Source organism: Streptomyces sp. NBC_01381, assembly GCF_026340305.1.
In the GTDB taxonomy this organism is placed as follows: domain Bacteria; phylum Actinomycetota; class Actinomycetes; order Streptomycetales; family Streptomycetaceae; genus Streptomyces.
Genome location: NZ_JAPEPI010000001.1, coordinates 1,082,299 through 1,191,483 on the forward strand (window position 1 = coordinate 1,082,299; position 109,185 = coordinate 1,191,483).

Here is a 109,185-nt window from a genome sequence, read left to right on the forward strand (position 1 = left end):
GCGGAAGAGCCCGGCGGCGAGGGCGAGCAGCGTCGACTTGCCCGCGCCGTTGGGCCCGACGACCGCGCAGACGCGTCCGGCGGGCAGCCGGAAGGAGCAGTCGCCGAGGGCGGCCCTGCCCCGCCTCCCGTAACTTTTGGCCAGCGCGGCCGCCTCGATGGCGGTGTCGGTCATGCGGAGTCCCCCTCGGATACGTGCTCGGACTGCTCGGACTGCCCGGGCTGCTCTGGCTGCTCTGGCTGCGCGAAGTGCTCTTCGAGTACGGCGGTGAACAGCGCGGCGACGTCGTCCCTCTCCATGCCGGCGGCGCGGGCGCTGGCGGCCCATGCGTCGAGCTCGCCGCGCAGCGGGGAGTCGGCGGGTGCGGAGCCGAGCGACTTCCGTACGAAGGTGCCGAGTCCGCGGCGGGCCTCGACCAGGCCCTCGCGTTCCAGTTCGCGGTAGGCCTTCAGGACCGTGTTCGGGTTGATGGCCGTGGCCTCGACGACCTCACGGGCCGTGGGCAGCTTGTCCCCCGGCTCCAACAGGCCAAGGCGCAGGGCCTGTCGGGTCTGCTGGACGATCTGGAGATAGGTGGCGACGCCGCTTCGCCGGTCGATACGGAACTCGACCATGCCTTGCACCACCCTTTCACTAGTTGAGTAGTGAAAGGGTGGTGCAAGGGGGTGCGTTCCGTCAATAGGCGCTCGATCTTGTAACGTCTGCCGCTCGGAATGACGTGAACATGTATGGGAAGTCGGGGGACTTACCTTGTCGATGCCTCCGCCGCCTCAGGGCGGCTACCAGCAACAGCCCTACGGGCAGCAGCCGTACCAGGGGCAGCAGCCCCCGTACGGTCAGCAGCCCCAACAGCCCTACGGGCAGCAGCAGTTCCAGCCCCAGCAGCCCCAGCAGCCCCAGCCGCAGCGCCCGCGCGGCGGCGGCGGTGGTGGCGGTTCGTTCAACCGGCAGTCACCCCTGATGAAGGTGGTGACGCTGCTCATCGCGGGCGTCATCGCGGGTGTCTGGTGGTACACGAGCCGGGGCAACACCACGAGCCCCGCGAGCAATAAGCCCGGCAGCTCCGCCAGCGAGCCCGCGGTCGCGGACGACGCCACCGAGGTCGGCGACTGCATGGCGAACAAGGGGTCGAACAGCAGCCCCGACATGGAGACCGTCGACTGCTCGAGCGCCGAGGCCGAATACAAGGTCACGAGCATGAACGAGTCCGAGTGTGCTCCGGGCGAGTCCGAGTACCAGCAAACCCGGCGCGGCCGCGTGCAGTACTCCCTGTGCATGGAGCCGATCACGCCGAAGTAGCGGGATGTCCAGGACGCGCGAAGGGCGCGGTGTTCCCCGGGGAACACCGCGCCCTTCCTGTCTGTCTGCTGTCTACGTCCCTCAGGACTCCGTCCGGTACATCAGATCTGTCTCGTGCGTGATGAACCCGAGCCGTTCGTAGACGCTCACCGCGGCCTTGTTGTCCGCGTCCACGTACAGCATCGCCGTCGGCAGGCCCGCCGCCGCGAGGTGGTTGAGGCCGATCGTCGTCAGCGCCTTGCCGAGGCCGCCGCCCTGCGCGCCCGAGCGCACCCCGACGACGTACACCTCACCCAGCTGCTCATCGGCGTGCACCTTGGTCCAGTGGAAGCCGACGAGCTCGCCGTCGCCCTCGCCCTCGCGCTCGGCGAGGAAGAACCCCGCAGGGTCGAACCACGGCTCCGCCTTGCGGTCGTCCAGGTCGCGCTGGGTGAGCGAGCCCTGCTCGGGGTGGTGGGCGAAGGCGTCCGCGTTCACCGCGAGCCAGGCCGCGTCGTCCTGGCCGGGGACGAAGGTACGTACGGAGACCCCTTCCGGAAGGACCGGCTCGGGCAGATCGAGATCCCCCAAGGTCCGCCGCATCTGCCGCAGTTCACGGAAGAGGGTCAGGCCGAGTACCTGCGCCAGGTGCCGCGCGGCGGAGTGCCCGCCGTGCGCCCAGATCCGCAGCCGGCGGCCGGACTCCCCGAGCAGCGCCGTGCCGAGCGCGCGGCCGTGTCCCCGGCCGCGGTGCGCGGGGTGCACGACCAGCTCGGCGGCGGGCGCCTCGATGGGGTCGGTGTCCTCCAGCTGCGCGTACCCGATGAACTCGCCGTCGACGCTCAGCAGCAGATGCCGCACCCCCGTCCGCGCACCTCCCCGCAGCTGCAGCCGCCCCTGCTCGGAGACGGCCTGCTGGCCGTCCGCGCGGGCGGCGTCCGCGATGAGCCCGAGCACGGCTTCGGCCTGGGCGGGGGTGAGGGCGTCGACGGTGTCGATCTGCCGCATGGGGGCGGGAGGCTGCTGCTCGTCAGTCATGGTGTCGAGGGTACGGCGGCGGCCGGTCCCGGAGCAGTTCACCGGACGCGCTCGCCGCTTGGGCGGCCTTGCGGGAACGTGCCGGAGGATCGTCCGGTTGGCGCAAAACCTGAGTCCGGGACTGGACAACGCCACTGACACAGTGGGGTGTTGGTGAGCCGGACATCTGCCAGTGTGCTCGATTCTCCTTGATCGATGATCAGTGCATGCCATAGGGTCAAAGATGCAGACCTGGGGGGAGTTCTGCATGTTTGTGCGCTCCGCCCTGGTTCCGACCGAATCCATTCCCAGGGGGAGTACTGTGCACACGAAACGCCTCATGTCCAAATTAGCCGCGGTGTCAGCAGGCGCCGCGGCCTTCGCGATGGTGGCGAGCCCGCCCGCCCACGCGAACTGGAGCGGGACCATCTTCGACTTCGTGTCCGGGCAGGAGTCCCGCCGTTGGAAGGATGACGGCTACAACAGAGTCACCTTCACCGGGTGTGACCCGAACGGCCTGAAGAGCGTCGGGGTCAAGATGCGCCGGCACAAGTCCATGGCGCCGGACCCGAGTTACGGCGAGAAGACGTTCAAGAAGTGTGCTACCGCCCGCTACCCGAAGAACGTCAGCCGTGGCGCCTGGCGCGGGCTGCCCAGGGGGAAGTACTACTTTGAGATAGGGAAGCTCCGCGGTGCCAACAAGGTGAGTGTCTACGAGGTCCACGTGTGGACCAGGAACAGCCACGGGTAGGCACGACATCGGGCGGGGGCCTTGGGCTCCCGCCCGACCCTCGGCTCCCCTCTCCAGCTCCACTTTGCACACACAAGCGCGGAGAACAACGTGCGATTCCGTACCCGGCTGCGATCCAGCAGTGCCCTGTGGGCCGCCCCGCTCGCCCTGGGCGTGCCGGTCCTCTACTACCTCACTGGCGCCAGCAAGCCGGAGTCCCCTGATTTCGGCTATGCCCCCACGATCGTCTCCGCGCCCCTGTATTACTCCTACGCCCTTGCCTATGCGGTCGTGTCCGCACTCTCCGCGTGGGAGAGCGGACGGCTGAAGGAGGGCGGGGGGCTGCAGCTGGCTCCCGCCAGATCGCGGTACCGGGTAGCTGCGGAAACGCTGTGGCCGGTTGTCGCTCTCGGCTGGCTCATGTTGATCGTCCCCGTCGTCCTGGCGCTCGCGGACTACGGGGTGTGGCCGACCGAGGTCAGTCTGCGGCCCCTGTGGCTCGCCCTCGTGGTGTGCGTGGCGCATGCGGTGATCGGTTGCGCGGTCGGTATGTACGTGCCGAAGGGGCTTGCCGCTCCTGTCATGGCTGTCGTGGTCTGGGCGGCCGTCTCGTACACCGTCACCTTCGACACGATGTGGCCGCGGCATGTATCCGGCGGATACTTCAACGACTTCATGTTCGGCGAGGCCACCTCGTACGGGGCGCTGTTGCCGCATGTGCTCTTCACCGGCAGCCTCGCCTGTGCCGTCGCCCTCGGCTGGGTCCGCCTGTCGCGTACCACGGCGCGGGTTGGCCTTGCCCTGGTGGTGGCGGTGGCCGGTACCGGCACCGCGCGGGCGATGACGAGCAGTTGGGACGCCAATCCGCCTCTCCTGGTCGACCAGGCCCCCATGGCCTGTGCCGGGAAAGCGCCCCAGGTGTGCGTACCGGCGCTGTTCAAGGACACCCTCGGCCCCGCACGGGCCGAAGCGGGCCGGGTCCTTGAGGACTTCCGTGCGGCAGGCGTCACGCTCACCCCACGACTGGTCAAGGACAGCGTCACCGAGGGGCGCATGGAGGGGAGTGAACGCTCCACCGCCCACGTCTGGCGCCCGCCGCTCAGCTCTGCCGTCCGCAGCGGTGATCTGCGCTACCAGATCACGGTGGAAGCCGTCACGCCACCATGCCGCCGACCGGACAGGACACTGGTGGTGGCCGCCTCCCTCTGGGCGACGACGGTGACCGACACGGATCGCGAATACCGGGCTCTCTTGCGGGAGTTCAGCGCCGGTGACCCCGAAGAGGTCGCTCTGCAGGAACGGGCGGAGAAGGAGTTCAGGGAGGGCACACGGCTCCCCGAGAGCCGTCAGGGCGACTGGTATCGGCACACGCTGCGTGCCGCCTGCGGGGAGTCCCGGTGAGGGACGGCGTGGCGCTGGACACCGGAGCGCTCTGGTGGCTCAAGGCCCGTCGCGCAGGGGTCCTCTGTGCCGCACTCGTGGCCTTCGCGCTGCTGGTGCTCGCTTTCCAGGGCGGCGCGGCCGTGCCCGTACTCTCCCTTCCCGCGTCCGCGTCCGTGTCCGTGCCCCTCATGCTGTTCACCCCGGTTCCCGTGGTCGCTGCTCTGGCCTGGTGTCTGGACAGTCGGCTCACGGAGGCCGAGGACGTCGCGGTCCGCCCGGTCTGGGCGCACGACAGCGCACTCGTCCTCGCCGCCATGGCAACGGCTGCGGGCACCGGTCTCGCGGTGTCCCAACTGGCCGGATCGGGCGCGGCCGGAGCGTCGGGAACGGGACGGGACGCCGCCTTCCTGGCCGGATTGGTGCTGTGCCTGCGGCCCTTGGCCGGACAGGCCGCCGTCATGGCCGCCCCGTCATGGCTGGCCCTGGTCGTCTTCTTCGGGTTCTCGCCCTCGCGGGACCCCTATCCCTGGACGGTCGTCGGCCAGCCCGCCGGCTCCCCGTCCTCGCTGGTCGCCGCCGCGCTGGCCATCGCCGTCGGTCTCGCCGTACTGATCCGCACTTCGAGGAATGCCGCATGAGCCGTACGACCCTGGAACTGTCCGCCTGCACCTTTGCCTATCGCCGGTGGCTGCCCCCCGTGCTGAAGGACTTCACGTACCGCCTTCCGCAAGGGCTGACGATCCTGCTCGGTCCCAACGGCGCCGGGAAGTCGACGGCGTTGCGCCTCGCCGCATCGGTCAGCCGTCCACGCGCGGGAACCGTCACCTTCGACGGCCTCGCGGCGGGCACCAAGGGATACCGGCAGGCCGTCGCCTGGATGCCGCAGCACATCACCGCCATGTCCGGCCTCACCGCCCGCGAGCAGGTCGCGTACACGGGGTGGCTCAAGGGGATGGCCAAGGCCGACGCCTGGGAACAGGCGGCCGGCGCGCTCGACCGGGTCGGGCTCACGCCTCAGACCGACACCAAGGTGAAGCGCCTCTCCGGAGGCCAGCTGCGCCGTGTCGGAGTTGCCTCTGCCCTGGTCCACGGTGCTCGCGTGCTGCTCCTCGACGAGCCGACGGCCGGCATGGACCCACGCCAACGCCGGGTCTTCCGAGAGCTGTTGCAACAGGTCACCGATGCCGGGGTGCAGGTGCTCATGTCGACGCACGATGTGACCGACCTCGCCGAAGAGGCCGACCATGTCACGGTGCTCGACGTGGGGGCGATCGCTTTCTCCGGGCCGACGGAGGAATTCCTCGCGCACGCACCGGCCGACACGGCGGCGGGCCGGACGGCTGAGGCCGCCTACTCGCTGCTCGCGGAGAGCGCGGGGGGATCGTAGCCGCGGCCGGAACCGACGCAGCCCGGAGGCACCTTCAATGCGCTCGATGGCAACCCACCCGTAACCGGCAACCCCCTGTCGCGCTACGCGCGTTGACCCTAGGCTGCGCACGGAGTGTCACCGCCTCCAGCCGTCTCACACCCATCCCAGGGGGACACGTGTCAGCCACACCACAGCCGCGCAGAACCAGACGCCGGGCCACCCGCCTGCTCGCCGTCGCCGCCGGTATCGCCACGCTCGGCGCGATGGCGGCCGCGCTGCCCGCGAACGCGGGGCAGGACCACGCGGGCGCCGCCGCCGCCAAGAAGCGCACGGTCGATGTGCAGCTGCTGTCCTTCAACGACTTCCACGGCAATCTGCAGCCGCCGGCCGGTTCCTCGGGCCAGGTGACGGAGAAGCAGCCCGACGGGACCGAGAAAAAGATCGACGCGGGCGGCGCCGAGTACCTCGCCACGTCGCTCCGTACGGCCCGCAAGGACAAGCCCTACAGCGTGACCGCGGCGGCCGGCGACCTCATCGGCGCGAGCCCGCTGCTCTCCGGCCTCTTCCACGACGAGCCGACCATCGAGGCCATGAACAAGCTGGACCTCGACGTCACCAGCGTCGGGAACCACGAGTTCGACGAGGGGGCCAAGGAGCTGGCCCGTATGCAGAAGGGCGGCTGTCACCCCAAGGACGGCTGCTTCGAGGAGGGCAAGAAGTTCAAGGGGGCCGACTACCCCTATCTCGCGGCGAATGTGACCGACGAGAAGACGGACAAGCCCATCCTCAAGCCCTACTGGGTGTGGAAGCACAAGGGCGTGAAGATCGGCTTCATCGGAGTGACCCTCGAGGGCACGCCCGACATCGTCTCCGCCGACGGCGTCAAGGGGCTGAAGTTCCACGACGAGATCAAGACGGTCAACAAGTACGCCAAGGAGCTGGACAAGCAGGGCGTGAAGTCGATCGTCACGCTGATCCACGAGGGCGGCTCGCCCGCGAGCCAGGCGTACAACTACGACTGTGACTCCCCGGGCGCGGGCGACGGCATCTCCGGACCCATCACCGACATAGCCAAGGGCATCACGCCGAAGGTCGACGCGCTGGTCACGGGCCACACGCACTCCGCGTACGTGTGCACCATCCCGGACCCGGCGGGCAAGCCCCGCATGGTCACGTCCGCCTCCTCCTACGGGAAGCTCTACACGGACACGACCCTCACGTACGACCGGAAGACGAAGGACATCGTCCGTACGTCGGTGAAGTCGGCGAACCACGTCGTCGGCCGTGAGCAGGCCAAGGCCAAGGACATGACCTCGCTCATCGGGCGCTGGAACAAGCTGGCCGAGCCCGTCGCCAACAAGCCCGTCGGCTTCATCTCCGCCGACATCCCGGGCCGCGGCGCAGGCGCCCCCGAGGCGCCGCTCGGCGACCTGATCGCGGACGCGCAGCTCGCGCACGGCAAGTCGCTCGACCCGGAGACGGATCTGGCGCTGATGAACCCGGGCGGCATCCGCTCCGACCTGGTCTTCAAGGCCAGCGGAGGCGAGGGCGACGGTGTGGTGACGTACGGCGAGGGCTTCACCGTGCAGCCGTTCAGCAACACGGTCAATCTCGTCGACCTCACCGGCGCGCAGCTCATCACCGGGCTCAAGCAGCAGGTGAGCGGGCCCAACGAGGCGTCCCCGAAGATCCTGCAGATCTCGGACGGCCTGACGTACACCCTCGACATGACCAAGACCGGCGCCGACCGCGTCGTCACCGACTCCATCAAGCTGGGCGGCAAGGCGATAGATCCGGCCGCCACCTACCGTGTGGCGATGAACTCATTCCTCGCGGGCGGCGGCGACGGCTTCCCGGAGCTCGGCAAGGGCTCTAAGCCGCTGGTCGGCGGCGATGACCTGAAGGCGTTCAACGAGTATCTGACGGCCAACTCCTCGGCGGACAAGCCGTTCACGCCGCCCAAGGCGGACAGGATCACCGTCGTGAAGTGAAGCGGGAAGTGAATGACGCGTTAACAAGCGCACTCAGTAAGTGGCCGAAAACGGTACTTACTGTCAGTAAGGCTTGGGGTGGGGTGTGAACGTATGGTGAAATCAGCTGATGCGTTCCCCCCACCGCATGGCCACGCTTCCGCCCGATCGCAACCAGGCCTACCCGTCTGATGGTTGGCACGCCGAATCGGTTCCCCCTGAAGCATCAGACGCATCGGCATCAGTCGCATCGGCAGCAGGCGAGTCGCCCGCGGAAACGACCGCTCCGCTCAACCCGTACGACGAGCTGGGCGCCCTCGCGTCGCCGAACCCCCTGGAGGAGTTCCTCCACGAAGAGGCCGACGGCACGGACGAGGACGACGCACCCTGGCAGCCCCCGAACCACCGCCGCGGCAGGCGCCGCCGTAACCGCTTCGCCGGGCTTCCGCTCGCCGGGAAGGCTGTCGTCGCCCTCCTTGTCGCCACCGCCTTCCTCGCACTCGGTGACCGCTGGGCCCTGCTCTACGCCGAGCACGAGGCCGCGGAGAAGCTCAAGGATTCCCTGCACCTGAGCGCCGCGCCCGAGGTCGACATCGAGGGCTTCCCCTTCCTCACCCAGGTGCTCGACCAGCGCGTGGACAAGGTCAAGGTCACCGTCCCCGACGTCGCCGCCGACCGGATCTCGCTCGCCCAGGTCTCCGCCACCGCCACCGACGTACAGATAACCGGCGACGGCCCCACCGACATCAAGGGCGCCCTCATCCGCGAGATGCACGGCGAGGTGCTGCTCTCCTTCGAGGACCTCAACCGCGAACTGGGCGCCTCCCAGGTCACGTTCAGCGGCCACGGCCGCGACCAGGTGCTCGCCCGCGGCACGCTGCCCGTCGCCGGACACGACCTGAAGGTGCGCGCCGACGCCCGCATCCAGCGCAACGGCGACCGCGGCATCTCCACCGACATCGGCCGGATGAGCCTGCAGATCGGCGACCTGGCGACCTACCGGCCCGGCACCCGCGAATCCGAGGGCCTGCACCTCACCAAGGCCACGGCGGACCGGCTCACCAAGGAGACCGCCAAGGCGAAGGCGCTGCTCTCCGTCCCGTCGATCGTCGACCGGCTCGGCGTCCCCGACTCCGTGGTGAGCGGCGCGCTGCAGAGCGACGCCAAGCTGAACGAGCTGGTCGGCTCCCCGCGCTTCGTGAACGACGTGATGGGCCTCAACCTCATCGACGTCGCGATGGGCCACCCCGAGCTCCTGAAGAAGCTGGGCCTGGACCCCGCTCTCCTCAAGGGCCTCTCCGAGCTCACCCGCCCCGTGCTCGCCGACCGCCTGACGCTCGCCTTCCGCCTGCCGAAGCTGCCCGGGTCGGGCAACGTGTGGCTGCAGGACGTCAGCGTGCAGAAGGACGGGATCAGGGTGCAGGTGATCGGGGCGGGGCTCGGCATCGGCAAGTGAGGCCGCGCCCCGGCGCGTCACCGAAGAGCCGGACGGCCCTGCGGGGAGACTCTCCGCATGACCAACACACCGAAGGCGGTCCTTGAGGGCGGCCCCGACGATCTGCCTCAACGGATCGTTGACATCACCCCGCCCGGAAACGAACTCAAGATCCAGTTCCGCGGCGGATACGAGCATTTCCGAGCCACCGCACGCCACCAGGACACCCCCGAAGGCAGCCTGCCTGTCTACGAATGGTGGGAACGCACGGAGATGCCGGGTTAAGCACCGGCCTGATCAGGCGTTTTCGGCGGGGGAGCAGCCGCCCCGGGGAGGCGCACCGTCGCCACGGTGCCGCCGCCCGACGCGGGCCGCAGCTCCACCTCGCCGCCGGACTGGTGCACCGTGCGGGCCACGATCGACAGGCCGAGGCCGGAGCCGGGGAGGCTGCGGGCCGAGGGGGAGCGCCAGAAACGGTCGAAGACGTGCGGGAGCTCGTCGGCCGGGATGCCGGGGCCGTGGTCGCGGACGGTCAGCGTGCCGGCCTGAAGGGCCACCTCGACCGTCGAGCCCGGCGGCCCGAACTTCACCGCGTTGTCCAGGATGTTCACGATGGCCCGCTCGAGCGCCGCCGGCTCCGCGCGCACGAACCAGGGCGCGAGGTCCGCGGTGAACGTCAGCTCGGGCCCGCGCAGGCGTGCCCGCTCCAGGGCCGCCTCCACGATGTCGTGCAGCGCGACCACCTGGACCTTGCCGCCGCCGGGCCCCGCGTCCGTACGCGACAGCTCCTGCAAGTCCCCGATCAGCGCGGCGAGTTCGGTCATCTGCGCCGTGACGGATGCGAGCAGCGCCTTGCGGTCGTCGGGCGGAATGGCCCGTCCGGTCTCCTCGCTGCGGGCGAGCAGCTCGATGTTCGTACGGAGCGAGGTGAGGGGGGTGCGCAGCTCGTGCCCCGCGTCGGCGATGAGCTGCTGCTGCAGGTCGCGCGAGGAGGCGAGGGACGCGGTCATGGAGTTGAACGACTCCGAGAGCCGGGCGATCTCGTCGTCGCCGTCGACGGGGATGCGGAGGTTCAGGTCCTCGGTGCGGGCGACGTGCTCGACGGCCATGGTGAGCTCGTCGACGGGGCGCAGGCCGGTGCGGGCCACCCACAGGCCCGCGGCGCCGGCGCCGATGACGCCGATTCCGGCGACGAAGGCGAGCAGCAGGGCAAGCCTGTTCAGCGGGGTGTCGACCTCTGAGAGCGGACGGGACAGCGAGACGGTGACGTTGCCCTGTGTCTGGGTCAGAACGCGCACCGGCTGGCCGCTGTCGGTCTTGCCGTCGTGGAGGGTCTGCTCCCGTAGGTGCTGGGCCACCACCAGGTCCGAGTCCTCGACCACCACGGGTGTGGAGCCGCGTCCCACGCAGCGTGTGCCGTCCGGCTGGACGACCTGCACGAAGACGGTGGTGGTGCCCGGCGCTGTCTCGTCGTTGGGGGACTGGCCGGTGTCGCGGCAGTTGGCCACCGTCTCCCCGAGGTAGGCGCCGCCCACGTTGAGGCTGCGCAGTGAGTCGTCCATCTGCTCCCGGAGCTGGTCGCGGGTCAGCAACCAGCACGACACCGCGACGGCCGCGACGGCCAGTGCCACCGCGGATGTCACCAGCAACGCCAAGCGCGAGCGCAACGGCATGGACCGGTACCGCCGGACGAGCCCTTTCACTCGCCCGCCCGCAGTACGTATCCCACGCCCCGCACCGTGTGCACGAGGCGCGGCTCGCCGCCCGCCTCCGTCTTGCGGCGCAGGTACATCACGTACACATCAAGGGAGTTGGAGGAGGGCTCGAAGTCGAAGCCCCAGACGGCCTTGAGGATCTGCTCGCGCGTCAGGACCTGCCGGGGGTGCGCGAGGAACATCTCGAGGAGGGTGAATTCGGTGCGGGTCAGTTCGACCGTCCGCGCGTCCCGCGTCACCTCGCGCGTCGCCAGGTCCATCCGCAGATCGGCGAAGGCGAGGGTGTCGCCCTCCTCGGCCTGCCCGGACGCGGCCGCGTACGAGCTGCGGCGCAGCAGCGCCCGGATGCGGGCGAAGAGTTCGTCGAGCTCGAACGGCTTGACCAGGTAGTCGTCGGCGCCCGCGTCGAGCCCGGTGACGCGGTCGCCGACGGTGTCGCGCGCGGTCAGCATCAGGATGGGTGTGGTCGACCCGGTGGAGCGGAGCCTGCGCGCCGCCGTGAGGCCGTCCATGCGGGGCATCTGGATGTCCAGTACGACGAGGTCGGGCCGGTAGGCGGCGGCCTTCTCCAGGGCGTCGGCGCCGTCGACGGCGACCTCGGTGCCGTACCCCTCGAAGGCGAGACTGCGCCGCAGCGCCTCCCGCACGGCGGGCTCGTCGTCGACGATCAGGATGCGCTGCTGCTGTTCGCCTTCGGCGGGGCTCATCGGTGTCGGTTCCTCGGGTGCGTGGGTCTCGGACGGGTCCTTCATCAGCCTCGCACGCGGGCGCGGGGCTTGCGGCGCGCGGCGGTGCGCGGGGGTGCCGCCACTTCGGGGGCACGTTCCTTCGAGGTCGCGCCGTGCAGCTCACGCGCGACCGTCAGCGGGAGGCCGAGGCCCGCCGGATCGGTGTCGAGCCGCCCCCAGCCGATGCTGACGGCGAGCGCGTGCCGGGCGCGGTTGACGGTGATGACGGTGCCGGTGCGGGTGGCGGTCATGGGGCCTCCTGAGGTCGTACGAAGGGTGTGCCGCGGGGTCAGTCGGTGGAGCCGGCCCGCAGCGTGTCGAGGTCGGCCTTGACCGTGTTGACCGGGATGGCGAAGCCGAGGCCGACACTGCCCGAGCCGGAGTCGCCGCTGCCGCTCTGGGACGAACTGGGCGAGTACATCGCGGAGTTGATGCCGATGATGTTGCCGTTCATGTCGATGAGGGCGCCGCCGGAGTTGCCGGGGTTGAGCGATGCGTCGGTCTGCAGGGCCTTGTACGTCGTCTTCGACGAGCCGGTGTCGCCGTTGAACTGCTCGCCGCCGTACTCGAACGGCCAGCCGCCTTCGCCGCCGCCCGGCTGCTGCTGCCCCTCGTCCGTCGACACGGTGACGTCGCGGTCGAGGGCGGAGATGATGCCGCTGGTGACGGTGCCGGTCAGGCCCTCGGGGGAGCCGATCGCCACGACGTCCTGGCCGATCTTGACGTTGTCCGAGTCGCCGAGGCTCGCGGCCTTCAGGCCCGACGCGCCCTGGAGCTTGATCAGCGCCAGATCCTTCTTGCTGTCGGTGCCGACGACCTTGGCGGTGTACGACTTGCCGTCGTCCGTCGTGACCTTGACCGACGAGGCGCCGGAGATCACGTGGTTGTTGGTGATGATCTCGCCGTCGTCCGTGATGATCACGCCGGAGCCGGTGGCGGAGCCCGCGCTCGACTTGGCGCTGATCTCGACGATGCTGGGGCTGACGGCCTCGGCCACGCCGGAGACGGTGCCCTTCTGGCTGGTGGGCACGACGTCCGTACTGGTGGCGTTGGAGCTCGACGAGCTGTCGTCGCCGGTCAGCTCCTGGAACGCGTAGGCGGTGCCGCCGCCGATGGCCGCTGCCGCGATGGCCACGGCGGCGAGAAGCGCGAGGGGGCCCTTCGCCCGCCGGCGCGGCGGCTTCGGGGGCTCTTCCGGTGCGTAAGCGGGCGGAGGTGGGTACGCGCCCTGCGGCTGCTGAGGGTACTCGCCGCTGTGGCGGAAGGTTTCGGTCATGGGATCTAGGCTGCGGGGCCTTGATGAGAGCGGCCTGAGGACGCCCTGAGAACCCCAGTAGAACCGCGTATGCCCGTTATAAAGGCCGCCGCTTCGCGGCGGATCTTTCCCGCCCTCCCCCAAGCTCTTAATGAGCAGGGGGGACCCCCTTCTCGATTGCCCTCAGTTGCAGCCGCAGGACTGGCGGACGACCAGCCGTGAGGGGAACAGCTTCAGGCGTTCCCGGCGGGAGCCCGCCACGCGGAGTCCGTCGTCCAGGACCAGGTCCACCGCCGCGCGGGCCATCGCGGGGCGGTCAGAGGCCACCGTGGTCAGGGGCGGGTCCGTCAGACCCGCTTCCTTCACGTCGTCGAAGCCGGCGACCGCCAGCTCCCCGGGCACGTCGATGCGTAGCTCCCGCGCCGCCCGCAGCACACCGATCGCCTGGTCGTCCGTCGAGCAGAAGATCGCGGTCGGGCGATCGGGACGCGCCAGCAGCTCCAGGGCCATCTGGTACGCGTCGTAGCGGTTGTACGGCGCCTCGAAAAGCCGCCCCTCCACCGAAAGGCCGGCCTCCCGCATGGCCCGCCGCCAGCCCTCGACGTGGTCGGAGACGGGGTCGCCGACGGTCGGGGTATCGGCCGTGCCGCCGACGCAGGCGACGTACTCATGGCCGTGTTCGAGCAGGTGCCGCGTGGCGAGCTGGGCGCCGCCCAGGTCGTCCGTCACGACGGCCACGTCGTCCATCGCCTCGGGCCGCTCGTGGAGCAGCACGACCCGCGCGTCCCACGCGTCGATCTCGGCGGCGGCGTTGTCCGACAGGGCGTGGCTGACGAGGATGAGGCCGGAGACCTGCATGCCCAGGAACGCCCGCAGGTAATGGGTCTCGCGCTCGGCCACGTAGTCCGTGTTGCCGACGAGCACCATTTTTCCGCGCTCGGACGCCGCCTGCTCCACCGCGTGGGTCATCTCCGCGAAGAACGGCTGCCTGGCGTCCGGCACGATCATGCCTATGAGGTCGGTCCGCCGCGACGCCATGGCCTGGGCGACCCGGTCCGGCCGGTACCCCAGCTCTTTGATCGCGGCGAGTACACGCTCGCGCGTGGCCGGGGCAACCGGCCGGGGTCCGTTGTTGATCACGTAGCTGACGACGGCGGTGGAAGTACCCGCAAGTCGCGCCACGTCATCCCGAGTCACCTTGGCCACGCGCGGAGTCTACGCGGATGGAACTACCGCTGGGCAGGGCGTACGGCAGCTTCCTTCGGCGGAGACACGGGGGCGGGCGCCGCGGCGGGTGCCGCATTCCCCGCGGCCTCCTCGCCCTCCCCCTCCGCCCGCGGCCTCGCCGCCTTCGCCTTCTCCCCGTCGGCCGCACGTTCGACCTTCTCGGGCGTGACGAAGCGGTAGCCGACATTTCGGACGGTTCCGATGAGCGACTCGTGCTCGACGCCGAGCTTCGCGCGCAGCCGCCGTACGTGTACGTCGACCGTCCGCGTGCCGCCGAAGTAGTCGTAGCCCCAGACCTCCTGGAGGAGCTGGGCGCGCGTGAAGACGCGGCCCGGGTGCTGCGCCAGGTACTTGAGCAGCTCGAACTCCTTGAAGGTCAGGTCGAGGACCCGGCCCTTCAGCTTCGCGCTGTACGTCGCCTCGTCCACGGAGAGATCGCCGTTGCGGATCTCCATGGGGGAGTCGTCGGCGACGATCTGCTGGCGGCCCATCGCGAGGCGGAGGCGCGCCTCGACCTCGGCCGGACCTGCCGTGTCGAGAAGTACGTCGTCGATGCCCCAGTCGGCGGTGACGGCCGCGAGGCCGCCCTCCGTCACGACGAGGACGAGCGGACAGCCCGGTCCCGTGGAGCGGAGGAGCTGGCAGAGGCTGCGGACCTGCGGGAGGTCACGGCGGCCGTCGATCAGGATGACGTCGGCACCAGGGGTGTCGACGAGGGCCGGGCCTTCGGCGGGGGCCACCCGCACGTTGTGCAGCAGCAGGCCGAGGGCGGGAAGCACCTCCGTCGACGGCTGAAGGGCATTGGTGAGGAGCAGCAGAGAACTCATCGCCGCCCACCTGCCTGGGTCGTCTTACGGTCGTGCACGGTTCGCTCGCCCATAACGTCGGTTCCTCCTCGGTCCCTGCGAGGACGTTTACGGCACTGCTTCGTACTGATTCCTGCGGCGGGGAGCCCGCGCCCTGGGCTTCCCACGTGCGGTTCCTCAGGCTTCGTAACGACCGATTCGCTCGTTCGTATACAAGGCCTCAGAAAGCACGAAAGGACCCGGGGGCTTCGCTGCCCGGATCCTCTGCCAAGGAGAATAGCCCACATGACTTCCGGTCCGGCAGGCCAAGCGGCGGGATCTTCTGTGCCGCCGATCACTCGCACTCCCTCCCGTGTTCAACGGCGCGCAACGCTCCGTACACGGGACGGCGTCGACATCGACGCCGCGTACGACCCCGGATCCGACCCGGCGTGCGACCTCGCGATCGTGCTCGCGCACGGCTTCACGGGCGACCTGGAGCGGCCCCACGTGCGCCGCGCGGCGGGCGTCTTCACGCAGCGTGCGGCCGTGATCACCTTCTCCTTCCGGGGGCACGGGGCGTCCGGCGGGCTCTCCACGGTCGGCGACCGCGAGGTGCTCGATCTGGCGGCCGCCGTGGAGTGGGCGCGGTCGCTCGGGCATGCGCGGGTGGTGACCGTGGGCTTCTCGATGGGCGGCTCGGTGGTCCTGCGGCACGCGGCGCTCAGCGGTTCCGCGCACGGGGGGCGCACGGAAGCGCGGGTTGACGCGGTGATCGCGGTGAGCGCGCCGGCCCGCTGGTACTACCGGGGGACCGCGCCGATGCGGCGGCTGCACTGGCTGGTGACGCGGCCGGTGGGGCGGGCTGTGGGGCGGCTCGGCCTGCGGACCCGTATCCACCCGGACGAGTGGGACCCGGTCCCGCTCTCGCCGGTCGAGTCGGTCCCGCGGATCGCGCCGACGCCGCTGCTCATCGTGCACGGGGACCGGGACCCGTACTTCCCCGTCGACCACCCGCGGATGCTGGCCGCTGCCGCGGAGGGCGGGGCGGAACTGTGGCTGGAGGCGGGCATGGGGCACGCCGAGCACGCGGCGGACGACGCGCTCCTCGGTCGGATCGCCGAGTGGGCCACGGCATCATGGACGTCGGCAACCGCCGACTGACCTATCGAGAGGAGAGCGCCGCATGGTGAACGGCACCATTCGTTACTGGGCCGCGGCCAAGGCGGCCGCGGGGATCGCCGAGGAGCCGTACGCGGCCGGGACGCTCGCCGAGGCGCTGGACGCGGCGCGGGAGCGGCACCCCGGGGAGCTCGTCCGTGTGCTGCAGCGATGCTCGTTCCTCGTCGACGGTGACCCCGTGGGGACCCGTGGGCATGAGACGGTACGGCTGGCCGAGGGCGGCACGGTCGAGGTGCTCCCGCCGTTCGCAGGAGGGTGAGGCGCGCTATGAGCGATCAGCCGTATCAGGGGTACGAGGGGTACGACCCCTATCAGCAGCAGGGGTATCCCCCTGAGCAGCAGTACCCGCCGGAACAGCAGCAGTACCCCCAGCAGGGGTACGCCCAGGACGCCTACACCCAGCAGTGGGAGGGGCAGACCTGGGACACGCAGATCCAGCCGTCCCCTGTGGCGGACGTGACGGACACGGCGTATCTGCCTCCGCAGGCTTACGGGCAGCCTCTGCCTCCGCAGGCCGCCGCGTCGTACGGCTCCCCTCCACCCGTCTATGCGGAACCCGGCAGTGGCCCCACTCGCCCTGCGGGACGCCTGCCCATGGACGAGGCAGCCGAATCGGATTCCTACGGACCCGCCACCACCACCGGCAACCCCCGTGTCACCGACGCCCAGCGCGCCCGTGCCGAAGGGCGTTCGCCGATCATTGAGCCCGGGATTCAGCCCGCGGGGATCACCGCCGTGCTCGGGCTGCTGCTCGCCGCTGGTGCCGCCGTCGGGCAGTACGCGCTGCTCGTACCGCTGGTCATCCTGCAGGCCGTCACCGCCGCCGGGTGGTTCCGGCTGAACGGGATGTGGCCCGCCCGGCAGGGCATCGCGCTCGCCTTCCTCGGCGGTGTCGTGGCCGACATCGCGCTGCTCGCCACCGGCAAGGAGAACGCGCCCGCCGCGATCCTGGGCACCCTGGGCGTCTGGGTGCTGCTCGTGCTGGTGCTGCAGCTGCGCAGCCGTGCCTCCGCCGACGAGCGGATGTACGGGCTCATGGCCACCGTCGCCTCCGCCGCGCTCGCGATCGTCGCGGCCGGGCACCTCGCGGCGGCGGACGACGCCGTGACGGTGGGTGCCATCGCCGTGGCCGTGGCCGTCCTGGCCCGCGCCCTTCCGCTGCCGACGGCCGCCTCCGTGGTCGTCGCGCTGCTCGCCGCCGCCGGGGCGGGCGTCGCCGTCGGCGGCATGACCGACTACGGCAGCAAGGGCGCCCTGCTCGGCATCGGCGCCGGTGTCTGCGCGCTGATCGGCCACCGGGTGGCCAGCTACGACTACCCGTCCCGCTTCGTGCACATGACGGCGGGCGTCGCCCTGCCGCTCGCGGCCGCCGCCCCGGCCGTCTACGTACTCGGCCGTGTCATCGGCTGAATCGGCGTACAACTGATCGTCACAGCTGATCGACAGGTCCCCGGCCGGGCTCTCCGGCCGGGGACCTGTCCTTTAGGCTCGCGGCAACGACAGTTGACCCGGGGGACAAGGTGGGGGAACACCGGACATGAGCAAGCGCGCAGTGCGAATACTTCTGATCGTCGTCGTGATCCTGGGCGGCCTGTTCGTGGGCGCCGACCGTCTCGCGGTGGGATTCGCCGAGGACGAGGTCGCGGACAAGCTGCGTACCAGCGAGGGACTCAGCGAGACGCCGGACGTCTCGATCAAGGGCTTCCCCTTCCTGACCCAGGTCGTCGGCGGCACGCTCGACGACGTCGAGATCGGCATCAAGGACTACGACGCCACCTCCGGCTCCGACAAGATCCGCATCGCCGATCTGAACGCCCGGATGCAGGGCGTCGAGTTCTCCGGCGACTACAGCTCCGCGACCGCCGAGAAGGCCACCGGAACGGCCCGTATCTCCTACGACGAGCTGCTCAAGGAGTCCCAGGGCGAGCCGGTCAAGCTGCCGCTCGGCGCCACCGGCAAGGTGGTCGGCCTCTCCGACGGCGGTGACGGCAAGATCAAGGTCGAGGTCGAGGTGAGCAAGGGCGGCGTGAAGCTGCCGAAGCCGGTGCATGTGCTGAGCTCGGTCCGGGTCGAGGACGACACCATCAAGGTGCACGCCGATGAGATCCCGAAGAACCTCGAGGTCATGGGTGTGACCATTCCGCTGCCCGAGGGGCTCGTCCGCGATGTCACGGACTTCGAGGAGAAGGTCGGCGGCCTTCCGGGCGGCATCAAGATCGACGAGGTGAAGGCCGCGCAGGACGGCGTGAACATCTCGGTCAAGGGCACGAACGTGAAGCTGTCCGGCTGACGCCGCGCGGGGCCGCGTACAGCGGCCGTTCCGCAGTACGAGACAGAGCCGTCCGCGCGATGGATGCGGCGGGGGTGAACACCGCCCCCGCTCTCGCGCGGGCGGCTTTTACGTTCAACGAATCCCAGTATGCGGATGATCGCGTCTCATCATCCGACACGCCGGTGACACGGCCGCCCCTGCGTACCTACGATCGGACGCATGCAACAACAGGCGGACCTCACGAAGCGGCGGGCAGTAGACCTGTGCCGCGTCGCCGCCATGCTCTGTCGCACCTTCTGAGCGGGAGCTCCGACTCCCGCATCCCCCAGGCCCGTTGACCCCCGTCAGGGCCACCCCGTGCCGTGTACGCCGCGCCACCGCGTGATCACCGCCCGTACCGGCAACCCCTCGCACAGCACCGCAGCCCCGCCGCAACTGCCCCGGAGGAGAAGAAGTATGAGCCGCAGCGACGTCCTGGTAGACGCCGACTGGGTCGAGGCCCACATCGACGACCCGAAGGTTGTCATCGTCGAGGTCGACGAAGACACCTCCGCGTACGACAAGAACCACATCAAGAACGCGGTCCGCATCGACTGGACCACCGACCTCCAGGACCCGGTCCGCCGCGACTTCGTCGACCAGGAGGGCTTCGAGAAGCTCCTCTCGGCCAAGGGCATCGCGAACGACACGACCGTCGTCCTCTACGGCGGCAACAACAACTGGTTCGCGTCCTACGCCTTCTGGTACTTCAAGCTCTACGGCCACCAGGACGTGAAGCTCCTCGACGGCGGCCGCAAGAAGTGGGAGCTCGACTCCCGCGACCTGGTCGACGGCGACCAGGTGCCGCAGCTCGCGGCCACCTCGTACAAGGCCAAGCCCCAGGACACCTCGATCCGCGCCTTCCGCGACGACGTCGTGAACGCGATCGGCTCGCAGAACCTGGTCGACGTCCGTTCGCCCGACGAGTTCAGCGGCAAGCTGCTCGCCCCGGCGCACCTTCCGCAGGAGCAGTCGCAGCGTCCGGGCCACGTCCCGTCCGCGCGCAACATCCCGTGGTCGAAGAACGCCAAGGACGACGGCACCTTCAAGTCGGACGACGAGCTCAAGGAGCTGTACGCCGACGAGCAGGTCGACCTGGCCAAGGACACCATCGCGTACTGCCGCATCGGTGAGCGCTCGGCGCTCACCTGGTTCGTGCTGCACGAGCTCCTCGGCGTCGAGAACGTCAAGAACTACGACGGCTCGTGGACCGAGTACGGCTCCCTCGTCGGCGTCCCGATCGAGCTCGGCGCCAACAAGTAACCCTCCCGAACCGCAGCCAGCAGTAGTGAGCAGTTAGGACAACGCATATGTGTGGAGCGAAGGCAGGCGGCCCCGACGCCTCGACGATCAAGCCCGGCGAGACCACCATCCAGGGCCAGGTGACCCGCGACGGCGAGCCCGTCAGCGGCTACGTCCGCCTGCTCGACTCGACCGGCGAGTTCACGGCCGAGGTCCCCACCTCGGCGACCGGCCAGTTCCGCTTCTACGCGGCCGAGGGCACGTGGACGCTGCGCGCCCTCATCCCGGGCGGCACGGCCGACCGCACGGTCGTCGCCCAGACGGGCGGCCTCGCCGAGGTCGCCATCGCGGTCTGACGACAGCGGATCACTGACGGCTGAAGGGCCGCACCCCAGGGGTTGGACGCCACTGGAACGGGGTGCGGCCCTTCGGCTTACGCTGGACGTATGTACGCGCGAAGGCGGCACGCCTACTTCGCCATGATGGGCACGTGCATCGCCCTCTTCGTCCTGGCGTGGGGCGTCGTACGGCTCTGGTCCATCCCGGTCGCCGTCGGGATGTGTGTGGTGGCGATGGTGATCCCGCCGGTTGCCGCGATGGTCGCCAACCGCCGCGGTCCCGAGGACCGCTGGTGGGACGACCCCTCGGGGGACTCGAAGTCCGACGAGTGGTGGGACGAGCTCGACGGGAAGCGCCGACCCCGTCAGTAGACGAGGGCCTGCGTGCCGTCCGTCATGGCCTCCTGCACAAAGACCTGCGCGCCCGCGATCCGCACTCCTTCGAGTACGTCCTTCTCCGTGATCTCGCGGCGGGCGGCGCACTGCGTGCAGAGCGTGATCTGGCCGGCGGCGAGGATCGACGCGATCAGGTCCGGCAGCGGCGCCGCGTGCGGAAGCTCGAACTCCGCGGCGCGACCCGGCAGCGCGAACCAGGACGACTCGCCGGTCAGCCAGAGCGAGACCTCCACCCCGCTGGCCACGGCCACGGCCGCCACCGTGAACGCCTGCGAGCAGCGCTCGGGGGCATCGGCCCCCGCGGTCACCTTGATCACGAGCTTCTTCGCCATGGCCGCATCGTAAGGCCACCTCGCCGGGAGAGTCCGGCCGCTCCCTACTAGAGTGGGAGCGGCTCTGATACCTGCCCCGATAGCTCACCTAGGAGCACCCCGTGCTTGAGGCCTTCTTCTCCGCCCTGCTGGTTCTGGTCTGCGTCGGCGTGATCGCCTTCGCCGGTCTCACCTTGAAGAAGCTGTACCAGGGTCAGCGCTGAGCCCGTACGCCCTTCTCCACCCGTACGCCGTCTAGAGAACGCCTGAGCCTCCCATGATCGAGATTCCGTCCGACCTGCACCCCGACCTCGTTCCCCTCGTCTGGCTCCTCGGCAACTGGGCCGGGGCGGGCGTCACCGACTTCCCCGGCGCCGAGAAGGCGAACTTCGGCCAGGAAGTCTCCTTCAGCCATGACGGGCGCGACTTCATCGAGTACCGCTCGAACACCTGGGTCCTCGACGCCGAGGGCAACAAGGTCAAGCCGCTGGAGTCCGAGACGGGCTACTGGCGCGTCGACAAGGACCGCAAGGTCGAGGTCGTGATGGTCCGCGACAGCGGCGTCGTGGAGATCTGGTACGGCGAGCTCGCCGACCAGAAGCCGCAGATCGACCTGGTCACGGACGCCGTCGCGCGCACCGCGTCGTCCGGCCCGTACACCGGTGGCAAGCGGCTCTACGGCTATGTGAAGAGCGACCTGATGTGGGTCGGCGAGAAGCAGACCCCCGAGGTTCCGCTGCGGCCGTACATGTCGGCGCAGCTGAAGAAGGTCGTCTCGCCCGAGGAGGTCGCCGAGATGGCCCGCGGCCTGGGTGATCTGCCCGACGACGGCATCGCTTTCTTCAAGTAGGCCTACACTCCGAGGTGTGGTGAGCACCGACTGGAAGAGCGATCTGCGGCAGCGCGGCTACCGGCTGACTCCGCAGCGCCAGCTTGTCCTCGAGGCCGTCGACACCCTTGAGCACGCGACCCCCGACGACATCCTCGGCGAAGTGCGGAAGACGGCGTCGGGGATCAACATTTCCACGGTGTACCGGACCCTGGAGCTCCTGGAGGAGCTAGGCCTGGTCAGCCACGCGCACCTGGGGCACGGGGCGCCGACGTACCACCTGGCGGACCGCCACCACCACATCCACCTGGTCTGCCGGGACTGCACGAACGTCATCGAGGCCGATGTCTCCGTCACGGCGGAGTTCACCGCGAAACTGCGGGACACGTTCGGCTTCGACACGGATCTGAAGCACTTCGCGATCTTCGGGCGCTGCGAGAACTGTTCGGCCAAGGGACAGACCAAGGAATAAGCGCGCGGCCTACCGGGTCGTAGTGTTGGTGAACATGAAGAGCCCCCTCCTGTCCCTGCCCGGCGCCGTCCCCGCCGAGGGCGTGGACGAAGGCGTCGCCGCCCACTACGGCGATCTGTTCCGTGAGCAGCGCGCCCTCGCCGACGGCACCGGTCTCGTGGACCTCTCGCACCGCGGCGTCGTCACCGTCTCCGGACCCGACCGGCTGAGCTGGCTGCATCTGCTGCTCACCCAGCATGTGAGCGAGCTGCCCGCCGGAACGGCCACCGAGGCGCTGATCCTCTCCGCGAACGGCCACATCGAGCACCACCTCGCCCTCGTCGACGACGGCGAGACGGTGTGGGCGCACGTCGAGCCCGGCACGCAGGACGCGCTGGTCGCGTACCTGGAGAGCATGAAGTTCTACAACCGGGTCGAAGTCGCCGACCGCACCGACGAGTTCGCGGTCGTGCACCTGCCCGCCGGTTCCATCGCGCCGGTCCCGGACGGCGTCGTCGTACGCGAGATGCCGCACGGCAGGGACCTGTTCCTGCCGCGTACGTCCCTTGAGTCGTACGCCGACGAGAACGGCCCGGCGATCGGCATCCTCGCCCACGAGGCACTGCGCGTGGAGGCGCACCGGCCGCGGCTCGGCTTCGAGACCGACCACCGCACGATCCCGCACGAGCTGGGCTGGATCGGCTCCGCGGTGCATCTGCAGAAGGGCTGCTACCGCGGCCAGGAGACGGTCGCCCGCGTCCAGAACCTGGGCAAGCCGCCGCGCCGCCTGGTCTTCCTGCACCTGGACGGCAGCGAGGTGCATCTGCCGGTGGCCGGCACGGAGCTGCGCCTCGCGTCCGAGGGCGATGAGGGCCGCAAGCTGGGCTTCATCACGACGGCCGTACGCCACCACGAGCTGGGCCCGATCGCGCTCGGGCTCATCAAGCGGAACGTACCGGTGGACGCGGAGCTGATCGCCGGCACGACGGCCGCGGCGCAGGAGGTCGTGGTCGAGCCGTAGGAGATCGGGTGGGTGGGCCGTCACATCTCCAGCAGCACGGTGAACGGCCCGTCGTTCGTCAGAGACACCCGCATCTGGGCGCCGAAGCGTCCCGTCGCCACGGTCGCGCCCAGCGCCCGCAGCTGGGCGACGACCTCGTCGACCAGGGGCTCGGCGACATCGCCGGGCGCCGCCGCGTTCCAGGTGGGCCTGCGGCCCTTGCGGGCGTCGCCGTACAGCGTGAACTGGCTGATGACAAGCAGCGGCGCGTCGATGTCCGAGCAGGACTTCTCGTCCGTCAGCATCCGAACGGACCAGAGTTTGCGGGCCAGTTGGGCCGCCTTCTCCTTGGTGTCCTCGTGGGTGACCCCCACGAGGACACAGAGCCCCTCGCCCTTGATCTCGCCGACGGTCTCGCCCTCGACGACGACGCTCGCCCCGTCCACCCTCTGCACCACAGCACGCATACGGACCATCATGCCGTGCCGTCCCCGTGCCCCGTACGGCGGCGACGCCTCGCTCCAAGGCGTGCACCTGAACCCCCCATCTGGGGCCGATTGGGGGCACTCGCTCACATAGCGGCCACCCGGGGTGGCACGATGCTCACACGCGGTGTACCGCGCCGGTCGAGGGGACGGTAGAGCCACATGAGCACACCAAGTACGGGGCAGCCGCCCGGACCTGTGTCGCTGACCCGCATGAGCGCCGCACGACGTACGAACGTGCCGCGTCCGCCCACGCAGCGCACGGGCAGCCCGGTGCTGCCCGATCAGGTGGAGCGCGATCTGTCCACGCTGCTCCTGCGCGAACTGCGCGAGGTGCGCCGTGACGCGCAGCGGAACGAGGCGGATCTCAGTTACGTACGCCGTCTGCTGCAGGGACGGATCGACATTCTGCGGGCGGAGGCGGCCCGGCGCGGGGACCCGCGGGCGGCGGCCGCGCAGGGGCGGGTCGGTCCTGTCGTCGACCGGCTGCACGAGATCCTGCGGGACGCCCCGGCCCGGCACCGCTCGTCGGCCCGCCATGTGACGCTCGGCACCCCGCACAGCGCGGAGTACGGCCTGCTTGCCACGGAGATGCTCGCCGAGGTCGAGCTCTCCGACCTGGAGGCCCGTACGGACGACGAGCTGCACACCGCCATGGGGCGCCTGGTCCGCTACGAACAGCAGGTTTCCCACCGCCGCCAGGAGCTGCAGCACACGGCGGACGATTGCAGTGCGGAGATCGCCCGCAGGTACCGTGAAGGCGAAGCACAAGTAGACGATCTGCTCTCGTGACCCGGTGATCCCGGCTTCCGTGGGCGGCCGTCACGCCACCTCCGCCCCGGAAGGCCGAAACATGACCTCCACCGCTGCCCCCCTCATACCTCCGGTCCTCGCCGAGGTCGTACGATCCGGCTTCGTCGAGGGCCGCCACAGGGGAAGCCTGGTGCTGCTCGCGGCGGACGGCGGCGTGGAACTGGCCATGGGGGACGTGACGGCGCCGGTCTTCCCGCGTTCGGCGAACAAGCCGATGCAGGCCGCGGCGATTCTGCGGGCGGGGCTCGGCCTCTCCGGCGAGCGCCTCGCGCTGGCCGCGGCCAGCCACTCCGGGGAGGGCTTCCACCGGGATCTCGTCCAGAAGATGCTGGCGGAGCACGGTCTGACGGCCGCGGACCTGCAGTGCCCGCCGGACCTGCCGCTCGACCCGGTCGAGGCCGAGACATATCTGGCAGCGGGTGCCGTTCGTGACCGGGTCACGATGAACTGCTCGGGCAAGCACGCGGCGATGCTGGCGGTCTGCGAGCTGAACGGCTGGGACGCCGATTCGTACCTCGACCCGGAGCATCCGCTCCAGCGGCTGATCCTGACGGTCGTCGAGGAGGCGGCGGGGGAGCAGGTCGCCGCCGTCGGCACGGACGGCTGCGGGGCGCCCCTGATGGCGATATCCCTCACCGGCCTCGCCCGCGCCTTCCGCCACTTCGTCCTGGCCCCCGAGGGCAGCGCCGAGCGCCGGGTCGCGGACGCGATGCGGGCCCATCCCGAGTACGTCGCAGGGACGCGCCGCCCCGACACCTGGCTCATGCGGGAGCTGCCGGGCACCCTCTCCAAGATGGGCGCCGAGGCCGTCCAGGCCCTCGCCCTGCCGGACGGCCGCGCACTCGCCTTCAAGGTGGACGACGGCGGGCTGCGGGCGCTGGGGCCGGTCCTTGCGCGGGCGCTGAGCCTGGCCGGGGTGGAGGCGGATGTGCTCGCCCGGGTGGGGCGGGTGCCGCTGCTTGGCGGGGCCGCGGAGGTGGGGGAGATCCGGGCGGCGTTCTAGCGCCCCCGAAGGGGCGCAGGGCTGACATGTGAGGCTCGGCCGCGTGGGCGTGACCAGCCACGACGGACGCGCGGCCGATGGAGAGTCCTAGCGCCCCGAAGGGGCGCGGGGAACTGCGCGACCAGCCACGACCGACCCGCGGCCGGAGAAGAATCCGGATGCGACCCAGACGGCCCCCGGCCTAGCGTGAACTCCATGAGCGACATCACCGTCAGGCCCATCGCAGATGACGAGCTCACGGAGTGGATCCGCGCCTGCAACGCCGGCTTCCTCCGCCCCTTGGCGAAGGTCTCCGACGAGGTGGTCGCCAACCGCAGGGCGAGCATCGACTACGCCCGCACCCTCGGCGCCTTCGACGGCGACCGCATCGTTGCCACCTTCAGGTCGTTCGCGCAGCAGCTCACCGCGCCCGGCGGCACCCCCGTCCCCGCCGACGCCGTCTCGAACGTCACCGTCTCTCCGACACACCGCCGCCGCGGCCTGCTCAACCGCATGATGTCCGCCGACCTCGCCGCGGCGAACGAGCGCGGTGACGTCGTCGCCACGCTCATCTCCGCCGAGTACCCGATCTACGGGCGCTACGGCTTCGGGCCCGCCACGGTCGCCACCGAGTGGACCATCGACGTACCGCGGGCCGGTCTCGACGCCCGCGGGCCCGGCCCGGACGACGGCGCCCGTATCGACCTCGTGGACGGCGGCGACGTACGCAAGGAAGGTCCCGCACTGCACGACCGGCTGCGGGCCCGCACGCAGGGTGTCGTCGACCGCGACGAGCGCTGGTGGCTGCAGAACACCGGGCAGCTGATCACCCCCGAGAACCCGTGGACCGAGCCCTTCTACGCCCTCTACCGCGCACCGTCCGGCGAGGTCGAGGGCCTGGTCGCGTACAAGACGGACGACGAGTGGACCGACGCGAGCCAGCCGCGGAACACGCTGACCGTGCTCGGCCTGATCGCCGTCACGCCCGACGCCGAGCGCGCCCTGTGGCGCTACCTCTGCTCGATCGACTGGGTCACCACGGTCAAGACGGACAACCGGGCCCCCGACGACCTGCTCCCGCTGTTCCTGCCGGACCCGCGCGCCGCCCGGCTCAGCAGGCAGACGGACTGGCTGTGGGTGCGGATCCTGGATGTCGTACGGGCGCTGGAATCGCGTACGTACGGGACGTCGGGGTCTCTGGTGCTCGAGATCGCCGACCCCGCGGGTTTCGCTGCCGGCCGCTATCGGCTCGACGCGACGCCGGACGGGGCGGTGTGTGCGCCGACCGCGGACCCGGCCGAACTGTCCCTCGGTGTCGGTGAGTTGGGGACGCTGTGGCTCGGTGACGAGTCCGCGGTGCGGCTGGCCGGGGCGGGGCGGGTGACTCAGGAGCGGGCGGGCGCGGCCGCTGCCGCCGACTCACTGTTCCGTACACCCAGGCGCCCGTGGTGCCCGGACATCTTCTGATTTCTTCGACCGACTTCTTCGACCGACTTCTTCGCGTTGAGCGACTGACCGGACTCCCGGCTCCCCTCCGGATGGGAGCCCGGTCAGCCCGTCTGATCAGCCCGACTGGGCAAGCAGCAGGACGAGGAGCACGGCCCCGGCCCCGCTGATCTTGGTGTTCTTGGCTTTGATGCCCACGGTCAGCAGGACGAAGGCGACGATGCCCAACGGTCCGTACTTCCACTGGATGAGCTGCTCGAATCCAATGGCGAGGGCGGCTATGACGATGGCGATGAGCGGCATGACGTTCCCCCTTTCGGGACCGGGCGGGGACCCGGTCCCATCCGGCTGGTAGCCATCCGACGGCCAACGGCTGGTGGCCAACCCTGGAGGGTCTTGCCAGGTTGCCTAAGTTGGCTACCAACTTCATCTGAGTTATCTCCGCGATGGCTCGACTCATAACCACCTTCCGAGCAACTCCCCAAAGATGGCGCGAAGTTGTACTGTTTGGTTGTGAGCCCGGAACATGCCCCCGTCAATGGGATGAAGAGGCCGCACACGTCGCACCGCGACGTGGCCGACGAGTTGCGCGAACGGATCAGGTCCGGTGCGCTGCGGCCGGGCCAACGCATGCCCACCCAGGCGGAGTTGGCCGACGAGTTCGGTGTGGAGCGAGGCGTCGTACGCGAGGCGCTGCGCATCCTCCAGGGCGAGAACCTGCTGGCGAACGTGTCCAAGGGCAGCCCGGCGACGGTCGCCGACACCCGTGGCCGCGCGCTCTCCGGGCCCGGCGGGGTCAGGCCGCAGCCCACCATGGTCGGGCTCGCGCCGCGCATAGCCGCCGCGTTCGAGGCCCCGCACGTAGAGATCGACGCCCTTTGCCTGACCTCCATCTCGCTCACGATGGCGATCGGGGAACCCCTCCGTCAGATTCACGCCGGACAGCGGAAACCGGCCAAGGTCAGCGTCCGGGTGCTGCTGCCGAGCCGCAGCATCGACCTCGCCTTCCCGGCGCCGGTGGACAGCTGTGACGACGAGGGCGGCCAGGTGCACCGCCGCTGGCTCGACCAGCGCAACGCGCAGGGGCAGGTGCTTCGCCACAACCTCCTCGCGCTGCGCACCTCGCACGGCATCGACGTGGACGTCTCGTTCCGCGCCCTCCCCTTCACACCGCCGGTGAAGCTGTACCTGCTCAACGGCTCGGAGGCGCTCTTCGCGTACTACACCCTCATCAAGCAGAGCGAGGAGATCGACCACGAGCACCTGGAGATGTACGACGCCCAGGGCGCGCAGTCGATGCTCTTCCCTTTCCAGCAGGGTGACGGGCTGCGGGACACGACGTTCGTGGAGCAGTCGCATCTGTGGTTCGACGCGTTGTGGAGGACGATCAGCCAGGATCTGGAGCTGGCGCGGGGCTGAGTCCGCTCCCCTCAGATTGCGGGGCCGGTCATCATCAGCGCGAGGACGACGGCGCCGATGGAACTGCAGGTGGGGCTCTTCGCCTTGATGCCAACGGTGAGCAGCAGCAGTCCGACGATGCCCATGGGCCCGTACTGCCACTGCACGAACTGCTCGAAGGTGACGGCGAACACGGCTGCGAGGAGGGCTATGACGGTCATGGTGGTTCCCCCTTCTGCCATCTTGAGTAAGTTGGCAACCAACTTCACTTAAGTTGTCCCCACTTGGTCCCATGCCATAAACAACTTCAAGACAACTGCCGTGAGATGGCGGGGAGTTGTATCGTCTGGTCGTGACCCAGGAGAACGTTGCAGTGAACGGCAGTAGAAAGCTCTCTCCCCAGGACATCGCCGACGCCCTCCGTGACCGCATCCGCTCCGGCGCCCTCAAACCGGGCGACCGTCTTCCCACGCAGGCGGTGCTCGCGGAGGAGTTCGGCGTGGAACGGGGCACGGTGCGGCAGGCGTTGAAGACGCTGCAGGGGGACGGGCTGCTCGCGAACGTGAGCAAGGGGAGTCCGCCGAGGGTGGCTGCGGCGCCGCCCCCGACGACGACAGCAGGCGTGGAGCCACAGGCTTCGATGGTTGCGCTCGCGCCGCGGCTCGCGGAGGCGTTCTCGGACCCTCACGTCCACATCGACGTGGTCTCGTACACAGCGGAGACGCTGATGATCGCGCTCGGTGAGCCGGTCCGCCTCATCCACGAGGGCCGCATCCGCCCCGAGTCGATCTCCGTACGCATCCTGTTGCCCAGCAGCGACATCGACCTCGCCTTTCCCAAGCCGATCGAGGGTGAGGACAAGGGCGGCAGGGTCCACCAACGCTGGCTGACCCAGCGAAATGCTCAAGGGCAGGTGTTGCGCCACAACCTGCGCGCACTGCGCTCGTCGCACGGGATCGACGTAGAAGTCACCTTCCGTGCACTGCCGTTCACTACGCCCGTCAAGCTGTATCTCCTGAACGGGCGGGAGGCTCTGCTCGCCTACTACACGGTTGAGCGCAGCACGCTGGACGTCGACAGCACCGAGGTGGAGGCGTATGACGCGGGCGGGCTCGCATCTCCCCTCTTCTCCTTCGAGAAGGGGGCGACCCAGCGGGACACGGCATTCGTGGAAGAGTCCCAGAAATGGTTCGACGCCCTCTGGGCAACCATCTCGACGGACCTGACACTCTCTTGGTGACTCCTGATACGACGCAGACTGAGCGGATGGCAGAAGAGACCGAGAAACTTCGAGAACTGATCACTCCCGCCCGTTTCGTGCTCTTCGACTTCGACGGGCCCATCTGCCGGCTCTTCGCCGGGCATTCGGCGGAGCGGGTCGCGATGGGCCTGGTGCTTGGGCTCAAGAAACGGGGTCTACGGGGGCTGCTGCCGGAGGAGGTATGGGAGGAGGAGGACCCGATGGCCGTGATGCACGCCGTCGCGGCCCAGCATCCCGGTAGTGACCTCATCGAAGAGGTCGAGGGGCAGCTTACCCAGGAGGAGATGAAGGCGACGGCCACCGCGTGGCCCACACCGTACGCCGACCCGGTGATCCAGACCTGGGTCAATGTCGGAGCCCGGCTCGCGATCACCACGAACAACAACGCCGGCGCCGTGGTCGCCTATCTCTCCTCTCGCAATCTCGAACACTGTTTCGCCCCGCACATTTACGGCCGCACCCAGGACCTCGATCTCCTCAAACCGAACCCCTATTGCCTCAACCGTGCCCTGAGTGCGATGGGAGCGGATCCGTCGGCAGCGCTGATGATCGGAGATGCCCCTTCGGACTACGAAGCGGCGGTGCGGGCCGGAGTCAAATTCCTGGGCTACGCGCGTAACGATCGGAAGGAAGGGCTGCTGCGCGGCGCGGGGGTCAAACGCGAGCACATCGTGAACTCGCTCGAACCCGTCCTGACGCTGCTTCGGGGGCGGGGCTGAACTGCCCTGCTCAGGAACACGCAGTAACGAACGGTCAGGCTTGCTCTCCACACCGCCCTTGTCCACATCGTGACAACGGGCAGGAACGGTTCCCTGGAGGCGATACCGTGTGCGCTCATGTCGTCACCTCTGCATCGCAGAGCCCAGCAGGCGCTGGTCTGTCGCCTCGTCGCATCGCGCGAAGCCATGATCCGGCGCCTCGCGGCCTCGCACCGGGAGCGGCCCAATGGCGAGGTGGTGACCGGTCACCACAACAGTAACTACATCGTGCCGCTCGGCTGGTGGCTGGCCCTGTTCCTTGGAACGATGCCGTTCCGGGCGCGGGCCAAGTGCCGTACACCGCTGCAAGCAGTGGAGGTGGTTCCACGCATTTGGCCAAGCGAAGCCGAAATCCTGAAGGTGGTGACGCGGCATCTCAAGGAAGTTCCTCGGTGCCTGGTGGATTTCGGAGATTGGTCGATACACGCCTACATGGCGGGTAGGCCGCTGTCTGAGGCGGTGCCCGATGGGCCTGTCGGCGAGAAGATCCTTGAGGCCTTCGCCGACTTCTTTGCCCGTAAGGCGCGGGTGCCGGAGAGTGAGCTTCCCGCCAGGCCTGACGGCTGGCCCGAACCGGGCGACAGCCAGGGATTTCTCGAGTGGCTGGTCGATTTCACCGAGGGGCGGGTGCACCGCCCCAACCGGGGGCGGTTCGACATGCTCTTCGAAGAGGTGGGCATTCGGCCTGACGCCATGACGAAGTTCACGGTGGGGAGGCCGAAGCTGACGCCACGCCCCTTCTGCTTGTTGCACACCGACGTACACCGCGCCAATGTCGTCGTCGACCTCAAGCGAATTGCCGTCATCGACTGGGAGTTGGCCCTGTTCGGCGACCCCCTCCACGACCTCGCCACCCATCTCGTACGGATGGATTACAGCAAGGACGAGCAGGTGAGGATGAGGGAGCTCTGGGTCGATGCGATGGAGGGTTCGGGTCACAGTTCCATGGCAGTGGGCCTCGACACCGATCTCCCCGTGTATCTGGACTTCGAGTACGCCCAGTCCGTTTTTCCCGACATCATGCGAGCGTCGATCTCCCTGCCTGCCGCCCCGGACGTCAGCGAGTACGCGGGCGCGGCACGGCAGGTGTGCAGGGCGCTGCGCCGCGCGGTCGAGCCCCTGGCCCTGGAGAAGGTGCCGGACAAACGCCATGTGGTGGCGGCGCTGCGGGCCTGGCACTCGAGATGGTACGGCCGCTCTTCCTGACGGAGCGGGATGCGGGCACCATGAGCTCTTGTCGATCAACTCTGTTGATATGAGGGGGATTTGGTGGCAAGAGGACGTTCGGTTCGGGTGCGCGCTGTAGAGGTCTTGGCACAGTCCGAATCCGCCGTGACCAAGGCGCTGCTCCTGGCCATCTTCGGTCTCGGCCTGGTCGCACAGTTCGTGCAGCCGGTCGGGGACGCGCTGGAGGGGAAGGCATTTCTCGGCGGGGCTCTGCTGAGTCTGGTGGGCTATGTCTTGTACAGCGAGGTCCAGAAACTGAATGCGGCGTTACGGCCGGCGCCCAAAGATGTAGTGCGGATGCTTGATCTGCGCACTGTCTTCGACGAGGCGCTCCGGCTGCCCGAGGTTCGTATCGATGCCATCGGCTTCACGGGCGAGACTGTGGTGGGACAGCTCAGCCTGGCCCTCGAAGATCTCCCTGACGGTGTGCGACCGGACGTGAAGGTTCGCATCCTCGTGCCTGACTTCACGAAGCCGATGGAGATACCCGGCATGCTCGACAGTGAAGGCAAGGCCGTGGACGACGAGAGGAACAGGGAGGAACTGCTTGGCTATGTCCGCAGGCATGAGCAGAGAATGAAGGCCCTCACCAGAAGACTTGATCATGATCGCAAGGCGGATCTCGACTCACAGTTCCGTGTCTTGCACATCTCCCCATTCCTTAAGTTCTGCCTGATCAACGGTGATCAATTGTTCGACGGTATCTACGACGAGGTTGTGAAGAAGCCTGCGGCAGATCGATCGGACCAACTCCTCGATCTCATGGGGTACCAAGCCTCGCTGACGCGCTGGCACACCGACGCCGGCTCCGCTGCGCGCGAGAAATGCGCGCAGCGCAAGGAGCTCTTCGAAACGCTGTGGGACGTCGCGCGGCCTTTCACGCCGCCTGCCTCCTGAACAGCGCCCCCGCCGCCGCGACCGAGGCGACGAGTATCCCCGCACACCAAGCCACCGCCACCCAAGGCGTAGCCCCCACAGGCTGGTTGAGGAGCAGGCCCCGGATCGACTCGATTACCTGCGTCACCGGCTGGTGGGTCGCGAACGGCTGGAGCCAGTTCGGCATGGTGTTCGTGGGGACGAAGGCGCTGCTCGGGTAGGGGAGGAAGCTCACGAAGAAGGTGAAGCCTCCTGCCGCTTCAGGGGACTTGGCCAGCAGGCCGACCGTTGCCGAGAGCCAGGACAGGGCCAGGATGAAGGCCAAGAGGACCGCGGTGGCCGCCAGCCAGCCTTGGGGTGTTGCCGAGGGGCGGAAGCCGATCGCGAAAGCCAGGGCCAGGACCAGCGTCATCGCGATCAGGTTGCGCGCCACCGAGGCCAGGACGTGGCCCGTGAGGATCTGCGTGCCGCCGATGTCCAGGGAGCGGAAGCGGTCGATGATGCCGCCCTTGAGGTCCTCCGTGACCGCGAACGCGGTTTTCGACGAGCCGAAGCCGGCGCAGAGCAGCAGGACTCCGGGGACCACATACGTCACGTACGCGGGTGTCCCCGTGTCGATCGCGCCGCCGAAGAAGTAGACGAAGATCAGGAGCAGCATCACCGGGAGCGCCACCGAGGTGATCAGGGCGTCCACGTTGCGGCGGCTGATGCGGATGGCCCGGCCGGTCATGATCAGGGCTTCAGACATGGGTCAGCCTTCTCGTCAGGGCTCGTGAGCGTCAGGAAAGCGTCGTCCAGCGTTGCCGTGGTGAGGGTGAATGTCGTGAACCGCGTGTAGTCCGGGTCCAGTTCGGAGAGGAGTTCTCGTACGTGGCGTGCCGTGCCGTCCGTCGGGAAGCCGAGCGTGAGGGTTTCGGGGGACTGGTGGGTGGCCCGGGTGGCCAGGCGGGTGTAGGCCGCTGGTGTGGTCAGCGTCGCGTCCAGGCGGTGGCCCGCCACGCGTGACTTCAGGGCCTCCGCCGTGCCCTGCGCCACGATGCGGCCCTCGTGCAACACCGCTATGTGGTCGGCGAGTTGGTCCGCCTCCTCCAGGTATTGGGTTGTGAGGAAGACCGTCTTGCCGCGCGTCGTCAGGTCGCGTACGACCCGCCACATCTCCTGGCGGCTGCGCGGGTCCAGGCCCGTCGTCGGCTCGTCCAGGAAGATGACCTCCGGGTCGCCCACCAGGCCCGCCGCCAGGTCGACGCGGCGGCGCATGCCTCCCGAGTACGTGCGCACCAGGCGGTCCGCCGCGTCCATGAGGCCGAAACGGTCCAGGAGTTCGGCGGCGCGGGCGCGGGCCGCCCGGCGTGGCAGGCCCGCGAGCCTCGCCATCATGCGCAGGTTCTCCGCGCCAGTCTGCGTCTCGTCGACCGCCGCGAACTGGCCGGTGAGGCTGATCGCGCGCCGCACCTCGGCGCGGTGCGTACGGATGTCGTGGCCCGCCACCCGTGCCGTGCCCGCGTCGGGGGCGGTGAGCGTGGTGAGGATGCGGACCGCTGTCGTCTTGCCGGCGCCGTTCGGGCCCAGGAGGGCGAAGACCGTGCCGGGGGCGACCTGGAGGTCCACGCCGCGGAGGACCGGGACGGTTCGGGTGCCTTTTCCGTATGACTTGGTCAGTCCGCTGGCCGTGATGGACGCGACTGGTGGCGGCATGAGGGCGAGCCCTTCTCTTCTGCGTAAGGCCTACGCAATACTGAGTAAGGGTTACGCAGAACTACGATGTGCGTCAAGCACGGCAGCTCAGGAGGAGGCGGCGGCGTATGGCGGAGGCGGCGGATGGTGCTGCGGGCGGTACGGGTCTTTCCCCCAGCCTCGAGACCGCCTGGGGGTTGCGCGAGCGGTCGCCCAAGGGGCCGAAGCCCGGCCTGACGCTGGACCGCATCGTCGACGCGGGGATCTCCATCGCGGCCGCTGACGGCATCGGCGCCGTCTCCATGGGGAAGGTCGCGAAGGCGCTCGGCGCCTCGCCCATGTCCCTCTACCGGTACGTCTCTTCCAGGGATGAGCTGTACGTCCTGATGCAGGACGCCGCCACGGGAGCGCCTCCCGCGATGCCGGCCGACGTCACGGGGTGGCGGGCCCGCCTGGAGTGGTGGGCGCGGGCTCAGCGCGAGGTGCTGCGGGGCAACCTCTGGCTCGTACGCGTCCCGGTCACTTCACCACCCGCGACACCGTGCCAGCTCGAGTGGATGGAGCAGGGGCTCGCCGCGCTCGACGACAGCGGCCTCGAGGAGGGCTGGAAGCTGTCGGTGCTCATGCTCGTGAGCGGCTTCGTGCGGAGCGATGTCGCGCTGATGGCCGATCTCGACGCGGGCATGCGGGAGCGGGGGCAGGATCCCGGCGAGGCGATGCGGCGGTACGCGCGGACCGTCGACGCCCTGACCTCGTCCGAACCCGAGCGCTTTCCCGCGCTGCGGAGGCTGCTGGGGGCGGGGGTTCTGGATGTGGCCGGCGCCGAGGGTGCGGAGTCTGACTTTGATTTCGAGTTTGGGATCGCGCGGGTCCTGGACGGGATTGCCGTGCTGGTGGACAACTCGTCGGGTTCTTAGGGCGGTTGGCCGGTCGACCAGCCGGCTCTCAGGCGTGCTCCGGTGAAAGCCCCGACCGCAGCTGGCCGAACGCCCGGTTCGCCGCCGCCACTGCGTCCGGCCATACCTCGTCCGCGCTCTCGCCCGCGTCGATCCGGCGCCAGTTCTCCATGGCGAGGATGCGTTGTACGGCGATGATCTGGCCGGCGGCGAGGCGTGCGGGGAGGGGAGTGCCGCCCAGGGCTTCGGCCAGGGAGTGCTCCGAGCGGTCCTGGTACTCGTAGAGGCGGGCGACCAGGGACGGTGTTCCGTAGAGCAGGCGGTGGAAGGCGAGTACCGCCGGGTGGTCGCAGAGGCCCGTCACCGGGTCGTGGCGTTCGAGGCCGTCGAGGAAGTGGCGCTGCAGGGCGTCCAGGGGGCTGCGCTTGGCGGGGCGGGTCGTGACGACTCTGGCCGCCTCGTCCTGGTGGTCGGCGAAACGGTGGAGGACGAGGTCCTCCTTGGTGGGGAAGTAGCGGAACAGGGTCGGCTTGGAGATGTCGGCCGCCGCGGCCACCTCCGCGACCGGGACCTTCTCGAAGCCCTTCTCCAGGAAGAGCGCGATCGCCGCCTCCGAGACCGCCTGGTACATCCGCTGCTTCTTGCGCTCCCGCAGGCCGGGGGTCCCGGGGGCTTCGGAGGGTCCGGGGGTCGCCTCTTCGTCCGTCATGGGGGCAGCCTAGCGCACACGTGATTCGCGGTTACGAATTTTACTGGGCGACAAATTTAACTCGGTTACATTATTCTCGTCGGCATGACGCCACGCGACGCCCCCCTCGACCGTGCCCTCGCCCAAGAACGCGGCTTCCACGACACCTGTCGCGCCGCCCTGACCGGCATGGTCGACGGGGCGGAGGAGCGGGTCGTCAGGGGAGCGGACGTCTCCGCGTCCGGCGCCGACGCCGAAGTCCTCGGCTACGAGTTCCGCAGCAACGCCAAAGCGATGCGCGAACTCCCCGAAGCGCCCCTCTTCTTCGGCCGCCTCGACTTCGCCGCCGCAGGCCCCGCAGCCGACGAGGCGGGCGATCACCGCGGGCAGAGCTATCACATCGGCCGCCTCCGCATCACCGAACACCCCTCCGCCCCACCCCTGGTGGTCGACTGGCGCGCACCCGTCTCGCGCGCCTTCTATCAGGCCGGAGCGCGCGACCCGCAGGGCGTCGCCGTCCGCCGCCGCTTCGGCTGGGCGCCCGGCAGCAAGGGCGAATCCGCCGACCTCACCGGCCTGGAGGACGAGCCGCTGGCCGGCAGCGGGCAGCACACCCCTGCCGGGCCGCCCGCGCAAAGCAGCCGCAGCAGCATCCTCACCGGCGAGATCGAGCGGCCCCGCGTCGGCCCCATGCGGGACATCGCCGCCACCATCCAGCCCGAGCAGGACGACCTCGTACGCGGTGAACTCGCCGCCTCTGTCTGCGTCCAGGGCGCGCCAGGCACCGGGAAGACCGCCGTCGGACTGCACCGCGCCGCGTATCTCCTCTACACCTACCCCCAGCGCGTGCAGCGCGCCGGACTCCTCATCCTCGGCCCCAACCGCACCTTCCTCCGCTACATCGCCGAGGTGCTCCCGTCCCTCGGCGAGACCGGCGTACGGCAGTCCACCGTCGCGGACGAGATCGCCCGCCCCACCGCCCCCGTCCGCGCCCGCGACAGCGAGGCCGCGGCCCGCGTCAAGCACGACGCCCGGATGGCCGCCGTCCTGCGGAGGGCCCTCTACGAGCGCGTCGCGCCGCCCGCCAACTCCCTTGCCGTACCCGAAGGTTCGTACACCTGGCGGGTCCCGCTAGACGAGCTGGAGCGGATCATCGAGGACGTGCGCGCGGAGGAACCCCCGTACGCCGTCGGGCGCGAGCGCGTCCGCACCCGCGCCGTCCGGCACATCCAGCTCCAGGCCGAGCGCCGCGCCGGCGCCGTGAACAACGCCTGGCTGCAGAAGATCTCCCGGGCCCGCCCGGTCTCCGCCTTCGTCGACGCTGCCTGGCCCAGGACGCGGCCCGAAGAGGCGCTCGCCGCCCTGCTCGCCGACCCGGAAGCGCTCGCCACCGCGGCCGATGGCGTCCTCACGGCTGAGGAGCAGGGAGTCATCGGCTGGGGCAAGGCGCCGCGCTCGTACAAGTCGGCGAAGTGGTCCGGCGCCGATCTCGTCCTGCTCGACGAGCTCGCGGGGCTCATCGAACGGCCCGAGGGGTACGGCCACATCGTCGTCGACGAGGCGCAGGACCTCTCCCCGATGGAGGCCCGCGCGATCGCCCGCCGCGCCGGTTTCGGCTCGCTCACGGTGCTCGGCGACCTCGCGCAGGGCACCACCCCGTGGGCCGCGCGCGACTGGCCCGGACTCCTCGCTCATCTGGGGAAGCCGGATGCCGCCGTCGCCCCGCTGACCACCGGCTTCCGCGTCCCGAAGGCGGTCGTGGACCTCGCCAATCGTGTCCTCGCCACCCTCGACGTAGATGTTCCGCCTGCCCAATCCCTGCGCGGGGACGGTGAGTTGAGGATTCAGGAGGTACGTGATGTGAGTGCCGCCACCGTCGACGCGGTGCGCGGCGCGCTGGCCCGTGAGGGTTCCGTCGGGGTCATCGCCGCCGACGCCGACACCCCCGGCCTCCGCGATGCGCTCACCGCCGCGGGCATCGAGAGCGCGGGCCCGGACGATCTCGGCGCGCGCGTGACGGTGCTGCCCGCGTCCGTCGCGAAGGGTCTGGAGTACGACCACGTGGTCGCCGTCGAACCGGCGGCCATCGCGGAGGCGGAGAGCCGCGGCCCCAGCCGCCTGTACGTGGTCCTGACCAGGGCGGTGTCCCGGCTCGACGTGCTGCACAGCAGGGGGCTGCCGTGGGGCTGAGTACCGTAGCCGCTGACGGAGTGCATGCCGTTGCGGTTATATAGCTTGCGGCGTATGTTCGAGGTATGCCCATACCGTTCGACGTCCTCGCGGAGCCCAGCCGCCGGAAGATCCTCGATCTGCTCCTGGAGCGCCCCCACCTGGTGGGTGAGATCACCGAGCGGCTCGGCATCAGCCAGCCCGGCACGTCCAAGCATCTGCGGGTGCTGCGCGACGCCGGGCTCGTGCGGGTGCGGCAGGACGCGCAGCGCCGCTGGTACGAGCTGCGGCCCGAGCCTCTCGAAGAGCTCGACGCGTGGCTCGCGCACTACCGGCACCTCTGGTCCGGCAGCCTCGACGCCCTCGAACGGCACCTCGACGTGATGGACCGTGAGTCCTGATGAACATGGACCGTGAGTCCTGATGAACCTGGACGGTGACTCCTCATGAACCCGCACTCCGACACCCTCGGCCCCGCCGACGACGGCCGGCACAGCGTCCTGCGGATGGAGCGCCGCCTCGCGCACCCGCCCGCCAAGGTGTGGGCCGCGATCACCCGGCCCGCGCACCTGGCCAACTGGTTCCCCTCCGAGGTGACGCTCGAGCTGAAGCCGGGCGGCGCGATGGGGTTCCACTTCCCCGGCGACGAGGGCCCCGGCATGACCGGCGAGGTCACCGACGCCGAGGAGCCCCGCGTCTTCGCCTTCAGCTGGGGCGACGACCATCTGCGCTGGGAGATCACTCCGGACGGGGACGGCGGCTCGCTCCTCACCCTTGAACACACCTTCGGCGACCGCTTCGGCGCCGCGAGCTTCGCCTCCGGCTGGCACCTGTGCCTCTCGGCGCTCGGCCAGTTCCTCGACGGCGGCGGGGCCGAGGTGAGCCAGGACGCGGGGGAGCTGCACGAGGCGTATCTGGAACAGTTCGACCTCGGCCGCGGCGAGGTGACCGGCGACGGCATCCGCTTCGAGCGGCAGCTGGTCCGGTTCGCGGACAAGGTGTGGGCCGAACTGTGCGCGGGCGAGGAGCCGTTGAAGGGCGACACCGCGCCCGACGGTTTCCTCGCGGACGGCATCTCGGCCGGTCCGGTCACCTCGGTCTCGGCGCCGACTTCACTGACGTACGCCGTCCATCCGAACGGCGAGGTGCGGTGGGAGTTCTCCGAGGGGACGGGGCACGGGGCCCGGCTCGTCCTCACGCAGACGGGCGTCATGGATGACGCGGAAGCCGTGCGGGCGGCCTGGCACGCGCGGATCGAGCGGCTCGCGGGCCAGCTGCTGGAGGCGTGACCGGGCCGCGCCCCAAAGGGGCGCGGGGCTGTGACATTTGCGGCTCCGCCGCGTGGGCGCGACCAGCCACAAGACACCCGCACCCGCATACGAAACCGCTCAGTCGTCCAGCACAGCCTCCATCACCGACTTGGCGATCGGCCCCCCAAGCCGCCCACCCGCAATCTCCGACCGCGGGATATCCATGTCCTTGGGGTCCACGAACACCGCCACCGCTACAGGCGAAGAGCCATCGTCCAACTTGGCGTAGGAGATGAACCAGGCATACGGCCGCTCGTCGTTGACGTTCGAGCCGTGCTGGGCGGTGCCGGTCTTGCCGCCGACGGTGACGCCGTCGATCTGGGCCTTGTTCGCCGTGCCCTCATCGACGGTGTGCTCCATCATCACCTGCACCTTCTGCGCGGTGTCCGCGGAGACGGCCTGGCTCAGCTCTTCCGGCTTGCCCTTCTCGATCGCCGAGAGGTCGGGGCCGCGCAGCTCCTCGACCATGTACGGCTTCATCAGCTTGCCGTCATTGGCGAGCCCCGCCGCGACCATCGCCATCTGCAGCGGCGTACTGGTGAGAGAGCCCTGGCCCATGCCGGTCAGCGCGGTCTGCGGCTTGTCGAGGTCCTCCGGGTAGCTGCTCGCCGATGAGCGGACGGGGATGAACTGCTGTTCGTTGAAGCCGAACTTCTCCGCCGTCTCGCGCATGTCGTCGTCGCCGACCTTCAGCGCGGTGTCGAGGAAGACGTTGTTGCACGACCACTGCATGCCGACCTTCAGGGACGCCTTGTCGCAGGGCGCGCCCGGCACGTCGTTGCCGATCGTGGTGGAGCTGAGCGGCAGCTTGTAGGGGGCCTTGGCGCCGGTCGGCTTGTCGATGTCGTCGACCACGCCGTGCTCCAGGGCTGCGGCCGCGGTGAGCACCTTGAAGGTGGAGCCCGGCGGATAGATCTCGCGCAGCGCCCGGTTGGACAGCGGCTTGTCCTTGTTCTTGCTCAGCCGGGTGAACTCCTTGCCCTCCTTCGCCGAGATCCCGGCGAAGGAGGAAGGGTCGTACGAAGGAGTGCTCGCCATCGCGAGCACCTTGCCGGTGCGCGGGTCGAGTGCGACCACCGCGCCGCGTGCGTCGAGATCCACCAGGCCCTGGTAGGCGGCTCGTTGGGCCTTCGGGTCGATGGTGGTGATGACGTCGCCGCCGCGCCGCTTCTCGCCGGTCAGCATGTCCAGGGTGCGGCGGATGAAGAGCCGGTCGTCGTCACCGCTCAGGACGCCGTTGTGCACGCCCTCCAGGAACGTCGAGCCCTGGGCCTGCGAGAAGTAGCCGGTGATCGGGGCGTACATGGGGCCTTCCTTGAAGACCCGCTGGTACTTGAAGTCCGTCCCGCTGACTTCCTTGGACCCGGTGATCGGCTTGCCGCCGACGATGATGTCGCCCCGCGGGTGTGAGAAGGCCTCGATCTGGACGCGGCGGTTCTTCTCGTGGGTCGAGAGCTTGTCGCTCTCGGCGAACTGGATCCACGTCGCGCGCAGCAGCAGGGCGAGCGTCAGCACGCCACAGAAAAGGGCTATGTGACGCAGCGGCTTGTTCATGCGGTCCCCCCAAGACCCGTGACACCAGGACATGATGCTGGTCCATCATGTGTATGGGTCCATCATGTGCACGGCCGCGGCTCTTTCCGCCATTGTTTCCGAACAGTCACACGACAGGCGCCCCCCGAAGCACCTCGATCACGCTCGCATAGCTGTCGGAGCCGTGCCCCGCGGCGCTCGCCCGCTCCATGGTGGCCTTGAGGAGTTCGGGCAGCGCGTTGTCGAGTCCGCGGTCGGCCGCCGCGTGGATGAGATGGTCGATCGTCGCGATCTGTACGTCGACGGTGGCGTCGTCGCCCGGATAGTGCCCGGCGTCCACCTGGGGCGCGTACGTGGCGAGGAAACCGGCGACGGCGTGCGAGAGCCAGCGGATGGCGACGGGGGTGAAATCGGTGGCCTTGGTGTCCGCGCCGAGCAGCGCCGTGCCGTGCAGCCAGCCGGTGAACGCGGCCCACATCAGGCCGAGCAGCGCGACGTCGTACAGGGAGGCGCGGCCCGGCTCCTCGCCCAGGTACAGCGGGTCGCCGAGGGCGGCGAGCGCCGGGCGGTGCGCTGCGAAGACGTCACCCGAACCGCTGTACAGGAACATCATCTCCGGGCTCCCGACCCCCGGCGGCGTGGTCATGATCGCCCCGTCGAGATAGCCGAGGCCAAGCGAACCCGCCCACGCCGCCGCGTCGTCGGCCTGCTCGGGGGAGCCGGACGTGAGGTTGACCAGGGCCTTGCCGGCGAGCCCGCCGGCGGCGGCGACCGGGTCGAGGACGGCGTGCAGCGCATCGTGGTCCAGTACGCAGGCGACGATCAACTGACCGGCGGCGACGGCCTCTTCGGGCGTCGCGGCGAGCTTCGCGCCCCGGCCGACGAGGGCATCGGCCTTGCCGGGGGAGCGGTTCCAGACGGTGGTGGGGTGGCCGGCGTCCAGGAGGGTGGCGGCGAGCGCCGCGCCCATGTTGCCGAGGCCGATGACGGTGACGGTGACGGGGGTCTTCCGCGGGAGTTCGGTGGTCTCTGTGCCCGTGGCGTTGTTCTCTGTGCCCGTGGCGTCGATCTCTGTGCCCGTGGCGTTGATCTCTGTGCTCATGCGGACCACGCTCGCAGCGCGCGCCGCCGCCGGACAGTGACAGGGATGACGCCGACCACCAAATTCCCGCCACCTCCACCCCCGTACACAGCGGCCTCTTTGACCTTGACACGGTGACAAGGCCTTCACTGCTCGCCAAGGAGGTGATGGTCCCGATGACGATCACGACACAGGACACCGATGTGATGCGAGCGCTCCGGGGACTGGCGGACGACGATTCGTCCGTGCGTCTGCGGGCCGCTCTGGCGGTCGGCACGGCGCCCGACCCGCGCTTCGTCGACAAGCTCGTCGAGCGCAGCGCGATCGAGCCCGAGTTCTTCGTCCGCGACATGCTGACCTGGGCGCTCACCCGCCACCCGGTGTCCATGACGCTTCCGCGGCTGCTCCGCGAAGTCCGCTCGCAGCGTGCGCAGGCACGGAGCCAGGCGCTGCATACGCTGTCCAAGATCGGGGACCGGCGGGCCTGGCCTGCGATCACGCGGGCGCTGCTTTCCGACGCCGATGACGAGGTGGCGCGGAGCGCCTGGCGGGCCGCGGTCGTGCTCGTTCCGGAGGGCGATGAGCCGGCGCTGGCCGAGGTCCTCGCGACGCAGCTCGGGCGCGGTGAGCGGGAGACGCAGCTGAGCCTCAGCCGGGCCCTGGTCGCGCTGGGGGAGGCGACCGGGCCGGCGCTGCGTGCCGCGACGGCGGCCCCCGACCCGCGTACGCGCACGCACGCGCTCGCCACGGAACGGCTGCTGCGCGACCCGGACGCCGGGTTCGAGTTCGCGATCGAGGAGGCGAAGCGCGTCGTGGCCCTCGGCGGGTCCGGCCAGGAGGGACGATAGGGCGTGTTGATCGGTGAGGTGGCGCGGCGGTCCGGGGTCAGTGCCCGCATGCTCCGGCATTACGAGTCGCTCGGTCTGGTGCGGCCCTCGGGGCGTACGGGCTCCGGATACCGGGAGTACTCCGGCGAGGACATCCGCCGGATCTTCCACGTCGAGAGCCTGCGGTCGCTGGGTCTCTCGCTGCGGGAGATCGGGCGCGCGCTCGACGATCCCGGCCGCACGCCGTCGGCGCTCGTCGACGACCTCATCCGTCAGACGCGCGAACGCATCGCGGCCGAGACCGAGTTGCTCACGCGGCTGCGCCGGATCGATGCCGCGGACCCCGCAGGATGGGAGGACGTCCTCCAGATCGTCGCGCTCCTTCAGGCACTGGGGTCCAAGAGCCCCGACGCACGCCAGCGCGCGGCCCTTTCCTCGGCCGACGAGGTTCCGGTGCCGGTGGAGGCCCTGGTCGAGGCGGCACTGAGCGAGACGGACCCGAACGTCGCCGGAGCCCTGCGATGGGCCCTCGCGCGATCGGGCGGCGGCGGCCCGGCACTGCTGGCGGACGGCCTCGGCTCACCGGTGGCCGCGGTGCGCGAACGTGCCGTCCAGTCCCTCGCCGAGCTGCCCGGCGAGGACGCCGCCGCGCGGCTGCGGGATGCCCTCGCGCACCCCGACGCGGTGGTCCGCGGGTATGCGGCTCTGGCGCTCGGGGCACAGGGGGTGGCCGATGTGGTCCCCACGCTCATCGACATGATCGTGGCGGGAAGGAACGACACCGACGCCGCCGATGCCCTGAGCGTCCTTGCGAGCGACACCGCGAAGGCGGACGAGATCGCGGCCGGGCTCGTCGACCGCCTCGCCCACGACACCACGGAAGCGCCCGCACGCGGACGCCTGACCCAGTCGCTGGCGGGCATCCCCGGCCGGACGGCATCGCATGCCCTCGTGGAGCTGTCGCAGGACGCGGACCGCGCCGTCGCACTGACCGCGACGTACCTTCTCCGGCTGCGCGAGGCACGGTGAGGCACGGTGAGGCACGGTGACGGTTCCGGGCCGCCCGATGTCAGACCCACGTCCTACCCTCGCCGCATGAGCGCTGGTTCCGTCGCGTTGGTCGTGACCGAGGAGATAGCGATCCCGTCCTGGGATCTGTACGAACTGAGCATCCCCTGCACGGTGTTCGGCAAGCCCCAGCCGGATCTGTCGGACCACTGGTACGACTTCCGGCTGTGCAGCGGGTCCGAAGGCGGGGGTGCCGGGGGCGCCGGAGACACCGGCCTTTCGCTGCGTACGCCGTACGGACTCGACGACCTGGTCGGCGCGGACACCGTCATCGTGACGTCGGTCCCGGACGCCTGTGTCGACGACGGCGCACCGCTGCCGCCGGGCCTCGCCCCCGCCCTGCGCCGTGCGTACGAGGCGGGCGCCCGGATGGTCTCCCTGTGCACCGGCGCCTTCGCGCTCGCCGATGCGGGCCTGCTCGACGGCCGCAGGGCCACCGCGCACTGGATGCACACGGCCCAACTGGCCGAGCGCTACCCGAAGGTGGACGTCGACGACTCCGTGCTCTACGTGGACGACGGTGACATCCTCACCAGCGCGGGAGTGAGCGCGGGCCTCGACCTGTGCCTGCACCTGGTCCGCCGCGACCTGGGCGCGCACGTCGCCAATCAGCTCGCCCGGCGGATGGTCGTGCCCGCCCACCGGCCGGGCGGCCAGGCCCAGTTCATCGACCTCTCGGTGCCCGCGACGGACGACGAGGGCCTCGCGCCCGTACTGGAATGGGCCCGCGCCCGCCTCGACCGCCCCCTGACGGTCGACGACCTGGCCCGGCACGCGGCGATGAGCCCGCGCACGCTGTACCGCCGACTCCAGGCGGCCACCGGCACGACCCCGCTCCAGTGGCTGCTCAACCAGCGCCTTGCGCGCGCCCAGAGCCTCCTGGAGTCGACGGACCTGCCGATCGAGCGCATCGGCGTACTCAGCGGCCTGGGCACGGCGAACAACCTCCGCCACCACTTCCTCAAGCAGGTGGGCGTGTCACCGGGGGACTACCGGCGGGCCTTCCCCCGTGTGACAGCGGGCCCCGGTCAGGCGCCGACGTAGGCCGCGAGGTGCTCGCCCGTGAGCGTGGAGCGGTCGGCGACCAGCTCGGCGGGCGTCCCCTCGAAGACGATCTTGCCGCCGTCGTGGCCCGCGCCGGGCCCGAGGTCGATGATCCAGTCGGCGTGCGCCATGACCGCCTGGTGGTGCTCGATGACGATGACCGACTTGCCGGCCTCGACGAGCCGGTCGAGCAGGCCGAGCAGCTGCTCGACATCGGCGAGGTGCAGGCCCGTGGTCGGCTCGTCGAGGACGTAGACGCCGCCCTTGTCGCCCATGTGTGTGGCCAGCTTGAGCCGCTGCCGCTCGCCGCCGGACAGCGTGGTGAGCGGCTGGCCGAGGCTGAGGTAGCCGAGGCCGACGTCGGCGAGCCGGTCGAGGATCTTGTGCGCGGCCGGGGTGTGCGCATCGCCGGAGCCGAAGAACTCCTCGGCCTCGGCCACCGACATCGCGAGCACCTCGCTGATGTCCTTGCCGCCGAAGGTGTACGTGAGCACCTCGGCCTGGAACCGCTTCCCTTCGCAGTCCTCGCAGGTGGTCTCGACGCCCGCCATCATGCCGAGGTCGGTGTAGATGACGCCGGCGCCGTTGCAGGTGGGGCAGGCGCCCTCGGAGTTGGCGCTGAACAGCGCCGGCTTCACGCCGTTGGCCTTGGCGAACGCCTTGCGGATCGGCTCGAGCAGTCCGGTGTACGTCGCCGGGTTGCTGCGCCGCGATCCCTTGATCGGCGCCTGGTCGACCGACACCACGCCCGCCTCGGTGGGGACCGAGCCGTGGATGAGCGAGCTCTTGCCGGATCCCGCGACGCCGGTGACGACGCACAGCACCCCGAGCGGCACGTCGACGTCCACGCCCTGGAGGTTGTTGCGGGTGGCTTCGCGGATCTCCAGCGAGCCGGTGGACTCGCGCACCGTCGCCTTGAGCTTCGCTCGGTCGTCGAGATGGCGTCCGGTGACGGTGTCGCTGGCCCGCAGCTCCTCGATGCTGCCCTCGAAGCAGACGGTGCCACCCGCCGAACCCGCGCCCGGACCGAGGTCCACGACATGGTCGGCGATGGCGATCGCCTCCGGCTTGTGCTCCACGACGAGCACCGTGTTGCCCTTGTCCCGCAGCTGGAGCAGCAGGTCGTTCATGCGCTGGATGTCATGGGGGTGCAGGCCGATGGTGGGCTCGTCGAAGACGTACGTGACGTCGGTGAGGGACGAGCCGAGGTGCCGGATCATCTTGACGCGCTGCGCCTCGCCGCCCGACAGCGTGCCCGCGGGCCGGTCGAGCGCGAGATAGCCGAGGCCGATCTGCACGAACGAGTCGAGGGTGTGCTGCAACGCGGTGAGCAGGGGAGCGACAGTGGGGTATCCCCTGCTCGAAGAGCTCGGGGAAGGCTCTTTCAGGCCCCGGACCCACTCGGCCAGATCCCGGATCTCCATCGCACAGGCGTCGGCGATGCTGACCCGCTTGATCTTCGAGGACCTGGCCCCCTCGCTGAGCCGCGTCCCGTCGCACTCGGGGCAGACGGTGAAGGTGACGGCCCGCTCCACGAACGCCCGGATGTGCGGCTGCATCGCCTCCTTGTCCTTGGACAGGAACGACTTCTGGATCTTGGGGATCAGCCCCTCGTAGGTGAGGTTGACGCCGTTGACCTTGACCTTCACGGGCTCCCCGTAGAGGAAGTCCCGCAGTTCCTTCTTGGTGTACTTCCGGATCGGCTTGTCCGGGTCGACCAGGCCGGACTGGGCGTAGACCTGCACGGTCCACTGGCTGTCCGACTTCCAGCCGGGGATGGTGAACGCGCCCTCGGAGAGCGACTTCGAGTCGTCGTAGAGCTGCGTGAGGTCGATGTCGGAGACCGCGCCCCGGCCCTCGCAGCGCGTACACATGCCGCCGGTGCGGTTGAAGGTCGCCTTCACGGTCTTGGTCTTGGAGGCGCCGCGCTCGACGGTGATGCCGCCGCTCGCCCGGACCGAAGCGGTGTTGAAGGAGTAGGCGCTGGGCGGGCCGATGTGCGGCTTGCCGAGCCGGCTGAAGAGGATCCGCAGCATCGCGTTGGCGTCGGTGGCGGTGCCGACGGTGGAGCGCGGGTCGGCGCCCATCCGCTGCTGGTCGACGGTGATCGCGGTGGTCAGTCCGTCGAGCACGTCGACCTCGGGCCGCGCCAGGGTCGGCATGAAGCCCTGCAGGAAGGCGCTGTACGTCTCGTTGATCATCCGCTGCGACTCGGCGGCGATGGTGTTGAACACCAGCGAGCTCTTGCCCGAGCCGGAGACGCCGGTGAACACCGTGAGGCGCCGCTTCGGGATCTCGATGCTGACGTCCTTCAGGTTGTTCACCCGGGCGCCGTGCACGCGGATCATGTCGTGGCTGTCGGCGGCGTGCGGCGCGGGCGGCTGCGTGCTCTTCCTCTTGGCCGTACTCATCGCGTCTCCATCCGTCGTGCGGGCCGCCTGCGCGGTCTCCGTCGCCTGCCTCACCGTATGCGGCGCCTGGGGGCCCGCGCTTCTCGAATCCTGATCTGCCCGGCTGCTGATCTCTCCGGCTCCGCTCCGGCTCCTCTCCGGTTCCGCTCCGGCGCCCGACGTGGCCTGGAACACTTTTGCAAGCATGTGCTTGCAATAGTTAGCAAGGGCGGGGCAGTATCGGCGTATGGCATCACTCAACGTCGGCAATCTCGGTGAGTATCTGCGTGAGCAGCGGCGCAACGCGCAGCTCTCGCTGCGGCAGCTCGCCGACGCCGCCGGGGTGTCCAATCCGTATCTGAGCCAGATCGAGCGCGGCCTGCGCAAGCCGAGTGCCGAGGTCCTGCAACAGGTGGCCAAGGCGCTGCGGATCTCCGCCGAGACGCTGTACGTCCGGGCCGGGATCCTCGACGAGAAGGAGCGGGACGAGCTGGAGACGCGCGCCGTCATCCTCGCCGACCCGTCCATCAACGAGCGGCAGAAGCAAGTGCTGCTGCAGATCTACGAGTCGTTCCGCAAGGAGAACGGCTTCGAGGTCTCGTCGTACGCGGACGATGTTTCGTACGCGGACGGCTCGTCGTTCTCAGATGAAGTGGACACCACCGCTGACGGCCCCCGCACGGCCGACGGCAGTGATGCCAGCCCCAAGGACCACCCCTCAAGCTGAAGCGAATCCGGGAGGACCATCGCCATGGCCATCAAGGACGACCTGTACAAGACCCTCAGCGACCCCACCCCCGCCTACTTCGCCGCGGGCACCGCGGACCTGGCGTACCAGCAGGCGAAGAAGGTGCCGGGTCTGATCGAGCAGCTGATCGCCGAGGCGCCTGCCCGGTTCGACGCCGTGCGCAACACCGACACCAAGGCCGTCCAGGACAAGGCCGCCACCCGCGCCAAGGAGGCGCAGGAGACGATCCAGACCAAGGTCACCGAGTTCATCGGCACCCTCGACACCGACCTGAAGAAGCTCGGCGAGAGCGCTCAGGACCTGGCGCTGCGCTCGGTCGGCGTGGCCGCCGAGTACGCGGTCAAGGCGCGGGAGAAGTACGAGGAGGTCGCCGAGCACGGTGAGCAGGCCGTGAAGACCTGGCGCGGCGAGGCCGCCGATGAGATCTCGGAGCTGGCCGAAGCCGTCGAGCCGGACGCTTCGGAGCCGAAGCCCGCCGAATCGCAGGCCGCCGCCTCCGCCCCGGCGAAGAAGCCGGTGGCGAAGAAGACCACCGCGAAGAAGACGACGGCCAAGAAGACCACGTCGCCCGCCAAGTAGGCGCGTGTCGCGGCCGTTGCTGCCGTAGGAACGGGCCGGGCACTCTCGGAGTGCCCGGCCCGTTCTCCGGGTAGCGGGTACGGTGTCCGCGTACTCAAGACTCGCGTACTCAAGACTTTCGAAGGCCTCACGAGCCGGGACTGGTGGTGGACGTTGTGCTGATGCAGGGCTTCGCAAACTTCATGTGGCTGCTGTCGTTGGCCCTGATCGTCTTCTGCGGGTTCGCGCTGCTCGACGCCGCGATCCGGCGCGAGGACGCCTACCGGGCCGCGGACAAGAAGACCAAGCCGTTCTGGCTGATCATCCTCGGGATCGCCTTCGTGGTGAGCCTGCTCTTCCCGATCCTGTCGTTCCTGCCGATCATCGGGCTCATCGCGACCATCGTGTACATGGTGGACGTGCGGCCCGCGATCAAGCAGATCACCGGCGGAGGCGGCGGTGGCCGCCGCGGCTCCAGCAGTGACGGGCCGTACGGGCCGTACAACGGCGGCCGGTAGCCCTCGGCCGATCGCAGGCTAGCGATCGCGGTCCAGGAGCAGCACAGCCACGTCGTCCGTCAGGTCGCCGCCGTTGAGGTCGCGGACCTCGTTGACCGCGGCCTCCAGGAGCTCGTCGCCCCGCAGCCCCGCCGCGATCTTGCGGCGGACCATCTCGACCATGCCCTCCTGGCCGAGGCGCTCCTTGCCCTGGCCGATGCGGCCCTCGATCAGGCCGTCCGTGTAGAGCATCAGGCTCCACCTGCCGCCGAGCTCCACCTGGCGGCGCGGCCAGCGGGCGTTCGGCAGCAGGCCGAGCGCGGGGCCGCTGTTCTCGTACGGAAGCAGCTCCGCGAGACGCCCGTCGCGGGCGATCAGCGGGGACGGGTGTCCGGCCAGGCAGAGTCCGGCGCGGCGGCCGTCAGGGGCGATGTCGACGGTGCAGAGCGTCGCGAAGATCTCGTCGTCGGCGCGCTCGTGCTCCAGGACCTTCTGCAGGGTGGAGAGCAGCTCGTCGCCGCACAGGCCCGCGAAGGTCAGCGTCCGCCAGGCGATGCGCAGCTCGACGCCGAGCGCGGCCTCGTCGGGGCCGTGGCCGCAGACGTCGCCGATCATGACGTGCACCGAGCCGTCGGGGGTGCGCACCGTGTCGTAGAAGTCGCCGCCGAGCAGCGCCCGTGAGCGCCCGGGGCGGTAGCGGGCCGCGAACCGCAGCGGTGAGCCGTCGAGCAGCGGCGTGGGCAGCAGGCCGCGCTCCAGACGGGCGTTCTCCTGGGCCCGCAGGCGCGACTCCGTCAGCTGGCGCTGGGCGGCGTCGGCGCGCTTGCGCTCCACGGCGTACCGGATGGCGCGGCTGAGCAGCCGCTCGTCCAGTTCGTCGCGGAAGAGATAGTCCTGGGCGCCGACGCGCACCGCCTCGGCGCCGCGCTCGGCGTCGCCGTTCGCGGTGAGCGCGAGGACGGCGTGCCGGGGCGCGAGGCGCAGCACGTGCTTGAGCATGGCGAGCTCGTCCTCGTCGGCCTCGGAGGCACCGGTCCCGGGGGCGCCGGCGCCCGTCAGGGCGAGGTCGAGCAGGATGCAGTGCACGTCGTCGGTGAGCAGCCGCTCGGCCTCGGTGAGGTTGCGGGCGGTGCGGATGCGGATGGGCTTGCCCGCGGAGTCGAGCAGCGCGGGGACGCCGAGTGACCCTGCCGGGTCGTCCTCGATCACCAGCAGGCTGAGTCCGGTGCCGCCTGTCTGCTCCGTCGGGCGGTGGTGTGCGGCCACGTCCGGGGACGTGGGTACGGGCGCCGGCAGAGCGTGAGCCTGACCGCCTTCCGCGGCCGGGATCGCTCTCTGCCGCGGTATGGGTACGGGCATCGGTTTTGTTCCTTCCCTCCCCCCGAGGGCATGGTGGGGCGACGGTCGCCGCACCACCGACGGGGACCATAGCGTTAGCCACGGCCCCATTGGAATGCCGAGCGGCAAACAGCCACCGTCATATGCCGCATGTAGGGCCGCAATTGGGCACGATGGCTCCCACCGGGGATGACGAACATCACGCCGGAGGTGTTGAGCACGGAACGTGGGGGTGCGGTGGGTCACATGACGTACGGCACAGAACGGCCACGCGACTGACTCACCGCACAGGGACGGTCACTTGTCGGCCGCTTCTTGCCGGCGGCCGGGTCGCCCGGCGGCCGGGCTACTTGTCGGGCCGGACGACCCCGAGGATCTTCATCGATCCCGCTCCGGCGATGGTGACATCGCGTCCGGGGCGCGGTGCGTGCACGATCGCGCCGTCGCCCAGGTACATCCCGACATGGCTGGCGTCCTGGTGATAAATGATCAGGTCGCCGGGGCGCATGTTCTTGATGTCGATGCGCGGCAGTTGCTTCCACTGCTCCTGCGACGTACGCGGAATGCCGTGTCCCGCCGCCGCCCAGGCCTGTGAGGTGAGCCCCGAGCAGTCGTACGAGGACGGGCCCTCGGCGCCCCACACGTACGGCTTGCCGATCTGGGCGGTGGCGAACTCGACGGCCTTCTTGCCCTGGCCTGTCGCCTTGCCCTTGATGTCCTTCAGGACGCCCGAACTCACCCACGCCGACTGCTTCTTGAGGGCGGCCTCCTCCTCGAGCTTCCGGAGCCGCTCGCGCTCCTTCTTCTCGAGCTTGGACTCCATCTCCTCGGCGGCCTCGATCTTCTTCTTGATCTTCTTCTTCGAGGCGGCCTTCGCCTTGCGGTTGGCTTCCAGCTTCTTCCACTGGGCGGTGGCGTCCTTGGCGTAGACCCGCAGGTCCTCCTGCGTCCGGCCCAGCTCGGTCAGCATGCCCTTGGTGGCCTTCTCGCCCTGCCGCATCCGCCCCGCGCCGTCCAGGAACTCCTGCGGGTCGTCGCTGAGCATCAACTGGGCCTCGGAGGGCATCCCGCCGCTGCGGTACTGGGCGCGGGCGGCGGCGCCCGCGCGGGACTTGAGCTTGTCGAGCTTCTGCTGGCCCTTGGTGATGGAGCGGGCGAGCCGCACGATCTGCTGGGACTGCTTCTTCGACTTCTCCTCGGCCGCGTTGTACGCATCCGTGGCGACGCCCGCTTCGTGGTAGAGGCGGTCGATCTCCTTGCGTACGTCCTCAAGGGACTTGGCCTTGCCGGGCGTTGGCTTCGCCGGACTCGCGAAGGCCGTGCCGGGTGTCGTCAGCACCGTCACCGCGCAGATCAGCGCCATGCCAGCCATCGTCGAACTCCGCTTGCCGGTCACGTCCCGCCTCCCCCAAAACTGATTTACCGTCAGTAACTTGTGGTCGCCCCGGGGATGGTGCCATGCCGGCGCGCAATCCGACAGAGCACGTCGGCAACTCCCATCCCGCTGCCCGACTCATGTGACGAACGGCACTGGAAGATCGTTCCCTGCAGGTCAGGCCGGGGGATCTGCTCCATGCGAGGCATGTTTCACGCCTGACGAGGCACGGTTCACGCCTGACGGGGCGCCAACGCCTCCCACCGCAGGGTCACTTCACCCTGCCGCCAGCGCGAAGGCCGGTCGGCCACCGGCCAGTCCGCGGCCAGCTCGCGCACCGTCCTGATCCACCGCTGCCGCGCCCCGTACGAGGCGTATGGGGCCGCTGCCGCCCAGGCCCGGTCGAAGTCGCGCAGGAACGCGTGTACGGGCTCGCCCGGCACGTTCCGGTGGATCAGCGCCTTCGGGAGCCGCTCGGCGAGGTCGGACGGCCGGTCGAGCGAGCCCAGACGGGTCGCGAAGGTCACCGTGCGCGGGCCTTCGGGGCCGAGCGCGACCCAGACGTGCCGCCGCCCGATCTCGTCGCAGGTCCCCTCCACCAGCAGTCCGCCGGGTGCGAGCCGCGCGCACAGCCGCTCCCACACGGCGGCGACCTGTTCCTCGTCGTACTGCCGTAGGACGTTGGCGGCCCGGATCAGCGCGGGCCTGCCAGGCAGCGGCACCTCGAAGCCGCCGTGCCGGAAGGAGAGCCCCTCCCTCTCGTACGGCTTCGCGGCCGCGACCCGCGCCGGATCGATCTCGACGCCGACCACGCGTACGTGGGGCGCGGCCGTCCGCAGCCGCACCAGCAGCTCGACGGCGGTCCAGGGCGCGGCTCCGTAGCCGAGGTCGACGGCCACGGGGTCGGCCGCGCGCCGCAGCTCGGCGCCGTGCGTGGCGGCGATCCAGCGGTCCATGCGGCGCAGCCGGTTGGGGTTGGTGGTCCCGCGGGTCACCGTTCCCACGGGGCGGGAAGGGGTGCGGGAGGCCATGGGGAAAGGGTATGTGCCCGTAGCCGTGGGCAACGGTTGAGCCCGACCCGGTAATGATTTAGCAAAGAGGAAATGGAGGCGGCCCTTCCGATGTTCTCCCTCTGGAGGGCTTTTGCGGGCCCTCCCGCAAGCCATGCCCGCGCGCGCAAGGAGGACCGCCACGTGACCCAGTACGTGTCCAGGCTCGGTCGCCTCTCTCCGGCAGCGCCCGGCAGACTCCGGCTCCCCGGTACGCACCGCCGCCCGCGCCGCGTGGCGATGCTGAGCGTCCACACTTCACCGCTGCACCAGCCCGGCACGGGCGACGCGGGCGGCATGAACGTCTACATCGTCGAGCTGGCCAAGCGCCTGGCCGCGATCAACGTGGAGGTCGAGATCTTCACGCGCTCGACCACGGGCGCGCTGCCGGCCGCCGTCGAGCTCGCTCCCGGCGTCCTGGTCCGGCACGTGGACGCGGGCCCCTACGAGGGCCTGGCGAAGGAGGAGCTGCCCGCCCAGCTCTGTGCCTTCACGCACGGCGTGATGCAGGCGTGGGCCGGCAACCGCCCCGGCTACTACGACCTGGTCCACTCCCACTACTGGCTGAGCGGCCACGTCGGCTGGCTGGCCGCCGAACGCTGGGGCGTGCCGCTGGTGCACGCGATGCACACGATGGCAAAGGTCAAGAACGCCGCGCTGGCTGTCGGCGACACACCCGAGCCCGCCGCCCGCGTCATCGGCGAGACACAGATCGTGCGGGCGGCCGACCGCCTGATCGCCAACACCTCCGAAGAGGCCGACGAACTCGTACGCCATTACGAAGCGGACGCGGGCAAGGTCGCTGTCGTCCACCCCGGCGTGAACCTGGACCGCTTCCGCCCGGCCGACGGCCGCGCGGCGGCGCGCCACCGCCTGGGCCTCCCACAGGACGCCTTGGTCCCCCTCTTCGCGGGCCGCATCCAGCCGCTGAAGGCGCCGGACGTACTACTCCGCGCGGTAGCCGTCCTCCTCGACCAGCGCCCCGAACTGCGCTCGAACATCGTCGTACCCGTGGTGGGCGGCCCCAGCGGCAGCGGCCTCGCCAAGCCGGAGGGCCTCCAGAAGCTGGCGGCCAAGCTGGGAATCGCGGACGTGGTCCGCTTCCAGCCGCCGGTGGGCCAAGAGCAACTGGCGGACTGGTTCAGGGCCGCATCGGTCCTCGTGATGCCCTCCTACAGCGAGTCCTTCGGCCTGGTCGCCATAGAGGCGCAGGCGGCGGGCACGCCGGTGCTCGCGGCGTCGGTGGGCGGCCTGCCGGTCGCGGTCCGCGACGAGACGACGGGTTTCCTGATCTCCGGCCACGAGCCGGCCCACTACGCGCGCGTACTCCGCGATTTCGCCGAGAACCCCCACCTGGTGGACCGCATGGGCGCGGCGGCCGCGCTGCACGCGGAATCCTTCGGCTGGGACATGGCGGCGTCCGCCACGGCGGACGTCTACACGGCAGCCATGCACGAGCACCGGCGTCGCGTACGCTCGCATCATGGCTGATCAGGCTGACGCACCGGCGATCATCGAGCAGACGCTGAACGACGCCGAGCTGGAGTGGGAGAACCCGGAGCCCGGCTCCTACGTGGTGAAGCTCCCCGGTACCCGCAAACTCTCGACGACGCTCTCGCTCAAGCTGGGCAAGCACGCGCTGACGCTGATGGCGTTCGTGGTACGCCACCCCGATGAGAACGACGCGGCGGTCCACCGCTGGCTCCTGGAGCGGAACCTGCGCCTGTACGGCGTGAGTTACGCGATCGACTCCCTGGGCGACATCTACCTCACCGGCAAGCTGCCACTGTCCGCGGTGACCCCCGAGGAACTGGACCGCCTCCTCGGCTCGGTCCTGGAGAACGCGGACGGCCCCTTCAACACACTCCTGGAACTGGGCTTCGCCACGGCGATCCGCAAGGAGTACGCGTGGCGGGTGTCGCGGGGCGAGCCCACCCGAAACCTGGACGCGTTCACTCACTTGACCCAGGAGTAGTGGGTTCCCGGCGTCGAGTTGGCGCCGGGGCCGCCCGGTTGTCCGGAGTGTGGCGGTTCCGGGCCGGGTGTAAAGGGCGCTCCTTCGTCGCGTCGGCTGCGCCGATTCCGCTTCGCTCCACCCTTGACACCCACCCCTCCACCGCGGGAACCGAGATGACCGGGCGGCCACGAAGCGGGGCTCACGGGGACGGGCCCTTGGGGCGTCAGGCTTGTCTGCCGGGTGCGGACTAGTTCGTAGCAGCGCAGCCCGCTGAAGGGATGGACGGGCTGCGCGGTCAGCTCGGGGATGGGTCCCGGCTTCGTCAAGCGTCTGCCGACCGGATCTTCCGGGGCGGGCCTCAGGTGTCAGGCGTCAGGGGTGCAACTCGCCGAATGCGAGGCTCAGTTGATCCCCGGACCTGGCCGTGAGGGGGGTGGGGGACCTACTTCGGCAAAGTTGCGTTTCGTAGTGCCGCGCGCCCCCCTTGTGCCAGAACGCTACTTTTCCAAAGTAGGCCCCCCACCCCCCCGCCTGTCCCTGGCCGTGACGGTCACCCCGGAAGATCCGGTCGGTAGACGCTTGACGAGACCGGCACCCATCCCCGGACCGCCCGCGCACCCCTTCAGTGGGCAGCGCTGCGACGGACTAGTCCGCACCCGGCAGCGAAGCCGGATGACCCATCCCCGCAGTCCCGTGAGCCCCGTTTCGTGGCCGCCCGGTCAATTTGCTTCTCGCGGTGGAGGGGTGGGTGTCAAGGGTGGAGCGAAGCGGAATCGGCGCAGCCGACGCGACGAAGGAGCGCCCTTGACTCCCGGCCCGGAACCGCCAACCTCGGGACAACCGGGCGGCCCCGGCAAGAACACCACCACCGGCCCACCAAAGCCCCCGCCCTGCCACACACCTTCCCCAGCCGCCAACCCCATGGCATGCTCACCGCCACCGCAGATATGAACGACGTTCACATCCATAGAAAGCGGAGGCGCTATGGGTACAGGCATGGAGCACCCCACCAGACGCGGCGTACTCGGCGGCGCGATAGCCGTCGCGGCGGCAGCGGCCGCCGGCGGTGCGGCGGTCGGCGGGACCGCGTGGGCGGCTGGCCAGCGGCCGCGAGGTGAAACCCCCGCCCTCTGGCGGGAGTTCACGAAGGCTCCGTACACCCACCCCCAGATCCCCTACGTAGGCCGAGCCGGCGCCCGAGCCGGCAGCCGCCACCTGCCCCGCCCCGAAGTCGTAGCGAACGTACGTGATTACGGGGCCAAGCCCGACGGCACGTCAGACGCCGCCCCCGCCATCAACCGCGCCCTCGCCGAAGCCGGCGCGAACGGCGGCGGCACCGTCCTCATCCCACCGGGTACGTACCGCATAGACGACATCATCCGCATCGCCCACGACAACGTCGTCCTCCGAGGCGCAGGCAGCGCCCGCACCACCCTCCACGCCACCAAGAACCTCACCGAACTCATCGGCCCCTACGACTCCCGTTACGGCGGTGACAAGAGCAGCTGGTCCTGGGCCGGCGGCCTCATCTGGCTCTGTCCACAAGGACGTTGGGAGTCCCTCGCCACAGCCATCAAGGCGAAGGCCTGGCCGTTCGAGGGCTGGACGGGCAACAGAAGGGACGAGTGGGAGACCCTCACGACCACCGCCCCGGCACACCGCGGCGACCGCACCCTGAAGGTCACCGACACCTCCCGCCTGCGCAAGGGCGACCTGGTCCTGCTCCGCCTCGCCGACGACGCGGACCACACGCTCCTGCAGCACATGGCGGGCGGAGGACCGGGCCCGGAGGCCTACACCTGGGACGACAAGACGAAACTGACCTCATACGTTCCGTACGAGTGGCCGGTACGCATCACCTCCGTAAAGAAGAGCACCGTCACCCTCGAACGCCCCCTCCCCCTGGACGTACGCCCGGAGTGGGACCCCCGACTCACCACCCACGTCCAGGCGTTGACGAACGCGGGGGTCGAGGGCCTCACCCTCGAGGCGGTCGAGACGCCCCAGTCCCCGCACCTCCTGGACAAGGGCTACAACGGCGTCACGTTCCAGTGCGCGTACGACTGCTGGGCGGACGACATCGTCGTACGCCATGTGGACAACGGCTTCGGGCTCGTCGGCGCATCCGCCTGCACCCTCCGCAACACCCGTGTCGCGGGCCGAGGTTCGCACCACCCGTACTTCTGCCGCGAGGGCTCACACGACAACCTGATCGAGGACTTCACCATCGAGCAGCGCACGGTCCCGGCCCCGTCAGGAACCCAGCTCCACGGCATCAACGTAGAAGGCCTCTCCTCCTACAACGTCTGGTCACGCGGCACGATGGACATGGGCACCTTCGACAGCCACCGAGGCATGCCCTTCGCGAACGTCCGCACGGACATCACCGTCAACAACAACGGCCGCCACGGCGGAGACGCCAGCGCGGGCCCGCTCTTCGGCGCCCGCTTCACGCACTGGAACATCCGCGTGACGAATCACCGCGCTGGCCTGATGAAGATCGACGGCCTGGCGCCCTACAGCGCCACGGTGGGCATCAACGAGGTACGGGAGTTCGACCAGATCGACGTACCCGACTTCTCCGGAGAGCTGCACTCGCGCATCGAGCTCTGTGGGACGACGGATGTGGTCCGGCCCCGGAACTTGTACGAGGCGCAGCGTGCATCTGGCATAGGTGACAGGCATGAGCCAATCCGGCCCCGGATGCACACAATGTCGCCAACCGTCGGTAACTGATCGACCGCGGCGCGTGGTTCGGGCTACACAGGAGGACTGGAACGTTCTTGCCTGACGGGAGGACTGGCCCAGTGGTGCTGACGATCGATCTCGCGGTTCTGCTGGCTGTCGTCATCGTCATGTTGTGGCGTAGACGCGTAGCGCCTCGGACGCGGCTCGACACAGGAATGACCATGGCCGTCGTGCTCGTCTTCGGGGTGCTGATCGCCCCGACCGCCTTCGGGCAGGGGATCCTGGACGCCGTGGGTGAGGTCGCGCAGGGCGTCACGGACGTGGGCAGCCCGTGACACCTGGCGCTCACTTCCCGCGAGGCTGGCTGAAGCGCACCATGTTCCCGGCGGGGTCGCGGAAGGCGCAGTCGCGGACGCCCCAGTGCTGGTCGACCGGCTCCTGCAGCACCTCGCCGCCCGCCGTGCTGATGCGCTCGAAGGTCGCGTCGACGTCGTTGGTCGAGAAGATGACGCCGCGCAGCAGGCCCTTGCCGAGGAGTTCGGCCATGGCCTGCTTGTCGGCCTCCGATGCGTTCGGGTCGGCCAGCGGGGGTTCCAGGACGATGCTCACGTCCGGCTGAGAGGGCGCCCCGATGGTCACCCAGCGCATGTCCGCGTATCCGACGTCGCCCCGCACATCGAGGCCGAGAATGTCGCGGTAGAAAGCGAGCGCCTTGTCGTGGTCGTCGACGGCGATGAAGGTCTGAGAAAGCTTGATGTCCATGCGTTCCACGCTACGGTCGGGCGCCGGATCCGGCTTCTCCGTTCCTGACCGGTCGTGTGTGGATCTTGGCGATGCAGGCCGGGACGTCGGCGCCCTCGTCATGGCTCCGGGCCCGGTATGCGCTCGGGCTCTCGCCGACAAGCTCGGTGAACCGTGAGCTGAAGGACCCGAGGGACGTACAGCCGACGGCGAAGCAGACGTCCGTCACCGTCAAGTCGCCCCGCCGCAGCAGCGCTTTGGCCCGCTCGATGCGGCGCGTCATCAGATAGCTGTACGGCGTCTCACCGAAGGCGGCACGGAAGCTGCGGGAGAAGTGGCCCGCCGACATGAGGGCGACGCGGGCGAGCGCCGGGACGTCGAGCGGCTCGGCGTAGTCGCGGTCCATGGTGTCGCGGGCCCGGCGCAACCGGACGAGATCCTCCAGCGTCGTCACCCGACCACCATCCCACGTGTTTCAAGTCAGCCGTCATGTGATGCTTCGAGTTCAAGGATCCGCTCGGCGTTACTGTCATCTCCTCGCGTACTGCAGGATCCCGGACGAGGGCGACGGCTATGGACCGGGAACAACTCGAACCACTGCTGGCTGCCGGTGATGGTGAGGCACCCTCGACCGCCCTGGATGCGCTCCGCGACGGTGCGTCGCATGTCGTCTGGGAGGGCACCACTTCCGCCGAGTCACTCGCGCATATCTACGGTCGCCGTCTCAGACACACGCTCCGCAAGGGCATCGAAACCACGGGCCTGGAACGCGCCGTGGAACTCCTCAGCAGGCATGGCCAACCGGTACGGCTGGGGCAGATCAATTCTTCGGACGGGGCCTGGGTCTTCATGCTCTTCATCACCGAAGACGGCCGCGGGCTGGTGGCATGCACTGGCGTACGGCAATCGGCCCAGAGTGGTCCCGGGTCATGAAAATGCCCCCCATCCGCGCCGTATGCGCAGGTGGGAGGCATGATCACAAAATCTACTTCTTCTTGCCCTGGTTCCTGACCGCCTCGATGGCAGCCTTCGCCGCCTCCGGGTCCAGGTACGTGCCGCCCGGCTTCACCGGCTTGAACTCGGCGTCCAGTTCGTAGGCCAGCGGGATGCCCGTCGGGATGTTCAGGCCCGCGATGTCCTCGTCGGAGATGCCGTCCAGGTGCTTGACCAGGGCGCGCAGCGAGTTGCCGTGCGCGGCGACCAGGACCGTCTTGCCGTCCAGGAGGTCCGGGACGATGCCGTCGAACCAGTACGGGAGCATGCGGACGACGACGTCCTTGAGGCACTCCGTCTGGGGGCGCAGCTCCGGCGGGAGAGTCGCGTAGCGGGGGTCGGAGAACTGCGAGTACTCCGCTTCGCGGTCAAGGGCCGGCGGCGGGGTGTCGTACGAGCGGCGCCAGAGCATGAACTGCTCCTCGCCGAACTCGGCCAGGGTCTGCGCCTTGTCCTTGCCCTGCAGGGCGCCGTAGTGGCGCTCGTTCAGGCGCCAGCTGCGGTGGACCGGGATCCAGTGGCGGTCGGCAGCCTCCAGGGAGAGCTGCGCCGTGCGGATCGCGCGCTTCTGGAGCGACGTGTGGACCACGTCGGGGAGCAGGCCGGCGTCCTTGAGCAGCTCACCGCCGCGGACCGCCTCCTTCTCGCCCTTCTCGTTGAGGTTGACGTCCACCCAGCCGGTGAACAGGTTCTTCGCGTTCCACTCGCTCTCGCCGTGGCGGAGGAGGATCAGCTTGTACGGTGCGTCGGCCATGCCCCTGAGCGTAATCGAACCGCCGGGCGCCCCGCGCGCCCGGCCGGGGCGTGGACTCAGGCCCCGCCGCAGGGGGGTCAGTTGACGGTTTCTGTTAATCCGGTGGCTCCCCGAGCCACCGGGATCGTAATGTGCGGTCGTCGCTAGAGACGCTTACACGTGGACGGTTGCACGTCCTGTTCGCGCGCCTGCCTGATCTGTGGGGGAAACCGATGTCGCTCGCCGCCATGAGACGTGCCGCAAGAGAGTCCGTCTCGGGGCTGCCCCGAGAGTTCTGGTGGCTGTGGACCAGCACCCTCGTCAACCGGCTCGGCGCCTTCGTCGCCACCTTCATGGCGCTCTATCTGACCCTGGACCGGGGCTACTCCGCGACGTACGCCGGGCTCGTCGCCGCCCTGCACGGGCTCGGCGGAGTCGTCTCCTCGCTGGGCGCCGGTGTCATGACCGACCGGCTCGGGCGGCGGCCCACCCTCCTCATCGCCCAGTCCTCCACGGCGCTCTCCGTCGCCCTGCTCGGGTTCATGAAGGACCCGCTGGCCATCGCCGCCGTGGCCTTCCTGGTCGGTATGGCCAGCAACGCCTCCCGGCCCGCCGTCCAGGCGATGATGGCGGACATCGTGCGGCCCGAGGACCGGGTGCGGGCGTTTTCCCTCAACTACTGGGCGATCAACCTCGGGTTCGCGATCTCCGCCATGGGCGCCGGCTTCATCGCCGAGTTCAGCTACCTCGCCGGGTTCCTCATCGAGGCCGCCATGACCATGGCCTGCGCGATCGTCGTCTTTGCGAAACTGCCGGAGTCGCGGCCCGTGCGGACCGCCCTGGAGAAGGACGCCGAGCCGGAGGTGGGGCTCGGGACGGTCCTGCGGGACGGGCGGTTCATGGGGGTCGTGGGTCTTTCCTTCCTCATCGCGCTGATCTTTCAGCAGGGGTCCGTCGGGCTGCCCGTCGCCATGGGTGAGGCCGGGTTCACGCCCGCCGACTACGGCATGGCCATCGCGGTCAACGGCGTACTGATCGTCGTCCTGCAGATCCCGGTCACCCGCTTCATCGAGCACCGGGACCCGCAGCGGCTGCTGATCATCTCCGCGCTGCTCGCCGGATACGGCTTCGGGCTCACCGCCTTCGCCGGGTCGATCGGCGTCTTCGCGCTGACCGTGTGCGTCTGGACGCTGGCTGAAATCGTCAACGCGCCAACGCAGACGGGACTTGTGGTGCGGCTTTCGCCCCTCCACGGCAGGGGGCGCTACCAGGGCATGTACACCCTGTCGTGGGCCGTGGCCGCGCTCGTCGCCCCGCTGATGTCCGGCTTCGTGATCGACCGCTTCGGGGCGGAGTGGCTGTGGGGCATCTGCGCCGTCATCGGTACGTTCGCGGCGCTCGGCTACTGGACGCTGATGAGGGGACTTCCGGAGGAGGAGACCGAGGTGGGGGCGGGGGCCGTGCCGGTGGCTCCGGCTTCGCAGGCCGTGGAAGAGACCGCGGAAGAGGCTCCCGCAGCCGATGCCCGCGCGCGCGTGCGCCGTTGATGCGCCGTCAGGTCTGGGCATAGACAGGGGATAGGCAGTACGCCTTCGAGGAGGAGACCCATGGCAGAGTCCCCCAACCCCGTGTTCACCCCCGAGCAGCCGACCGTGACACCAGGCCTGCCCGAACTGGTCCTGCTGGGAGCCTGCGGCTGCGGCTCGGGCTGCGGCTGCGGCTGCCAGCAGGGTGGATCGTGCCAGTGCGGCGGGGGCTGCGGGTAACGCAGTCACCACGCCAGGCAGTCACAACGCCAAGCGTTCACCACGCCAAAGGGTGTGCCCCGCACGGAAAGCGCGGGGCACACCCTTACGTGAGCCGGAGAACGTGAGCGGGAGAAGGAGGCCTCAGGCCCCTTCCACAGGCGCCCCCGACGGCTGGATCTCATCCGCGTGTTCACCGGTGACGAGGTACACGACCCGCTTGGCCACGGAAACCGCGTGGTCGGCGAACCGCTCGTAGTAACGGCCCAGCAGCGTCACGTCCACGGCGGTCTCGATGCCGTGCTTCCACCGGTCTTCCATCAGGTGCTGGAAGAGCGTGCGGTGCAGCAGGTCCATCTCGTCGTCGTCCTGCTCGAGCTGCAGCGCGAGATCGACGTCCTTGGTGATGATGACCTCGGCGGCCTTCGCCATCAGCCGCTGCGCGAGCTGCCCCATCTCCAGAATCGTCGCGTGCAGATCGCGCGGCACGGCCGACTCGGGGAAACGCAGCCGGGTCAGCTTGGCCACGTGCTGGGCGAGGTCGCCCGAGCGCTCCAGGTCGGCGCTCATCCGCAGCGAGGTGACGACGATGCGCAGATCGGTGGCGACCGGCTGCTGCCGCGCGAGCAGGGCTATCGCGCGCGCCTCCAGGTCATGCTGCAGATCGTCGACCTTCTGGTCAGCGGCGATCACGCTCTCGGCCATCTTCAGGTCGGCGTCGAGCATGGCCGTGGTGGCGCGCCCGATCGCCGACCCGACGAGCCGGGCCATCTCGACCAGGCCCTCGCCGATCGAGTCAAGTTCCTCGTGGTACGCGTCCCGCATGTGGATGTCCCTCTCTAGTACGTCCCGGGGGGTGACCCCCACGCTCCCACGGTGCGGGGCGGACGCGTCCGTTTCCGACATCCCAAATGAACCGTCCCTGTCACCAAGGTGAACTATGGGCGACGGGGAGCGTCCGCCCCGGAGCGGACCCTGCTCGGCCCCGGTCGGCCCGTTCGGTCGAAGTGAACCATCCCCGTCCCCTCGGTGAACTCTGGGCGACGAGTGTTCGAGGCCGCACCCGTATGGCTGTGGCCGGTGCGTAAAGGGCGCATAACCTGGAGGCATGGACGTGAACGCGGCGGTCGCCGCAGCGGCAGCGATCGCCGGGGTGTGCACCGGTGTCATCGCCATGCTGGCGTTCCGCTGGAGCGAGCGCGACCTGAAACGCCCCACCCGGACCTCCCTGCACACCGACCCAGTACTGCCACCGGGCGTCGACACGGTGCTCTCCGTGCTCCGCTCGTCCGCCGTCGTCCTCGACGAGGCGGACAGCGTCGTGAAGGCCAGCTCCGCGGCGTACGCCCTGGGCCTGGTCCGCGGCGGCAAGCTCGCCGTGGAGCCCATGCTGCAGATGGCGCGGGACACCCGCCGAGACGGAGAGATACGCCAGGTCGAGCTGGACCTGCCGCGCCGCGGCACCGGCCGGGGCGAGGCCCTCGCCGTATCCGCCCGCGTCGCCCCGCTCGGCTCCCGCCTGGTGCTCCTCCTGGTCGAGGACCTCACCGAGGCCCGCCGCATCGAGGCCGTACGACGTGACTTCGTGGCGAACGTGAGCCACGAGCTCAAGACCCCGGTAGGGGCTCTCTCCCTCCTCTCCGAAGCCGTCATGGACGCCTCCGACGACCCCGAGGCCGTCGAGCGCTTCGCCGGCCGGATGCAGATCGAGGCGACCCGCCTGACCAGCCTCGTCCAGGAGCTCATCGACCTCTCCCGGGTCCAGAACGACGACCCCCTGGAGGACGCCGAACCCGTCCGTGTCGATGAACTGGTGGCGGAGGCGATCGACCGCAGCCGTCACCAGGCCTCCCACAAGCAGATCACCATGGCCGCGGGCGGCACCGCCGACCTGCAGATATGGGGAAACCGCGGCCAGCTAGCGGCGGCGCTCGGCAACCTCGTCGAGAACGCCGTGAACTACAGCCCCGCCCGCACCCGCGTGGGCATCGCCGCCCGCCGGGTCACCGCGCCCGGCGGGGATCTCATCGAGGTGGCCGTCACCGACCAGGGCATCGGCATCTCCGACAAGGACAAGGAGCGCATCTTCGAGCGCTTCTACCGCGTAGACCCGGCGCGCTCCCGGGCCACCGGCGGCACCGGCCTCGGCCTCGCCATCGTCAAGCATGTGGCCGCCTCGCACGGCGGGGAGGTCACCGTGTGGAGCTCGGAGGGACAGGGCTCCACCTTCACCCTGCGGCTGCCCGAAGCAGCCGCTGCCCGCGAACGCGGATCCGGTCACGGCGGACTCGGCAACGACGCCGACACCGCACGGCCCGACGAGACCACAGCGTACGAACCCATCCCTGCCCCGGAGGTCCTTCCGTGACCCGAGTGCTCGTCGTAGAGGACGAGGAGTCCTTCTCCGACGCCCTGTCCTACATGCTCCGCAAGGAGGGCTTCGAGGTCGCCATCGCGGCCACCGGCCCGGACGGACTCGACGAGTTCGAGCGCAACGGCGCCGACCTCGTCCTGCTCGACCTGATGCTGCCGGGCCTGCCCGGCACGGAAGTCTGCCGCCAGCTGCGCGGCCGCTCCAACGTCCCGGTGATCATGGTCACCGCCAAGGACAGCGAGATCGACAAGGTCGTGGGCCTCGAAATAGGAGCCGATGACTACGTCACCAAGCCCTTCTCGTCCCGCGAGCTGGTGGCCCGCATCCGCGCGGTCCTGCGCCGCAGGGGCGAGCCGGAGGAGGTCACGCCGCAGGCCCTGGAGGCGGGCCCGGTCCGGATGGACGTCGACCGCCACGTGGTCACGGTCTCCGGCTCCAAGGTCGACCTGCCCCTGAAGGAGTTCGACCTCCTGGAGATGCTGCTGCGCAACGCGGGCCGCGTGCTGACCCGCATGCAGCTCATCGACCGCGTCTGGGGCGCCGACTACGTGGGCGACACCAAGACCCTCGACGTCCACGTCAAGCGCCTCCGCGCCAAGATCGAGCCCGACCCGGGGGCGCCGCGCTACCTGGTGACGGTGCGGGGCCTGGGCTACAAGTTCGAGCCGTAAACCGCGAATGACAGGGGAAGGGCGGGAACCCCTCGGGGTTCCCGCCCTTCCGTATGCGTACGTACGCCGATCAGTGCTCGGCGGCACCCTCGCCGGCGCCGTGCGAGGCGGCACCGCCGTCGGCCGGCGTGGAGGCCGCACCGGACGGGTCGGTGCTCGCGCCGTCGGCCGGCGTGCCCGACGGGTTCGTGGAGGCCGCGCCCGACGGGTCGGTGGACGCGCTGCCCGACGGCTTCGTGGACGGCTTGGCGTCCGGCGCCTTCGGGACGTCGCTCGGGCCCCACTTCTTGAAGTAGCTCTCGGCCGGGATGACGAAGGTCTGCATCTTCACGTCGCCGGTCTTGCTGAAGGCGAAGGTGACCGGCTGCGCGTCGCCGTCCTTGACGGCCTCGCGGCTGCTGGGCAGGACGGCGGACGCGTTGTCCTTGCCGCCGATGATGACCGAGCCGCCGGCCGGGATGGTCAGCGGACCGCCCGCCTTGGAGGTCTTGTCGTCCTTGGCCGGCGTGATCTTGGCCTTCTTGCCGGTCCCGTCGACCGTGATGCCGTCCAGGGTCTGGGCGGTGGAGCCGTTGTTGAAGATCGTCGCGGCGATCACCGCGGGACCCGTCGACTCCAGGTCGGGCTGGGTGATGACCATGGCGTTCTGGATCTTGATGTCGCCGACGGCGGTCGCGGCGTTGTCCGGCTTGATCTCGTTGGTCGCGGCGTCGTTGCCGGCCCCGCACGCGGCGAGCGAGGTGAGCGAGAACGCGATGGCAGTGGCGGCGATGACGCCACGTCGAAGGCTGCGGCTCACGGCGGCGGCAACTCCTTGAACGAGAGCGGTACGGGAGGGCGGGCGGCTGTAAAGCCGTCCTAAGGGTGTGTCAGCGGGCTTAGGTTACCGAGCCGTTCCCGCACCACCGCACCCGACCCGCCCCTAGGCACCACCAGCCTCCCCGCGGCGCCTCCGTCTCACCACCTGCTTCCCTTCTGTCACGGCGAGATCATTGTTCTCTCGTTCACCATTCACTTAAGCGCCGTCAAGGGTCATCACGGCCCGCCTTGCGGATTTCCGGTAAGGAATGCATGGCGGTCCGGGGAAGTGCCGGAAATTGATCACGGGGATGGCTTGATCAATTCCGGATTTGCGCCGAACGGAGAGTCGCACCTCTCTTCCGTCGCCGAACGGAGTAGCGGAAGTTCACCGCTTGGAACCCGGCAAACCGGGACGTTCGGCCTGGTGGAGCGCTCTCGGAGGGCGTGTGACGGGCACGTTTCACCCTCCCCGGAGAGCGGCTCCCACCTGCGAATACCCCGCTCCGCTAGCCGTCCGCAGCACGTTCCTGTTGCTGTTGTCAAGCCCCGAGATATGCCCTGACCTGCGAAAACGCCATTCAGAAGAGGCCGTTCTCGTGTTAGGATGGATAGCCACGGAAGGGGTACCTGTCACATGACGTTCAAGGTTGGCGACACCGTGGTCTATCCCCATCACGGGGCCGCGCTGATCGAGGCCATCGAAACTCGCCAGATCAAAGGCGTGGACAAGACCTACTTGGTGCTGAAGGTCGCTCAGGGCGACTTGACGGTACGTGTGCCTGCGGACAATGCGGAGTTCGTCGGCGTGCGTGATGTGGTCGGTCAGGACGGGCTCGACCGGGTCTTCGAGGTGCTGCGCGCGCCGTACGCCGAAGAGCCGACGAACTGGTCCCGTCGCTACAAGGCAAATCTCGAGAAGCTCGCCTCCGGCGATGTCATCAAGGTCGCGGAAGTTGTGCGTGACCTGTGGCGTCGGGAGCGCGAGCGCGGACTGTCCGCAGGTGAGAAGCGCATGCTCGCCAAGGCTCGGCAGATCCTGGTGAGCGAGCTCGCCCTCGCGGAGAACACGAACGAGGACAAGGCCGAGGCCCTGCTCGACGAGGTCCTCGCGTCCTGATCGCGTCCTGATCGCGTCCTGACATACGCATACGTCTTGGCGCCATGAAATGCCGCGGTGCCCGCTGACCCTCAATGGTGTCGCCGGGCGCTGCGGCATGTTCGTATCCGAACGTATCTTCTCTTCGAGAATCCCCCGATGCTTGCTTGGCGTGCCGGGCTCGGGCAGCTGGCTCGACCAGATGTCACGGAAGGGTCCGGTCAAGGCGTCGCGCCCGGCACGGTGTGGCCATACCCATGTCTGCCGAGCGTACAAACCTGAACGGAAGCGATGTCTAGCGAATCCCGCACCGCGGTCGTGATTCCCGCCGCCGGACGCGGCGTGCGTCTCGGCCCGGGCGCCCCCAAAGCGCTCCGCGCGCTGAACGGCACCCCCATGCTCATCCACGCCATCCGGGCCATGGCCGCCTCCCGCGCGGTCTCCCTGGTCGTCGTGGTGGCGCCCCCGGACGGGGCCGCTGAGGTCAAGACGCTCCTGGACGACCACGCGCTGCCCGAGCGCACCGACTTCGTCGTGGTCCCCGGCGGCGAGACCCGCCAGGAGTCCGTGAAGCTCGGCCTCGACGCGCTGCCGCCCGGCATCGGCGTCGTCCTGGTGCACGACGCGGCCCGCCCCCTGGTGCCCGTCGACACCGTGGACGGCGTCATCGAGGCCGTCCGTGAGGGCGCGCCCGCCGTCGTGCCCGCGCTGCCCCTGGCCGACACCGTCAAGGAGGTCGAGCCGGGCGAGCCAGGTCAGCCCGAGCCCGTGGTGGCCACCCCCGAGCGGGCCCGGCTGCGCGCCGTGCAGACCCCGCAGGGCTTCGACCGCGACATCCTCGTGCGCGCCCACGAGACGGTCACCGACAACGTCACGGACGACGCGAGCATGGTCGAGCAGCTGGGCCTCCAGGTCGTCGTCGTACCCGGCCACGAGGAGGCCTTCAAGGTGACGCGCCCCCTCGACCTCGTCCTCGCCGAGGCCGTGCTCGCCCGCAGGAGGGCCAACGATGGCTTCTGAGACCCCGCCGGTCGTCCTGCCGCAGGTCGGCATCGGCACCGACATCCACGCCTTCGAAGAGGGCCGCGAACTGTGGTGCGCCGGCCTCAAGTGGGAGGACGAGGGGCCCGGCCTCGCCGGGCACTCCGACGCGGACGTCGTCGCGCACGCCGCCTGCAACGCGCTGTTCTCCGCCGCGGGCCTCGGCGACCTCGGCGCGCACTTCGGCACCGGCCGCCCCGAGTGGTCCGGCGCCCCCGGCATCAAGCTGCTCGCCGAGGCCGCGCGGATCGTCCGGGACGCCGGATTCACCATCGGCAACGTGGCCGTGCAGGTGATCGGCCCCCGGCCCAAGATCGGCAAGCGGCGCGACGAGGCGCAGCAGGTGCTCTCCGAAGCCGCGGGCGCGCCCGTCACGGTCTCCGGGGCCACCACCGACGGGCTCGGCTTCCCGGGCCGGGGCGACGGACTCGCGGCGATCGCCACGGCTCTGGTGGTGCGTACGTCGCACTGACGGCGACAGCGGGTAGGTGTGTAGGGCCCGAAGCGCCGTCGAAGCAGTCGAAGTAGAGGAGTGTGGACTTCCATGCCCGCCGAACTGTCCGAGAAGCTCAAGGCCCGGCTCGACTCCCCGGTGTTCGTCGCCGTCGCCACCATCCAGCCCGACGGCAGCCCCCAGGTGTCACCGGTCTGGGTGAAGCGGGACGGCGACGACGTGCTGTTCTCCACCACCATCGGCCGCCGCAAGGAGACCAACCTGCGGCGCGACCCGCGCGTGACGGTGCTGCTTCAGCCCTTCGACGAGCCGTATACGTACGCCGAGATCCGCGGCGAGGCGAGCATGACGACGGAAGGCGGGCAGGAGCTCATCGACGAGCTCTCGCTCAAGTACACCGGTCTGAAGTACGTGGAGTGGAACCCGCGGTCCGTGCACGACGCGCCCCGCGTCGTCGTCCGCGTCACCCCGCGCAAGGTCGTCGGCCGGATCTGAGTCCGGCGGGAGTGCGAGCGCATGTCACAGTTCCGTGCCCTGTTGGCCCAGGAGGTCGCAGGGCACTGTCCTGCGCCCACTACCCTGGTGTGGTGACGATTCGCCTGTACGACACCAGCGCCCGGCAGATCCGTGACTTCAGCCCCCTCGTCGAAGGCTGTGTCTCGATCTACCTGTGTGGCGCCACGGTGCAGGCCGCCCCGCACATCGGGCACATCCGGTCGGGGCTCAACTTCGACATCATGCGGCGCTGGTTCGCCCACCGCGGCTACGACGTGACGTTCATCCGCAATGTCACGGACATCGACGACAAGATCATCCGGAAGTCGGCGGAGCAGGGCCGGCCGTGGTGGTCGATCGGCTACGAGAACGAGCGGGCCTTCAACGACGGCTACGACGTCCTCGGCTGCCTGCCGCCGACTTACGAGCCGCGGGCGACCGGGCACATCACCGAGATGATCGAGATGATGCGCGGCCTGATCGAGCGCGGCCACGCGTACGAGGCGGACGGCAACGTCTACTTCGACGTGCGTTCCTTCCCCGGCTACCTGGAGCTGTCCAACCAGGAGCTGGACAACCTCCTGCAGCCCCAGGGCGAGGGCGAGACCGGCAAGCGTGACCAGCGGGACTTCGCCATGTGGAAGGCCGCCAAGGAGGGCGAGCCGTCCTGGGAGACCCCGTGGGGCCGCGGCCGTCCCGGCTGGCACCTGGAGTGCTCGGCGATGGCGCACAAGTACCTCGGCCGTGAGTTCGACATCCACGGCGGCGGCATCGACCTGATCTTCCCGCACCACGAGAACGAGATCGCGCAGGCCAAGGCCTTCGGGGACGCGTTCGCGCGGTACTGGGTGCACAACGGCTGGGTCACCATGAGCGGCGAGAAGATGTCGAAGTCGCTCGGCAACTCGGTGCTCGTCTCGGAGATGGTCAAGACGTGGCGCCCGATTGTCCTGCGCTACTACCTGGGCACCCCGCACTACCGCTCGATGATCGAGTACTCGGAGGAGGCGCTGCGCGAGGCGGAGTCCGCGTTCGCGCGGATCGAGGGCTTCGTGCAGCGGGTGGTGGAGAAGGCCGGGGGAGTGGTCGAGCCGGCCCCCGAGGTGCCGCCCGCCTTCGCCGACGCCATGGACGACGACCTGGGCGTGCCGCAGGCCCTCGCGATCGTGCACACCACCGTCCGGCAGGGCAACAGCGCCCTTGCCGCGGACGACAAGGAAGCCGCCGTGGCGCGCCTGGCCGAGGTCCGGGCGATGCTCGGCGTCCTCGGCCTCGACCCGCTCGACCCGCACTGGGCCGGCGAGGGCGACCGCGGCGAGACTGGATCCTTTAACAGCATGCACGGGGTCGTCGACACCCTCGTACGCCTGGTGCTCCAGCAGCGTGAGGCGGCGCGCGGCCGCAAGGACTGGGCGACCGCCGACGCCATCCGTGACCAGCTCAACCAGTCCGGCCTCGTCATCGAGGACGGCCCCTCCGGACCGCGGTGGACGCTCGGCCCGCGCTGAGCGCTCTGACCTCGTGATGTGCCGCCCGGCGACCCGGGCGGCACACTTCATTACGTACGCATACGCATCCGCGCCTGCGTACGTGCACACTTCATAGACATACGCAGTAGGCGTGCAGCCGCACGCGACACGACAGACAGGTAGGTCATGGCCGCTAACAACCGCCGCATGTCCGGCAAGAAGGGCGCGCAGGTCGGCAGCGGCGGAAATCGACGCCGCGGCCTTGAGGGCAAGGGCCCGACGCCGCCCGCCGAGGCACGCAAGGGGCACGTGAAGAACCGCGTCGCCAACGCGAAGGCCAAGCGCTCCGCGTCGTCCCCCGGTGGCGGCCGCCGTCCCGTGAAGGGGCGTGGCGGCAAGGGCAGCTCCGAGATGGTCGTCGGGCGCAACTCCGTCGTCGAGGCGCTGCGCGAGGGCGTGCCCGCGTCGATGCTCTACGTCCAGCAGTTCATCGACAACGACGAGCGGGTGCGCGAAGCGCTGCAGCTCGCCGGTGAGCGCGGCGGCATCCACCTCATGGAGGCGCCGCGTCCCGAGCTCGACCGCATGACGAACGGTCTGAACCACCAGGGGCTCGTGCTCCAGGTGCCGCCCTACGAGTACGCGCACCCCGAGGAGCTCTCCGCCGCCGCGTACGACGCGGGGCAGGACCCGCTGATCGTGGCGCTCGACGGTGTGACGGACCCGCGGAACCTCGGTGCCGTCGTGCGTTCCGTCTCCGCGTTCGGCGGCCACGGTGTCGTCGTTCCCGAGCGGCGTGCCGCGGGCATGACCGCCGGCGCGTGGAAGACGTCCGCCGGTGCGGCGGCGCGGACGCCGGTCGCCCGCGCGACGAACCTGACGCGGGTCCTTGAGGCGTACAAGAAGGAGGGGCTCGCCATCGTGGGCCTCGCCGCGGACGGGGAGCACGAGGTCGGCGACCTCGAGGCGCTGTCAGGGCCCGTGGTGGTCGTCGTCGGCAGCGAGGGCAAGGGCCTCTCGCGCCTGGTCGGCGAAACGTGCGACTACCGCGTGCGGATCCCGATGCCGGGTGGCACGGAGTCGTTGAACGCCGGTGTCGCGGCGGGTGTCGTGCTGTACGAGGCCTCTCGCCATCGGGCGTAGATCGCTCTCGAACGCCGGAGGGGCCGGAGACGGCCCCTCCGGCGTTTTTTGTGGAACGGTGCACGTCGGGCGATCTTTGACGCGGTCCGGACATTTCCACACGGTCAAAGCAGTGTCCTAAGCACACATCACTCGGTTAGATGAGTGTGGACACCAGAACGCCCCGCAATTCCACGGGGGGAAGCTCATCAGGGTTCGACGAAGCTCCCGCGCTGACCATGGTGAAGGTGCCGAGCGACCCGGCCCAGGTCATCGTGAATCACGCGAGCTTCCGCGTGCAGCTCCCCGCCGCGCAGTGGACCCAATCCCCGCGTATCGCCCGGCACTTGAGCAATGCCGGTGACACCATGCGCATCCCCGCCGTCGGCTCCGCCGCACGGCGCCGCGCGCCCGTCGTCTGGAGCGGGAAGTCGGATCCCGGCGACCCCGGAGCGACCGGACTGCTGCAGGCGGTGCGCGGCACCGGCGTGCGCCAATCGGCCGCAGGCGGCGCCGACCCCTTCGACGACGGGGGTGCCACCCAGGTCATCCCGCGCATCGACCTCGACGACGACCTCGAGGTCACGCAGGCCACCCCCGCCGTCATCGGGCCCCGCCAGCCCGACTCCGGCACCCGGCTGCTCCCGCAGATGCGGATGCCGGGCAGCGATCTCGACGAGCGGGAGCAACTCCCGTACGACGAAGACGATTTCGACGGGAGCGACGAGACCCCCGGGCGGCGCCACGGGGCCGACCCTGTGCGCCACGCCTATTACCCCGGGCGGCGGATGAACCTCGGTGTCGTGCTGCTCCCGCTGCGCGTCTTCCTCGGGTTCATCTCCATCTACGCCGGCATGGGCAAGCTCTGCGACCCCGTCTACTTCGACGGCGGCGAGCGCGGCTCCATGGTCAAGTGGCTGAACTCGCTGCACCCCTGGGCGCTCGCCGAGCCGCTGCGGGACTTCGCCCTCCAGCATCCGGTGGGCGCGGGGCTCTGCATCGCCTTCCTGCAGATCATCGTCGGCGTGCTCACGGTGCTCGGGCTCTGGCAGCGGGTCGCCGCCGGCGTCGGCGTACTGCTGTCCGCCGCGCTCATCGTCACCGTCAGCTGGAAGACCGTCCCCGCCTACGACGCGCCGGACATCATCTATCTGGCCGCCTGGTCGCCGCTGATCATCGCCGGCGCGCCCGTCTACTCCATCGACGGACGCCTCGCCGGCGAGGCCTGGCGGACGCTCGGTCCCCGCGTCGACATCTGGGAGCTGCGGCGGCGTGTGCTGCGGCGCGGCGCCCTCGTCACGGCGCTGGTCGTCGGCCTGACGCTGCTGATCGGCTCCATGCTGGGCGGCGCCGTGCGCGACGCCGACCGGGTGACCGTGCCCGGGCCCGGCGAGGCGCCGCGCAACGAACTGCCCGGCTCACCGCTCCCCGGTGAGCCCGGCAAGAAGCAGCAGCGCCAGCGCCACTCGCAGAGCCCCACGGCCTCCCAGGCGCCGACGCAGGGCACCTCCGCGAGCCCCACGCAGGGCGTGGGCACGACCGCTCCCAGCGAGGCACGCGAGACCGGCACCGTCGGCTCCGGCCAGCAGCCGACCCAGACGCAGGGCACCGGGCAGGCCCCGCCGCAGCAGTCGTCGCCGGAGCAGCCCCCGTCGTCCACCGGCGCGGGCCCGACGTCCAGCGGCAGCACCGGGGCGCCGGAGGGCGGCAGCACCGGCGGCAACGACCGGCTCGTGGGCGGTCTGCTCGGCGGCGGGTGATCCGTCCTCCTGCGTGTACGTACGTGACTGGGGCCCGCACAGAAGCTGTGCGGGCCCCAGTCACGTACGTACGCGGGGAGAAAGCCTCAACGGCCCTGTGCCGCCAGCTCCTTGGCCGCCTCGGTGAGGTCCTTCGCCGTGTCGATCGCCCGCCAGTACGCGCCCTGCGGCAGCGGGAAGCCCGCCAGGCTCTTCTCGCGGGCCAGGCGCGGGAACGTGGTGCGTTCGTGGTCGCCGCGGTCGGGGAGCAGTGCCGTAAAGGAGGCGGAGAAGACGTACACGCCCGCGTTGATCAGATACGGGGACGGCGGGGACTCGATGAAGTCCGTGATGTGGCCGAACGCGTCCGTCTCGACGGCGCCCCACGGGATGCGGGGGCGGGCCAGGGCGAGGGTCGCGGTGGCGTCGCGCTCGGCGTGGAAGGCCGCCATGTCGCGCAGCGAGAAGCGGGTCCAGATGTCGCCGTTCGTCGCGTACCAGGGGCGGTCCGCGTGCGGCAGGTGACGGGCGGCGTACTTGAGGCCGCCGCCGCGGCCGAGGGGTTCGGTCTCGACCACCGTGGTGACGTTCAGCGGGAGGTCCGCCGACTCCAGCCACTCCTGGAGGACCTCGGCGAGATGGCCGCAGGAGACGACCGCGTCCGTGACGCCCTCCGCGGCCAGCCAGGACAGCTGATGGCCGATGATCGGGGTCCCTGTGCCGGGGATCTCGACCATCGGCTTGGGCCGGTCGTCGGTGTACGGACGGAGGCGCGAGCCCTGGCCTCCGGCCAGGACTACGGCCTGTGTGGGCCTGGGTGCGTGGGGGTCGCCGGTCATGCCGGAAACCCTACGTGGCGCCCCCGTCAGCCGTTCTGGTGGGCGGCGACGCCCGTCGCGAAGGACGTGTCGCAGACCGGGCGCGCGTACGACTGGGCGCGCGTCGGGCCGTATGCCCGGACGGCCGCACGGCCGAGGGCGCGGGCGATGGAGGCGCAGTGCCGGGCGAGCGACGGGTGGCGGTCCACTTCCTGCTGGAGGTGGGTGAGTGCGACGCCCGGGTTCTTCTCCTGGAGCTCCAGGAGAAGCCGGTCGCGCAGGACGTCCTGCGGAGCGCGGGACTTGGCCGGTACGGAGAGGTCACCGGCGGACGCGGTGAGCATCGAGTCCGACGAGTTGCCCGACCAGTTGACGCTGGTGACCGCGAGGGTGCCGGAGAGCACCAGCATCACGGGCAGGACGAGGGCGAGGGTGCGGCCGATGCTGCGCGCGGGGCCTCGGTGGGCTCGGCGCGGCTTCTGGGTGTGGTTGGCGGAGTGCGTCACGCGAGTGAGCGTAGCGGTCGGTGATGATTTGGCGACATTTAGTCACTCGGTCGAGCGACGCGAATTGAGGTTTCTCTGGAGCGGTGTTGACGCGCGGGGGGCGAAATGGCCGGTCTGCCGGGGTATTTGTCGACAACGCTGGCCAAAGCTGAGGGCCCCGCACCGCCGGGCAGGCGAAGTGCGGGGCCCTCGAGGCCTGGTCGGGCCGGGTCAGTCGGTGAGGCGCTCGCCCGTCGACGTCGAGAACACGTGAATCTCACCCGGACGCGGGACGACGTGCAACTGCGCGCCCTTCTCCGGGACCTGACGGCCGTTCACCCGGACCACGAGGTCCTTGTGCTCGCCGCCGACCTCGGCGGAGCCGTAGACGTAACCGTCGGCGCCGAGCTCCTCGACGACGTTCACGGAGACGGCCAGACCCGCGGGGGCGTCCTCGGTCTCCTTGGAGAGGGACTTCGCGGCGGCGCCGTTCTGCTCGGCGATGTCGAAGTGCTCCGGACGGACGCCGACCGTGACGGTGCGGTCGCCCTTGTCGGCCGCGGCGGACAGCGCCTCGCGGTTCACCGGGACCACCGAGTTGCCGAACTTCACGCCGCCGTCGGTGATCGGGACCTCGACCAGGTTCATGGCCGGGGAGCCGATGAAGCCGGCGACGAAGAGGTTCACCGGGCGGTCGTACATGTTGCGCGGCGAGTCGACCTGCTGCAGCAGACCGTCCTTCAGTACGGCCACGCGGTCGCCCATGGTCATGGCCTCGACCTGGTCGTGGGTGACGTACACGGTGGTGATGCCGAGGCGGCGCTGCAGCGACGCGATCTGCGTACGCGTCGAGACGCGGAGCTTGGCGTCGAGGTTGGAGAGCGGCTCGTCCATCAGGAACACCTGCGGCTCACGCACGATGGCGCGGCCCATGGCGACACGCTGGCGCTGACCGCCGGAGAGCGCCTTGGGCTTGCGGCCCAGGTACTCGGTGAGGTCGAGGATCTTCGCCGCGTCCTCGACCTTCTGGCGGATCTCGGCCTTGTTGACGCCGGCGATCTTCAGGGCGAAGCCCATGTTGTCGGCGACGGTCATGTGCGGGTACAGCGCGTAGTTCTGGAACACCATGGCGATGTCCCGGTCCTTCGGCGGCAGATGTGTGACGTCGCGGTCACCGATGCGGATCGCACCCTGGTTCACGTCCTCCAGGCCCGCGAGCATGCGCAGGGAGGTGGACTTTCCGCAGCCGGACGGGCCGACGAGTACGAGGAATTCGCCGTCCGCGACATCGAGCTCGAGCTGGTCGACGGCGGGCTTGTCGCCACCCGGGTAGATGCGGGTCGCCTTGTCGAACGAAACAGTGGCCATGGTGAGGGCCCCCTTCACCGGCAGGAACGTGCCGGACGATCCGAGTAGAGGGAGTGGTGTAGTCCACCTGAGTGAACTGTTCGGACGGTACCCCGGGGGCCCTCGGTCTGTCAGTAGTCGAGCGCCTGCGACCTTCGAGGAAATTTTCGACGGGCGCATGGGCGGTGTTGGTTACACTGCTCGGGCACGTCAGTGCATGCCTCCTTAGCTCAGATGGCCAGAGCAACGCACTTGTAATGCGTAGGTCGTCGGTTCGAATCCGACAGGGGGCTCTTACTTTTTCCTAGTGCCGCCCCGAAAGCCGGTCCGCGATCCGGGCCAGGCGCGGTGCCTGGGCGGTCGGGGTCGTCAGTTCGTGGCGGTCGGCGTTGCGGTATGTCGCGTACATGCCCTGGACGCCGATCCAGCGGAAGGGCTCCGGCTCCCACTTGCGGACCTTGTGGTTGACCCAGGGGAGCGTCGTCAGGTCCGTGGTGCCCGCCTGGCCCGAGTCCTGCTGGACCAGGTCGCGCAGGGTGCGGGCCGCCAGGTTGGCGGTGGCGACGCCCGAGCCGACGTAGCCGCCCGCCCAGCCGAGGCCCGTCGCGCGGTCCAGGGTGACCGTGGCGCACCAGTCGCGGGGGACGCCGAGCACGCCGGACCAGGCGTGGGCGATCTCCACCCCGGCCAGCTGGGGGAAGAAGCGGGTCAGGATTTCGTGGAGGGCTTCGATCGTCGCGGGCTGGGTGCGGCCGTCGTTGTCCGTCTTCGAGCCGTAGCGGTACGGGACGCCTCTGCCGCCGAGTGCGATGCGGCCGTCCGCGGTGCGCTGGGCGTACATGTACGCGTGCGCCATGTCGCCGAGCGTCTCGCGGCCCTCCCAGCCGATGGACTCCCATTGGGAGGGGGAGAGGGGTTCCGTTGCGATCATTGAGGAGTTCATGGGGAGCCAGGTGCGGCGCTGGCCCTTCAAGGACGCCGTGAAGCCCTCCGTGCAGCGCAGGATGTAGGGGGCGCGGACCGTGCCGTACGGGGTGATCGCGTGCTTCGGCTTGATCTCTGTGACGGGCGTCGATTCGTGGATCGTCACGCCCAGTGCTTCGACCGCAGCCGCCAGGCCCTTCACCAGCTTCACCGGGTGCAGGCGTGCGCCGTGCGGGGTCCAGGTCGAGCCGACGGCGCCCGCGACGCGGATCCGGTCGGCCGTCTCCCGGGCGCCGTGCAGGGTGCGGTCCTTCTCGCCGTATGCCAGTTCCGTTTCGTGGAAGGCCTTCAGGCGTGCCAACTGGGCCGGGGTGTACGCCACTTCGAGTACGCCGCCGTGGTGGATGTCTGCCTCGATGCCCTCTGCCCCGGCCGTCTCGATCACCTCGGTGACCGTCTCGTTCATCGCCTCCTGGAGGCGGACCGCGGCCTCCTTGCCGTGCAGCCGGGCGTAGCGGTCGCGGCCCGCGATGCCGTTGTAGAGCCAGCCGCCGTTGCGGCCCGACGCGCCGTAGCCGCAGAACTTCTGCTCCAGGACGGTGATGCGGAGGAAGGGGGCGGCCTTCTTCAGGTAGTACGCGGTCCACAGGCCCGTGTAGCCGCCGCCGACTATGCAGACGTCGGCACTCTCGTCGCCCGGAAGGGGTTCACGGGGGGCCGGGGTGCCGTGGTCCGCGTACCAGTACGAGATGCCGCCGTTGATCGTGCTGCTCATGTGCCGGACGTTACTGCGCTGGTGGGGGCTTTGGGGAGGGGGTCGGGGGGCGGGGTTCCGATACGTTGATCCGGTACGTGGCGGAGCGTCATGTGCGTCATGTGTCGAGATCATGGAGGACTGTTCAGATGGCCGTACGCAAGGCCGGGCGCATCGCCGCCGCGGTGGCCGCCACCGCACTCGTCGCCATGGGCGCAGCCGCCTGCGGCCCCGAGGACATCACGGGCAACGGCGGAAGCAGTGTCGAGGAGTCGGCCCCGGCATCGGACTCCTCCGGAGGCGGCGGCGCCGACGCGAAGGCGCCATCGGCGGACACCGCGGCGCTCGCGGACGTGCCCGCGTCGGTGAAGGGCGGTGTCATCACGGTCGGCGACCCGCAGGCCGGGCACACGGTCAAGCTGTACGAGGACGCGCGCTGCCCGATCTGCAAGAAGTTCGAGGAGACCGGCGCGCAGGCCCTGGTGAAGCCGCTGGCCGAGGGCAAGGTCAAGGTCCAGTACACGCTCGCCTCGTTCCTCGACAAGAACCTCGGCGGGCATGGCTCGGTGAACGCGGCGAACGCGCTGCGGGCGTCGGTCGACGCGGGCAAGTTCCCGCAGTTCCACGCCGCGGTCTTCGCCAACCAGCCGGAGAGCGAGACCGAGGACGCCTACACGCCCGAGTTCCTGCTGAAGATCGCCGGCAAGGTGGACGGCCTGCGGGGTCCGGCCTTCGACAAGGCCGTGAAGAACGTGACGTACAAGAAGTGGGTCGGTGAGGCCATGCAGTCCTTCACCGACGACGGCATGCAGGGCACGCCGTCCGTCTTCATCGACGGCGAGAAGCCGGACAACAACGCGCTGTTCGACAAGGCGGCGTTCGCCAAGGAGCTCAAGGCGTCCGGGATCTCCTGACCGCCCGTGTGCGGCCGTCGCCCGGGAAATCCCGGTGCGGCGGCCGGCCGTGCGTCGGTAGCGTCGCGGGCGTGATGGACATTCGCATTCCGGACGAGCTGGTCGAGTCGCAGCACATGTACGCCGGTGAGGCCGGACGTGCCTTCATCGCGGGGCTGCCCGCGCGCGTGTCGGAGTTCGTCGAGCGGTGGGACCTGACCGTCGACGGGCCGTCGATGCACGGCATGGCCGCCCTCGTCCTGCCCGTGGTGCGGGCCGACGGGACGCCGGCCGCGGTGAAGTTCCAGGTGCTTGATGAAGAGACCGAGGGGGAGCCCGTCGGCCTTCGGGTGTGGGGCGGTGACGGGGCCGTGCGGCTCCTCGATCACGACGCGGGCACCGGCACGATGCTGCTCGAACGGCTCGACTCCGCACGGATGTTGTCGACCATGGCCGACACCCGCAAGGCGGTTCTCGTCATCGCCGAGCTGCTGGCGCGGCTTACGGCCGTGCCCGCGCCCGCGGGGATGCGGCGGCTCGGCGACATCGCCGCGGAGATGGTCGACGATCTGCCGGGCGCCCTGAAGGAGATCGGCGACCCCGCCGAGCGGGCGATCGTCGAGCGGTGCGGGGGAGCGGTGCGTGAGGTCATGGGGGAGCCCGGTGACCGGCTGCTGCACTGGGACCTGCACTTCGAGAACGTACTGGCGAGCGACCGTGAGCCGTGGCTCGCCATCGATCCGAAGCCGCTTGCCGGTGACCCCGGCTTCGACCTCTGGCCCGCCATCGACAACCGCTTCGAGCCCGGCGACGTGCTGTGGCGGTTCGATGCCATGACCGAGGTGCTCGGGCTCGACCGGGAGCGGGCGCGTGCCTGGACGCTGGGGCGGGTGCTGCAGAACTCGCTGTGGGAGATCGAGGACGGCCGGCCGGTGGACGAGGACGACCTGGAGGTCGCCCGCCTGCTCCTTGGACGGTGACGGCTCGGCGGCGCCGGGCCGACGTACCCTGCGGCCATGATTCGTACCGCCACACCCGCAGACGTCCCCCTGATCCACGCGATGGTCCGTGACCTCGCCGAGTACGAGAAGGCGCTCGACGAGGCCAGGGCGACCGAGGAGCAGTTGCGCGAGGCGCTCTTCGGGGAGCGGCCGGCCGCGTTCGCGCACATCGCGCAGGACGACGCGTCCGGTGAGGTCGTCGGCTTCTCGCTGTGGTTCCTGAACTTCTCCACCTGGCGCGGAGTGCACGGCATCTACCTGGAGGACCTGTACGTACGGCCCGAGGCGCGCGGCGGCGGTCACGGCAAGGCGCTGCTCACCGAGCTGGCGCGGATCTGTGTGCAGCGGGGTTATGAGCGTCTCGAATGGTCCGTGCTCGACTGGAACGAGCCGTCGATCAACTTCTACAAGTCGCTCGGCGCGCTGCCGCAGGACGAGTGGACGGTCTATCGGCTGACTGATGGGGCGTTGGCCGGGTTGGGGTCCGGGGCCGGGTCCGCCGAGTAGCGGCTGCTTCAGGGGATCAGCACGACTTTGCCCGTCGTGCCCCGGCTTTCCAGGGCGCGGTGGGCGGCTGCCGCGTCGCGCAGGGGGAAGCGCTGGACGGCGGGCGTGAAGTGGCCCCGCGTCGCCTCGGTGAGCGCGGCCAGCTCCAGGGTGCGGACGGGGTTGTCGCCGCCGGCCTTCTGCATCATCGCCGGGCCGAGGACGTTGACCTGGGTGATGCCTCGGGCGGCGAGCTCCTCTTCGGTGAACGTCAGGGGTTCGCCGTCGTGCAGGCCCTCGCCGGACCAGCCGAAGACGATGTGGGTGCCGCCGGGGGCCAGGAGGTCCACGGCGGCGCGGCCCGCGTCGCCGCCGACCCCGTCGAAGACGATGGTGGCACCGGGGGCGTGCACCGTCTTCAGGTACGTACGCACCTCGTCCGGCCACTGCGGGTTCTTGTAGTCCACGGCCAGGTCCGCGCCGTTCGCCGCGACCCGGGCCGTCTTCTCCGGGCCGCCCGCGAGGCCGACGACGGTGGCGCCCCGGTGCTTGGCGTACTGGACGAGGAGCGTGCCGATGCCGCCGGCCGCGGCCGGGACGACGGCCACGGAGCCGGGGGCCAGGTCGGCGAACTGCAGGATGCCCATCGTCGTGCGGCCCGTGCCGATCAGGGCGACGGCCGCCGCGTCGTCGATGCCCTGGGGGATCTCGTGCAGGCGGGCGGCCTCCGTGACGGTCAGTTCGGCGTAGCCGCCGGGGGCGAAGCCGATGTGGGCGACCACGCGCCTGCCGAGCCAGGCGGGGTCGACGCCCTCGCCGGTCGCATCGACCGTGCCGGCCACCTCGCGGCCGGGGACCGTGGGCAGCGGCGGCAGTTCGGGGAGCGGGCCCTTGAAGCCGGCTCGGATCGCGGTGTCCAGGAGGTGCACGCCGGCCGCCGTGACGGCGATGCGGACCTGGCCGGGGGCCGGTGCCGGGTCCGCCGTCTCCTCGTACGTGAGGTGCTCGGCCGGGCCGAAGGTGTGCAGGCGGATGGCGTGCATGGTGGGCTCCTTGTGGGCTCTCGGCTCTGCTTCTGTCCGCCACTCTCGTACCTCAAGCGGACTTGAGGTCAAGCCTCGCCGGGGTGAGCGCGAGCGTCACCGCCTCCAGCGCGCTGTTGAAGGACACCTCGGAGAGCAGTCCGGGCGCCGCCACCTGGTCGCCAGCCAGGTAGACGCCGTCGCCGCGGTCGATCGCCGGACGGTCGCGCCAGGTGGTGCCCGGCAGGTCCACCGCGCCGGTGCGGCCGGCGGCCAGGGCGTCGCGGCGCCAGACGAGACGGTCGCGCCAGTGCGGGAAACCCAGGTCCATGAGGTGGTCGAGGCGGGCCGAGCCGTCCGCCTTGGACTCCTCGGGGGAGAGCGGGATCGCGAAGGGGTCGCCCTTGCGGGAGCGCAGGGCGAGGTCGACGAGGGTGGTGCGGGCGCCGGTCCACTGCAGGGATTCGTCGCGCAGGAGGTGGCGGGCTGCGGGGAGCGCGGTGGCGACGACGACGGGCCCTTGGGCGGTCAGGGCGCCGGGGTCGTCGACGCGGGACAGCGTCTCCACGCGTACGCCCAGGTTCCAGGCGAGCGCCGCCATGCGGTCGATGACCGAGCCCCAGCCGCCGCGCGGGTAGTGCGCCTCCGGGGGCAGCTTGGTGGCGCGGCGCAGGCGCTCGTGCACGAACCTGGCGGAGAGCGAGCCGGGGTCGTGGTGGAACGTCGCCACGGCGATGTAGTGCGCGGCGGCGCGGGCGCCCTCCTCGCCGACCTCACCGGTGGCCCACGTCATGAAGTCGGCGTCCACGGGAGCCTGTTCGGCCTTGCGGCGCAGCAGCCGCAGCATCGCGAGGGGCGGGGTGCGGCGGAGCCTGCCCTGGTGGTGGAGGCGGAGCCGGCTGCCTTCCAGCGGCGGGAGCGGGGCGAGCGGGCCGATGAGGTCGCGCTGCTTGAGCCAGGCCCAGTGCGGGCCGCCGTTGTAGAGGGCGTGCGGGCCCTCGTTCGTGCGGTACGGGCCTTCGGCGGTGCGGGCGCGGCCGCCGAGGGTGTGGTGGGACTCGTGCAGGGTCACCTTGGCGCCGGCTTCGGCGGCGGTGATGGCCGCGGTGAGGCCGGCGAAGCCGCCGCCGATGACGGTGAGGCGGGTGTTCCGCAAGTTCCTTGTGGTCCGCATGGGGTGGGCTCCTGTCGCGGTGGGGAGCGGTGGGGTCCGTCGTGGGCCTTCTCCGGTACGACGGCCGAGGGGGCGCCGGATGTGACATCGGGGTGCCTTGTCAGTGGTGGAGTGCACGATGGGGGGATGGGACGACAGGGTGCGGCAGTGGTGAAGAAGGCTCGGCGGCCCGAGGTGCGGTTGCCCGTGCTCCGGGCGTTCGAGGAGCGCGAGTTGTCGCCCGACGGGGACTACGACGGGGTGGAGTTTCGGGACCTCGACTTCGACGGGCAGGACGGCGGGGGAGCGCTGTTCCTCGACTGCGCGGTGACGGGGTGCTCGGTGACCGAGACGCGGCTGAGCCGGGCCCGCTTCGTGGACTCCGTGCTGACGGAGCCGCGGGGGGTCGGCACGGAGCTGGTGGAGGCGTCGCTGCGGGACGTCGAGGTGGTGGACGCGCGTCTCGGCGGGGTTCAGCTGCACGGGAGTGTGCTGGAGCGGGTCGTCGTGCGGGGCGGCAAGATCGACTATCTGAACCTGCGGAAGGCGCGGTTGAAGGACGTCGTGTTCGAGGGGTGCGTGCTGGTGGAGCCGGACTTCGGGCAGGCGGCCCTGGAGCGCGTCGAGTTCGTGGACTGCGCCCTGAAGGGGGCGGACTTCAGCGGCGTACGCATGAAGGACGTCGACCTGCGCTCGGCGGCGGAGCTGGACATCCTGCGGGGGATCGACTGCCTGGCGGGGGCGGTGATCAGCACGGCCCAACTGATGGATCTGGCCCCGGCGTTCGCGGCGCAGGTAGGGGTGAGGGTGGAGTAGCTACGCCGGAGGCACGCGGGGGTAGCGGGACTGGAGGGTCCAGATCACCGGGTTGTCGGCCAGGGAGTCGTGGAGGTCGGAGAGGTCCGCCAGGAGGTCCTGGAGGAAGTCACGGGCCTCGCGGCGCAGCTCCGCGTGGGAGAAGTTCAGCGGGGGCTCCTCCGCGTCCATCCAGTCCGCCTCGATGTCCACCCAGCCGAAGCGGCGGGTGAACAGCATGCGGTCACTGGACTCCGTGAAGTCCAGTTCCGCGTACTGGGGGCGGGAGGCGCGGCTCCCCAGCGGATCCTGGTCCAGCGTCTCGACGATGTCGCACAGCGCCCACGCGAAGTCGAGGACGGGCACCCATCCCCAGGCTGTGGACAGCTCGCGGTCGGCCTTGGTGTCCGCCAGGTACACGTCCCCGCAGAAAAGGTCATGGCGCAGGGTGTGGACGTCCGCGCGGCTGTAGTCCAGCTGCGGGGGGTCCGGGAAGCGGCGGGAGAGCGCGTAGCCGATGTCGAGCACGGGGTCGATGGTGTCACGGCCGGGCGGCGGCTCGGTCCGCGGCGGTCAGGTCTGCCGTGGTCAGGGCAGGGCAAGGCGGCGCTCAGGTCAGGGCAGCAGCCGCTGCTCCTTCGCCACCGCCACCGCGCCCGCCCGCGTATCGACGCCGAGCTTGTCGTAGATCCGGCCCAGATGCGTCTTCACGGTGGCCTCGCTGATGAACAGGGCGCGGGCGATCTCCCGGTTGCCGAGGCCCTGGGACAGCTGGCCGAGGATGTCGCGTTCGCGGTCCGTGAGGGAGGGCTGCGGGGCGCGCATGCGGGCCATGACCCGGGAGGCGACCGGGGGCGAGAGCGCGGTGCGGCCCTGCGACGCGGCATGGATCGCGGAGAAGAGCTCCTCGGGGCGCTCCGCCTTGAGGAGATAGCCCGTCGCGCCCGCCTCGATCGCCCGCGTGATGTCCGCGTCCGTGTCGTACGTCGTCAGGACCAGGACATGGGGCGGGGTGCCGGACGACGACGCGATGCGGCGCGTCGCCTCCACGCCGTCGATGCCCTCGCCCAGCTGCAGGTCCATCAGGACCACGTCCGGCGTCAGCTTCGCGGCCAGGGCCACCGCCTCCTCGCCCGTGCCCGCCTCGCCGACCACCTCGATGTCCGGCGCGCTGCCAAGCAGGGCCAGCAGACCCGCGCGTACGACGACGTGGTCGTCGCAGACCAGGAGGCGGACGGGAGGTGCGGTCGTCATGGGGTCTCCAGCGTCATCGGGTCTCCAGCGTCATGGGGTCTCCAACGTCATGAGGCCTCTGGTCACGAGGCTTCCAAGGGCGGCTCGAGCGGGATCGACACGGAAAGGACCGTGCCCTCGCCCGGTGCCGACTCGATCGTCAGTGTGCCGCCGAGCTGGCCGGCCCGCGCGCGGATCGCGGGAAGGCCGTGGCCTCGTACGCCGGTGCGCCTGTCCTGTTCGACGGACGGTGTGAAGCCCCTGCCGTCGTCCGCGACGTCCAGGACCACCTGGTCGTCCAGGAGCGTCAGGGTCAGCGCCGCCGTGGTCGCCTCGGCGTGCTCGCGTACGTTGGCCAGCGCGCCCTGCGCGATGCGGAGCAGCGCCGAGCCGACCCGGTCCGGCAGCGGCACCGGGGTGCCCTCCGCGTGGAAGCGGACGGTCAGGCCCGCGTCCGACTCCCGTTCCGCCAGCGCCCGCAGCGCCTGGGTCACACCGCCGCCGTCCGCGAGGTCGGCGGGCGCCAGGTCGTGCACGAAGCGGCGGGCCTCGGCGAGGCCGCGTTCGGTGATCGACTCGGCGGTACGGACGTGGGTGCGGGCCTTCGCCGGGTCCGCGTCCCAGACCCGGTCGGCGGCCTGGAGCAGCATCTGCTGGCTGGACAGGCCCTGCGCGAGGGTGTCGTGGATCTCCATGGAGAGCCGCTGGCGTTCGGCGAGGGTGCCCTCGCGGCGCTCGGTGGCGGCCAGTTCGCGGCGGGTGCGGATGAGGTCGTCGATGAGCTCGCGCTGGCGGGCCGCCTGGCGCTGCATGTACAGGAAGACGGCGCTGGCCACCGCGGCCCATGCGGGCGGCGCGAACAGCAGGTTCGGGTCGAAGCGGCCCGCGAGTTCGAGCTGCGCGGTGACCACGAACGCGGTCAGTACGGCCACCAGGAGCAGGGCGGCGCGCGGCGGCAGCGTACGAAGCCCGGTGTAGAACAGCGGCACCGCGCACCACGCGAAGCTCGGCGCGAGGATGACGAGCACGCCCCAGGCCGCCACGACGAGGGTCAGCCAGGCGAGGCGGTGCGGGGTGGGGCGGGTGCCGAGCGAGGGGCCGAGTACGTAGAGCAGCGCGAGGGAGACGGAGAGCGCGATGATCCACGGGGTGCGGGGCTCGCCGGGGTGACGGAGCAGGAAGCGGGCCAGCGAGGCGGCGAGCAGCAGGAAGAACGCCGTGTGCATGACGGCTGCGAGCCAGCGTGCGTCGGGGTCCGGGTACCCCGTGCCGGGGTGGGCGTACCCGTCGCCGGGGCGGGCGCCTTGTTCATCGGCGCCCCGTAGCGGGGGCTGTGCCCACCCGTTCCGCCCTGCGGAACGCCTGCCCACAGCGGGACCGGCGGGACCGGCGGGACCGGCGGGATCGGGCTCGCCGTTTTGGTTCACCCAATTATTGTGACCCGGGGTGGGCCGGCACGGGTCAGCCGATCGGTTGACCCAGGGGTCAGCCGTAACGCTTCTCGGGAGCAGCCGGTACGCCGACGGTGTCGGCCGGGGCGCGGCCGGAAGATCGACGCATGACCAAGAACCCCAGCCACAAGCGCTCGAAGCGCACCCGCATCGTCACCGGCGCCCTCGCGATCGCCGCCCTCGGGGCCGGCACCTTTGGCGCCGTTTCCGCGACCGCCGGGACCCCGGACGCCGCGACCAAGGCTCCCGTCGTCGCCGACGCGAGCAACGGCAACCTCCAGCAGTCCACGCACCTCACCGTGGCCGCGGCGACCAAGGCCGCGCAGGCGAGCCTGGACGCCGCGAAGAAGGAGAACCAGCGGGTCACGGTGGCCGTCGTGGACCGCAACGGCAACACCATCGTGACCCTGCGCGGCGACGGCGCGGGCCCGCAGTCCTACGAGTCCGCCGAGAAGAAGGCGTACACCGCCGTCTCCTGGAACGCGCCGACCTCCGAGCTGGCCAAGCGCCTGGAGCAGGCCCCGAACCTGAAGGACATCCCCGGCACGCTGTTCCTGGCGGGCGGCGCCCCGGTCACCGCCAAGGGTGCCCCGATCGCGGGCGTCGGCGTCGCGGGCGCTCCCTCCGGCGACCTGGACGAGAAGTTCGCCCAGGCCGGTGTCGCGGCGCTGAACGGCTGACATCGGCCGCTAGGGCGTCCTGAGCGCCCGGACGGTGCGGGCCGCCTGGGCGGCGACGCCGGGGACGCTGGACGTGATGAACGAACTGCCGCCGGCCAGGTCGCCGACCACGTGCACGCGCGGGTCGGCGGCGGTCAGCCCGCCGGACGGGTGGAACGTGGCCAGGCCGGCGGCCACCAGCGACTCGACCAGGCGGCGGGCCGCGGCCGGGACCGCCTGCGGCGGCGGGTTCACGGCGTTGACGACGTACTCGGCGGTGTCGGCGGCGAACTCCACGGTGCGTTCGGAGTTGTCCCGCGTACGCACCCGGAATCGCACCTCCACCGGCTCGATCGCATGGACGCCGCGCGTGATCGACAGCTGTCCGGAATCCAGGAGCCGCAGCAGGACGGTCGCGTTCACCGGAACCATGGGCGAGGCCAGTCCGGCGGCCGTGCGCAGGTGGCGCCGCAGCCACGCACGGTCGGACTCGGGCAGCAGCCGCCACGCGTACGGGCCGACGGTGTGCGCCGCCTCCTGCAGCACGCGGCGGCCGATCCGGGAATCGCCGACGGCGGCGAGCTGCCGCCGGAGCCGCTGGATGGGGTCATCGGACGTGGTGCCGACGAGCTCGGCCGCGAGCTCTTCGAAGTCCTCGCCCGCGTCCGCCAGTTCCGCGCGCAGCAGGCCTATGAGGTCGTCGAGCGTGATCTCTCCCCGTGCCCGGTGCAGTTCCGCGACCCGTTCGGCGGTCAGGTGCCGCGGGCGCCGGTCGTCCGGGCGCTGCCAGACGTAGGGCAGCACTCCGCTGCGCGAGAGCAGCGTGATCCGCCCTCTGTGGCCGCGCGCGGCGAGCGACACGACGACGTCCACGGCGGTCAGGCCGCTGCCGATGACCGCCACATCGCCTCCGGCCGGTACGCGGTCGAGCGTGTCGGCCAGCGGATAGGGGGCGGCCGTGAAGCCCGGGTTGCCGGTGAGGCCGTACAGATCCGGGGGTGTTCCTCCGCCGACGCACAGCACTGTGTGAGTGGCCTCGTACTGCTCCCGCACGTCGTCCGTGCGCAGCGCCAGACGCGCCCCCGAGCGGACCACCTCCGTCACCCGGGCGGCCACGACGCGTACGTGCCAACCCCGTTCGCCCAGGGCCGCCATGGCCTTCTCGGCGGTGTGCGCCAGATACTCGCCGTACAGCGCGCGCGGGACGAGCGGCCGGCCAAGGAGTACGTCGACGTGGTCGGCGCCGCGCTCTCCCAGCCAGGCCGCGTAGTGGCCGAAGTCGCCGTTGCGGATCGACATGATGGCGGGCGGTGCGTTCACGAGGACCGAGTCCAGGTCCGGGCCGTACGGCCGCCCCCGCCACAGTTGCGGGGACGGCTCGAAGACCGTGATCGTGCCGGTCCCGTCCCCGGCGGAGGTCTCGCCTTCCGCGGCGGCCAGTGCGTCGAGCAGGCCGACCGCGGCCGCGCCCCCTCCGACAATCGCGATGTCCATGATCTCCCTCTCCCGTGCCGTGCGGCTCGTGCCGTCCGGTCGTGTGCCATCGACCCTCGCCAATTCCGCCGCGGAGCCCCATCCCCCGCGTACGGGCGATCGGCTCGGCACGACCCCCTCAGATGAGGGGTTGGTGCCGCGCGGAGGACCGGGCAGGCTGGGCGGCGGAGGGGATACGCATGACCGACGCACACCGCCCGGTGCAATCGGCCGCCGAACGGGCAGCCGACGCACGCGAGTTGTTCAGCCTGGCCTCGGCCGCGCTGCGGCGCCTCGTGCCGTTCCAGGCCGCCGTGTGGACGGCCGCCGACCCGGAGACCGGCCTGATCACGGCGCCGATGCTGGTGGAGAACCTCGGCAACGGCGAGGGCTGTCACGCGTACTGGGAGAGCGAGCTCCTTGAGGAGAACGTGCTGCCGTTCCGCGAGCTGGCCCGCGCGCCCGTGCCGGCCGCCGGGCTGCGCGCGGCGACCGGCGGACTGCCCGCCCGCAGCGCCCGCTTCCGGCGCCTGCTCCTCGGCAGCGGCGTGCACGACGAGCTGCGGGGCGTCCTGCGGATCGGCGACCGGCCATGGGGGCTGGTGAGCCTGTTCCGCACCGCAGCCGCGTCGCCCACTTCTGACGCGTCGCCCACTTCTGACGCGTCGCCCACCTCTGACGCGTCGCCCACCTCTGACACGTCGCGCACCGCAACCGCGTTCCGCCCGCACGAGATCGCCCTGCTCGCCGACCTGTCCCGCCCCCTGGCCGCGCGGCTGCGTGAGTTCGCGAGGCCGCCCGAATCGGCGCCCCGCACCGAGTCGCCCGCTCCCGGCCTGATCCTCTTCGACGAGTCCGGCGAAGCCATGTCGATCAACGACGAGGCCCGGCAGCACCTCGCGCTGCTGCCGAAGGGCCCGTCCTTCCCCTCACCGCTGGGCCTGAAGCTGCCCATCTGGGTGATCGGCACGGCCCTCCAGGCGCGGGCCGTCGCCGACGGCCGCGACCACGGCAACGCCCGCGTACGCATCCGCACCACCGAAGGCCGCTGGCTGGTCTGCCACGCCTCCCGCCTCACCGGACCCGGCGGCAGGACCGCCCCGGTGGCCCTCGTCATCGAGCCCGCGACACCCGCGGACCTGGCGGTCCTGATCGCCGACGCGTACGGCCTGACCTCGCGGGAGCTGCAGATCACCCAGCTCGTCGCGCGCGGGATGACCACCGCCGAGATCGCCGGCACGCTGTTCATCTCCCCGCACACGGTCCGCGACCACCTCAAGACCGTCTTCACCAAGGCCCGCGTCTCCAGCCGGGGCGAGCTGGTGGCCCGTCTGTTCACCGAGCACTACTGGCCCGCCCTGCCGGGAAGCGCCGTCCGCCAGTGAGGACCGCCAGTGAGAACCGGCAGTGGGGACCGGCAGTGGGGACCGCGCGGTGGCCGCCGGGAAGCCCGCCCGCCCCCGCCGAACATATGCCGCATAAGATCGCATCCGTGCACCCACGATCCACCGCGCCCCGCGGCACAACCACCGCCGCACTGGCCGCCTTCACCGCTCTCGCCCTCACCGCATGCAGCGGCTCCGGAGTGCACGGCACGCCCGGAGCCGACGGTGTGCGCGACCCGTACTTCCCGAAGCTGGGCAACGGCGGTTACGACGTCGCGCACTACGGCCTGACCATCGGCTACGACCCCGACTCCCGCCATCTCACCGGCGAGGCCGAGATCACGGCACGTGCCACGCAGGACCTCAGCGCCTTCAACCTCGACCTCAAGGGTCTGGACGTACAGACGGTGATCGTCGAGGGGAAGAAGGCCAACTTCCACCGCGACGGGCAGGAGCTGACGGTCCGTCCGCCCGACGACCTCGACAAGGGCGAGACGTTCCGCACCACCGTCCGCTACTCCGGCACCCCGGAGACCATCACCGATCCGGACGATTCCGAGGAGGGCTGGCTGCGGACGGAGGACGGCGCCATCGCGCTCGGCGAGCCGACGGGCTCGATGGCCTGGTTCCCCGCGAACAACCACCCGTCGGACAAGGCCGCGTACGACATAAGGATCACCGTCCCCAAGGGCCTGAAGGCCATCTCCAACGGCGAGTTGACCCGCGAGTCGACCAAGAACGGCCGCACCACCTTCGCCTGGCACAGCGCGGAACCGATGGCGAGCTATCTGGCGACCGTCGCCATCGGGACGTACGAGGTGAAGCGCTCGACCACCAAGTCGGGCATCCCCGTGCTCACCGCCGTGGATCCCTCCCAGGTCAAGGCGAGCGCGAAGACGCTCGCCAAGATCCCCGAGATCATGGAGTGGCAGGAGCTGAACTTCGGCCCCTACCCCTTCTCGTCGACGGGCGCGATCGTCGACAGGGAGGAGGACGCGGGGTACGCCCTGGAGACCCAGACCCGCCCCACCTTCCCCGGCGCCCCCGACACCGGACTCCTCGTCCACGAGCTGGCGCACCAGTGGTTCGGCGACTCCGTGACGCCCAAGTCCTGGCAGGACATGTGGCTCAACGAAGGCTTCGCGACGTACGCGGAGTGGCTGTGGGAGGAGGACCAGGGCGGCGACAGCGTCCAGGAGACCTTCGACGCGATCTACGACGACGAGTACTACGAGTCCGACGAGGACAACGAGGCGATCTGGGCCTTCCCGCCGGCAAAGCCGCCGTCCGCGGCGCGCATCTCGGACAGTCCGGTGTATGAGCGTGGCGGCATGGTCGTCCACAAGATCCGGCAGGCGGTGGGCGACGACACCTTCTACGACATCGTGCAGGGCTGGACGAAGTCGCGTCGCCACGGCAACGCGGACACGAAGGACTTCACGCGGTACGTCGAGGAACACGCGGGCGGCGACGCGGCGCGCAAGAAGGTGCGCGCGATCTGGGGTCCGTGGCTCTACGAAGACGGAAAGCCGGACCACCCCTGAGGGGTGGCCCGGCTGCAGAAGCCGTATTGGCCCTGTTCCAGGGCTACTTGACGTTCACCCCGGTCCAGGCGGCCGCGACCGCCTTCTCCTCGGCGCTGCCCGCGCCGTACAGGTCGGCGGCCGCCTTGAGCGTGGCGGTGCGGGCGCCCGCGTAGTTGGTCGTCGACGTCATGTAGACGGACAGCGCCTTGTACCAGATCTGGTAGGCCTTGGTCCGCCCGATGCCGGTGAGCGAACTGCCGTCCGCCGTGGCGGAGTCGTAGGAGACGCCGTTGATGGTCTTCGCGCCGCTGCCCTCGCTCAGCAGGTAGAAGAAGTGGTTGGCGACGCCGGACGAGTAGTGCACGTCGAGGCGGCCGACGTTCTTGGACCAGAAGTCGGCGGAGTTGCCGTCCTTGCTGGGCTTGTCCATGTAGCGCAGCGGGGTGCCGTTGCCGCGGATGTCGATCTTCTCGCCGATGAGGTAGTCGCCGACGTCGCTCGGGTTGTTGGAGTAGAACTCGACGGACGTGCCGAGGATGTCGCTGGTCGCCTCGTTCAACCCGCCCGACTCGCGGCTGTAGTTGAGCTTCGCGGTGGACGCGGTGAGCCCGTGGCTCATCTCGTGGCCGGCCACGTCGAGCGAGGTCAGCGGCTTGAGGTTGCCCGCTCCGTCGCCGTACGTCATGCAGAAGCAGGCGTCGGACCAGAAGGCGTTGACGTACGCGTTGCCGTAGTGGACGCGGGAGTAGGCGGCCTTGCCGTCGCCGGCGATGCCGTTCCTGTTGAACTCGGACTTGTAGAAGTCCCAGGTCTGCGCGGCTCCGTACGCGGCGTCGACGGCGGCGGTCTGCCGGTTCTGCGGCGTCCCGTCGCCCCACTTGTCGTCGGCGTCGTGGAAGAGGGTTCCGGTGCCCGACGTGCCGCCGTTCAGGTCGTACGTCTTGTGGCCGCCGCGGGCGCCGTCGGTGAGGTCGTAGCCGCCGGACGCGGAGGCGGTCGAGCCGACGGCGACGGAGCCGCTGTACTGGCCAGTGCCGGTGCCGTTCTCGATGGCCTCGTGGCTGAAGAGCTGCTTGCCGGTGCGGGCATCGGTGACGACGTGCAGCTCGCTGGGGGTGCCGTCGTGCTGTACGCCCGTCACGACGGTCTCGTACGCGAGGACGGGCGAACTGCCCTTGTCCCCGGCCCAGATGACCTTGCGTACGTTCTTGGCGCTTGCCTTCTTGGAGTCGGCCGCGGCGACGGCGGACTTCTTGGCGTCGGCGCTCGACACATCGGCGTCCGTCGACGCCACGGATATCCGTCCGCCGCGGGCCTTGTCGACGCTTTTCAGCTTGCCGCTCTTGGCGGTGTGGGCGACGAGGTCGCCGCCGAGCACGGGCAGGCCGTCGTAGGTGCGCTCGTAGCGGGTGTGGACGGTGCCGTCGGTGTCCTTGACGACATCGCGGACGACGAGCTTCTCCTTGCCGCCGAGTCCGATCGCCTCGGCGGCCGAAGAGGCGTCCGCCTGGGCCGACTTGATGGCATCGGCGCGCTGCGCGGCGCTCAGGCGCAGGGTGCCCGCGCCGGCGGAGTCCTGGTCACCGGCCGCGGTGGCGGCGGTGGTGCTCTGGACGCCGATGACGACCATGGCGGCGGATGCGGCGAGGGCGGCGGCGCGAACAGCGGTCTTGCGAGGGGTGGGGGACTGCTGTCTCACTGGCTCTCCTTGAAAGGGCTTGGCCGGGTGGGGAGCGGCGGAGAGAGAGTGACACCGGTGACCCGTTGATTGACGGTTCACGAACAACTCTTTACTTGTTCTTGTCCGAATGGTGCGGCCCAATGTCCGCTATGCGTACGGTTGTTGATCCTGGGTCGGCGACTCTTGCCGGGTGAGTGGCTTGCGGAACACGGCGCAAGGACGTTCCGCGCCGCGATCCTTCCTGCGATCGACGACCTCGTACCCGAGCGAGCCCCAGAAGGCGAACCCCGCGTCATTGCCCTCAAGGACGGCGAGACGCACCCCCTCGCGCCCCTCCTCCCGGAACCGCTCCTCGATCATGCCCACGAACTCCCTCCCGTACCCCTTGCGTTGCTGCCGCACGTCCACCATCAGCAGCCCGATCCACGGATCGGGGTCGGCGGGATCGGGATGCCGGTCCAGCGTGATCCCGACCCCGACGACCCGCCCCTCGGAACGGGCCAGCAGCACCTCGGCCCCCGGCACGGCCAACTCGTCCGCCAGCGCGGCGGCGACCTGCTCGGGACGGATGTCGTCCGGGTCGGGGAAGTCGCCGGAGAGCGCATGGAAGGCGCGGTTGGAGGCGTACACGGCGGTGAGCTCGGTGAGCAGTTCGCCGGGCAGGGCGCCGCTGTCCGACGGGGTGAGCGGTTCGAGAATCATGCGGCGCAGATTAGTGGACGGAGAGGCCGGTTCCCGCTGCCGTCCATTTCGCTTTCTTTCCCTCACGCACCAGGAATTGATTCCGGCATCGCACGTCTGAACAAATTCAGGACAGCTGTCGATTTGGCCGGAAGAACGGGTGCCGCGAGGCGCGCGAATTCTTCAATCTGTACGAGCGCCGCCGTGCCCACAGAAAATCTGTGAGGCGGGAAAGCATTCGGTTCTCAACCAAAAAGTGCGGCGCTCAACCAATTCCCCGGAAGGGAGAATTACGTGGCAAGCAGCAGGGCACGTATCCGCGTAGAGCTCGTCAAGGTCCACTGTTTCGACACCGAGGACAACCTCGGCGGCGACGAGTTCTACGTCGTGGGTGCCGCCGCCTGTGGTGACATCCGCAACGTCGTCCTCACCAAGCCGCTCGACATCAACGACCAGCAGACGAAGATGTTCAACCCGACCGAGTCCGTGATCTTCGAGGGCGAGGTCGGCATGGACGACACCCTCACCCTCGGAATCGCCGGCTACGACGAGGACTTCAGCTCGGACTGGGGCAAGTACGGCCAGGCCCTCAAGGAGATGCTGGACTCCGTCAACAAGGTCGTCCCCATCCCCGGCCAGTTCGGCCAGCAGCTCATCGACGTCTCGTACACGGCGATGAGCGACGTCCTCAAGAAGATCGACCCGGACGACGAACTCGGTCAGCTCACCGTGTCCCGCCCCATTTCGGAAATCCACGCGGGCGACAAGCCGTGGCCGTTCGAGGGCGGCACGTGGATGGGCAAGTGGAAGTACGAAGTGACGTACCGGATCACCAAGATTCCGGTGGAGTAGCCAGTAGTGAGTAGCAAGTAGCAGGCCTCTTCTGGATGGGACGGCTTTCCGTAAAGGGCGGCCGTCCCATTCCGTGGCTTCACGGCGTGGACGTCAGCGCCTTGAACGCCCGGGTCTGCTCCACGATCGCCCGCTCCGTGGGGAGGCGTTCGATGGAGGACGCGCCGAAGAAGCCGACGATTCCCGTCGTGCGGGACAGGACGTACGCCGCGTCCTCCGGCTCCGCGATCGGGCCCCCGTGGCAGAGGACAAGGATGTCGGGGTTCACGTCCTTCGCCGCGTCGTGCATCTTCTGGACCGCTGCGGCCGCCTGGTCCAGGGTCAGGGCCGTGCCCGCGCCGATCGAGCCCTTCGTGGTCAGGCCCACGTGCGGGACGAGGACGTCCGCGCCCGCGCGGGTCATGTCCGCCGCCTGGGCCGGGTCGAAGACGTAGGGGGCCGTCAGGAGGTCACGGGCGTGGGCCTCGCGGACCATGTCGACCTCCAGGGCGTAACCCATGCCCGTCTCCTCGAGGTTGGTGCGGAACGTGCCGTCGTAGAGGCCGACCGTCGGGAAGTTCTGGACGCCCGCGAAGCCCATCGCCTTCAGCTCGTCCAGGAAGCGGCCCATGTCCCGGAACGGGTCCGTGCCGCACACCCCGGCAAGGACTGGAGTGTCCTTCACCACGGGGAGTACCTCCCTGGCCATGTCGACCACGATCGCGTTCGCGTCCCCGTACGGGAGAAGGCCGGCGAGCGAGCCGCGGCCCGCCATGCGGTAGCGGCCCGAGTTGTAGATGATCAGGAGGTCGACGCCGCCCTCCTCCGCACACTTGGCGGAGAGGCCGGTGCCGGCTCCCGCGCCGATCACCGGATTGCCTGCCGCCACCTGGGAGTTGAGGCGCGCCAGTGCTTCCTTGCGGGTGATCTGTGTCATCAGCTTCTCCTCAGGTGAAGTCGTGCGTCACGGCGCCGGCTTCAGCTCGCGCGAAGTGATCAGCTCGTCCAGACGGTTCGCCATCGCCACCGCGAACGCCGCGTCGTTGATGTGTACGTCCATTTCGTGGAGCCGGACCCCGCTGCCCCGCACCGTCGTGCGCAGGGCGGCCAGGCCCGCCGCGTCCGCCGCCGCGTCCTCGAAAGGGCCGCCGTCGATGTCCACCGCCGAGACGCCGCGCAACGGCCAGAACAGTTCGGCGGGGCCGCGTGCCGCGGCGAGCTTGTGGCCGAGCGATGCGCCAAGGGCCGCCATCTCCTGGGCGGTCGTCCGCATCAGGGTGACCGTGGGGTTGTGGACGAGCAGATTGCGGTCCGCGAGGTGTGCGGGGACGGTCGGCTCCGGGCCGAAGTTGACCATGTCCAGGGCGCCGGGGGCGACCACCTGGGGGATGCCCGCACGGCCCGCGGCGGTGAGGCGCTCGGGGCCCGCGGAGAGGACACCGCCGACCAGATCGTCGGCCAGTTCGGTGGTGGTCAGGTCGAGTACGCCGTCCAGGAGACCGTCGGCCGCCAGTTTCTCCACCGCGCGGCCGCCGGCGCCCGTCGCGTGGAAGACGAGCACCTCGTAGCCGAGCTCGGTGAGGCGGCCGCGGGCCGCGTCGATCGCGGGCGTCGTCACGCCGAACATCGTCGCCGCGACCACCTTGCGGCCCTGGCCCGCGAGTTCGTCGTGGTTGCGCTCAAAGCGGCGCGCCATGCCGGAGGCCGCGGCCGCCGCGTTGCCGAGGACCTGCCGGGAGACCGAGTTGATGCCGGAGATGTCCACCACGCTGTACATGAGGGTGATGTCGCTGCTTCCGACGTACGGGGACACGTCACCGCCCGCCATCGTGCTGACCAGCAGCTTCGGCACCCCGATCGGCAGCGCCCGCATCGCCTGCGCCGCGATCGACGAGCCGCCGCTGCCCGCCGCCGCGAGCACCGCGTGCAGCCTGCCGGCGCGGTGCAGGTCGAGGACGACCTCCGTCACGCCGTCCGCCATCGCGGCGACCGCCGCGCCCCGGTCGGCCGAGCGCCGCAGCTTCGCCAGGTCGTGCCCGGCGGCGCGGGCCACGGCTTCGGCAGATACGTCGGCGGTGGGCGCCTGCGCGGGCGGCGGCAGTGCGCCCACGTCGACGAGCAGGACGTCGCTGCCGTACTCCCGCAGCCGCTCGCGCAGCCATGCGTACTCGGCGCCTTTGGTGTCCAGCGTGCCGACCAGCACCACCGTTGCCATGGGCCCTCACACTCCTTGCCGATTGGCCTGTGCGGGTTGTTTCTGTGCCACCGCTTCGCGGTGGATCCTTTCCCGCCCACCGACGACGAGGGCCCCCGGCGGAACGAATCCGCCGGGGGCCCTCGTCAACTGCCTGGTGAACCTCAGACGTTGACGCCGAAGTCCTGTGCGATACCGACCAGACCGGACGCGTAGCCCTGGCCCACCGCGCGGAACTTCCACTCCGCACCGCTGCGGTACAGCTCGCCGAAGACCATGGCGGTCTCGGTGGCGGCGTCCTCGGAGAGGTCGTAACGAGCGATCTCGGTGCCGCCGGCCTGGTTGAGGATGCGGATGAACGCGTTCCGCACCTGGCCGAAGTTCTGCGAGCGGTTCTCGGCGTCGTAGATCGAGACCGGGAAGACGATCTTGTCGATGTCGGCCGGGAGGCCCGCCAGGTTGACGTTGATCTGTTCGTCGTCGCCCTCGCCCGCACCCGTGACGTTGTCACCGGTGTGCACGATGGTCTGGTCCGGCGTCGCCTTGTTGTTGAAGAAGACGAAGTGGCCGTCCGAGAAGACCTTGCCCTGGGGGTTCACCGCGATCGCGGAGGCGTCCAGGTCGAAGTCGGTGCCAGTGGTGGTGCGGACGTCCCAGCCGAGGCCCACGGTGACGGCGGTCAGGCCCGGAGCCTCCTTGGTGAGCGAGACGTTGCCACCCTTGGACAGGCTTACTGCCATTGTTGGGAGTCCCTTCCCTCGTTGCGTACGAACGGGCTTCGTACTGGGGACGAAGCTACCGTCACCTCTATGAACGTCGACCGGGGTCCCAGAGGTTCCAGTTCCTTTTACTTTCTTTACCCACCTCTGGCACCACACGTCCCCGGCGCGTCGGCATGACGACCGTAAATCGGCATGACGACCCTAAATACGGGTGACGTGGACCGGACAGACGCGGGACCATGGAGCACATGTCCGGTCCCTATGTCATCCGCGGCTCCGTCTCCTTGCCCGAGGCCGAGCTCATGTGGCGTTTCTCGCGGTCCTCGGGGCCGGGCGGGCAGCACGTCAACACCAGTGATTCGCAGGTGGAGCTGAGGTTCGACCTGGCGAACACGGACGCGCTGCCCGAGGTGTGGAAGGAGCGCGCCCTGGAGCGCCTCGCGAGCCGTCTCGTCGGCGGCGTCGTCAGCGTGCGGGCGTCGGAGCACCGCTCCCAGTGGCGCAACCGCGAGATGGCCGCGATCCGTCTCGCCTCGCTCCTCGCGGAAGCCACCGCCCCGCCGCCGCGGCCCCGCAGGGCCACGAAGATCCCCCGTGGCATCAATGAGCGGCGGCTGCGGAACAAGAAGCAGCGCAGCGAGACCAAGCGCGGCCGCTCGGGCCAGGGCTGGGGCTGAACCCGCAAGCCCGAGCCCGCAAACGCCGCTTCAGCAAACCCCGCTTCAGCAAACGCCGCTCACCCCAGATGCCGGTACTTCCCCTTGAAATACATCAGCGGCCCCCCGTCCGCGCTGGGCAGCTCCGCCGTGATCACGCGCCCGATGACCAGGGTGTGATCACCCGCCGTCACCGTCTGCTCGGTGCGGCACTCCAGCGTCGCGAGCGCGCCGCCCACCAACGGAGCCCCGCAGGCCTCGCCCCGTACGTAAGGGATGTCGTCGAAGAGCAGCCGGTCGCTGATCCGGCCCTTCATGGCGAACCGCCCCGCGATGTGCCGCTGGCTCTCGGTGAGCACCGAGACGCCCCACAGCGGCTGCTCGGCGAGCAGGTCGTCCATCCGGGAGCCCTCACGCAGGCTGACCAGCACCAGGGGCGGGTCCAGGGAGACGGAGAGGAAGGCCGTCGCGGTCATGCCGACGTCCTCGCCGCCCGGTGCCATCGGGTCCTGCGCGTCCAGCGGAAGCTCACGCGCGGTCACCAGGACCACGCCCGCTGCGAGCCGGGACATGGCGGCGCGGAACTCTTCGTTGCTCACCCCCACAGGATGCCTGCCGGGGGCCGGGATGCTGGGGGATGCCGGGGCGGGGGAGGCCGCGGGAGCGCCCTGGGGCGGCGCCTGCGGCGTCTGGAGTGTCTTCGGTACGGGAACCACGGCACCGACGCTAGCCCGGCGCTCCCCGCCGCCACATCGGGCCCGGGGCCGAGACCGGGCCTAGGACCGATGGCCTATGGGCCGCTGCCGAGAGGGTGGACTAGGCCAGTGGACTGGACCAACGAAGGCTTCCCATCTGTGACTTGAGTCACAGGACCCATAAATTGTTGACCCTGTGTACCGAGTGAGCTGCTCGCTGTGATTCAGTGACGGTGGCAATCAGACACTGAGGTGACTCAGACACTGAGGGAACTAAGGGCGCTGCGAATCCTGGAGTTGCTGTCGAGGTCTCGGGGAGAGCGAGCAATGGAGACCGAGTCGGAGCCGTACGTCCGTCTTGCGACCCTGCGGCAGCTGCATCAAGTGGTGGCGGACCTGAACACGGCCCGAAGCCTGGCGGACACGCTGCAGACCGTCGCCGACGGCGTGGTCAACGGCCTTGGCTATGAGCTGGCGTGCGTCAATCTCGTGCGCCCGGACGGCGACCTCGTCGTCGCCGCCTTCGCGGGCAACACCGCCGCCGAGGCGCTCATCACCGGCCGGGTCGGCTCCCGTGAGGCCTGGGAGCGCCGCCTCTCCATGGGCGAGCCCTGGGGCGCCCTCCGCTTCATCTCGTACACCGAGGGCTGGATCCTCGACGAGGACGACGTCCCCCAGTGGTACACCGAAGGGCCCGAGCCCCGCTTCGAGGACGAGTGGCACCCCTCCGACCGGCTCTTCGCCCCCATGTACGCGACCGGCGCCGCCGGCGGTGAACTGCTCGGCGTGATCTCCGTGGACCGCCCGCGCAACGGCCGCAGGCCCGGCGCCTGGGGCCGCGAGGCCCTGCAGATGTACGCCTTCCAGGCCGCCATCGCGATCAGCAACGCGCGGCTTCGCGCCAATATGCAGCGCGCCCTGGTCCGCCTGGAGCGCGAGCAGCAGGCGCTGCGAGCCAGCGAGGAGTCCTTCCGGCAGGCCTTCGAGTACGCGCCGTCCGGCATGGCCATCGCCGAGATGGGCGGCGACCAGCACGGCCGCATCCTGCGGACGAACGACGCCCTCTGCCGCCTCCTGGGCCGTCCCGCATCGGCCATGCGCCGCTACTCCTTCTCCGACCTCGTCCACCCCGAGGACATCGGCACCCTCCTGCGGACCTCCGCCGAGGGCGGCCGCGCCGAGCTGCGCCTGGCCCGCCGCGACGGGACGTACGTCTGGGTGTCGCTGCGCAACTCCGTCGTCGCCGACGCCGCCGACGGGCCCCGCTTCCTGCTCACCCACGTCGAGGACATCGAGGAGCGCAAGCGCCGCGAGCTCCAGCTCGCCCACCGCGCCTCGCACGACTCCCTCACCGGCCTGCCCAACTCCGCCGAGCTGCGCTCCCGGCTCAGCGCGCGCCTGTGCCGCCGCCCGCACGCGGGCCAGCCCAGCGCGGTGGACTCGCTGGACGCCGCGTACGACGGCGCCTACGACGCGGACGGGCAGCACGGCTTCGACTACGGCCTGCACGCCGCGCAGGCGCCGAACAGCCTGCAGCAGGGCGGCGAGGGCTTCGACCACCACGTGCACACCGTCGCGCCCCCGGAGGGGAACGGCGACACGGACGACGGCACCAAGGGCCTTGCCGTTCTCTTCTGCGATCTCGACGGCTTCAAGTCCATCAACGACCGCTTCGGGCACCACACCGGCGACGCCGTCCTCATCGAGGTGGCGAGGCGGCTCACCAACGGCGTACGCGACGGGGACACCGTCGCCAGGCTCGGCGGCGACGAGTTCGTCGTCCTCGCCGACGGTCTCGGCAGGGCCGACGCGCAGGACCTCGCGGTGCGGCTGCGGAACGCGATCATCCCGCCGATTCGCGTCGATGGGCGGGCGGTCCGGGTTGGGGCCAGTTTCGGCATCGGCTGGGCGCACTGCGGGATGACGGCCGACGAAGTGTTGCACTCCGCTGACCAGCGGATGTACGTGGAGAAACGGTCACGTGCCAAGCAGCACCGGCGGGCCGGCTGACCGTCCGGATGAGGTCAACGCCACCCCGTGGCATCACTCGGAGCGGGTAGGCTCCCCCGGTCAGCGATATGTATGAGGGAGTGACCTGGGAATGACGACGCCCGGCAATAACGGCGAGCAGACGCCGAGCGCGCCGCAGGGCGACGACGACCCGTTCGGCTATCTGTACGAGGACGGCCAGGCGGCCGGTGCGACCCCGCCCAGCGGAGGCGGCGGCTACGGCTACCCGGGCCCCCGGTCCTCGTACAACCAGGTCCGCGCGGTCGGCGACCGCCGCCCTTCGTACGGTCATCCGCAGCAGACGCAGGCGCAGCAGACGTACGGCCAGCAGGTCCCGCAGCAGCAGCCCTACGGCCAGCCGAACGCCCACTACGCGGCGCCCGAGGCGCAGCCGGGCGGCGCGCCCCAGTACTCACCGGCGCCCGCGGGCACGGGCGGCGGCCGGGGCCGCGGCCCCAACACCAAGGGCCTCCTGATCGGCGCGATCGCGGTGGTGGCGGTCGTCGCCATCGGGATCGGCGCGGCGATGCTGTCCGGCGGCGGCGACGAGAAGGACGGCCCCGATGCGGGCGGCAAGCCCAGCAAGGCGTCGACGGTCGAGCCCAGCGAAAAGCCGTCGAAGCCCGCGAAGGACCCGGTCGACCTCCCCAAGACGGACGCGAAGGCCCTGAAACTGGAGGGCGGCACGACGACGGCGTCGGACGTCCCCGGCGCGAAGGCCGCGGGTGGTGTCTACGTGGCGGGCCTCGACAAGGTCGGCGCGCAGGTCACGTGGACGGTGAACGGCATCCCCAAGGGCGGGACGTACAGCCTGTGGGTGACGTACGGCGTGCCGGGCAAGGATGCCAACGCGAACATCATCGTGAACGGCAAGAAGGAAACCCGTCCGCTGAACATGAAGAACTTCACCGGCGCCGACGAAGGCGACTGGGAGAAGGGCTGGACGAACACGTACGCCGTGATCCAGCTGAACAAGGGGACGAACACGATCGCGCTCGGGTGCGATCAGAGCAGCATCTGCGGGGCGAACCTCGACCAGATGTGGCTGGTCAAGGGGAGCCAGGGGTAGGTTTCACCCTCCCCAGCAGCTCCTCGTACACAGTCGCGTCGAACTCGCCCGCCACGGGCGAGGCCACCGTCGCCGCCGAGAGGGCTGTCGCGCGGGCCAGGCGCTCCGGCCACGCGAGGCCCTCCACCAGGGCCGAGAGCAGGCCCGCCACCGCCGAGTCGCCCGCGCCCGTCGGGTTGCCGTGGACGTGGGTCGGCGGGGTCGCCTGCCAGGTGCCGTCGGGGGTGACCGCCAGGAGGCCCTTGGCGCCCAGGGATGCCACCACCGTGTGCGCGCCCCGGCGCCGGGCGTCACGGGTCGCCTGGGCGGGCTCGTGGGAGCCGGTCAGCTCGGCGAGTTCGTCGGCGTTCGGCTTGACGATGTCGGGGCGGGCGGCGACGCCACGGCGCAGCGGCTCCCCGCTGGTGTCCAGGAGGACCGGGATCTTGGCGGCGCGGGCCGCGCGGACGAGCACGGCGTACGCGCCGACCGGCACGCCCGGCGGCAGGCTGCCGCACAGCGCGACGGCGGACGCGTCGCGCAGCAACTCCTCGTAGGCGGACTGGAATTCCGCCCATTCGGCGGGCGAGACCTGCGGCCCCGGCTCGTTGAGTTGTGTGGTGTCGCCGGTCGTTGCGTCGACGACGGCGATGGTGCGGCGGGTCGCCCCCGCTACCGGCAGCAGCGCGTCCGTGACGCGCGGCTCGTGCGCGAGACGGTTGCGCAGGGTGCGGCCGGTGTCGCCGCCCGCGAGGCCGGTCACCGTCACGTCGTGGCCGAGCGCGGCGAGCACGCGGGCGACGTTCAGGCCCTTGCCGCCGGGTCGTTCGGTGACCTCGGTGACGCGGTGCGAGGCGTGCGGGGTGAGGGCGGGGACCCGGTAGGTGATGTCCAGGGCGGCGTTCAGCGTGACGGTCAGGATCACTCGTACCACCCCCGGGAACGGTCACGTTCGGTCGCTTTCGGCGTCTGATCATGCCAAACAGAAGGCGGTTGGCCCAGAGGTCGGAACCAACCGCCTGGCGCTCAACAGCAGGTGAAATCGCCTGAGTTGGGGCTAAAAGGGCTCAACCACCCATTCGCCCTTGCACATCACGCCCTTGAGGTCGAAGCCCGCGTCGAGGACCACCAGGTCCGCGTCCTTGCCGGGCTCCAGCGAGCCGATCCTGTCGTACATCCCAAGGAGCTTGGCCGGGTTGGCGGAGATGGCGCGGACGGTGTCCTCGACGGTCAGCTTGTCGATGGTCACCGAGCGCTTGAACGCCCGGTCCAGGGTGAGCGTCGAGCCCGCGATCGAACCGCCTTCGACGAGCCGCGCCACGCTGTCCAACACCTCGACCTCCAGCGGGCCGAGCATGTAGCGACCGTCGCCGAAGCCCGCCGCGTCCATCGCGTCCGTGATGAGCGCGACGCGCCCCGCACCCGCGCGGTGGAAGGCCAGCTCGAAGGCGGCCGGGTGCAGATGCGTGCCGTCGTTGATCAGCTCGACGGTGATCCGCTCGTCCTCCAGGAGGGCGGCGATCGGTCCGGGCGTTCGGTGGCCGAGGGCGGGCATCGCGTTGTAGAGGTGCGTGGCGACGGTGGCGCCCGCGTCGATGGCCTGCACGGTCTGCTCGTACGTCGCGTCCGTGTGGCCGATCGCCGCGATCACGCCGTGCTCGGCGAGCAGGCGTACGGAGTCGATGCCGCCGGGCAGTTCGGTGGCCAGCGTGACCATCTTCGCGTGGCCGTGTGCCGCGTCGACCAGCTTGCGCACATCGGCCGGGTCCGGGTCGCGAAGGAGGGCCTCGCTGTGCGCGCCCTTGCGGCACGGGGAGATGAAGGGGCCCTCGAAGTGGATGCCGGCGATGTCGCCCTGCTCGGCGAGTTCGGAGAGCAGCCCGGCCCGCTGGACCAGGAAGTCCATCTCGCCGGTGACGGTCGATGCGACGACGGTCGTGGTGCCGTGCAGGCGGTGGGTCTGGACTCCCTTCAGTACGTCGTCGACGGTGCCGGAGGTGAAGGAGGCACCGCCGCCGCCGTGGTTGTGGATGTCGACGAAGCCGGGCACCACCCAGTGACCCGTGAGGTCGACCGTCTCCGCGTCGGCGGGCACGCTCCCCGCGATCCGCGAACCGTCGACGATCACTCGGCCGTCCGTGAGGGTCCCGGTGGGCAGCACCACCTGAGCACCGGCGAGCACCTTGCTAGTGGCCATCAGGCGGTTACCTCCGTGGGGTCGGACTTCTGGTCCGGCTTCGGGCCGGACTTCTGCTCGGACTTCTGGTTGACGAGGTCCCAGGCCAGCAGGCCCGCGCCCAGGCACCCGGCGGTGTCGCCGAGGGCCGCGGGCACGATCTGGGGCAGCGTCTGGAACTGGACGACGCGTGCCGCGACCGCGGCCCGCAGGGGTGTGAACAAGGTTTCCCCGGCCTCGGCGAGACCGCCACCGATGATCAGGGTGTGCGGGTCCAGGAGGGTGAGGGCGGTGATCAGACCGTCGGCGAGCGCGTCGACGGCGTTCTGCCAGACCTCCAGGGCGAGCGGGTCGCCGGACTCCACGGCCTTCGCGCAGTCCGCGGCGTCCGCGTCGGGGTGGCCGCTCGCCGCCGCCCACGCCTGACTCACCGCGGACGCGGAGGCGAGCCGCTCCAGGCAGCCGCGCTGACCGCAGCCGCAGGGCGGTCCTCCGGGGCGTACGACGATGTGTCCGATCTCGCCGGCCGAGCCGTGCGCACCGGGCTCGATGCCGCCGCCGATCCCGATGGCCCCGGCGATGCCCGTGCCGAGCGGCACGAACAGGAACCGGTCGGCGCCCTTGCCCGCGCCGATCCGCCCCTCGGCGAGGCCGCCGGTGCGCACGTCGTGGCCCAGGGCCACGGGTACGCCTTCCAGCCTCCGGCTCAGCAGGTCCCGCAGCGGGACGTCGTGCCAGCCGAGGTTCGACGCGTACACCGCGATGCCGCGCTCGGTGTCGACGATCCCTGGGACGGCGACGCCGGCCGCGGCTGCCGGTTCCCCGAACTCCTCGATCCCGTGCGCGCGCAGGTCGGCGGCGAAGCCGACGATGGACTCGACCACGGCGTCGGGCCCGCGCTCGCGGCCGGTGGGCCTGCGGGCCTCGTGCAGGAGCGTGCCGTCCGCCCCGACCAGGGCGGCCTTCATTCCGGTGCCGCCCACATCGAGGGCGATGACGTGTTTCACGGGGGACAGTCTCGCGCGTGACCCGCGAGAGGTCTAGTCCACTTCGGGTACTTGCGTGGGGTAATCGGCGCGGAATTTGTGGGCGTTCGCCGGTCGATCCGTGGGGCAATCGGACGGGTGTCCGTAGTGCGCCGTTGAGCAAGCGATACTGGAGTGGTGTAGACCTCGTGTTCACGCGCGGGGGAAAATCGCAGTTCACGTAGATCATGAGGGTGGGAACAGCTGTGCAGCGGCGCGCGACAGGACTGACCGCGGCGGTAGCCGCACTGGGCATGGCGGCGACTCTCGCCGGCTGCGGCGGTCCGGGCGACTCAGGCGACGTCACCCTCAAGCTGGTGGCCGCCGACTATGGCGACTCCAAGACCAACAGCTCCCAGAAGTACTGGGACAAGCTCGCCGGGAAGTTCGAGGACGAGAACCCGGGCATCAAGGTCGACGTCAGCGTCTACTCCTGGACGGACGTCGACCGCAAGGTCAAGGAAATGGTCAAGGCGGGCAACGCCCCCGACATGGCCCAGATCGGCGCCTACGCCGACTATGCCGCGCAGGACAAGCTGTACCGCGCCGAGGACCTGCTCGCCATCTCCACCCAGGCCGACTTCATGGCGCCCCTCTCCGAGGCCGGCGAGGTCAACCGCGTCCAGTACGGCATGCCGTTCGCCTCCTCCACGCGCCTCCTCTTCTACAACGAGAAGATCTTCAAGGACGCCGGCCTCACCCCGCCGCAGAGCTGGACCGAGCTGGCGGCCGACGCCAAGGCGCTCAAGGCGCGCGGCGTGAAGATCCCCTACGCCCTGCCGCTCGGCCCGGAAGAGGCGCAGGCCGAGACGATGCAGTGGCTGCTCAGCGGTGGCGGCGGCTACACCGACAACGTCGGCACGTACGACATCAACTCCGCGCAGAACGTGAAGACCTTCACCTGGCTGAAGGACGAGCTGGTCGACAAGGGCCTGACAGGACCGACGGCGCCCGCCGAGCTCGACCGCGCCGAGGCCTTCGCCGCGTTCACCCGCGGCGACGTGGGCATGCTCAACGGCCATCCCACGCTGATGCAGATGGCCGAGAAGAAGGGCGTGAAGTACGGCATGGTGCCGATGCCCGGCGTGAACGGCAACGCCAAGGCCACCATGGGTGTCGCCGACTGGATGATGGCCTTCAAGCAGAACGGCCACCGCGAGGAGATCGGCAAGTTCCTCGACTTCGCCTACAGCACGAAGAACGTCCTGGACTTCTCCCGCGAGTACGACCTGCTGCCCGTCACCACCTCCGCCGCGCAGCAGATGACCGGCAACGACGACGACAAGGCGCTCGCCGAGTTCCTGGGGGAGCTGCCCACCTCGCAGCTGTACCCGGTCGGCAAGACGTCCTGGGCGCGGGTCTCCGTCGAGGTCAAGAAGTACATCGGCAAGGCCGTCTCCCCGAACGCCGACCCGGGCTCGATCCTCACCCAGATCCAGACCAAGGCGGCGACCGAGGCGAACTCGGAATAGCGTGACGGCATGACGGGCACAACAGGCGGGCCAGACACGACAGACGACGGCACCCCGGACGACACCGGCCTCTCCGAGCGCGACCGCGCGATCCTCGCCCTGGAGCGGCAGGACTGGGTGTCCGGGCCCGGCGCCAAGGAGCGCGCGATCCGCGAGCGGCTCGGCATGGTGCCGGTCCGCTACTACCAGGTCCTCAACGCCCTGCTCGACGATCCCCGCGCCCTCGCGCACGACCCGGTGACCGTCAACCGGCTTCGGCGGGTTAGGGAGTCCCGGCGCGAGGAGCGTTGAGCGTAGGGTCGGCCCCATGGGTGACCCCGTGTACTCGCCGTCCTCTCCCTCTCCCGAGCTGCCCGAACCCGTGACCCCCGCCGGGCGCGAGGGCCTGGCCGCGCTCCTTGCGCGGCCCGAACGTGCCGTGATCGCGCTGGACTTCGACGGCACGCTGGCCCCGATCGTCCCCGACCCGGAGCAGGCCCGCGCCCACCCCGACGCCGTGCCCGCCCTCGCCGCGCTCGCGCCGAAGGTGCGGTCCGTCGCCGTGGTCACCGGCCGCCCGGCGGGCGTCGCCGTGCGCTACGGCGGCCTCGCGGGCGTCCCCGGCCTCGAACACCTCGTCGTGCTCGGCCACTACGGCGCCGAACGCTGGGACGCCGTCTCCTCCACGGTCCACGCCGCCGAACCACACCCCGGCGTCGCGGCGGTCCGCGCCGAACTCCCCGGCTTCCTCGACGCGATCGGCGCCTGGCGCGGCACCTGGATCGAGGAGAAGGGCCGCGCGGTCGCCGTCCACACCCGCCGCGCCCAGGACCCGCAGGCCGCCTTCGAGGCGCTGCGCGAGCCGCTCGGCGAGTTGGCGTCCCGCCACGGCCTGATCGTCGAACCGGGGCGCCTGGTCCTGGAGTTGAGGCCGCCTGGCATGGACAAGGGCGTGGCCCTCGCCGACTACGTACGCGAAGTGGGCGCCGAGACGGTCGTCTACGCCGGCGACGACCTGGGTGACCTGCCCGCCTTCGCCGCCGTCGAGAAGCTCCGCTCGGACCAGGTGCGCGGCCTGCTGGTGTGCAGCGGCAGCGCGGAGGTGGCGGAACTGGCCGAGCGGGCCGACCTGGTGGTGGAAGGCCCGCGGGGCGTGGTGGAACTGATCGCGGCGATCGCGGCTCAACTTCCCTGATCCGCCCCGAGGTTGGGCGGATCGGGGATCGGATTGCCGAAGTAGTCGTGGGTGATCCCGTCGTCGACGGCCGTGCCGATGCCGCGAGCAGGCGAATCGCTCCTCAGCCGTACGTCGTCGGGGGCGTCCGGAGTGGTGTCGGCGAACCGGGGGTCGGCGTTGACGCCGGACGGGTCGCGCGGCTGGGCGGTCCGCCAGTACAGGTTGTTGCTGAAGGTGCTGACGGTGTCCTTGATGGGAGACCCGGCACCGGGCGCACCCACGAGAACATTGTCGCGGAAGGTGACACCGGTGGGCCCGTTGTTGGAGACGAGCGCGGTGTCGGCGCGGTCGGTGACGACGGTGTTCCGATAGACCTGGGTGTCGGTCGCGGCCCCGCAGACGACGGAGATCACGGCGTACGGAGACGTGGTGTTCCGGTCGTTGACGCTGATGTTGTCGTGGATGCGGTTGCCGTCGCTGGTGGTGTCCGCGCCATTGCAGACGAGTAGGAAACCGCCCTCGTTGTCGTGGCTGTAGTTGTAGCGGTAGGTGTTGCGGACGTTGCCGCCGTCGATGTCGTACGCCATTGAGTCCCGCGTCCCGTGGCCGCCGGTGACCTCGTTGTACTGGTAGAGCGCGTCCTGCGACTCCCAGGCCCAGATGCCGGCGTTGTAGCCCGCCGAGCGCATGTTGAACCCGTCCACGTAGTTGTGCTCGACGCGGGCCTTCCGCGTCTCGTGGATGACGATGCCGTCGCCGCCGACGTCGTAAGCCTTGTTCCGTACGAACTCGACGCCGCTGGAAAGGAGTTCGGCATCGGCGTCCGTGCCGCTGCCCCAGGTCGACATGGTGCCGATGCCGGTGCGGTCGACGTGGCGGACGGTGGAGTCCTCGACGCGGAGGCCGTTGAAACGGGTGGGGGTGGTGCTGCCCTGCACGACGAAGAGAATCCCGCCGGACGGGTCCGGGTCCTTGAAGTCGGCGCCGTTCACGTCGTGGACGTCGACTCCGTCGACGACGAAGTGGTCGGCCGTGCCGTAGTCGGTGAGCTGGACGTAGAGCCCGGCGCGGCGTTCGGTGGTGGTGGCGGGACCGGTGTTGGAGAGGTCCAGGTTCCGGATCTCCCACTGCTCGGTGTTGACCAGATGCAGGGCGGCGCGGGCGCCGTTCGCCTGGATGCGGGGCTTGGCCTTGCCGCTTCCGTACGCGTCGATCAGCACGGGGGCGCCGGCCGCACCCGCACCTTTGGGAGCCAGCACCCCCGTGCAGCTTGTGCCGCGCCGCAGCAGCAGTTTCTCGCCGGGGGCGTAGGTGTGGGCGCTCGCCTTCTGCAGGCTGCGCCAGGCCGTTCCGGCGGAGGTGCCGGACGCGTTGTCGCTGCCGCTCCGGCAGTCGACGTAGTACGTCTTCGCCTCCGCGGCGGCGGTGGGGGCGGCTGTCGCCCCTGCCAGGGCGAGGGCGGTGAGGGCTACGGTGCTTGTGCGGCGTAGGGCCATGCGGGGAAGGTAGCGAGGGGGCTGGCCGGGGGCCCATGGACAAACGTGGGTGGGGGTTGGAGATTTTTCCCGCCCACCCACCCGATTGCCCGGCAGTTGCCAGGTTTTTCAGCCCGTCCGGCGTTTGAGGACGAAACCGCCCTTACCCCAGCGCCCCCAGCTGGTCCAGGAACCACTGGGCAGGCGGCAGCGCAGTGGCCGCCGCAGCGAGTCGTTTTGTGCGTTCGGCGCGCTCGTCCGCAGGCATGCTCAACGCCTCGTGCAGCGCAACCGCCGTACCCGAAACGTCATACGGGTTCACCACCAGCGCGTCCTCGCCCAGCTCCTCGTATGCCCCAGCCTCCCGCGACAGAACAAGAACGCACCCCTCGTCGGAGACGACCGGCACCTCCTTGGCGACCAGGTTCATCCCGTCCCGGATGGGGTTCACCAGAGCCACGTCCGCCAGCCGGTACGCCGCCAGCGACCGCGCGAAGTCGTCCTTCACGTGGAGCACCACCGGGGTCCAACCCGCCACCCCGTACGCCGAGTTGATCGAGTCCGCGAGCCGCCGCACCTCCGCCGTGTAGTCGCGGTACACCGCCAGGTCCTGCCGGGACGGATACGCGAACGCGACGTGCACCACCCGCTCCCGCCACTCGGGGTGGTCCTCCAGGAGCTGCCGATACGCCTGCAGCCCCCGCACGATGTTCTTCGACAGTTCCGTCCGGTCGACGCGGACGATCACCTTCCGGTCGCCCCCCACTTGCTCCCGCAGCGCGACCAGCCGCTCCTCCACATCCGCCCGCCGCGACCGCTCCCGCAGGAAATCCGCGTCCGCCCCAAGCCCGTGTACCCCGATCCGCGTCCCCGACGTACCGCCGAGCGCGTCCACGCAGCACGCCGTGAACGCGTCCGCCCACCGCCCCGTCAGGAACGCCGCCCGGTCGGCGCCCAGGATGCCCCGCAGCAGCTGCTCGGCGATGTCGTCCGGCAGCATCCGGAAGTAGTCGACCGGCGCCCACGGCGTGTGCGAGAAGTGGCCGATGCGCAGGTCGGGGCGGAGTTCGCGGAGCATCCCTGGGACGAGAGACAAGTGATAGTCCTGGACGAGGACCGCGGCGCCGGACCCGGCACTCTCCGCGAGTGCCTCCGCGAAGGCTCGGTTGTAGGTCTCGTACGAGGCCCACTGCGCCCGGAACTCCGGGCCGAACGCCGGTTCCAGCGGGGTCTGGTAGAGCATGTGGTGGACGAACCAAAGCACCGAGTTCGCGATCCCGTTGTACGCGTCGGCGTGCACGCCCTCGTGCGACCCGGCGTCGATGTCGAGCATCCGCACGCCCGGCTCGGCGACCCCGCGCCGTACGGCCTCCCGGTCGCCGTCACCCAGCGCCGC

114 protein-coding genes and 1 tRNA gene (2 of these 115 cut by a window edge) are annotated in these 109,185 nt (G+C 70.1%); 67 read left to right on the forward strand and 48 right to left on the reverse strand.

Features of this window, described 5'->3' with window-relative positions; genetic code table 11:
* Both OG453_RS05215 and OG453_RS05220 read right to left on the reverse strand, forming a co-directional pair.
* Window positions 1–174 carry the start of an ABC transporter ATP-binding protein gene (locus OG453_RS05215; RefSeq protein WP_266864921.1) on the reverse strand. The gene continues 732 nt to the left of window position 1, outside the view, so 174 of the gene's 906 nt are visible here — the first part of the coding sequence; its start codon is at window positions 172–174; the stop codon falls past the left edge of the window.
* The gene (locus tag OG453_RS05220) at window positions 171–614 is read right to left on the reverse strand and encodes a GntR family transcriptional regulator (RefSeq protein WP_266864923.1); all 444 of its coding nucleotides are present in this window, start codon (window positions 612–614) and stop codon (window positions 171–173) included. The genes OG453_RS05215 and OG453_RS05220 overlap by 4 nt, the downstream gene beginning before the upstream one ends.
* A gap of 142 nt (window positions 615–756) precedes the next feature.
* On the opposite strand from OG453_RS05220, the gene OG453_RS05225 reads away from it, so the two are divergent.
* Entirely contained in the window at window positions 757–1,299 is a 543-nt protein-coding gene (locus tag OG453_RS05225; protein WP_266864925.1) for a hypothetical protein, read from the forward strand.
* Between the two features lie 81 nt (window positions 1,300–1,380).
* Here OG453_RS05225 and mshD read toward each other — a convergent pair whose 3' ends face one another.
* Window positions 1,381–2,316, reverse strand: coding sequence for a mycothiol synthase (gene mshD / locus OG453_RS05230; protein ID WP_266864927.1), 936 nt, complete (start codon window positions 2,314–2,316; stop codon window positions 1,381–1,383).
* Between the two features lie 337 nt (window positions 2,317–2,653).
* Between mshD and OG453_RS05235 the strand changes: the two genes are divergently transcribed.
* From OG453_RS05235 to OG453_RS05265, 7 genes are all read left to right on the forward strand, one after another.
* Window positions 2,654–3,046: a hypothetical protein gene (locus OG453_RS05235; RefSeq protein ID WP_266864929.1), complete on the forward strand. Its 393-nt coding sequence runs from the start codon at window positions 2,654–2,656 to the stop codon at window positions 3,044–3,046.
* A gap of 90 nt (window positions 3,047–3,136) precedes the next feature.
* Complete coding sequence (locus tag OG453_RS05240; protein WP_266864931.1) at window positions 3,137–4,426, forward strand: hypothetical protein; 1,290 nt, start codon at window positions 3,137–3,139, stop codon at window positions 4,424–4,426.
* On the forward strand, window positions 4,423–5,046 hold the full coding sequence (locus OG453_RS05245; RefSeq protein ID WP_266864933.1) for a hypothetical protein: 624 nt from the start codon (window positions 4,423–4,425) through the stop codon (window positions 5,044–5,046). Before OG453_RS05240 ends, OG453_RS05245 begins: the two co-directional genes overlap by 4 nt.
* Window positions 5,043–5,795 carry an ATP-binding cassette domain-containing protein gene (locus OG453_RS05250; RefSeq protein WP_266864935.1) on the forward strand — a complete coding sequence of 251 codons (753 nt, stop codon included), beginning with the start codon at window positions 5,043–5,045 and terminating at the stop codon, window positions 5,793–5,795. The genes OG453_RS05245 and OG453_RS05250 overlap by 4 nt, the downstream gene beginning before the upstream one ends.
* A 158-nt stretch (window positions 5,796–5,953) precedes the next feature.
* On the forward strand, window positions 5,954–7,768 hold the full coding sequence (locus OG453_RS05255) for a bifunctional UDP-sugar hydrolase/5'-nucleotidase (RefSeq protein WP_266864937.1): 1,815 nt from the start codon (window positions 5,954–5,956) through the stop codon (window positions 7,766–7,768).
* A gap of 109 nt (window positions 7,769–7,877) precedes the next feature.
* Window positions 7,878–9,203, forward strand: a complete 1,326-nt coding sequence (locus tag OG453_RS05260) for a DUF2993 domain-containing protein (RefSeq protein ID WP_266864939.1) — start codon at window positions 7,878–7,880, stop codon at window positions 9,201–9,203.
* Between the two features lie 57 nt (window positions 9,204–9,260).
* A complete protein-coding gene (locus tag OG453_RS05265) occupies window positions 9,261–9,467 on the forward strand; it encodes a DUF5988 family protein (protein WP_266864941.1) in 207 nt (68 codons plus the stop codon).
* Here OG453_RS05265 and OG453_RS05270 read toward each other — a convergent pair.
* From OG453_RS05270 to OG453_RS05295, 6 genes are all read right to left on the reverse strand, one after another.
* Window positions 9,464–10,855 (reverse strand): HAMP domain-containing sensor histidine kinase, encoded by a 1,392-nt coding sequence (locus OG453_RS05270; RefSeq protein WP_323178608.1) that lies wholly within the window; start codon window positions 10,853–10,855, stop codon window positions 9,464–9,466. The genes OG453_RS05265 and OG453_RS05270 overlap by 4 nt on opposite strands.
* 26 nt (window positions 10,856–10,881) lie before the next feature.
* On the reverse strand, window positions 10,882–11,604 hold the full coding sequence (locus OG453_RS05275; RefSeq protein WP_266864945.1) for a response regulator transcription factor: 723 nt from the start codon (window positions 11,602–11,604) through the stop codon (window positions 10,882–10,884).
* A gap of 44 nt (window positions 11,605–11,648) precedes the next feature.
* Window positions 11,649–11,876 carry a hypothetical protein gene (locus OG453_RS05280; RefSeq protein WP_266864947.1) on the reverse strand — a complete coding sequence of 76 codons (228 nt, stop codon included), beginning with the start codon at window positions 11,874–11,876 and terminating at the stop codon, window positions 11,649–11,651.
* A gap of 38 nt (window positions 11,877–11,914) precedes the next feature.
* Window positions 11,915–12,901, reverse strand: a complete 987-nt coding sequence (locus OG453_RS05285; RefSeq protein ID WP_266864949.1) for a S1C family serine protease — start codon at window positions 12,899–12,901, stop codon at window positions 11,915–11,917.
* A 162-nt stretch (window positions 12,902–13,063) separates the two neighbouring features.
* Entirely contained in the window at window positions 13,064–14,086 is a 1,023-nt protein-coding gene (locus tag OG453_RS05290) for a LacI family DNA-binding transcriptional regulator (protein ID WP_266864951.1), read from the reverse strand.
* Window positions 14,087–14,109: 23 nt separating this feature from the next.
* Window positions 14,110–14,934 (reverse strand): response regulator transcription factor, encoded by an 825-nt coding sequence (locus OG453_RS05295; protein WP_266864953.1) that lies wholly within the window; start codon window positions 14,932–14,934, stop codon window positions 14,110–14,112.
* Between the two features lie 264 nt (window positions 14,935–15,198).
* Here OG453_RS05295 and OG453_RS05300 point away from each other — a divergent pair, with 264 nt between their 5' ends.
* The 8 genes from OG453_RS05300 (at window position 15,199) to OG453_RS05330 (ending at window position 20,337) form a co-directional block, all read left to right on the forward strand.
* Window positions 15,199–16,056 (forward strand): alpha/beta hydrolase, encoded by an 858-nt coding sequence (locus tag OG453_RS05300; RefSeq protein ID WP_266864954.1) that lies wholly within the window; start codon window positions 15,199–15,201, stop codon window positions 16,054–16,056.
* A gap of 22 nt (window positions 16,057–16,078) precedes the next feature.
* Window positions 16,079–16,333, forward strand: coding sequence for a MoaD/ThiS family protein (locus tag OG453_RS05305; RefSeq protein ID WP_266864956.1), 255 nt, complete (start codon window positions 16,079–16,081; stop codon window positions 16,331–16,333).
* An 8-nt stretch (window positions 16,334–16,341) separates the two neighbouring features.
* Window positions 16,342–17,484: a hypothetical protein gene (locus OG453_RS05310; protein ID WP_266864958.1), complete on the forward strand. Its 1,143-nt coding sequence runs from the start codon at window positions 16,342–16,344 to the stop codon at window positions 17,482–17,484.
* Window positions 17,485–17,611: 127 nt separating this feature from the next.
* Window positions 17,612–18,364, forward strand: coding sequence for a DUF2993 domain-containing protein (locus OG453_RS05315; protein WP_266864960.1), 753 nt, complete (start codon window positions 17,612–17,614; stop codon window positions 18,362–18,364).
* 201 nt (window positions 18,365–18,565) lie between these two features.
* Window positions 18,566–18,646, forward strand: a complete 81-nt coding sequence (locus tag OG453_RS45320) for an Ms5788A family Cys-rich leader peptide (RefSeq protein WP_353962298.1) — start codon at window positions 18,566–18,568, stop codon at window positions 18,644–18,646.
* Window positions 18,647–18,802: 156 nt separating this feature from the next.
* The gene (locus tag OG453_RS05320; RefSeq protein ID WP_266864962.1) at window positions 18,803–19,648 is read left to right on the forward strand and encodes a sulfurtransferase; all 846 of its coding nucleotides are present in this window, start codon (window positions 18,803–18,805) and stop codon (window positions 19,646–19,648) included.
* A gap of 47 nt (window positions 19,649–19,695) precedes the next feature.
* Complete coding sequence (locus tag OG453_RS05325) at window positions 19,696–19,983, forward strand: DUF1416 domain-containing protein (RefSeq protein ID WP_160505842.1); 288 nt, start codon at window positions 19,696–19,698, stop codon at window positions 19,981–19,983.
* 90 nt (window positions 19,984–20,073) lie between these two features.
* Window positions 20,074–20,337 (forward strand): DUF3099 domain-containing protein, encoded by a 264-nt coding sequence (locus OG453_RS05330; RefSeq protein ID WP_266864965.1) that lies wholly within the window; start codon window positions 20,074–20,076, stop codon window positions 20,335–20,337.
* On the opposite strand, the gene OG453_RS05335 is transcribed toward OG453_RS05330, so the two are convergent.
* Window positions 20,331–20,693, reverse strand: coding sequence for a DsrE family protein (locus OG453_RS05335; RefSeq protein WP_266864967.1), 363 nt, complete (start codon window positions 20,691–20,693; stop codon window positions 20,331–20,333). The genes OG453_RS05330 and OG453_RS05335 overlap by 7 nt on opposite strands.
* A 256-nt stretch (window positions 20,694–20,949) precedes the next feature.
* On the opposite strand from OG453_RS05335, the gene OG453_RS05340 reads away from it, so the two are divergent.
* The 3 genes from OG453_RS05340 to OG453_RS05350 are packed head-to-tail and all read left to right on the forward strand — an operon-like array spanning window position 20,950 to window position 22,973.
* A complete protein-coding gene (locus tag OG453_RS05340) occupies window positions 20,950–21,522 on the forward strand; it encodes an FABP family protein (protein WP_266864969.1) in 573 nt (190 codons plus the stop codon).
* 16 nt (window positions 21,523–21,538) lie between these two features.
* Entirely contained in the window at window positions 21,539–21,973 is a 435-nt protein-coding gene (locus tag OG453_RS05345; RefSeq protein WP_266864971.1) for a Fur family transcriptional regulator, read from the forward strand.
* A gap of 34 nt (window positions 21,974–22,007) precedes the next feature.
* Complete coding sequence (locus OG453_RS05350; RefSeq protein ID WP_266864973.1) at window positions 22,008–22,973, forward strand: folate-binding protein YgfZ; 966 nt, start codon at window positions 22,008–22,010, stop codon at window positions 22,971–22,973.
* A 20-nt stretch (window positions 22,974–22,993) separates the two neighbouring features.
* Here the strand turns inward: OG453_RS05350 and dtd are convergent, their stop codons facing one another.
* On the reverse strand, window positions 22,994–23,419 hold the full coding sequence (gene dtd / locus OG453_RS05355; protein WP_266864975.1) for a D-aminoacyl-tRNA deacylase: 426 nt from the start codon (window positions 23,417–23,419) through the stop codon (window positions 22,994–22,996).
* 180 nt (window positions 23,420–23,599) lie between these two features.
* Between dtd and OG453_RS05360 the strand changes: the two genes are divergently transcribed.
* From OG453_RS05360 to OG453_RS05370, 3 genes are all read left to right on the forward strand, one after another.
* Entirely contained in the window at window positions 23,600–24,229 is a 630-nt protein-coding gene (locus tag OG453_RS05360) for an aerial mycelium formation protein (protein ID WP_266864977.1), read from the forward strand.
* Between the two features lie 61 nt (window positions 24,230–24,290).
* A complete protein-coding gene (locus OG453_RS05365; RefSeq protein ID WP_266864979.1) occupies window positions 24,291–25,253 on the forward strand; it encodes an asparaginase in 963 nt (320 codons plus the stop codon).
* Window positions 25,254–25,439: 186 nt separating this feature from the next.
* Window positions 25,440–26,699 carry a GNAT family N-acetyltransferase gene (locus OG453_RS05370; RefSeq protein WP_266864981.1) on the forward strand — a complete coding sequence of 420 codons (1,260 nt, stop codon included), beginning with the start codon at window positions 25,440–25,442 and terminating at the stop codon, window positions 26,697–26,699.
* A 96-nt stretch (window positions 26,700–26,795) separates the two neighbouring features.
* On the opposite strand, the gene OG453_RS05375 is transcribed toward OG453_RS05370, so the two are convergent.
* Window positions 26,796–26,981 (reverse strand): hypothetical protein, encoded by a 186-nt coding sequence (locus tag OG453_RS05375; RefSeq protein WP_266864983.1) that lies wholly within the window; start codon window positions 26,979–26,981, stop codon window positions 26,796–26,798.
* 240 nt (window positions 26,982–27,221) lie between these two features.
* Between OG453_RS05375 and OG453_RS05380 the strand changes: the two genes are divergently transcribed.
* Window positions 27,222–28,097 carry a FadR/GntR family transcriptional regulator gene (locus tag OG453_RS05380; RefSeq protein WP_266864985.1) on the forward strand — a complete coding sequence of 292 codons (876 nt, stop codon included), beginning with the start codon at window positions 27,222–27,224 and terminating at the stop codon, window positions 28,095–28,097.
* Between the two features lie 11 nt (window positions 28,098–28,108).
* On the opposite strand, the gene OG453_RS05385 is transcribed toward OG453_RS05380, so the two are convergent.
* Window positions 28,109–28,297 carry a hypothetical protein gene (locus OG453_RS05385; RefSeq protein ID WP_266864987.1) on the reverse strand — a complete coding sequence of 63 codons (189 nt, stop codon included), beginning with the start codon at window positions 28,295–28,297 and terminating at the stop codon, window positions 28,109–28,111.
* A gap of 125 nt (window positions 28,298–28,422) precedes the next feature.
* Here OG453_RS05385 and OG453_RS05390 point away from each other — a divergent pair, with 125 nt between their 5' ends.
* From OG453_RS05390 to OG453_RS05405, 4 genes are all read left to right on the forward strand, one after another.
* Window positions 28,423–29,316: a winged helix-turn-helix domain-containing protein gene (locus tag OG453_RS05390; RefSeq protein WP_266869715.1), complete on the forward strand. Its 894-nt coding sequence runs from the start codon at window positions 28,423–28,425 to the stop codon at window positions 29,314–29,316.
* Window positions 29,262–30,056, forward strand: a complete 795-nt coding sequence (locus tag OG453_RS05395; protein ID WP_266864989.1) for an HAD family hydrolase — start codon at window positions 29,262–29,264, stop codon at window positions 30,054–30,056. The genes OG453_RS05390 and OG453_RS05395 overlap by 55 nt, the downstream gene beginning before the upstream one ends.
* Window positions 30,057–30,173: 117 nt before the next feature.
* Window positions 30,174–31,301: a phosphotransferase family protein gene (locus OG453_RS05400; RefSeq protein ID WP_266864991.1), complete on the forward strand. Its 1,128-nt coding sequence runs from the start codon at window positions 30,174–30,176 to the stop codon at window positions 31,299–31,301.
* Between the two features lie 126 nt (window positions 31,302–31,427).
* Window positions 31,428–32,219, forward strand: a complete 792-nt coding sequence (locus OG453_RS05405) for an ATP/GTP-binding protein (RefSeq protein WP_266864993.1) — start codon at window positions 31,428–31,430, stop codon at window positions 32,217–32,219.
* Here OG453_RS05405 and OG453_RS05410 read toward each other — a convergent pair.
* The gene (locus tag OG453_RS05410; protein ID WP_266864995.1) at window positions 32,200–32,946 is read right to left on the reverse strand and encodes an ABC transporter permease; all 747 of its coding nucleotides are present in this window, start codon (window positions 32,944–32,946) and stop codon (window positions 32,200–32,202) included. The two genes, OG453_RS05405 and OG453_RS05410, sit on opposite strands and share 20 nt — an antisense overlap.
* Entirely contained in the window at window positions 32,931–33,893 is a 963-nt protein-coding gene (locus tag OG453_RS05415; protein ID WP_266864997.1) for an ABC transporter ATP-binding protein, read from the reverse strand. Before OG453_RS05415 ends, OG453_RS05410 begins: the two co-directional genes overlap by 16 nt.
* Before the next feature lie 107 nt (window positions 33,894–34,000).
* Here OG453_RS05415 and OG453_RS05420 point away from each other — a divergent pair, with 107 nt between their 5' ends.
* Entirely contained in the window at window positions 34,001–34,789 is a 789-nt protein-coding gene (locus tag OG453_RS05420) for a TetR/AcrR family transcriptional regulator (RefSeq protein WP_266864999.1), read from the forward strand.
* Between the two features lie 28 nt (window positions 34,790–34,817).
* Here OG453_RS05420 and OG453_RS05425 read toward each other — a convergent pair whose 3' ends face one another.
* On the reverse strand, window positions 34,818–35,477 hold the full coding sequence (locus tag OG453_RS05425) for a TetR/AcrR family transcriptional regulator (RefSeq protein WP_266865001.1): 660 nt from the start codon (window positions 35,475–35,477) through the stop codon (window positions 34,818–34,820).
* 84 nt (window positions 35,478–35,561) lie between these two features.
* On the opposite strand from OG453_RS05425, the gene OG453_RS05430 reads away from it, so the two are divergent.
* From OG453_RS05430 to OG453_RS05440, 3 genes are all read left to right on the forward strand, one after another.
* Window positions 35,562–37,646 (forward strand): AAA family ATPase, encoded by a 2,085-nt coding sequence (locus tag OG453_RS05430; RefSeq protein ID WP_266865003.1) that lies wholly within the window; start codon window positions 35,562–35,564, stop codon window positions 37,644–37,646.
* 65 nt (window positions 37,647–37,711) lie between these two features.
* On the forward strand, window positions 37,712–38,026 hold the full coding sequence (locus OG453_RS05435; protein ID WP_266865005.1) for a helix-turn-helix transcriptional regulator: 315 nt from the start codon (window positions 37,712–37,714) through the stop codon (window positions 38,024–38,026).
* 45 nt (window positions 38,027–38,071) lie between these two features.
* Window positions 38,072–38,914, forward strand: coding sequence for an SRPBCC family protein (locus tag OG453_RS05440; RefSeq protein ID WP_266865007.1), 843 nt, complete (start codon window positions 38,072–38,074; stop codon window positions 38,912–38,914).
* Window positions 38,915–39,013: 99 nt separating this feature from the next.
* Here OG453_RS05440 and OG453_RS05445 read toward each other — a convergent pair whose 3' ends face one another.
* Together OG453_RS05445 and OG453_RS05450 are read right to left on the reverse strand one after the other, a co-directional pair.
* The gene (locus OG453_RS05445; protein ID WP_266865009.1) at window positions 39,014–40,489 is read right to left on the reverse strand and encodes a penicillin-binding protein 2; all 1,476 of its coding nucleotides are present in this window, start codon (window positions 40,487–40,489) and stop codon (window positions 39,014–39,016) included.
* A 106-nt stretch (window positions 40,490–40,595) separates the two neighbouring features.
* Window positions 40,596–41,570 carry an NAD(P)-dependent oxidoreductase gene (locus OG453_RS05450; RefSeq protein ID WP_266865011.1) on the reverse strand — a complete coding sequence of 325 codons (975 nt, stop codon included), beginning with the start codon at window positions 41,568–41,570 and terminating at the stop codon, window positions 40,596–40,598.
* A 155-nt stretch (window positions 41,571–41,725) separates the two neighbouring features.
* Here OG453_RS05450 and OG453_RS05455 point away from each other — a divergent pair, with 155 nt between their 5' ends.
* From OG453_RS05455 to OG453_RS05465, 3 genes are all read left to right on the forward strand, one after another.
* Window positions 41,726–42,397, forward strand: a complete 672-nt coding sequence (locus tag OG453_RS05455) for a HEAT repeat domain-containing protein (protein WP_266869716.1) — start codon at window positions 41,726–41,728, stop codon at window positions 42,395–42,397.
* 3 nt (window positions 42,398–42,400) lie between these two features.
* The gene (locus tag OG453_RS05460; protein ID WP_266865013.1) at window positions 42,401–43,405 is read left to right on the forward strand and encodes a MerR family transcriptional regulator; all 1,005 of its coding nucleotides are present in this window, start codon (window positions 42,401–42,403) and stop codon (window positions 43,403–43,405) included.
* A 66-nt stretch (window positions 43,406–43,471) separates the two neighbouring features.
* Window positions 43,472–44,488, forward strand: coding sequence for a GlxA family transcriptional regulator (locus tag OG453_RS05465; RefSeq protein WP_266865015.1), 1,017 nt, complete (start codon window positions 43,472–43,474; stop codon window positions 44,486–44,488).
* Here the strand turns inward: OG453_RS05465 and OG453_RS05470 are convergent.
* Window positions 44,473–46,899: an excinuclease ABC subunit UvrA gene (locus OG453_RS05470; RefSeq protein WP_266865017.1), complete on the reverse strand. Its 2,427-nt coding sequence runs from the start codon at window positions 46,897–46,899 to the stop codon at window positions 44,473–44,475. The two genes, OG453_RS05465 and OG453_RS05470, sit on opposite strands and share 16 nt — an antisense overlap.
* Window positions 46,900–47,125: 226 nt before the next feature.
* Here OG453_RS05470 and OG453_RS05475 point away from each other — a divergent pair, with 226 nt between their 5' ends.
* From OG453_RS05475 to OG453_RS05485, 3 genes are all read left to right on the forward strand, one after another.
* Window positions 47,126–47,605, forward strand: a complete 480-nt coding sequence (locus tag OG453_RS05475) for a helix-turn-helix domain-containing protein (protein WP_266865018.1) — start codon at window positions 47,126–47,128, stop codon at window positions 47,603–47,605.
* A 24-nt stretch (window positions 47,606–47,629) separates the two neighbouring features.
* Complete coding sequence (locus OG453_RS05480) at window positions 47,630–48,205, forward strand: hypothetical protein (protein WP_266865019.1); 576 nt, start codon at window positions 47,630–47,632, stop codon at window positions 48,203–48,205.
* A 161-nt stretch (window positions 48,206–48,366) separates the two neighbouring features.
* On the forward strand, window positions 48,367–48,702 hold the full coding sequence (locus OG453_RS05485) for a DUF2516 family protein (protein ID WP_266865021.1): 336 nt from the start codon (window positions 48,367–48,369) through the stop codon (window positions 48,700–48,702).
* 18 nt (window positions 48,703–48,720) lie between these two features.
* Here the strand turns inward: OG453_RS05485 and OG453_RS05490 are convergent, their stop codons facing one another.
* The 3 genes from OG453_RS05490 to OG453_RS05500 all read right to left on the reverse strand — a co-directional run bounded on the left by OG453_RS05490 (window position 48,721) and on the right by OG453_RS05500 (window position 52,425).
* A complete protein-coding gene (locus tag OG453_RS05490) occupies window positions 48,721–50,040 on the reverse strand; it encodes a PP2C family protein-serine/threonine phosphatase (RefSeq protein ID WP_266865023.1) in 1,320 nt (439 codons plus the stop codon).
* A gap of 325 nt (window positions 50,041–50,365) precedes the next feature.
* Window positions 50,366–51,391 carry a C40 family peptidase gene (locus OG453_RS05495; protein WP_266869718.1) on the reverse strand — a complete coding sequence of 342 codons (1,026 nt, stop codon included), beginning with the start codon at window positions 51,389–51,391 and terminating at the stop codon, window positions 50,366–50,368.
* A 236-nt stretch (window positions 51,392–51,627) separates the two neighbouring features.
* Complete coding sequence (locus OG453_RS05500) at window positions 51,628–52,425, reverse strand: trans-aconitate 2-methyltransferase (protein ID WP_266865025.1); 798 nt, start codon at window positions 52,423–52,425, stop codon at window positions 51,628–51,630.
* Window positions 52,426–52,587: 162 nt separating this feature from the next.
* Here OG453_RS05500 and mshA point away from each other — a divergent pair, with 162 nt between their 5' ends.
* From mshA to OG453_RS05515, 3 genes are all read left to right on the forward strand, one after another.
* Window positions 52,588–53,934, forward strand: coding sequence for a D-inositol-3-phosphate glycosyltransferase (mshA, locus tag OG453_RS05505; RefSeq protein WP_266865028.1), 1,347 nt, complete (start codon window positions 52,588–52,590; stop codon window positions 53,932–53,934).
* Window positions 53,927–54,418: a YbjN domain-containing protein gene (locus OG453_RS05510; protein WP_266865030.1), complete on the forward strand. Its 492-nt coding sequence runs from the start codon at window positions 53,927–53,929 to the stop codon at window positions 54,416–54,418. The genes mshA and OG453_RS05510 overlap by 8 nt, the downstream gene beginning before the upstream one ends.
* 966 nt (window positions 54,419–55,384) lie before the next feature.
* Entirely contained in the window at window positions 55,385–57,136 is a 1,752-nt protein-coding gene (locus OG453_RS05515; RefSeq protein WP_266865032.1) for a glycoside hydrolase family 55 protein, read from the forward strand.
* A gap of 297 nt (window positions 57,137–57,433) precedes the next feature.
* On the opposite strand, the gene OG453_RS05525 is transcribed toward OG453_RS05515, so the two are convergent.
* Window positions 57,434–57,850, reverse strand: coding sequence for a VOC family protein (locus tag OG453_RS05525; protein WP_266865034.1), 417 nt, complete (start codon window positions 57,848–57,850; stop codon window positions 57,434–57,436).
* A 10-nt stretch (window positions 57,851–57,860) separates the two neighbouring features.
* The gene (locus OG453_RS05530; RefSeq protein WP_266869720.1) at window positions 57,861–58,235 is read right to left on the reverse strand and encodes a helix-turn-helix transcriptional regulator; all 375 of its coding nucleotides are present in this window, start codon (window positions 58,233–58,235) and stop codon (window positions 57,861–57,863) included.
* Window positions 58,236–58,402: 167 nt separating this feature from the next.
* Between OG453_RS05530 and OG453_RS05535 the strand changes: the two genes are divergently transcribed.
* Window positions 58,403–58,762: a hypothetical protein gene (locus OG453_RS05535; RefSeq protein ID WP_266865036.1), complete on the forward strand. Its 360-nt coding sequence runs from the start codon at window positions 58,403–58,405 to the stop codon at window positions 58,760–58,762.
* 52 nt (window positions 58,763–58,814) lie between these two features.
* On the opposite strand, the gene OG453_RS05540 is transcribed toward OG453_RS05535, so the two are convergent.
* Complete coding sequence (locus OG453_RS05540) at window positions 58,815–59,576, reverse strand: phosphoglyceromutase (protein WP_266865038.1); 762 nt, start codon at window positions 59,574–59,576, stop codon at window positions 58,815–58,817.
* Between the two features lie 212 nt (window positions 59,577–59,788).
* On the opposite strand from OG453_RS05540, the gene OG453_RS05545 reads away from it, so the two are divergent.
* Together OG453_RS05545 and OG453_RS05550 are read left to right on the forward strand one after the other, a co-directional pair.
* A complete protein-coding gene (locus tag OG453_RS05545; protein WP_266865039.1) occupies window positions 59,789–61,102 on the forward strand; it encodes an MFS transporter in 1,314 nt (437 codons plus the stop codon).
* Window positions 61,103–61,162: 60 nt separating this feature from the next.
* Window positions 61,163–61,321 (forward strand): hypothetical protein, encoded by a 159-nt coding sequence (locus OG453_RS05550; RefSeq protein WP_167828976.1) that lies wholly within the window; start codon window positions 61,163–61,165, stop codon window positions 61,319–61,321.
* 123 nt (window positions 61,322–61,444) lie between these two features.
* On the opposite strand, the gene phoU is transcribed toward OG453_RS05550, so the two are convergent.
* Window positions 61,445–62,125, reverse strand: coding sequence for a phosphate signaling complex protein PhoU (gene phoU, locus OG453_RS05555; protein ID WP_266869721.1), 681 nt, complete (start codon window positions 62,123–62,125; stop codon window positions 61,445–61,447).
* A gap of 283 nt (window positions 62,126–62,408) precedes the next feature.
* Between phoU and OG453_RS05560 the strand changes: the two genes are divergently transcribed.
* Both OG453_RS05560 and OG453_RS05565 read left to right on the forward strand, forming a co-directional pair.
* A complete protein-coding gene (locus OG453_RS05560; protein WP_266865041.1) occupies window positions 62,409–63,668 on the forward strand; it encodes a cell wall metabolism sensor histidine kinase WalK in 1,260 nt (419 codons plus the stop codon).
* A complete protein-coding gene (locus OG453_RS05565) occupies window positions 63,665–64,345 on the forward strand; it encodes a response regulator transcription factor (RefSeq protein WP_111665435.1) in 681 nt (226 codons plus the stop codon). Before OG453_RS05560 ends, OG453_RS05565 begins: the two co-directional genes overlap by 4 nt.
* A 70-nt stretch (window positions 64,346–64,415) precedes the next feature.
* Here OG453_RS05565 and OG453_RS05570 read toward each other — a convergent pair whose 3' ends face one another.
* Window positions 64,416–65,144 carry a DUF461 domain-containing protein gene (locus OG453_RS05570; RefSeq protein WP_266865043.1) on the reverse strand — a complete coding sequence of 243 codons (729 nt, stop codon included), beginning with the start codon at window positions 65,142–65,144 and terminating at the stop codon, window positions 64,416–64,418.
* A gap of 636 nt (window positions 65,145–65,780) precedes the next feature.
* Here OG453_RS05570 and OG453_RS05575 point away from each other — a divergent pair.
* The 7 genes from OG453_RS05575 (at window position 65,781) to OG453_RS05605 (ending at window position 72,583) form a co-directional block, all read left to right on the forward strand.
* On the forward strand, window positions 65,781–66,263 hold the full coding sequence (locus OG453_RS05575; protein WP_003953493.1) for a CarD family transcriptional regulator: 483 nt from the start codon (window positions 65,781–65,783) through the stop codon (window positions 66,261–66,263).
* Window positions 66,264–66,533: 270 nt separating this feature from the next.
* Window positions 66,534–67,262 (forward strand): 2-C-methyl-D-erythritol 4-phosphate cytidylyltransferase, encoded by a 729-nt coding sequence (gene ispD, locus OG453_RS05580; RefSeq protein WP_266865045.1) that lies wholly within the window; start codon window positions 66,534–66,536, stop codon window positions 67,260–67,262.
* Window positions 67,252–67,755 (forward strand): 2-C-methyl-D-erythritol 2,4-cyclodiphosphate synthase, encoded by a 504-nt coding sequence (gene ispF, locus OG453_RS05585; RefSeq protein WP_266865047.1) that lies wholly within the window; start codon window positions 67,252–67,254, stop codon window positions 67,753–67,755. The genes ispD and ispF overlap by 11 nt, the downstream gene beginning before the upstream one ends.
* A 72-nt stretch (window positions 67,756–67,827) precedes the next feature.
* A complete protein-coding gene (locus OG453_RS05590) occupies window positions 67,828–68,232 on the forward strand; it encodes a PPOX class F420-dependent oxidoreductase (RefSeq protein ID WP_266865049.1) in 405 nt (134 codons plus the stop codon).
* Between the two features lie 92 nt (window positions 68,233–68,324).
* A complete protein-coding gene (gene cysS, locus OG453_RS05595) occupies window positions 68,325–69,740 on the forward strand; it encodes a cysteine--tRNA ligase (RefSeq protein ID WP_266865051.1) in 1,416 nt (471 codons plus the stop codon).
* Between the two features lie 147 nt (window positions 69,741–69,887).
* Entirely contained in the window at window positions 69,888–70,844 is a 957-nt protein-coding gene (gene rlmB / locus OG453_RS05600) for a 23S rRNA (guanosine(2251)-2'-O)-methyltransferase RlmB (protein ID WP_266865053.1), read from the forward strand.
* Window positions 70,845–70,984: 140 nt separating this feature from the next.
* Window positions 70,985–72,583 carry a DoxX family membrane protein gene (locus OG453_RS05605; protein WP_266865054.1) on the forward strand — a complete coding sequence of 533 codons (1,599 nt, stop codon included), beginning with the start codon at window positions 70,985–70,987 and terminating at the stop codon, window positions 72,581–72,583.
* Window positions 72,584–72,669: 86 nt separating this feature from the next.
* On the opposite strand, the gene OG453_RS05610 is transcribed toward OG453_RS05605, so the two are convergent.
* From OG453_RS05610 to OG453_RS05620, 3 genes are all read right to left on the reverse strand, one after another.
* Window positions 72,670–73,401, reverse strand: a complete 732-nt coding sequence (locus OG453_RS05610; RefSeq protein ID WP_266865056.1) for a nucleotidyltransferase family protein — start codon at window positions 73,399–73,401, stop codon at window positions 72,670–72,672.
* 26 nt (window positions 73,402–73,427) lie between these two features.
* Window positions 73,428–73,886 carry a hypothetical protein gene (locus OG453_RS05615; RefSeq protein ID WP_266865058.1) on the reverse strand — a complete coding sequence of 153 codons (459 nt, stop codon included), beginning with the start codon at window positions 73,884–73,886 and terminating at the stop codon, window positions 73,428–73,430.
* Between the two features lie 210 nt (window positions 73,887–74,096).
* Window positions 74,097–75,233: an ABC transporter ATP-binding protein gene (locus OG453_RS05620; protein ID WP_266865060.1), complete on the reverse strand. Its 1,137-nt coding sequence runs from the start codon at window positions 75,231–75,233 to the stop codon at window positions 74,097–74,099.
* Window positions 75,234–75,431: 198 nt separating this feature from the next.
* Between OG453_RS05620 and OG453_RS05625 the strand changes: the two genes are divergently transcribed.
* Window positions 75,432–75,505 (forward strand) — tRNA-Thr (locus tag OG453_RS05625).
* Between the two features lie 11 nt (window positions 75,506–75,516).
* On the opposite strand, the gene OG453_RS05630 is transcribed toward OG453_RS05625, so the two are convergent.
* On the reverse strand, window positions 75,517–76,911 hold the full coding sequence (locus OG453_RS05630; RefSeq protein WP_266865062.1) for an FAD-binding oxidoreductase: 1,395 nt from the start codon (window positions 76,909–76,911) through the stop codon (window positions 75,517–75,519).
* Window positions 76,912–77,039: 128 nt separating this feature from the next.
* Between OG453_RS05630 and OG453_RS05635 the strand changes: the two genes are divergently transcribed.
* From OG453_RS05635 to OG453_RS05645, 3 genes are all read left to right on the forward strand, one after another.
* Window positions 77,040–77,804: a thioredoxin domain-containing protein gene (locus OG453_RS05635; RefSeq protein ID WP_266865064.1), complete on the forward strand. Its 765-nt coding sequence runs from the start codon at window positions 77,040–77,042 to the stop codon at window positions 77,802–77,804.
* Window positions 77,805–77,878: 74 nt separating this feature from the next.
* Entirely contained in the window at window positions 77,879–78,763 is an 885-nt protein-coding gene (locus tag OG453_RS05640) for an aminoglycoside phosphotransferase family protein (protein ID WP_266869722.1), read from the forward strand.
* A 36-nt stretch (window positions 78,764–78,799) separates the two neighbouring features.
* On the forward strand, window positions 78,800–79,291 hold the full coding sequence (locus tag OG453_RS05645) for a GNAT family N-acetyltransferase (RefSeq protein ID WP_266865066.1): 492 nt from the start codon (window positions 78,800–78,802) through the stop codon (window positions 79,289–79,291).
* Window positions 79,292–79,299: 8 nt separating this feature from the next.
* Here OG453_RS05645 and OG453_RS05650 read toward each other — a convergent pair whose 3' ends face one another.
* Window positions 79,300–80,313, reverse strand: coding sequence for a zinc-binding dehydrogenase (locus OG453_RS05650; protein WP_266865068.1), 1,014 nt, complete (start codon window positions 80,311–80,313; stop codon window positions 79,300–79,302).
* A 52-nt stretch (window positions 80,314–80,365) separates the two neighbouring features.
* On the reverse strand, window positions 80,366–81,466 hold the full coding sequence (locus OG453_RS05655; protein WP_266865070.1) for an FAD-dependent oxidoreductase: 1,101 nt from the start codon (window positions 81,464–81,466) through the stop codon (window positions 80,366–80,368).
* A gap of 126 nt (window positions 81,467–81,592) precedes the next feature.
* Between OG453_RS05655 and OG453_RS05660 the strand changes: the two genes are divergently transcribed.
* A complete protein-coding gene (locus tag OG453_RS05660; RefSeq protein ID WP_266865071.1) occupies window positions 81,593–82,261 on the forward strand; it encodes a pentapeptide repeat-containing protein in 669 nt (222 codons plus the stop codon).
* On the opposite strand, the gene OG453_RS05665 is transcribed toward OG453_RS05660, so the two are convergent.
* The 3 genes from OG453_RS05665 to OG453_RS05675 form a co-directional block, all read right to left on the reverse strand.
* Window positions 82,262–82,768 (reverse strand): hypothetical protein, encoded by a 507-nt coding sequence (locus tag OG453_RS05665; protein ID WP_266865073.1) that lies wholly within the window; start codon window positions 82,766–82,768, stop codon window positions 82,262–82,264.
* A gap of 87 nt (window positions 82,769–82,855) precedes the next feature.
* On the reverse strand, window positions 82,856–83,494 hold the full coding sequence (locus OG453_RS05670; RefSeq protein ID WP_266865075.1) for a response regulator transcription factor: 639 nt from the start codon (window positions 83,492–83,494) through the stop codon (window positions 82,856–82,858).
* A gap of 62 nt (window positions 83,495–83,556) precedes the next feature.
* Window positions 83,557–84,699: a sensor histidine kinase gene (locus OG453_RS05675; protein WP_266869723.1), complete on the reverse strand. Its 1,143-nt coding sequence runs from the start codon at window positions 84,697–84,699 to the stop codon at window positions 83,557–83,559.
* A gap of 332 nt (window positions 84,700–85,031) precedes the next feature.
* Between OG453_RS05675 and OG453_RS05680 the strand changes: the two genes are divergently transcribed.
* Entirely contained in the window at window positions 85,032–85,604 is a 573-nt protein-coding gene (locus tag OG453_RS05680) for a heme-binding protein (RefSeq protein WP_266865077.1), read from the forward strand.
* A 9-nt stretch (window positions 85,605–85,613) separates the two neighbouring features.
* Here OG453_RS05680 and OG453_RS05685 read toward each other — a convergent pair whose 3' ends face one another.
* Complete coding sequence (locus OG453_RS05685; RefSeq protein WP_266865079.1) at window positions 85,614–87,077, reverse strand: FAD/NAD(P)-binding protein; 1,464 nt, start codon at window positions 87,075–87,077, stop codon at window positions 85,614–85,616.
* A gap of 179 nt (window positions 87,078–87,256) precedes the next feature.
* On the opposite strand from OG453_RS05685, the gene OG453_RS05690 reads away from it, so the two are divergent.
* Both OG453_RS05690 and OG453_RS05695 read left to right on the forward strand, forming a co-directional pair.
* Window positions 87,257–88,441: a helix-turn-helix transcriptional regulator gene (locus tag OG453_RS05690; RefSeq protein WP_266865081.1), complete on the forward strand. Its 1,185-nt coding sequence runs from the start codon at window positions 87,257–87,259 to the stop codon at window positions 88,439–88,441.
* 107 nt (window positions 88,442–88,548) lie between these two features.
* Window positions 88,549–89,985, forward strand: coding sequence for a M1 family metallopeptidase (locus OG453_RS05695; RefSeq protein WP_266865083.1), 1,437 nt, complete (start codon window positions 88,549–88,551; stop codon window positions 89,983–89,985).
* Window positions 89,986–90,028: 43 nt separating this feature from the next.
* Here OG453_RS05695 and OG453_RS05700 read toward each other — a convergent pair whose 3' ends face one another.
* Entirely contained in the window at window positions 90,029–91,597 is a 1,569-nt protein-coding gene (locus OG453_RS05700; RefSeq protein ID WP_266869724.1) for a M4 family metallopeptidase, read from the reverse strand.
* A gap of 198 nt (window positions 91,598–91,795) precedes the next feature.
* Window positions 91,796–92,350: an N-acetyltransferase gene (locus OG453_RS05705; protein WP_266865085.1), complete on the reverse strand. Its 555-nt coding sequence runs from the start codon at window positions 92,348–92,350 to the stop codon at window positions 91,796–91,798.
* 273 nt (window positions 92,351–92,623) lie between these two features.
* Between OG453_RS05705 and OG453_RS05710 the strand changes: the two genes are divergently transcribed.
* Window positions 92,624–93,181, forward strand: coding sequence for a hypothetical protein (locus OG453_RS05710; protein ID WP_266865087.1), 558 nt, complete (start codon window positions 92,624–92,626; stop codon window positions 93,179–93,181).
* Between the two features lie 79 nt (window positions 93,182–93,260).
* On the opposite strand, the gene OG453_RS05715 is transcribed toward OG453_RS05710, so the two are convergent.
* The 3 genes from OG453_RS05715 to OG453_RS05725 form a co-directional block, all read right to left on the reverse strand.
* On the reverse strand, window positions 93,261–94,097 hold the full coding sequence (locus OG453_RS05715; RefSeq protein WP_266865089.1) for a phosphoenolpyruvate hydrolase family protein: 837 nt from the start codon (window positions 94,095–94,097) through the stop codon (window positions 93,261–93,263).
* 27 nt (window positions 94,098–94,124) lie between these two features.
* Window positions 94,125–95,375, reverse strand: a complete 1,251-nt coding sequence (locus tag OG453_RS05720; protein ID WP_266865091.1) for a Tm-1-like ATP-binding domain-containing protein — start codon at window positions 95,373–95,375, stop codon at window positions 94,125–94,127.
* A 143-nt stretch (window positions 95,376–95,518) separates the two neighbouring features.
* A complete protein-coding gene (locus tag OG453_RS05725) occupies window positions 95,519–96,094 on the reverse strand; it encodes a TerD family protein (RefSeq protein WP_266865093.1) in 576 nt (191 codons plus the stop codon).
* A gap of 221 nt (window positions 96,095–96,315) precedes the next feature.
* On the opposite strand from OG453_RS05725, the gene arfB reads away from it, so the two are divergent.
* Window positions 96,316–96,753: an alternative ribosome rescue aminoacyl-tRNA hydrolase ArfB gene (gene arfB, locus OG453_RS05730; protein ID WP_266865095.1), complete on the forward strand. Its 438-nt coding sequence runs from the start codon at window positions 96,316–96,318 to the stop codon at window positions 96,751–96,753.
* A gap of 59 nt (window positions 96,754–96,812) precedes the next feature.
* On the opposite strand, the gene OG453_RS05735 is transcribed toward arfB, so the two are convergent.
* Window positions 96,813–97,361 carry a flavin reductase family protein gene (locus OG453_RS05735; RefSeq protein ID WP_266869726.1) on the reverse strand — a complete coding sequence of 183 codons (549 nt, stop codon included), beginning with the start codon at window positions 97,359–97,361 and terminating at the stop codon, window positions 96,813–96,815.
* A 393-nt stretch (window positions 97,362–97,754) separates the two neighbouring features.
* Between OG453_RS05735 and cdgB the strand changes: the two genes are divergently transcribed.
* Window positions 97,755–99,437 (forward strand): diguanylate cyclase CdgB, encoded by a 1,683-nt coding sequence (gene cdgB, locus OG453_RS05740; RefSeq protein ID WP_266865097.1) that lies wholly within the window; start codon window positions 97,755–97,757, stop codon window positions 99,435–99,437.
* 91 nt (window positions 99,438–99,528) lie between these two features.
* A complete protein-coding gene (locus OG453_RS05745; RefSeq protein ID WP_266865099.1) occupies window positions 99,529–100,506 on the forward strand; it encodes a carbohydrate-binding protein in 978 nt (325 codons plus the stop codon).
* Here the strand turns inward: OG453_RS05745 and OG453_RS05750 are convergent.
* The 3 genes from OG453_RS05750 to OG453_RS05760 all read right to left on the reverse strand — a co-directional run bounded on the left by OG453_RS05750 (window position 100,487) and on the right by OG453_RS05760 (window position 103,668).
* Window positions 100,487–101,410 carry a 1-phosphofructokinase family hexose kinase gene (locus tag OG453_RS05750; protein ID WP_266865101.1) on the reverse strand — a complete coding sequence of 308 codons (924 nt, stop codon included), beginning with the start codon at window positions 101,408–101,410 and terminating at the stop codon, window positions 100,487–100,489. The genes OG453_RS05745 and OG453_RS05750 overlap by 20 nt on opposite strands.
* 132 nt (window positions 101,411–101,542) lie before the next feature.
* Window positions 101,543–102,682, reverse strand: coding sequence for an N-acetylglucosamine-6-phosphate deacetylase (nagA, locus tag OG453_RS05755; protein WP_266865103.1), 1,140 nt, complete (start codon window positions 102,680–102,682; stop codon window positions 101,543–101,545).
* Window positions 102,682–103,668: an ROK family protein gene (locus OG453_RS05760; RefSeq protein WP_266865105.1), complete on the reverse strand. Its 987-nt coding sequence runs from the start codon at window positions 103,666–103,668 to the stop codon at window positions 102,682–102,684. The genes nagA and OG453_RS05760 overlap by 1 nt, the downstream gene beginning before the upstream one ends.
* 272 nt (window positions 103,669–103,940) lie before the next feature.
* On the opposite strand from OG453_RS05760, the gene OG453_RS05765 reads away from it, so the two are divergent.
* Genes OG453_RS05765 through otsB form a run of 3 tightly spaced genes read left to right on the forward strand, consistent with a single transcriptional unit; the run spans window position 103,941 to window position 106,332 of the window.
* Window positions 103,941–105,158 carry an ABC transporter substrate-binding protein gene (locus OG453_RS05765; RefSeq protein WP_266869727.1) on the forward strand — a complete coding sequence of 406 codons (1,218 nt, stop codon included), beginning with the start codon at window positions 103,941–103,943 and terminating at the stop codon, window positions 105,156–105,158.
* Between the two features lie 9 nt (window positions 105,159–105,167).
* On the forward strand, window positions 105,168–105,449 hold the full coding sequence (locus OG453_RS05770; RefSeq protein WP_266865107.1) for a DUF3263 domain-containing protein: 282 nt from the start codon (window positions 105,168–105,170) through the stop codon (window positions 105,447–105,449).
* A gap of 16 nt (window positions 105,450–105,465) precedes the next feature.
* A complete protein-coding gene (gene otsB, locus OG453_RS05775) occupies window positions 105,466–106,332 on the forward strand; it encodes a trehalose-phosphatase (RefSeq protein WP_266865109.1) in 867 nt (288 codons plus the stop codon).
* Here otsB and OG453_RS05780 read toward each other — a convergent pair.
* The gene (locus OG453_RS05780) at window positions 106,320–107,810 is read right to left on the reverse strand and encodes a right-handed parallel beta-helix repeat-containing protein (protein ID WP_266865111.1); all 1,491 of its coding nucleotides are present in this window, start codon (window positions 107,808–107,810) and stop codon (window positions 106,320–106,322) included. The two genes, otsB and OG453_RS05780, sit on opposite strands and share 13 nt — an antisense overlap.
* A 142-nt stretch (window positions 107,811–107,952) precedes the next feature.
* Window positions 107,953–109,185, reverse strand: the 3' portion of a protein-coding gene (locus OG453_RS05785; RefSeq protein ID WP_266865113.1) for a trehalose-6-phosphate synthase. Its footprint extends 174 nt past the window's final position; only the last 1,233 of its 1,407 coding nucleotides appear in the window; its start codon lies off the right edge, out of view; it ends in the stop codon at window positions 107,953–107,955.

What these genes read in the sequence shown, in the direction of transcription:
- OG453_RS05400 (WP_266864991.1), top strand. Translation starts at nt 30,174, where the DNA reads ATGTCGTCACCTCTGCATCGCAGAGCCCAGCAGGCGCTGGTCTGTCGC.
- OG453_RS05660 (WP_266865071.1), top strand. Translation starts at nt 81,593, where the DNA reads ATGGGACGACAGGGTGCGGCAGTGGTGAAGAAGGCTCGGCGGCCCGAG.
- OG453_RS05495 (WP_266869718.1), bottom strand. Translation starts at nt 51,391, where the DNA reads ATGGCTGGCATGGCGCTGATCTGCGCGGTGACGGTGCTGACGACACCC.
- OG453_RS05300 (WP_266864954.1), top strand. Translation starts at nt 15,199, where the DNA reads ATGACTTCCGGTCCGGCAGGCCAAGCGGCGGGATCTTCTGTGCCGCCG.
- OG453_RS05780 (WP_266865111.1), bottom strand. Translation starts at nt 107,810, where the DNA reads ATGGCCCTACGCCGCACAAGCACCGTAGCCCTCACCGCCCTCGCCCTG.
- OG453_RS05380 (WP_266864985.1), top strand. Translation starts at nt 27,222, where the DNA reads ATGAAGAGGCCGCACACGTCGCACCGCGACGTGGCCGACGAGTTGCGC.
- OG453_RS05700 (WP_266869724.1), bottom strand. Translation starts at nt 91,597, where the DNA reads ATGGTCGTCATCGGCGTCCAGAGCACCACCGCCGCCACCGCGGCCGGT.
- otsB (WP_266865109.1), top strand. Translation starts at nt 105,466, where the DNA reads ATGGGTGACCCCGTGTACTCGCCGTCCTCTCCCTCTCCCGAGCTGCCC.
- OG453_RS05350 (WP_266864973.1), top strand. Translation starts at nt 22,008, where the DNA reads ATGAAGAGCCCCCTCCTGTCCCTGCCCGGCGCCGTCCCCGCCGAGGGC.
- OG453_RS05360 (WP_266864977.1), top strand. Translation starts at nt 23,600, where the DNA reads ATGAGCACACCAAGTACGGGGCAGCCGCCCGGACCTGTGTCGCTGACC.
- OG453_RS05440 (WP_266865007.1), top strand. Translation starts at nt 38,072, where the DNA reads ATGAACCCGCACTCCGACACCCTCGGCCCCGCCGACGACGGCCGGCAC.
- OG453_RS05450 (WP_266865011.1), bottom strand. Translation starts at nt 41,570, where the DNA reads ATGAGCACAGAGATCAACGCCACGGGCACAGAGATCGACGCCACGGGC.
- OG453_RS05605 (WP_266865054.1), top strand. Translation starts at nt 70,985, where the DNA reads ATGAGTGTGGACACCAGAACGCCCCGCAATTCCACGGGGGGAAGCTCA.
- OG453_RS05725 (WP_266865093.1), bottom strand. Translation starts at nt 96,094, where the DNA reads ATGGCAGTAAGCCTGTCCAAGGGTGGCAACGTCTCGCTCACCAAGGAG.
- OG453_RS05470 (WP_266865017.1), bottom strand. Translation starts at nt 46,899, where the DNA reads ATGAGTACGGCCAAGAGGAAGAGCACGCAGCCGCCCGCGCCGCACGCC.
- cdgB (WP_266865097.1), top strand. Translation starts at nt 97,755, where the DNA reads ATGGAGACCGAGTCGGAGCCGTACGTCCGTCTTGCGACCCTGCGGCAG.
- OG453_RS05640 (WP_266869722.1), top strand. Translation starts at nt 77,879, where the DNA reads ATGGACATTCGCATTCCGGACGAGCTGGTCGAGTCGCAGCACATGTAC.
- OG453_RS05320 (WP_266864962.1), top strand. Translation starts at nt 18,803, where the DNA reads ATGAGCCGCAGCGACGTCCTGGTAGACGCCGACTGGGTCGAGGCCCAC.
- OG453_RS05385 (WP_266864987.1), bottom strand. Translation starts at nt 28,297, where the DNA reads ATGACCGTCATAGCCCTCCTCGCAGCCGTGTTCGCCGTCACCTTCGAG.
- OG453_RS05620 (WP_266865060.1), bottom strand. Translation starts at nt 75,233, where the DNA reads ATGGCCACTGTTTCGTTCGACAAGGCGACCCGCATCTACCCGGGTGGC.
- OG453_RS05675 (WP_266869723.1), bottom strand. Translation starts at nt 84,699, where the DNA reads ATGCACACGGCGTTCTTCCTGCTGCTCGCCGCCTCGCTGGCCCGCTTC.
- OG453_RS05220 (WP_266864923.1), bottom strand. Translation starts at nt 614, where the DNA reads ATGGTCGAGTTCCGTATCGACCGGCGAAGCGGCGTCGCCACCTATCTC.
- ispD (WP_266865045.1), top strand. Translation starts at nt 66,534, where the DNA reads ATGTCTAGCGAATCCCGCACCGCGGTCGTGATTCCCGCCGCCGGACGC.
- OG453_RS05430 (WP_266865003.1), top strand. Translation starts at nt 35,562, where the DNA reads ATGACGCCACGCGACGCCCCCCTCGACCGTGCCCTCGCCCAAGAACGC.
- OG453_RS05305 (WP_266864956.1), top strand. Translation starts at nt 16,079, where the DNA reads ATGGTGAACGGCACCATTCGTTACTGGGCCGCGGCCAAGGCGGCCGCG.
- OG453_RS05560 (WP_266865041.1), top strand. Translation starts at nt 62,409, where the DNA reads ATGGACGTGAACGCGGCGGTCGCCGCAGCGGCAGCGATCGCCGGGGTG.
- OG453_RS05375 (WP_266864983.1), bottom strand. Translation starts at nt 26,981, where the DNA reads ATGCCGCTCATCGCCATCGTCATAGCCGCCCTCGCCATTGGATTCGAG.
- OG453_RS05540 (WP_266865038.1), bottom strand. Translation starts at nt 59,576, where the DNA reads ATGGCCGACGCACCGTACAAGCTGATCCTCCTCCGCCACGGCGAGAGC.
- OG453_RS05745 (WP_266865099.1), top strand. Translation starts at nt 99,529, where the DNA reads ATGACGACGCCCGGCAATAACGGCGAGCAGACGCCGAGCGCGCCGCAG.
- phoU (WP_266869721.1), bottom strand. Translation starts at nt 62,125, where the DNA reads ATGCGGGACGCGTACCACGAGGAACTTGACTCGATCGGCGAGGGCCTG.
- OG453_RS05550 (WP_167828976.1), top strand. Translation starts at nt 61,163, where the DNA reads ATGGCAGAGTCCCCCAACCCCGTGTTCACCCCCGAGCAGCCGACCGTG.
- OG453_RS05715 (WP_266865089.1), bottom strand. Translation starts at nt 94,097, where the DNA reads ATGACACAGATCACCCGCAAGGAAGCACTGGCGCGCCTCAACTCCCAG.
- OG453_RS05225 (WP_266864925.1), top strand. Translation starts at nt 757, where the DNA reads ATGCCTCCGCCGCCTCAGGGCGGCTACCAGCAACAGCCCTACGGGCAG.
- OG453_RS05645 (WP_266865066.1), top strand. Translation starts at nt 78,800, where the DNA reads ATGATTCGTACCGCCACACCCGCAGACGTCCCCCTGATCCACGCGATG.
- OG453_RS05420 (WP_266864999.1), top strand. Translation starts at nt 34,001, where the DNA reads ATGGCGGAGGCGGCGGATGGTGCTGCGGGCGGTACGGGTCTTTCCCCC.
- ispF (WP_266865047.1), top strand. Translation starts at nt 67,252, where the DNA reads ATGGCTTCTGAGACCCCGCCGGTCGTCCTGCCGCAGGTCGGCATCGGC.
- OG453_RS05720 (WP_266865091.1), bottom strand. Translation starts at nt 95,375, where the DNA reads ATGGCAACGGTGGTGCTGGTCGGCACGCTGGACACCAAAGGCGCCGAG.
- OG453_RS05655 (WP_266865070.1), bottom strand. Translation starts at nt 81,466, where the DNA reads ATGCGGACCACAAGGAACTTGCGGAACACCCGCCTCACCGTCATCGGC.
- OG453_RS05445 (WP_266865009.1), bottom strand. Translation starts at nt 40,489, where the DNA reads ATGAACAAGCCGCTGCGTCACATAGCCCTTTTCTGTGGCGTGCTGACG.
- OG453_RS05575 (WP_003953493.1), top strand. Translation starts at nt 65,781, where the DNA reads ATGACGTTCAAGGTTGGCGACACCGTGGTCTATCCCCATCACGGGGCC.
- OG453_RS05610 (WP_266865056.1), bottom strand. Translation starts at nt 73,401, where the DNA reads ATGACCGGCGACCCCCACGCACCCAGGCCCACACAGGCCGTAGTCCTG.
- OG453_RS05690 (WP_266865081.1), top strand. Translation starts at nt 87,257, where the DNA reads ATGACCGACGCACACCGCCCGGTGCAATCGGCCGCCGAACGGGCAGCC.
- OG453_RS05525 (WP_266865034.1), bottom strand. Translation starts at nt 57,850, where the DNA reads ATGGACATCAAGCTTTCTCAGACCTTCATCGCCGTCGACGACCACGAC.
- OG453_RS05410 (WP_266864995.1), bottom strand. Translation starts at nt 32,946, where the DNA reads ATGTCTGAAGCCCTGATCATGACCGGCCGGGCCATCCGCATCAGCCGC.
- OG453_RS05530 (WP_266869720.1), bottom strand. Translation starts at nt 58,235, where the DNA reads ATGGACCGCGACTACGCCGAGCCGCTCGACGTCCCGGCGCTCGCCCGC.
- OG453_RS05270 (WP_323178608.1), bottom strand. Translation starts at nt 10,855, where the DNA reads ATGCCGTTGCGCTCGCGCTTGGCGTTGCTGGTGACATCCGCGGTGGCA.
- OG453_RS05650 (WP_266865068.1), bottom strand. Translation starts at nt 80,313, where the DNA reads ATGCACGCCATCCGCCTGCACACCTTCGGCCCGGCCGAGCACCTCACG.
- OG453_RS05685 (WP_266865079.1), bottom strand. Translation starts at nt 87,077, where the DNA reads ATGGACATCGCGATTGTCGGAGGGGGCGCGGCCGCGGTCGGCCTGCTC.
- OG453_RS05295 (WP_266864953.1), bottom strand. Translation starts at nt 14,934, where the DNA reads ATGAGTTCTCTGCTGCTCCTCACCAATGCCCTTCAGCCGTCGACGGAG.
- OG453_RS05285 (WP_266864949.1), bottom strand. Translation starts at nt 12,901, where the DNA reads ATGACCGAAACCTTCCGCCACAGCGGCGAGTACCCTCAGCAGCCGCAG.
- OG453_RS05415 (WP_266864997.1), bottom strand. Translation starts at nt 33,893, where the DNA reads ATGCCGCCACCAGTCGCGTCCATCACGGCCAGCGGACTGACCAAGTCA.
- OG453_RS05250 (WP_266864935.1), top strand. Translation starts at nt 5,043, where the DNA reads ATGAGCCGTACGACCCTGGAACTGTCCGCCTGCACCTTTGCCTATCGC.
- OG453_RS05705 (WP_266865085.1), bottom strand. Translation starts at nt 92,350, where the DNA reads ATGATTCTCGAACCGCTCACCCCGTCGGACAGCGGCGCCCTGCCCGGC.
- OG453_RS05765 (WP_266869727.1), top strand. Translation starts at nt 103,941, where the DNA reads ATGGCGGCGACTCTCGCCGGCTGCGGCGGTCCGGGCGACTCAGGCGAC.
- OG453_RS05340 (WP_266864969.1), top strand. Translation starts at nt 20,950, where the DNA reads ATGATCGAGATTCCGTCCGACCTGCACCCCGACCTCGTTCCCCTCGTC.
- OG453_RS45320 (WP_353962298.1), top strand. Translation starts at nt 18,566, where the DNA reads ATGCAACAACAGGCGGACCTCACGAAGCGGCGGGCAGTAGACCTGTGC.
- OG453_RS05455 (WP_266869716.1), top strand. Translation starts at nt 41,726, where the DNA reads ATGACGATCACGACACAGGACACCGATGTGATGCGAGCGCTCCGGGGA.
- OG453_RS05395 (WP_266864989.1), top strand. Translation starts at nt 29,262, where the DNA reads ATGGTTCGACGCCCTCTGGGCAACCATCTCGACGGACCTGACACTCTC.
- OG453_RS05490 (WP_266865023.1), bottom strand. Translation starts at nt 50,040, where the DNA reads ATGCCCGTACCCATACCGCGGCAGAGAGCGATCCCGGCCGCGGAAGGC.
- OG453_RS05335 (WP_266864967.1), bottom strand. Translation starts at nt 20,693, where the DNA reads ATGGCGAAGAAGCTCGTGATCAAGGTGACCGCGGGGGCCGATGCCCCC.
- OG453_RS05465 (WP_266865015.1), top strand. Translation starts at nt 43,472, where the DNA reads ATGAGCGCTGGTTCCGTCGCGTTGGTCGTGACCGAGGAGATAGCGATC.
- OG453_RS05435 (WP_266865005.1), top strand. Translation starts at nt 37,712, where the DNA reads ATGCCCATACCGTTCGACGTCCTCGCGGAGCCCAGCCGCCGGAAGATC.
- OG453_RS05425 (WP_266865001.1), bottom strand. Translation starts at nt 35,477, where the DNA reads ATGACGGACGAAGAGGCGACCCCCGGACCCTCCGAAGCCCCCGGGACC.
- nagA (WP_266865103.1), bottom strand. Translation starts at nt 102,682, where the DNA reads ATGGCCACTAGCAAGGTGCTCGCCGGTGCTCAGGTGGTGCTGCCCACC.
- OG453_RS05260 (WP_266864939.1), top strand. Translation starts at nt 7,878, where the DNA reads ATGCGTTCCCCCCACCGCATGGCCACGCTTCCGCCCGATCGCAACCAG.
- OG453_RS05310 (WP_266864958.1), top strand. Translation starts at nt 16,342, where the DNA reads ATGAGCGATCAGCCGTATCAGGGGTACGAGGGGTACGACCCCTATCAG.
- OG453_RS05500 (WP_266865025.1), bottom strand. Translation starts at nt 52,425, where the DNA reads ATGGCCTCCCGCACCCCTTCCCGCCCCGTGGGAACGGTGACCCGCGGG.
- arfB (WP_266865095.1), top strand. Translation starts at nt 96,316, where the DNA reads ATGGAGCACATGTCCGGTCCCTATGTCATCCGCGGCTCCGTCTCCTTG.
- OG453_RS05480 (WP_266865019.1), top strand. Translation starts at nt 47,630, where the DNA reads ATGGCCATCAAGGACGACCTGTACAAGACCCTCAGCGACCCCACCCCC.
- OG453_RS05770 (WP_266865107.1), top strand. Translation starts at nt 105,168, where the DNA reads ATGACGGGCACAACAGGCGGGCCAGACACGACAGACGACGGCACCCCG.
- mshD (WP_266864927.1), bottom strand. Translation starts at nt 2,316, where the DNA reads ATGACTGACGAGCAGCAGCCTCCCGCCCCCATGCGGCAGATCGACACC.
- OG453_RS05265 (WP_266864941.1), top strand. Translation starts at nt 9,261, where the DNA reads ATGACCAACACACCGAAGGCGGTCCTTGAGGGCGGCCCCGACGATCTG.
- OG453_RS05275 (WP_266864945.1), bottom strand. Translation starts at nt 11,604, where the DNA reads ATGAGCCCCGCCGAAGGCGAACAGCAGCAGCGCATCCTGATCGTCGAC.
- OG453_RS05630 (WP_266865062.1), bottom strand. Translation starts at nt 76,911, where the DNA reads ATGAGCAGCACGATCAACGGCGGCATCTCGTACTGGTACGCGGACCAC.
- OG453_RS05475 (WP_266865018.1), top strand. Translation starts at nt 47,126, where the DNA reads ATGGCATCACTCAACGTCGGCAATCTCGGTGAGTATCTGCGTGAGCAG.
- dtd (WP_266864975.1), bottom strand. Translation starts at nt 23,419, where the DNA reads ATGCGTGCTGTGGTGCAGAGGGTGGACGGGGCGAGCGTCGTCGTCGAG.
- OG453_RS05510 (WP_266865030.1), top strand. Translation starts at nt 53,927, where the DNA reads ATGGCTGATCAGGCTGACGCACCGGCGATCATCGAGCAGACGCTGAAC.
- rlmB (WP_266865053.1), top strand. Translation starts at nt 69,888, where the DNA reads ATGGCCGCTAACAACCGCCGCATGTCCGGCAAGAAGGGCGCGCAGGTC.
- OG453_RS05635 (WP_266865064.1), top strand. Translation starts at nt 77,040, where the DNA reads ATGGCCGTACGCAAGGCCGGGCGCATCGCCGCCGCGGTGGCCGCCACC.
- OG453_RS05545 (WP_266865039.1), top strand. Translation starts at nt 59,789, where the DNA reads ATGTCGCTCGCCGCCATGAGACGTGCCGCAAGAGAGTCCGTCTCGGGG.
- OG453_RS05670 (WP_266865075.1), bottom strand. Translation starts at nt 83,494, where the DNA reads ATGACGACCGCACCTCCCGTCCGCCTCCTGGTCTGCGACGACCACGTC.
- OG453_RS05280 (WP_266864947.1), bottom strand. Translation starts at nt 11,876, where the DNA reads ATGACCGCCACCCGCACCGGCACCGTCATCACCGTCAACCGCGCCCGG.
- OG453_RS05365 (WP_266864979.1), top strand. Translation starts at nt 24,291, where the DNA reads ATGACCTCCACCGCTGCCCCCCTCATACCTCCGGTCCTCGCCGAGGTC.
- OG453_RS05515 (WP_266865032.1), top strand. Translation starts at nt 55,385, where the DNA reads ATGGGTACAGGCATGGAGCACCCCACCAGACGCGGCGTACTCGGCGGC.
- OG453_RS05330 (WP_266864965.1), top strand. Translation starts at nt 20,074, where the DNA reads ATGTACGCGCGAAGGCGGCACGCCTACTTCGCCATGATGGGCACGTGC.
- OG453_RS05590 (WP_266865049.1), top strand. Translation starts at nt 67,828, where the DNA reads ATGCCCGCCGAACTGTCCGAGAAGCTCAAGGCCCGGCTCGACTCCCCG.
- OG453_RS05680 (WP_266865077.1), top strand. Translation starts at nt 85,032, where the DNA reads ATGACCAAGAACCCCAGCCACAAGCGCTCGAAGCGCACCCGCATCGTC.
- OG453_RS05325 (WP_160505842.1), top strand. Translation starts at nt 19,696, where the DNA reads ATGTGTGGAGCGAAGGCAGGCGGCCCCGACGCCTCGACGATCAAGCCC.
- OG453_RS05485 (WP_266865021.1), top strand. Translation starts at nt 48,367, where the DNA reads ATGCAGGGCTTCGCAAACTTCATGTGGCTGCTGTCGTTGGCCCTGATC.
- OG453_RS05535 (WP_266865036.1), top strand. Translation starts at nt 58,403, where the DNA reads ATGGACCGGGAACAACTCGAACCACTGCTGGCTGCCGGTGATGGTGAG.
- OG453_RS05315 (WP_266864960.1), top strand. Translation starts at nt 17,612, where the DNA reads ATGAGCAAGCGCGCAGTGCGAATACTTCTGATCGTCGTCGTGATCCTG.